Source organism: Streptomyces sp. NPDC004126 (assembly GCF_050275515.1).
Taxonomy (GTDB): domain Bacteria; phylum Actinomycetota; class Actinomycetes; order Streptomycetales; family Streptomycetaceae; genus Streptomyces.
Map to the genome: position 1 here is coordinate 1 of NZ_JBNNPF010000019.1, position 114,864 is coordinate 114,864.

The following is a 114,864-nucleotide window of genomic DNA, read 5'->3' on the forward strand; positions in this document are numbered from 1 at the left end:
TGGGAGCACCTCCCAGCGGTGGCTGGGGGAGCTTGAGGCACGGGGGTCTGGGGGCGGAGCCCCGGGGAACGGGCGAAGGGCGGGGCGGGGAGCAGCCCGCGCAGCGGCCCGCCCACCCGCACCCGACCCACCGGCCCCCGCCACCCGAACCGCCCCCGCCCCGCCCCCGACGGCCGGAGGCCGGCGCAGCGGCGCGAAGCCGGGGAGGCCGCCCGCGGCCGAGCCGCGCGAGCGGCGCGTCGGGAAATGGGTGCGGCGCGTCGGGAAATGGGGCGGGGGTCACACGCCGAGGGCGGTGACCCCGACCGTACGGGGCGGTAACTTCGCTTGCGGTCCCGCAACGACGCACGCACCCCCTTGGAGTCCCGATGCCCGAAGCCGTCATCGTTTCCACCGCCCGCTCCCCCATCGGGCGCGCCGGCAAGGGCTCGCTCAAGGACGTGCGCCCGGACGACCTCACCGCCACGATCATCCAGGCCGCCCTCGCCAAGATCCCCGAGCTGGACCCGCGCCAGATCGACGACCTGATGCTCGGCTGCGGCCTCCCCGGCGGCGAGCAGGGCCACAACCTCGCCCGTATCGTCGCCGTGCAGATGGGCATGGACTACCTGCCCGGCACCACGATCACGCGCTACTGCTCCTCCTCCCTCCAGACCTCCCGCATGGCGCTGCACGCCATCAAGGCGGGCGAGGGCGACGTGTTCATCTCCGCCGGCGTCGAGACGGTCTCCCGGTTCGTGAAGGGCTCCTCCGACGGTCTGCCGGAGACCCACAACCCGCTCTTCGCCGACGCCGAGGCACGCACGGCCGCCGTCGCGCAGAGCGAGGGCAGCGACTGGCACGACCCGCGCGAGGACGGCCTGATCCCCGACGCGTACATCTCCATGGGGCAGACCGCCGAGAACCTGGCCCGCCTCAAGGGCGTGACCCGCCGGGACATGGACGAGTTCGGCGTGCGGTCGCAGAACCTCGCCGAGGAAGCCATCAAGAACGGCTTCTGGGCCCGCGAGATCACCCCCGTCACCACCCCGGACGGCACGGTCGTCAGCAAGGACGACGGCCCGCGCGCGGGCGTGACGCTGGAGGGCGTGGAGGGCCTCAAGCCCGTCTTCCGCCCCGACGGCCTGGTCACGGCCGGCAACTGCTGCCCGCTCAACGACGGCGCCGCCGCGCTCGTCATCATGAGCGACACCAAGGCGCGGGAGCTGGGCCTGACCCCGCTGGCGCGGATCGTCTCCACCGGCGTCACCGCCCTGTCCCCCGAGATCATGGGCCTGGGCCCGGTCGAGGCGTCCAAGCAGGCCCTGAAGCGGGCCGGGCTGACCGTCGGCGACATCGACCTGTTCGAGATCAACGAGGCCTTCGCGGCCCAGGTCATCCCGTCCTACCGCGACCTGGAGATCCCGCTCGACAAGCTGAACGTCAACGGCGGGGCCATCGCCGTCGGTCACCCGTTCGGGATGACCGGTGCCCGCATCACCGGCACCCTGATCAACAGCCTCCAGTTCCACGACAAGCAGTTCGGTCTGGAGACGATGTGCGTCGGCGGCGGCCAGGGCATGGCCATGGTGATCGAACGCCTGTCGTAGTAACGGACAGCCACGGCGGCCACCGGATCGAGCGGGGCCCCCAGGCCCCGCAAGGGATCCTCCAGGTCGATGCGCTCTACTGACGGCAAATCCAACCCCGTCGCGGCCGAGCTGTGACCGAATCTCCCCCAGGATGTGACCTTTGTCCTGGGGGATCGGCATTTGCCCAGGTCAGAAGCCATCCCCCTTGGTCCGCAAGGACGAAAGACCTGTCCATTTCATGACGTAATGCACTGCACGCCATTCACAGCACAGGACAAGCTGATGTAGGAAGTCGGGGGATCGAATCAACCAGGAGTTAGTCAGTGAGCGCCATGTCTCTTGCCCTGCTGCTGACCACGGCCGCTGCCACGGCCGTGGGCGCTGCTGCGCTGCACGCCGTCCACGGACTGCGCAAGCAGGTCACCGCCCTGCGCGGTGAGCTTGCGGTGTCGGCCCACCCGCGCGCCGCGACCGTCCCGCACGCCCGCGCCGCAGTGCAGTCCCCCGCCGCCGAGATACGAGCCGCCGTCGCCGAGGCCCTGGCCGAGGAGCGCGAGCGCGAGCTGGCCGAGGCGCGGGCCTTCTGGGCCGCGCAGGAGGCCCGCGACGCCGCCGACGCCTCCCCCCGCTTCGCCGGGGAGACCCCTGCCTCCCTGCTGGGCGGCCTGCCCGGCCTCGGCGAGGACAGCCCGGTCTTCCTGCCCCGGCAGGCGGACCTGGTCGGCCTGGAGCCGGTCCTGGGCGACGACCTCGCCGACGAGTACCCCGAGGATTCGGCCGAGCTGGCCGCGGCCCGCCGCCGCCACCCCTCGCACCCCGACTTCGTCCCGGTCCAGCCGAACCCCGGCGCCGACCACGAGCGCACCGTCAGCCGCCTGGAGGAGCTCGCGGAGGCCCGTACGGCCCTCGCGGACGTCCGCCCGGGCCCCCTGGGCACCCTCGACGTGTACGTGTTCACCGACGGCACCACGCTCTGCATGACCCCGGGCCACCGGGAGACCGCGGAGCGCCTCGCCGAGGCCCTGCGCTCGGGCACCGCACCGGTCCTGCTGGGCGGCTCCGGCATCTCCGGCGCCTACGCGCTGACCTTCTCCTGCGGTGACGCCGAGGACCCCGACAGCAACGTCTACATCCTCGCGGACCGCGTCATCGCATCGCTCTGACTTCCGCCCGCTCCACCAGCGCCACGGCCTCGTCCAGCATCTCGGACGGGGCCTTCGCGCCGTCCGGGCCCGCTCCGGGGGCCGCCGCGCGCAGCGCCTCGGCGAGGTCGAGGCCGGCCACCGCCACCTGGTCCCCCACGGTGAAGAGGCCCGCGTCGGGCATCACGCGCGCCGGAGCCGCCCCCTCCGGCTCTTCCAGCCGCTGGGCGCGCCGCGCGAGCTCACGGGCCAGCTCCAGGGCCTCCGCGGCCGCACCCCGCTGGAGCCGGCTCTGCGGGGCGGCCCGCAGCCGCTCGGCGAAGCGTTCCACGGCGGCGTTCAGGGGTGAGGTATCGAGCACCCGGCCGACCTTACGCGCCGTCCCGGCACCATTGCCAACGGGCGAACTCTGCGGCACGGTGACGTGAAGAGAACAGCACGGCGACACCCCCCGGAGGCGCCCATGTCCGTAGAGTTCTCCGAGAAGACCCACCGCAACATGATCGAGAGAATCCCCCAGACCACCGGTCGTGAGATCTCCGACTGGCTCCGCACCGTGGACGAAGGCCCCTCCCTCGTCCGGTTCGAGGAGAAGGTCAGCTGGCTGCTCGGCGCGCACGAGCTGTCGTACGGTCAGGCCAAGGCGATCATCCACGAGTACGGCCTGCGCAGAGCCGCCCGCAGGTTCGGCTGACCGCACCGGCGAGCCCGCCCCCCCCCTCACCGGCCTCACCGGCCCAGGACGCGGGAAGGCCCCGCGAGCGATCCGCTCGCGGGGCCTTCCCCTTGTCCTTGCCGGTACGACTAGTCGTCGCCGGAGAGGATCTGGAACAGGCGCAGCAGCTCCAGGTAGATCCACACCAGGGTCAGCGTGAGGCCGAAGGCCGCCAGCCAGGCCTCCTCGCGCGGGGCGCCGTACGTCACGCCGTCCTCGACCTGCTTGAAGTCCATGGCGAGGAAGCAGGCGCCGAGGATGACGCCGACGATGCCGAAGACGATGCCGAGCGGACCGCTGCGGAAGCCGAGGCCGTCACCGCCGCCGAACAGCATGAACAGCGAGTTGGCCAGCATGAGCAGGACGAAGCCGAGGGCCGCGGCCATCACGAAGCCGGTGAAGCGGCGGGTGACGCGGATCCAGCGCATCTTGTAGGCGACGAGCACCGCCGCGAAGACGCACATCGTGCCGAGCACGGCCTGGACGACCACACCGGGGCTGATGTAGGTGCTGGTCACCATGGAGATCACGCCGAGGAACACGCCCTCGAACGCCGCGTAGCCGAGGATCAGGGCCGGCGTCGGCTTGCTCTTGAAGCTCTGGACCATGGCGAGCACGAACGCGACGAGCGCCGCGCCGATCGCGACGCCGTAGGACTTGCCGACGTTGGCCGGGTCCACGGGCAGGGCGATCCACGCGAGGGTCGCGGTGACGATCAGGGTGCCGAGCGTCATGGCCGTACGGGTCACGACGTCGTCGATGGTCATCGCGCTGCCGCGGACCGGGGCCGCCGGCATGCCGGTGGTCGGGTCGGTGGCGTAAGGATTCGTCGCGTACGGGTTGGTCGCGGTCCCGGCCTGCGCGTGCTGCGCCTCGAAGCCCGCGTAGCCGCTGTTGTCGCGGCTGAACCCCCGTCGCGAGAAGACCGGGTTACTGCTCCTCATCTCACTCCTCCATGGCCACCGTGCGCGGCCTTGCTTCAAGAGTAATGCGCTCGCAAAAAAAGCACCCTACTGCTGGAGGAGGATCTTAGGAGAAGGCGCGGCGAACCGCCGCCGATAAACGGAAGAGCCGCATGTGTGCCCGGAGCCGGACTTGAACCGGCACGGCCCGAGGGCCAGCGAGGTTTAAGCTCGCCGTGTCTGCCATTCCACCATCCGGGCAAGGCGCGGCGGGCCCCGTGGAAAATGCCTGGTACGCAGTGATGAGCCTATCCGGAACACCCCTGCCGACAGGGGGCTCTCTATCCGATGTTGTCTGATTTTATTGGCGATTGAGTGGCCGTCAGACCCGATAAGTCGCGGTCGGCCCCCTTCCGGAGGATGCGCCGCCCCGCCCCGGGATTGACCTGATTCCGTTGCCCCGCGCCACCCCGCCCGCCACCCCGGGCCACCCCGCGCGCCGGACCCCCGCGCGGCCCCCGCGCCGGCCCCCGCGTCCGCCTCCTGTCATACCAAAGGAGGAGACGGCACCGCCCGTGGTCAGACTCGAGTGGGCCGTCGAACGGGCACCTCGGCTGATCCCCGGCGGGGGTGCCCCCGGTGAGGATGGAAGGGTCCCGCCCCAGCGCAGAACCGTTCGACAGGAGCCCCCACGTGACCGCCATGAACTACGCCCGGCAGCACACCGCACAGGCCGTGGCCGCCCGCGCCACGCAGCTCTCCAAGGTGTACGGCCAGGGCGAGACGCAGGTGGTCGCGCTGGACAACGTCTCCGTCGACTTCGCCCAGGGCCAGTTCACCGCGATCATGGGCCCCTCCGGCTCCGGCAAGTCCACCCTGATGCACTGCGTCGCCGGCCTGGACACCTTCTCCTCCGGCTCCGTCCGCATCGGCGACACCGAGCTCGGCTCCCTCAAGGACAAGCAGCTGACCCAGCTGCGCCGCGACAAGATCGGCTTCATCTTCCAGGCCTTCAACCTGCTGCCGACCCTGACCGCCCTGGAGAACATCACCCTCCCCATGGACATCGCCGGCCGCAAGCCCGACAAGCAGTGGCTGGACACCGTGGTGGACATGGTCGGCCTCTCCGGCCGCCTCTCCCACCGCCCCACGCAGCTCTCCGGCGGCCAGCAGCAGCGCGTCGCCGTCGCCCGCGCCCTCGCCGCCCGCCCCGAGATCATCTTCGGTGACGAGCCGACCGGAAACCTGGACTCCCGCTCCGGCGCCGAGGTCCTCGGCTTCCTGCGCAACTCGGTCCGCGAGCTCGGCCAGACCGTCGTGATGGTCACCCACGACGCGGTCGCCGCCTCCTACGCGGACCGCGTCATCTTCCTCGCCGACGGCCGCATCGTCGACGAGATGTACGCGCCCACCGCCGACGGCGTGCTCGACCGGATGAAGGCCTTCGACGCCAAGGGCCGCACCAGCTGACCCGGAGCGTGACCGCCCCGCCCCGCGGAGCCCCCGCAGCCCTCCTCACAGACTTCCAGCCCCAGGACTGAGATCCCCATGTTCCGTACCGCCCTGCGCAACGTCCTCGCGCACAAGGCGAGGCTGCTGATGACGGTGCTCGCCGTCACCCTCGGCGTAGCCTTCGTCTCCGGCACCCTCGTCTTCACCGACACCCTCGGCAAGGCCCTGTCCGGCCAGTCCGCCAAGAGCTACGACGGCGTCGCCGTCTCCGTCACCTCGTACGGGCAGGCCCGCTCCGAGGAGGGTCAGAAGGAGGGCGACCCCGGCATCAGCCAGCAGACCCTGGACAAGGTCAAGGCCGTCAAGGGCGTCGGCTCGGTCTCCGGCCGGGTCTCCGGCTTCGCCGGCGTCGGTGACGAGAACGGCAAGCTGATCGGCACCGGCTGGGCCAACAAGGGCTCCAACTACGCCCCCGTCAAGGACGGCAAGGACCCCCGCTACACGTTCACCGACGGCACCGGCCCGGTCAGGGACGACCAGGTCGCCCTCGACAAGGAGTCCGCCGCCAAGGGCGGGTACAAGACCGGCGACAAGGTCCGCGTCGCCACCAACGGCCCGGTCCGCGAGTTCACCCTGGCCGGCGTCTTCACCACCGAGGACGGCGCCGTCAACGCCGGCGGCAGCCTCGTCCTCTTCGACACCAAGGTCGCCCAGGAGCTCTACCTCCAGCCCGGCTTCTACGACGAGCTCTCCGTCGCCGCCGCCCCCGGCACCTCGGCCGACAAGCTCCTCGCCGACATCAAGCCGCTCGTCGACGGCAAGACCACCAAGGCCCAGACCGGCGCCGCACTCGCCGCCCAGCAGGCCAAGGACATCGAGAAGGGGATGAGCAGCATGAGCAACATGCTGCTCGCCTTCGCCGGCATCTCCCTCTTCGTCGGCGTCTTCCTGATCTACAACACCTTCACCATGCTGGTCGCCCAGCGCACCAAGGAGCTGGCCCTGCTGCGCGCCGTCGGCGCCAACCGCGGCCAGGTCATGCGCTCGGTGCTCGCCGAGGCCCTCGTCGTCGGCGCCCTCTCGGCCGCCGTCGGCCTGGCCGCAGGCGTCGGCCTGGCGGTCGGCATGCGCTCCCTGATGGACACCATCGGCGCCAAGATCCCCGCCGGGGACCTGGTCGTCGCCCCGGGCACGATCATCGCCGCCCTGGTCATCGGCGTCCTCGTCACCACCGTCGCCGCCCTGCTGCCCGCCTGGCGCACCGGCCGGATCGCCCCGGTCGCCGCCATGGGCAGCGCCCACCTGCCGGCCTCCGCCAAGTCCCTGGTCGTCCGCAACGTCATCGGCTCCGTGATCAGCCTCGCGGGCATCGGCGTCGTCTTCCTCGGCGTCTCGATGGGCGGCGACGGCCGCATGGTCATCGGCGGCGGCGCCTTCCTCATGCTCGTCGGCATGATCGTGCTGCTCCCGCTGCTCTCCCGGCCGGTTATCGCGGCCGTCCGCCCCGCGCTGCAGAAGGTCTTCGGCGTCCCCGGCAAGCTGGCCGCCCAGAACGCAGTGCGCAACCCGCGCCGCACCGCCGTCACGGCCGCCTCCCTGGCGATCGGCCTCACCCTCGTCACCACCATGTCCGTGCTCGGCGTCACCATGGGCAAGGCCATCGACCGGATGAGCACCGACAAGCTCAAGGCCGACTACAAGGTCACCATGTCCGGCGGCATGGGCAGCCTCGACAAGTCGGTCGTCGACGCCCTGGCCAAGGCCCCCGGCGTCACCGCGGTCTCCCCGCAGGCCGCCGGCTACTTCAAGGTCGGCGACAGCTACCGCGCCGCCTCCGGCGTCAACCCGGCCGCGATCGGCCAGGTGCTGAACATCAAGGTCCTCAGCGGCTCCCTGGACAGCCTCGCCAAGGGCGAGGTCGCCGTCGCCGAGAAGACCGCGAAGAAGCAGAACCTGACCGTCGGCTCCGCCTTCCAGGCGCAGTTCGAGGACGGCCAGAAGGCCGGCCTGAAGGTCGGCGCGGTCTACGAGGACCTGGACGGCCTGCTGTCCCCCTTCGTCCTCGACAACAAGATCCTCGCCGCGCACACCGACGAGCAGCTCATCCCCGAGGTCTACGTCAACACCTCCGGCGGCCAGTCCAAGGCCAGCCAGCAGACCGTCATCGACGCCCTCGGCAAGAACCCGGCGATGACCGTCGCCACCCAGCAGGACATGCGCAACGAGATGGGCGGCATCATCAACACGATGCTCAACATCATGTACGGCCTGCTCGGCATGGCGCTGATCATCTCGGTGCTCGGCGTGGTCAACACCCTGGCGATGTCCGTCTTCGAGCGGACCCAGGAGATCGGCATGCTGCGGGCGATCGGCCTCGACCGGGCCCGGGTCAAGAACATGATCCGCCTGGAGTCCGTGGTGATCTCGCTCTTCGGCGCGGTCCTCGGTATCGGCATCGGCGTCTTCCTCGCCTGGGCCGTCGGCTCCACCCTCACCAAGTCGGTGCCCAACTACGAACTGGTCCTCCCCTACGACCGGATCGGCATCTTCCTCCTGCTGGCGGCCGTCGTCGGCGTCCTGGCCGCCATGTGGCCGGCCCGCAGCGCCGCCCGGCTGAACATGCTGACCGCCATCAAGACCGAGTAGCGGTACGGGCGTACGGGACGTACGTGGAAGGGCCCCGGGGCAACGCGCCCCGGGGCCCTTCCCGTTGCCCGGCCACCGCTGCCCCGGCGGCCGGAGGCGGCTACGCCGGGCCCGCGCCCCAGACGCGGGAGCGCAGCGGCATCCCCGAGGCCCCGCCGCCCCCGGGGCGCACCGCCAGCACCTGGTTGACCCCCAGCCGGCCGTGCTCGAAGCCCAGCGCGGACGCCGCCATGTACAGCAGCCACACCCGGGCCCGGCCGGGCGAGGTGAGCCGTACGGCCTCGTCCCAGTGCCGCTCCAGGCGCGCCACCCAGGCCCGCAGGGTCAGCGCGTAGTGCTCGCGCAGCGCCTCCACGTCGCGGACCTCGAAGCCGGCCCGCTCCAGCTCGCCGACGGTGGTGCCGATCGGGGAGAGCTCCCCGTCCGGGAAGACGTACGCGTCGATGAACTCGTCGATCTCGTACGCCTGCTCGTCCTGCTCGGGGGGCCGGCCGATCTGGTGGTTGAGCAGCCGGCCGCCGGGGGCCAGCAGGGCGTGCAGCATCCCGGCGTACTCGCGGTAGCGCGCGGAGCCCACGTGCTCGGCCATGCCGATCGAGGAAACGGCGTCGTACGGGCCGTCCTTGACGTCCCGGTAGTCCTGCACCCGGATCTCGACCAGGTCGGTCAGGCCCTCCCCGGCGATCCGCTTGCGGGCGTACGCGGCCTGCTCGCGCGAGAGCGTGATGCCCGTGACGTGCACCCCGTACTCGCGGGCGGCGTGCAGGGCCATGGAGCCCCAGCCGCAGCCGACGTCCAGGAGGCGCTGACCCGGCTCCAGGGCGAGCTTGCGGCAGACCAGGTCGAGCTTGTCCCGCTGGGCGTCCTCCAGGGTGCCGTCCTCGGTCCAGTAGGCGCAGGAGTACACCATCGAGGGCCCGAGGACCCGCTCGTAGAAGTCGTTGCCCACGTCGTAGTGGTGGCTGATCGCCTCGCTGTCGCGCCGCTTGGAGTGGCTCGGCCCGCCGCTGCGGACGGCCTCCTCCGGCGGCGGCGCGGGCGCCGTCCACGGCCGCGCCAGGGCCACGAGGTCGCGTACGGCGGCCCGTGCGGCCGGGTCGCGCAGCAGCGCGGCGGTCCCGGCGGGGCCGGGGCCGAGCCCGGGCAGGTGCGGGCGCAGGGCGGCGAGCTTGCCCAGCCCCGAACGGGCCGGGACGGGGGTAGGCGCCGGCGCCGGGTGCCCCCGCTCCCACAGCAGGCCGCCCACCCGGTCGAGCAGTTCGAACAGGTCGCCGTCGACGGTCAGGTCCCCGGCGACCCAGGCGCGGGCGAGCCCGAGCTCGCCCGGCTTCCACAGGATCCGGCGCAGGGCGCGCCGGTGGCCGATCACCAGCACGGGGCCGGTGGCCGGGCCGGCCTCGCTGCCGTCCCAGGCTCGTATCCGCACGGGCAGGGGGGCGCCCAGCAGGGTTTCGGCAATCGCCGCCAGCCGCGGCGCGGCGTCGGTCATCTCAGGCACCTCCAGGAGTTCCGTGGAACGACTTCCCACTTCCCCTCCGGGGCAATCACCGCCGGTTTGCCCGCTGGAGCCCGCCTCGACCGGGGCTCCAGCCGGCCGTGCCGGAACCCGGGTACGCCGAAGGGGCCGCCCGCACCACGGATGGCGGGCGGCCCCTTCGGGGTCGTGCTCAGGAACCCGGCGGACCGGCCGGGGTCAGGAGGCCTTGGCCTTCTCGGCCGGGGCAGCGGCGGCGGCCGGAGCCGGCGCCGGCTTGGCGGCCTCGTAGAACTCCTCGCGCGGGGTCTCCAGCGCTCCGAGGGAGACGACCTCGCGCTTGAGGAACATGCCGAGGGTCCAGTCGGCGAAGACGCGGATCTTGCGGTTCCAGGTCGGCATGGCCATGCCGTGGTAGCCACGGTGCATGTACCAGGCGAGCCGGCCCTTGAGCTTGATCTTCATCTTGCCCATGACGATCATCGCGACGCCCTTGTGGAGGCCGAGGCCCGCCACCGCACCCTTGTTGGAGTGCGAGTACTCCTTCTGCGGGAAGCCCCGCATGCCGGAGACCACGTTGTCGCCGAGGACCTTGGCCTGGCGCAGCGCGTGCTGGGCGTTCGGCGGGCACCAGGCGTTCTCGACGCCGGCCTTGCGGGAGGCGACGTCCGGGACCTGGGCGTTGTCGCCCGCGGCCCAGATGTAGTCCGTGCCCTGGACCTGGAGGGTCGGGGCGGTGTCCACGTGGCCGCGCGGGCCCAGCGGCAGGCCGTAGCGGGCCAGCGCCGGGTTCGGCTTGACGCCCGCGGTCCACACGATGGTGTTGGAGTCGACCTCGAGGCCGTTCTTCAGCACCACGTGGCCGTCCACGCAGGAGTCCATGGAGGTGCTGAGGTAGATCTCGATGCCGCGGGACTCGAGGTGCTCCTTGCCCCAGGTGCCGAGCTTGGGCCCGACCTCGGGAAGGATCTTGTCCGCCGCGTCGACCAGGATGAAGCGCATGTCCTCGCGCTTGATCGTGGAGTAGTACTTGACGGCGTCGCGGGCCATGTCCTCGACCTCGCCGATCGTCTCGGCGCCGGCGAAGCCGCCGCCGACGAAGACGAAGGTGAGCGCCTTGCGGCGGACGTTCTCGTCCGTCGTGGACTCGGCCTTGTCGAGCTGCTCGAGGACGTGGTTGCGCAGGCCGATGCCCTCTTCGACGCCCTTCATGCCGATGCCCTGTTCGGCCAGGCCGGGGATCGGGAAGGTGCGGGAGACGGCGCCGAGCGCGATCACCAGGTAGTCGAAGGGCAGCTCGTACGCCTCGCCGACCAGCGGCGTGACGACGGCGACCTTGCGGTCCTGGTCGATGGTGGTGACCCGGCCGGTGAGAACCTCAGCCTTGGGCAGCACGCGTCGCAGCGGGACGACAACGTGCCGAGGCGAGATGTTGCCTGCGGCCACTTCGGGGAGGAAGGGCTGGTAGGTCATGTACGACCGCGGGTCGACGACCGTGACGGTCGCCTCGCCGTAGCGCATCTTCTTCATGATGCGCTTGGCCGCGTACAGACCTACGTACCCACCTCCTACTACGAGGATCCTGGGACGCTCCGTGGTGCTCATGGAACGAGTATCCAGCACCCCAAGGGGTGACGCTCGTGAGCCCCTTCACAAGGTGCTGCAAGGCCTCTGCTACACTGCGCGGCCCGCGTGACCCAGATCATGGCGCGCAACGGGAACCAACGTATATCGGGAGTCGTTGTTCACCCGGTCTGAACTGGCCTCCAAGGCTCCAACCGGACTGGACCACTGGGTTTCGTCCTTACCTCTGATACGAAACCCGTCGCGGCCGCGCATCGCACAAACAGGTGCCGAAACGGCCCTGCGACCCCCAAGAAGGCCTCCAAGGGGCTCCTTGTTTACCCGGCAGACCCCTTTTCCTTGTGAAGAACTTCACGAACCTCGTTTCCAGAGGGGCACTTTCGGCCGCTCCAGGGGCCTCCTACGGCCCCCGCACTGCCGCCGCACCGGCCCCCCTCCCCCCGGCCACCAGCCACCCATCGGGCGGAACGCGATGTTCAGCCTCACTACCGCACGACGACCGCTGCACGGCCGGCCGGGAACCGGTCGAGGCGGGGGTGGCCGAAGGGGTTGGCCGAAGGGAACGGGCAGGGCCCCCGCGGTCCGCGGGGGCCCTCGTGGCTCCGTCGGCTCAGGCCGCGGACCAGGCGATGCCGTCCAGGATGTCGTGCTCGGAGACCACGACCTCGGTGGCGCCGATGCGCTCCATGATCGCCAGCAGGACCAGGGCGCCCGCGCCGATCACGTCGACCCGCCCCGGGTGCATCACGGGGATGGCGGCGCGCTCGTCGTGGGTGGCGGTCAGCATGCGCTCGCTGATCTCGCGCACCCGCTCGTAGGAGATCCGGGAGTGGTGGATCGCCGACCAGTCGTACTCGTCCAGGCCGAGCGCGATCGCGGCGACCGTGGTCACCGAGCCCGCGAGGCCCACCAGGGTGCGGGCCTCGGCCAGCGGGACCGTCTCGGCGGCCAGGTCCAGGGCCGCCTCGATGTCGGCCCGCATGGCGGCGATCTGCGCCGCGGTCGGCGGGTCGGTGACCTCGCCGTCCACCAGCAGGTGGCGCTCGGTCATCCGGACGCAGCCCACGTCGACCGAGCGGGCCGCCCGCACGTGGTCCTCGCCGACGACGAACTCGGTCGAGCCGCCGCCGATGTCCACGACCAGGAACGGGCGCTCCAGGTGTTCGTGCGAGACGAGCTCCTTGGTGGCGCCGGTGAAGGAGAACTCCGCCTCCTGCTCGCCGGAGATCACCTCGGGCTCGACGCCGAGGATGTCCAGCACGCCCCGGACGAACTCGTCCCGGTTCTCCGCGTCGCGCGAGGCCGAGGTGGCCACGAAACGCACCCGCTCGGCGCCGAACTCCTTGATCACCCCGGCGTACTCGCGGCAAGCCGCGAAGGTGCGCTCCAGCGCCTCCGGGGCCAGCCGGCCGGTCTTGTCCACGCCCTGGCCGAGCCGGACGATCGTCATCCGCCGGTCGAGCTCGACGAGCTCGCCGGTGGCCGGGTCGCAGTCGGCGACCAGGAGGCGGATGGAGTTCGTACCGCAGTCGATGCCCGCGACCCGGGTCATGCGGCGCCCTCCCCGGTCTCCTCTTCCTTCTTCTCCCCGCACGGGGTGACGCAGGCGCCCTTGGCCCACCACTCCGGCAGCATGGCCAGCGCCTCGTCGCCGAACGGGTTCACGCCGGGGCCGGCGGCCAGCGAGTGGCCCACCAGCACGTGCAGGCACTTGACCCGGTCCGGCATGCCGCCGGCGCTCGGGAAGCCCTGGAGCACCTCGATGGCGTCGCGGCGCTGGATGTAGTCCTCGTGCGCCCGCTGGTAGGCGGCGGCGAGCTCCGGGTCCTCGGCGAGCCGGGCCTGCATCTCCTTCATGACGCCGTTGGCCTCCAGCGTGCCGATCGCGGAGGCCGCGCGCGGGCACGTCAGGTAGTACAGCGTGGGGAAGGGGGTGCCGTCGGGCAGCCGGGGTGCGGTCTCGACGACGTCCGGCTGGCCGCAGGGGCAGCGGTGCGCGATGGCGCGCAGCCCGCGCGGGGGGCGGCCGAGCTGCTGCTCGAACGCCTCGATGTCCGCGTCGGTCGGCTCGGTCCGGTCGGTCTGGGGCGGGGGCGTCTGCATGCCTGGAGGAAGTCTCTTCGTTCGGTCGTGCGTGATGGGTTGGGTCAGTGGGTCATTCGCCGGGGCGGTCGGCCTTGTCGACGCCGTCCCAGACGTTGGAGTACCAGGGGCGGTCGGAACCGTCCTGGCCGCCGCGTCGGTGATCCGGGGCCGCGGCCCCGGGGTCGGTCATGATGTAGCCGATCTCCCCCGGGCGCAGGAAGTGCAGGTGCCTGCGCGCCTGCTGCTCCGCGTAGGCGGGGTCCTGCCAGCGGGCCTTCTCGTCGCGGAGCTGTTCGAGGCGCTTGCGCGCGGTGTCGGCGGCCCGCTGCTGGTCCGTGATCTCCGAGCGCTGGGAGACGTACTGGCGCATCGGATACGCGAGGGCGACGACCAGCGTACAGAGGACGAGGACCAGCAGTGCCGCGCGGCCGGTGAGCCGGCTGCGGCGGATGTGCCGGCGGGACTGCGAGCGGTAGACGTGGGCCGCGGTCCGCTCGCCGAGCTGCTTGAGCCGGGTCGCCGTCGAGAAGGTGGAGAACCGATCCCGGTTCCCGGCCATGGCCCCGCCTCCCCTGTGCGCGTGCTACGCAATACGTCCCCGCACACGGTACGGGACCGAGTGCGGGGACGTACGGAGGCTGAGCGCGATTAGCCCTTGAAGCGCGGGAAGGCGCTGCGGCCGGCGTACACGGCGGCGTCGTCGAGGATCTCCTCGATGCGCAGCAGCTGGTTGTACTTGGCGACGCGGTCCGAGCGGGCCGGGGCGCCGGTCTTGATCTGACCGCAGTTCACGGCGACGGCGAGGTCGGCGATGGTGACGTCCTCGGTCTCGCCGGAGCGGTGCGACATCATGCACTTGAAGCCGTTGCGCTGGGCCATCTCGACGGCGTCGAGGGTCTCGGTGAGGGAGCCGATCTGGTTCACCTTCACGAGCAGGGCGTTCGCGGAGCCCTCCTCGATGCCGCGGGCGAGGCGCTCGGGGTTGGTGACGAAGAGGTCGTCGCCGACGATCTGGACCTTGGAGCCCAGGCGGTCGGTGATGGTCTTCCAGCCGGCCCAGTCGTCCTCGAAGAGCGGGTCCTCGATGGAGACGAGCGGGTACGCCTCGACGAGCTCGGCGTAGTAGTCGGTCATCTCGGCGGCCGAGCGGGACTGGCCCTCGAACTCGTACTTGCCGTCCTTGTAGAACTCGGACGCGGCGACGTCGAGCGCGAGCGCGATGTCCTTGCCCGGGGTGTAGCCGGCCTGCTTGACGGCCTCGATGATGAGGTCGAGCGCGGCGCGGTTGGACTCCAGGTTCGGGGCGAAGCCGCCCTCGTCGCCCAGGCCGGTGGAGAGGCCCTTGTTGTGCAGGACCTTCTTGAGGGTGTGGTAGACCTCGGCACCCCAGCGCAGGGCCTCGGAGAAGGACTCCGCGCCGATCGGGGCGATCATGAACTCCTGGATGTCGACGTTGGAGTCGGCGTGCGACCCACCGTTGAGGATGTTCATCATCGGAACGGGCAGCAGGTGCGCGTTCGGGCCGCCGAGGTAGCGGAAGAGCGGCAGGTCCGAGGCCTCGGACGCGGCGTGCGCGACGGCGAGGGAGACGCCGAGGATGGCGTTGGCGCCGAGCGAGCCCTTGTTGTCGGTGGCGTCGAGGTCGAACATGGCCTGGTCGATCAGGCGCTGCTCGGTGGCGTCGTAGCCGACGAGCTCCGGCCCGATCTGCTCGATGACGGCGAGGACGGCCTTCTCCACGCCCTTGCCCATGTAACGGTTGGGGTCACCGTCACGGAGCTCGATGGCCTCGAAGGCACCGGTGGAGGCGCCGGACGGAACGGCAGCACGGCCGGTGCTGCCGTCGTCGAGGCCCACCTCGACCTCGACCGTGGGGTTGCCTCGGGAGTCCAGGATTTCCCGGGCTACGACGACGTCGATGGACGGCACGAGCATCTCCTTCTGGGATGTGACGCTGGGTGTGCGGTGGCGTGTGGGCCGTGGGACGGCCCTGCCGACTAGAGCCTAACCGGCTCCGGGGTGTGGGCTGCCCGACCGCCCGGCTCCTGGGACGAAAAAGGGTCCGAATACCCGTCTTCCGGGACATAGGACCCTTGATTCAACGCGTGTGCCGGGGGGTCAGACGACGGAAGCCGGTGCTCCGGTTCCGGAATGCGGTGACCGGCGGACGACACGCCGCCGCCCGGCGCGTGGGGGGATACGCGCCGGGCGGTGGGGATGCTGCGGGGTGCCGCGAGAGTTACGCGGACGTTCAGCCGAGCTTCAGCTTCTGACCCGGGAAGATCAGGTCGGCGTCGGAGACGGTGTCCTTGTTGAGCTCGAAGAGCTTCTCCCAGCCGCCCTTGACCTTGTTGGCGTCGGCGATGGTGCCGAGGGTGTCGCCTTCCTTGACCGTGTAGGTGCCGTTGCCCGTCTGCGGGGTCTCGGCCTTCGGGGTCGACGGCTTGCCCGGGGTCCAGTTGCCGGAGCCGGAGCCGGAGCCCTTGGTCTCGGTCTCGGTCTTCGGGGTGGACGGCTTCGCCGGGGCGGGCTTCGCCGGGGCCGGCTTGGCCGGAGCGGGCTTGGCCGGGGCCGGCTTCGTCTCGGGCTTCGGCTTGGCCGGGGTGGTCGAACCGCCGCCGTTGTACGAGGAGTTGGACAGGCCGACGCCGCAGGACGGCCAGGCGCCCTTGCCCTGGCCCTTGAGGACCTTCTCGGCGATGGCTATCTGCTGGCCCTTGGTGGCCTGGTTGGCCTGCGCGGCGTACGCCTTGCCGCCGTACGCGGCCCACGTGGAGGACGAGAACTGCAGGCCGCCGTAGTAGCCGTTGCCCGTGTTGATGGACCAGTTGCCGCCGGACTCGCAGGCGGCGACCTTGTCCCACTCGGCCGCGGTGGCGGCGCTGGCGGTGCCGGCGGCCATCAGCGGGGCCGCGACGGCGACACCGGCGACACCGGCGAGCGTGACGATGCGGACGGCCTTGGAGCCGCGGCGGTGCTTGCCCTTGCCGGAAAGCAGCATGGAGTTCTCCTCACCGACGCCTTCGAGGTGAGCTGTCGGGTTCGGGCGGATGAGTTGCCCGGTCACGCGGCGCGGCGCGTGTCTTCACCCCTAGCCGGTACGCGGGCCGTCTCTCAACGGCCTTTCCCGGCGCCTACCTTGGTTCCCCCGCTCCTGCCTTCGGCGCTTGCGCGACGACTGTTCCCTCCGTCCGCCGGCAGGATTCGGCGATGCGGTCGAAGGAGCCCGCGGTGGCGAGCGATTCAGAAGGTAGACAGGTCTCTCCCCGATGTTCAACGTGCGATTTTGGGGAGAAACCGGCCTACTTGCCTCTCTCGGGAGCACGTTTGCGCAGGTGAGAGGGGTGTTTGCAACAGTTCCGGAACGAGACACGCCAGTTGTCCGGAAGAGATGCATGTCTCATTTGGCGATAACGGACATTCAACTCTTAATGGATGTCCGAACTGCCCACTATTTCTTGGTTAGATCCAGGTTCTGCCCGGGCTTGATGAGGTCCGCGTCCCCACCGATGACCTGCTCGTTGGCCTTGTAGAGCTCGCCCCAACCGCCCTGGACGCCCTTGGCCTTCGCGATGTCCGAAAGGCTGTCGCCCGGCTTCACGGTGTAGACGGGGTCCGCGGCGGGTGCTGACGCCGTGCCAGGCGCCGCCGGCACCTCGATGGCGGCCGGGCCGCGGTGCTTGCCCGAGCCGTCCGCCGCCGCGTCGGCCGGGGTGCCCGCCGTGGCGCCCGGGGTGGCCGGGGCGGTGGGCGTGGCGCCCGGGGCCGGAGTGGCCCCCGGGGTGGCCGGGGCCGTCGGGGTGGCGCCCGGAGCGGTCGGGGTGCCCGGCGCCGTGGGCGTGGGCGTGCCCGGCGTGGGCGTGCCGGGCGTCGTGGGCGTGGGCGTGCCGGGCGTCGTGGGCTGGACCGTGAAGTCCGGCTCGGGCATGACGGGCAGTCCGCTGGAGGGGCCCAGCGGGTAGTCCGGCAGCCCGCTCGGGTTGGACGGGGTGCCCGGCGCCGGGGTCGGGGCCCCGAAGTCCGTGGAGGGCTTGCCCTTGCCCGCGTTCGGCACCGAGCCGTCGGGCCGGCCCTTGGTGGGCGCGACGGGGCCGGGCTCCAGCTTGTCGCCCGGGTCCACCTCGGGCGCGGGGCCCTGCTGGGTCAGCCCGGCCGAGGCGGAGCACAGCGGCCAGGCCTGGGGGCCCTGGGAGGCCAGCACGCGCTCGGCGACCGCGATCTGCTGCGAGCGGCTGGCGAGGTCGGGGCGCTCCGCGTACGCGAGTCCTCCGGCGTTGCGCCACTGCTCCAGGGTGAACTGCAGGCCGCCGTAGGCGCCGCTGCCGGAGTTCGCGCTCCAGGTGCCGCCGCTCTCGCAGTCGGCGACCTTGTCCCACGTGGCGGTGTCGGCCGCGTTCGCACCTGTGGCGGCGAGCAGCGGCATGGCCAGCGCGGAGCCGGTGACTCCTGCGGTGACGACGATCGCGGGTACCTGGCGGGGGCGTCTGTGGCGGCCGTTCCCGGGAAGCATGAGGCTGCACCTTTCGCATAACGGCGGGGTAACGGCAGAACCTAGCCGCCTTCGAACGGATGTCACAAGTTCGACGGTGGACGGATGTGCGGACTGACTTCCGGTCAGTCCGGCGCCGTCCGCGCCCTCAACCGTTCGGGACTGTGAAGCGGACGGGGAGGGTGCGCAGGCCCCGCATGATGAGCCCGCCGCGCCAGCGCAGGTCCGTAGGGGGAATCGCAAGTTCCAGATCCGGCAGACGCTTCAGCAAAGTTCCGAGCGCCGTCTGCCCTTCGAGACGGGCCAGCGGAGCTCCGAGGCAGTAGTGGATCCCGTGGCCGTATCCGAGGTGTTGGTTGTCACTCCGGGAGAGGTCCAGGGTGTCCGGTTCGGCGAACCGCTCCGGGTCGCGGTCGGCCGCCGCGAGGACCACCAGCACGGGGTCCCCGGCCGCGATGTCCTGCCCGCCGAGGGTCAGCGGCCGGGTGGCGAACCGCCAGGTGGCGAGCTCCACGGGGCCGTCGTAGCGCAGCAGTTCCTCGACGCCGGTCTCCAGCAGCGCGCTCTCCCCGGCCGCGAGGGAGGCCTGGAGGCGCTCGCGCTGGTCCGGGTTCATGAAGAGGGAGTGGATGCCGTTGCCGATGAGGTTCACGGTCGTCTCGAAGCCGGCGAAGAGCAGGATGAAGGCCATCGCCGTGGCCTCCGCCTCCGTCAGATGGTCTCCGTGGTCACTTGCCCGGATCAGATCGGAGATGAGGTCATTGCCCAGATCGTCCCGCTTGCGGTGGATCAGTTCCCCGAGATAGGTACGCATCTGCTTCACCGAGCGGGCGACCCCGCCGCGCGGCCCGCCGCCGTGCCGGATCATCATCCCGGCCCAGTCGCGGAAGTCGTCCTGGTCCTCCCTCGGTACGCCGAGCATCTCGCAGATGGCGTAGATGGGGAGCGGGAACGCGAACTCGTGGATGAGGTCCGCCTCCCCCTTCTCCGCGAACCGATCGATGAGATGGTCGGTCAGCTCCTGCACGCGCGGAGTGAACTCGGCCACACGCCGCGGCGTGAACGCCTTCGACACCAGCCGCCGCAGCCGGGTGTGGTCCGGCGGGTCGATGTTCAGCAGGTGCGTCATCAGCTCCGCCTTGCGCTCCCCCGGGATCCCGGTCTTGCCCTTGGCGTGCGCCGGCTCCGCGTGGTGCGCCGGGTTCTTGCTCAGCCGCTGGTCCGCGAGGGCCTGGCGGGCGTCGGCGTACCGCGTCACCAGCCAGGCCTCCACCCCGCTGGGGAGCCGGGTGCGGTGCACCGGGGAGTTCTCCCGCAGCCAGGCGTAGGCCGGATACGGGTCGGTCGCGAACTCCCAGTCGAAGAGCGTCGGCATCTCCGTGGGGGACGGATCGGGCTGGGCGGCGGAGGTCTGATCGTGCACCCGTCGACCGTATCCCGGCTCGCCACCGGCCATCCCTTATGGCCGCTTCGTCGCGGCTGTCCGCAGATCGGACATCACTTGACGTCAGGTTCTGCGACATTCCTACTTTCGGTTCTGTGGATGTGAGGATCTTGAAGAGCAGTTTCGCGGTGGTGGAGAGAAGGGCCGAGCACGCGGTCAAGTACTTCTACTCCCACCTCTTCTGGCACAACCCCGGACTCCGCGAACTCTTCCCGTCCTCCGCCGAGGACATGGAACGCCAGCGCGACCGGCTCTTCGCCGCGCTCACCCACGTCGTCACCCACCTGGAGAGCGGGACCCTCGTCCCCTATCTACGCGACCTCGGACGCGACCACCGCAAGTTCCTCGTCGGCCCCGAGCACTACGCGGCCGTCGGCACCAGCCTGGTCGCCGCCCTCGCCCAGACCTCCGGCGACGCCTGGACCCCGGCCGTCGAGAAGGCTTGGTACGAGGCCTACCAGGTCATCGCCGACGCCATGACCGCCGGCGCCGCCGACAGCGACGAACCCCCCTGGTGGGATGCCGAGGTGGTACGCCACCTCCAGTACGGCGAGGACATCGGCGTACTGACCCTGGCACCGCGCACCCCGCTGCCCTACCGGCCCGGCCAGTACGTCAGCGTGAGCAGCGCCCGCGTACCGACCACCTGGCGCACCTACTCCCTCGCCAACGCCCCCCGCCCCGACGGCACCGTCGACCTGCACGTCAGCCGCATCGACGGCGGCCGCCTCAGCACCGCCCTGGTCCGCGACGTCCTGCCCGGCGAAGTCCTGCGGCTCGGCGCCCCCGGCGGCCGGCTCACCCTGCGCCACGAGGACCGGCCCCTCACCCTCATCGCCGCCGGCACCGGCTGGGCGCCCGTACGCGCCCTGCTGGAGGAACTCCTCCAGCACCCTCCCGACCACGACGTACGCCTCTTCGTCGTCGCACGGGACGCCGCGCACCTCTACGACCGGCCCCTGATCGACCGGCACGCCGCCGCCTGCCGCTGGCTCGGCGTCACCTACATCACCCCGGCCCCCGGGCAGCACCGCAACCAGGCCACCGACCGGCTGGCGACCGCCCTCAGCAACCGCGCCCTGTGGCGGGAGCAGGACGTCTACCTCAGCGGGCCGGCCCTGTTCGTCGAGGAGACCTCCCACCTCCTCCAGGAACTCGGAGCCCGCCCCGACCGCCTCTTCCACGACGCCGTCCCCGTCGCCGGCTCCCAGCGCACCCGCCCGCTGGGCTTCGGCGAGTGGTTCCTGCACCGGCCGGCCCCGCACTGGCACAACCCCTCGGCGCGCGCGCCGCGCGACTAGACCGTGTCTTCGACGCCCTCGGCCGCCCGGATCGCGTCCCGGTAGGCGCGGGCCGCCGCGCGCAGCGCCGTCTCCGGGTCGGTCCCCGACGCCTCGGCGCGGGCCGCCAGCTCCAGCAGCTCGTACCCGATGCCCTCGCCGCGGGGCAGCTCCACGGCCACCCCGCCCGCACGGACCCGCCCGGCGAGCTTGGCCGCCAGCGCCAGGCCCGGCTGGCCCAGCGGGATCCCGTCGGTGACCGAGTCCCGCTGCTTCTCCACCGCCTTGGTGGCCTGCCAGTGGGCGCTGACGTCCTCCGGGGAGTCGGCCGTGGCGTCCCCGAACACATGCGGGTGGCGCCGGATCAGCTTGTCGACCAGGTCACCCGCGACGTCGTCGATGGAGAAGGCCTCCGCCCCGTCCTCGCCGCCGCCCGCCTCCTCGGCGATCCGCGCGTGGAAGACCACCTGCAGCAGCACGTCGCCGAGCTCCTCGCGCAGCGCGTCCCGGTCGCCGTCCTCGATCGCCTCGACGAGCTCGTACGCCTCCTCGATGGCGTACTTCACCAGCCCCTCGTGGGTCTGCCGCGAGGTCCACGGGCACTCCCGCCGCACCCTGTCCATGACCTGCACCAGGTCCAGCAGCCGCGCCCCCGGCAGGTCGTACGAGCCGGGCAGCAGCTCCAGGTCGGGCATGGCGACCCGGCCCGACCCGGCCAGCCGGGCCAGCCCGTCCGTCAGCCGCTGGTCGCCCTCCCCGGACGGCAGCACCACGACCGTCCGGCCCCCGGCACACGCCGCGACGAGCTCCTGCGCGTCCGGGCTCTCCTGCTCCACCTCGACCCCCGCCTCGCGCAGGTACGGCAGCTGCGGGTGGCCCGGGTCGGCGCACAGCACCCGGTCCGCGGCGTGCAGGGTCTGCCAGGCCGGCCAGGACAGCAGCCCCGGGGCGACCCGGTGGCTGGCGGTCAGCAGGACGATCCGGCCCGTGGGCTCGGCGGGAGCGGCGGCGGAGGCGGGGGTGTCGTTCACCCCCCGAACCTACCCCCGCCCGCGGCCCTCAGGCTCCGGCGGGTGCCGCCTGCTCGGGCCGGGTCCGCTGGGTGATCCACGGCGTCTCCTGGTCGCCGAGCAGGATCTGCTGCGCGTCCCAGTGCCCGTAGCGCGGGTTGACCTCGATGTGCAGCGCCTTCGCCGCCTCCCCCAGCTTGGCCAGCGCCTTGTCCTGGCTGCCGTAGTGCGCGAAGAGCTTGTCCCGCAGCAGCTTGAAACGGGTGTCCGCCTCGATCTGCCCCGGCGCCAGCTGCGCCTGCTGCAGCGCCGCGTCCCGCAGCGCCTTCTCCCCGCCCAGCTGCTCCAGCTGCGCCTTGCGGACGTCCTGGACCTCCTTCGGGCTCACGCTCAGCCCGGCGTCCTCCGCGGCCCGCTCCAGGACGGCGCTCTGGATCATCTTGTTCAGCTTCAGCCGCTCCAGCCCGGCGGTCGCGCCGATCAGCTGCGCACCCTGCTCGGACTTGTTCTGCGCGGCGCGCACGTCGCCGACCTGGGCCTGGAGCGCCGAGGTGGTGATGCGCTCACCCCCGACGACGGCGGCGGTACCGGGCCGGGTCTCCCCGGAACACGCGGTCAGCAGGGGGGCCGCCGCGAGCAGGACGGCGGAGACGGAGAGCGCAGTGCGACGGTGCAAAGGAGCCTCCAGGGCCGGGAGATTGTGCTTCGGTGCACAAGGGCCTTGCGGTGATCGATGGTATGCAGTCAGGGTGGCCCGAGCCACCGGTTCGACCAACGATTCCGGTGGTGTTGGGGTGCGAGTTCACCGTTCCTGGCGTTGCCGGCCGCCGTTCGCCCGATCACGGTGGGCCGGGCCGGCCGACTGCTTCCCCGAACGGTCTTGGGAAACGGGGATCAGCACGAGCCGGTCGCTCCGGTCCCAGCAGGTCTTCTGCCCCTGACGGGCACGCCTGCCGATCGCCACCGCGGCCGCGTGGTGGCCGGTGACGACGATGGTCTTGGACTGCTGCTGGAGCGGGGCCTTCCAGTACTGGCCGCCCCAGCGGGAGGTGTAGGCCGGATCGACCGCGACGACGACCAGTCCGGCGTGGCGGGCCATGCCCCGAAGCCGGTCTCGGAAGCGGGCGGTCGGCAAGCCTGCGACGGTGCGGCGGAAAACCTTGCCGCGTTTGCCCCGTCCCATGGTTTCGCGCCCGGTGGCCAAGGTCTCGCCGAAGCCGAGGTTCTCGATCGCCAGGCCCGTGCAGCCGTGGTCCCTGGCGAGTCCGATCAGTGTGGTGATCGCCGAGCGGAGCCGCCCGTCACGCCGGGAGGCCGGTCCCGTGAGATCGGTGGGCACGTCGGCGGGGGTGCCGACCGGGTTGCCGTGCACGTCCACGACACAGACCGCGAGGTGGCCGGCGTTGAGGTCCACGGCCAGCAGCCTGGCGCCCCTGGCCGCCAGTTCGGTGGGGGTGGGCAGGGCGGTCTTCGGGGCGGACCAGGAGGCGTCGAGGTACCAGCGGCCGCGTCCGGGGTCACGCACGATGTCGTAGCGAACGGCCCGGTCAGCCGTGACGCGGTCGAGCCATTCGTCCCGGCGATGGCTGAACCCGACGGTGCAGGCGAGCCGGTAGCGGCCGCGCGGCGCATTGGCCAGGTGCCTCAACGGTTCGGGCAGGACGACGGCGACCGTACCGTCCGCCGGGTCGACGCTGATCGTGTGGTTGCCGTACGGCTTGCCGGACTCGCCGTCGGCTGTCAGGAACATGCGCCGCGCCGTCCAGTGTTCCCGCCACTCGGTCTCGGTGAGACCTGCGTCGACGAGGCTGTGCCGGGCCTTGGCCAGACGACGGCCGCCCACCACGATCGCCGGGCGCCCGGCCCCGAGGCGTCGCTCCACCTCGGCCAGGCGCGACGTGAGAACCTGCAGCCGCCGCTGCTTCTGCGCGCGCTCCGCCTGGCTGGGATAGCCGCGGACTCCGTCCGCCCTCCGCCCGCACGGCACCGCCAGACGGTTGCGGATCTTCGCGACCGCCCGGCGCAGCATGGACCATTCGTCCGCCAGGCGCCGTGAGGAGAGCCGGTACTGGTCCTCGCTGACACGGGTGACGGACCCCGCCCATCGGGACGACGAGACCCTCGTCGACGCGCGCTTGCGTTCGGCCCGTCGGGTGTCCTTTCCCGAAACGGCCCCGATCCGCAGGCGGTCGGCCAGATCCGCCCGTGCGTACCGGCCCAGATGATCGCCCACGGCCAGCAGCACCTCGGCGTCACGGGCTGACGGACGCAGACGGTCCCGGATGCGTGCTCCCGCGGGTGCCGGCACCGTGAACGGATCGGCCGGCGCCCGCAGCCGGTGCTTCTGCCGCCTCCTGCCTCCGGCCACTGGGCCCCCTTCTCACACGCTGCATCCCGCACACAGCGGCCTCCGCCAACAGTGGCCTCTCCACCCAAGCTCAGGCGGCCATGCGTACGGCGTTCACCCGTACGAGGGCACCCTGCGCTCACATGCCGTGAAAAAGCCGGATCAGCAGTCGGCCACCCGGCGGCCACCCCTCCGTCAACCGTTGCTGCGAGGATCTGACCACCATGTCGACATCGCAGCTCGCCCCGCGCCGGGTTCCCGGGCGTCCCGCCGACCCGTCCGTACGACGTTCCGGCCGGAAGGATTCGCTCCTCGGGGCGGTGTTCGCCTCCGTCGTCACCGCCGTCGCCGTGTGCGGTGGGGACGCCGTCGCGCGGGTGTTCCCGTACGGGGGGCGCCATCGCAGCGTCAACGACCTCGGCAACCAGTTCGTGCCGTTCCACGCGCACCTGTGGGACCTGCTGCACGGGCGGGCCGAGGGCGGGCTGCTGTTCAACTGGCAGTCCGGGTACGGCACCAGCTTCCTGCCCGACCTCGGGACCTACCTGACGAGTCCCTTCGCCGTGCTCGTGGCGCTGTTCCCGCGCGAGGACATCGACCTCGCGGTGTACGTGGTGACCGTGCTGAAGACGGCGGCCGCCGCGGCCGCGATGGCCTGGCTGCTGCGGACCCAGCGGCGCGGGCCGTGGTGGGCGGCGGGGCTGCTGGGGGCCTCGTACGCGCTGTGCGGGTGGTCGGTGATCGAGGCCGCGTACAACCCGATGTGGCTGGACGGGCTCGTCGCCTTCCCCCTGCTGTGCCTGACCGGCGAGTGGGCGCTGCGCGGGCGGCGGCCGGTGCTCGGGGTGCTGGTCGTCGCGGTGGGGTGGACCGCCAACTTCTACACCGCCTACATGGCCACGCTCGGCGCGGCGCTGGTGCTGGTGGTGCGGGTGGTGCTGACCCGGGAGGGGGCCCGCGAGCGGGCCCTGGTGGTCGGGCGGGCGGCGGTGACGACGCTGCTGGGGATCGGGCTGTCGGCGCCGGTGCTGGTGCCGCTGTTCCTCAGCACGAAGCAGGCCTACCCGGGCTGGTCCAAGGAGTTCGGGCCGGTGCCGTGGTCCGACTTCTTCGCCCGGCTGATGCCGGCCACGTACTCCTTCAACTCCCCCGCCGTGTTCGTCGGGACGGGGACCCTGCTGCTGGTGGCGGCGCTGCCGTTCCACCGGGCGCTGCCGGTCCGCACCCGCTGCTGGTGGGCGGGGCTGGTGGTGGCGGTGGCGCTGTCCCTGCAGTGGGAGCCGACCCATCTGCTGTGGCACCTCTTCGCCACCCCGAACGGCAGCGCGTACCGGCAGACGTTCGTGCTGGCCGGCATCGCGGTGATCGCCGCCTGGACGGGCCTCGCCGCGGGCGTGCCCGGGCCCCGGGCGCTCGCGGCGGGCGGCGCTCTGCTGACGGCGGCCGCGCTGTGGGCGGGCGGCAGCGCCCTGGTGACGGTGTGGGGCTACGCGCTGTTCGCGGGCGGACTGCTGCTGGGCATCGCCGCCTGGCGGGCGATGGGCCGGCGGCGGCTGCGGCCGGCGGCCGCGGGGCTGCTCGCGGCGGTGCTGGTGGCGCAGGCCGCGGCGGCGACGGCGTACGGCCACAAGGGCAAGCTGGCCGGGCTGGACGACTACCCGTCCTGGGGCCGGGCGCACACCGCGCGCGCCCGCGCCCTGGCCGGGGCGGAGGGCTGGCCGGCGTACCGGACGGACGCGGGCCGGCCGGCGCTGTCGGGCAACGACCCGCTGCTGCTGGGCGGGGAGGGCGGCGCGTACTACAGCAGCCACACCCCGGACGTGTTCACGCGCACGATGACGGCGCTCGGTGCGGGCTCGACCTCGCGCGGGCGCAGCGTGCAGAGCCTGGACAACCCGGTGACGGACGCCCTGTTCGCGGTGGGCGCCCGGCTGAAGCCCGACGGCTCGGTCGCCCGCGCCGAGGCCCTGCCGCTGGTCACCGTCCAGCCGGCGGAGGTGCCCGGGGCGTACGGGGAGTCGCCCTTCGCCAACCAGGAGCTGCTGCTGGGCGCGAAGGTGTACGAGGACCCGGTCGCGCCCGGGGTGTGCCGGGCGGGGACGGAGGCGTTCCTGTGGGCGCCGGAGTACAACGCGACGGCCCGGCTGGCGGGCGGCCGCCCCTTCAAGCTGAACGGGAACCCGCCGAAGAACCGGGCGGCGCTCCAGTCGCTGGGGCTCTCGCGCGGGCCCGCCTCGAAGCTCGTCTTCGACCGCCCGGCCCCCGCGCGGTGGGCGCTGTCCTGCCTGGACGGGGTCCGGCTGGGCGCGGCGGTGGCGGGGCTGCGGGCGAAGGCGGCCACCGGCGTGCGGGTCACCTCGTCGGGGCTGACCGCCACCCTGCCCGCGGGCAGCACGGGCACGGCGGTGGTGTCGGTGCCGGCCATCGCGGGCTGGAGCTGCGACGGCCGCCCGGGGCGGTCCCGCCTCGGGCTGCTCGCCGTGCCGCTGGACGGCCGCACCACCACGGTGAGCTGCGAGTTCAGCCCGCCGGGGCTGCCTGCCGGGGCGGCCGTGGCGGGGGTGTCCGTACTCGCGCTGGCCGGGACGGCGCTGCGGCGCCGTCGGCTGCGCGCGGGCTCGGGCGCGGCGGTGCACTAGTCCTCGGCGGCCGGGAAGGGCCCCGTCACCGCACCTGGCCCAGCCATTGCAGGGTGCGCCGGATCTCCACCGGCAGGGGGTGTGCGGGGCCGTGGACGCGGTCGGCGTCGTAGAGGAGGCGGACCAGGGTGTCGTGGGCGGCGGGGCGGTCGCCGAGGGAGAGCAGCAGGTGCGCTATCCGCCGGCGGACGTCCAGCGGCAGGCCGGGGTCCGGGTTGGCGTAGTGGTTCTCGAACAGGGGCAGCAGCGAGCGGTACTCGGCGAGGGCCGCCGCGGGTTCGCCGAGCTGTTCCAGGCACTGGGCGGCGTCGTAGCGGAAGCGCAGCGCCTGGGGGTCCCCGGCGGGGAACTGGTCGGCGAGGCGGCGCAGCTCGGGCAGGGCGCGGCGGTACTGGCCGTCGTCCATGAGGGTGGCGGCGTACTGCTTGCGCAGGCTGCGGACCACCGGGGAGTGCTCGCCGTGCTCGGCGGCGGCCGCGGGGAGGATGTCGCCGAGGATGTCCACGGCCTGGGTGAGCCGGCCCTGGTCGAGGAGCTTGCGGGCCTCGTCGACCGCGCCCGGGATGTCGGGGCGGGGCGGGGCCGGGGGCGCGGTGGGCCGCGGGGGCACGGCGGCGGCCCGGTCGGGCCAGGGCGCCTGGGGGCGCAGGAAGGGCCGGGTGGGGTCCAGGGGGCCGGAGGGGTGGCGGCTGCCGGGGGCCGGGAGCAGCGGCACGAGGGCCTCGTACACCTCCTGGGCGGAGCCGGGGCGGTCCTGGGGGTCCTTGGCGAGGAGGCGCAGCAGGACGGCCTCCAGCTCCGGGGGGATCTCGGGGCGCAGCGGGCGGACCGGGGCCGGGGGTTCGTAGAGGTGGCGGTGGAGGACGCCGAGGGCGGTGGTGCCGGCGAAGGGGACGCCGCCGCTGAGGAGTTCGTACAGCAGGACGCCGAGGGCGTACAGGTCGGTGTAGGGGCCGACGGCGCCGCCCATGGCCTGTTCGGGGGCCATGTAGGCGGGGCTGCCGATGGGTGAGCCGGTGCTGGTGAGGCGGGTGGTGTCGGTGTCCATCACGGAGGCGACGCCGAGGTCGAGGACGAGGACGGTCCCGTCGGGGCGGATCATCACGTTCCGCGGCTTGAGGTCGCGGTGGACGATCGGTACGGCGTGCACGGCGGAGAGCACCGCGCACAGCTGTGCCACGACGGCGACGGCCCAGGGCCAGGGGTAGGGGTCGTGTTCGGCGAGGTGGTCGGCGAGGTCGGAGCCCTCGACGTAGCCCATGACGAGGTACAGCTCGTCGCCGTCGCTGCCGGCGTCGTGGACGGTGACGAGGCCGGGGTGGTCGACCTGGGCGGTGACGCGGCATTCGCGGACGAAGCGGCGGCGCAGTTCCTCGGCGACGGTGCCGGGGCCGGCGACCTTGTCGGGGCGCAGCAGCTTGACGGCGACGCGGCGGTCGAGGCGGCGGTCGTAGGCGGTCCAGACCTGGCCCATGCCGCCCTGGCCGAGGATGGTGGCGAGCTGGTAGCGCTCGCCGATGAGGCGTTCGCCCTGGGTCACTGCTTCGGGTCCTGGATCGCCGTGGAGTTCGGGTCCTGGTAGGGGCCGCCGGGCTGCGGGGGCCGGGGCGGGTTCTGCTGGCGCAGGAGTTCGCTCAGCTCGTCGAGTTCGGCGCGGACCTGGCCGAGGCGCGGGGGCGTGGCGGGCTGCTGCGGCTGCGGGGGCACGGGCGGCCGGCCGTCCTGCTGTCCGGCCGGCGGGTAGCCGTAGCCGGGGGTGGTCTGGTGCGGGGGCTGCGGCTGGTGGAGGCCGGGCTGCTGGTGCTGGGCGTACGGGGCCTGCGGCGCGGACGGGTACCAGGGTGCGGGCGCCGGGGCCAGGGCCCTGGCCTCGTGGTGCTTGATGTCGGCGACGAGGTAGTACACGCAGATCGCGAAGCCGGTGAAGATCGAGCCACCGGCGCCGAGGTTGCCCTGCCAGCCGTTCGTCTTCTCCGTCGGGTCGAGCCCGATGAAGGTGATCCACACGACGGACAGCACCAGGCTCAGGACCAGCAGCGCCCAGTCCCGGCCCTTGCGGGTGAGGATCGCGAGCCGCACCATCGAGCCCCAGGCGAAGAAACCGCAGGTGAGTACGGGCAGCGCCGTGAACAGCACGCGCAGCGTCATCGCGCCCCCGGAGAGGGGCCGGTGGCCGTGGGGGCCTTGCTGCGGCGGGATGCCGGGGCCGTGCATCGGTGCTCCTGACGGGCCGTGCGGAAAGGTGACGGCTCGAAGCGTATACAGCGTTTCCGGCCGTTCGTGAGGGGATGGACCCAACCGTTGCAGGGTCGCAGCACGGTCACTCGGGTGTGACGGTGCCGTCCGAGAGTCCGTCGTAGAGGCCTTGTACGAGCTGCTCCCCCAGGCGTCCCGCCAGCCTCAGCGCGTCCTCGAACTCGGCGAGGGCCCGGAAGCGCGCCCCGTAGCGCCGCTGTTCGGCGGGGGGCAGCCGGGGCAGCTGGAGCCGGCGCACGTCGAGGCGGGTGGCGGTGGAGGCGTGGCTGCTGGCGCGGCGGGTGTTGGCGGTGCCGCGCAGGAACCCGGCGAGGAACCAGGGGTCGAGGGCGGCCGGGTCGGGGCGCAGCAGCTGGAGGTTGCGGCCGATCACGGCGCCGGCTCCGCTGGCGGGGTCATCGGTGACGACGCGGGCGGCGGAGAGGGCGCCGACGACGGGGACGACGACGTCGCCGGGTTCGGCGACGAGGGTCTCGACGGTGTCGGGGCCGGGGGTGGCCGCGGTGCCGGAGGGGGCGGTTCCGGCGTAGACGTCGTACTCGGTGAGGACGGGCAGTTCGCCGGTTCCGGTGCCGGTGCCGGCGCGCAGCAGCAGGGCTCCGGCGCGGGCGAGTTCGCCGACGGTGGTCTGGGAGGGGGAGGCGGCCGCGGGCTGGGCGGCGGCCGGGCCGGTGCCGGCGGGGGACGCGGGCGGCGGGGTGAGCCGGGCGGCGCGGGCGAGGGTGGCGTCGAGCCGGTCGCGGACGGCGGCCAGTTCGGCGAGGCCGCCGCCGGCGGCGGGCGGGGGCAGGTGGCGGGCGGGGGTGAGGTCGACGTCGTCGTCGAGGAGTTCGACGACGGGTACGGCGCGGCTGACGCCGGGGGTCTCGGGGACGGCGCCGGTGCGGTCGTACGCGGTCCAGGTGGCGAGGACGGCGTCGCGTACGTCGGGCCAGGCGGCCCGCGCCTGGGCGGGCCCGTCGGGGTCGAGGCCCGCGGTGTCGAGGAGCAGCAGCCCGGCCGGGGCGGCGGTGCCGGGGGCGGGCTTGCGCAGCACCCACAGCTGGAGCGGGATCCCGTACGGGGGTGCGGCGCCGGCGGGGAGGGAGACGACGGCCCGCAGGGCGCCGCGGCGCAGCAGGTCGGCGCGGATGCGGCGGCCGGAGCGGCGGGCCGCCGCGGCGGGCGGCATGAGGAGCACGGCGGTGCCGCCCTCGCGCAGGCGGGCCAGGGCGTGCTGGATCCAGGCGAGTTCGGATTCGGTGCGGGCGGGGAAGCCGTACTCCCAGCGGGGGTCGTAGGCGAGTTCCTCGTGGCCCCAGTTGCGTTCGTTGAACGGGGGGTGGCAGAGCACGGCGTCGACGGCGGCGTCGGGGAAGGCGTCGGCGCGCAGGCTGTCGGCGGCGGCCGCGCGGACCTGGGCGGAGCCGTGCAGGGCGAGGCGGAGCGCGGCGAGCGCGGCCAGTTCGGGGGAGGCGTCCTGGGCGTGCAGGACGGTGGCGCCGGTGAGGGCGCGCAGCGGGCTGCCGGTGCCGCAGGCGGGGTCGAGGGCGGTGCGGACGCCGGGTCCGGCGAGGCCGGCCATGAGTTCGGCGCAGCCGTCGGGGGTCAGCGTGTACTGGCGGGGGTTGGCCTCCAGGTGGCGGCCGAGGAGGAACTCGAAGGCCTGGCGGGCGCCGAGGCCGGCGGCGAGTTCGGCGACGGCCCGCAGCAGGGTGACGGCTCGGGCGGCGGGGCGCGGGGTCACCGGGTGGCCGGCTCCCAGCCGGGCGGTGAGCGCCTCGTCCCGTACGGCGGGCAGCCGCTCGGCGAGCCGGTCGTCGGGGAGGGCGGCGAGCTCCAGCCACTGGGCGGGTCGGTCCCGTACGACGAGCAGTGCGGCGCCGGCTTCGACGAGGGCGGCGACGGCCCCGCCGGGGTGGGCGGTGACCTGCTGCCAGACGCGTTCGCGCAGCGGGACCTCGGCGAGCTTGCCCTGGGCGCGCAGCCACGCCTCGACTTCGGGCAGCGCGAAGGAGGGGCTGGTCTCGGTGCCGCCGACGGGCCTCGGGAAGTCGGGGTGGCGGCGGCGCCAGTTGCTCACGGCGGCCCGGCCGACCCCGGCCAGGCGGGCGATCTCGGCGGCGGTGACCTCGGGGACGTTCTCCTCCAGCATGCCGGGAGCATACCGGTGCACACTCCGGATTCCACTTCACAGCGTGAATCGAATCAATCCCGTGAATCGTGTTGACTCGGTTCACAGCCTCTGTTGTGATGTTCCCGTCAACAAGCGGAGAACGTCGGCCGCCGCGAAAGATCCGTGAGATCCGTGAGATCCGAGACAGGAGCACACCCATGTCCCAGTCCTCCACCCCGCGCCACAGCCGGCTCGCCCGCCACCGGGTCCTCACGGGCACCGGCGCGCTCGTCGCCCTCGTCGCGCTGGGCGCCTGCACCGGGGGCGGCGGCACGAGCGGTTCGAAGGACACCGGCGCGAAGAAGCCGGCCGCGGCCGGCAGCAGCCCCGCGGCGGGCGGCGGCGCCCAGCCGGGCAGCTCCCAGCCGGGCGGCAGCCCCACGGCCGGCGGCAAGACGAGCGCGAAGCCGTCCGAGCCGAAGAAGGACGGCAAGAAGGCGGCGATGCGCGGCAGCGGCACCTTCCAGGTCGGCTCGGACCTCCAGCCCGGCACCTACCGCACCACCGGCAACAAGGGCCTGGGCTGCTACTGGGAGCGCGCCAAGGACGCCTCGGGCGAGGTCGAGTCGATCCTCGCCAACGACAACGTCGTCGGCACCAGCTACGTGACCGTCGAGGCGGGCGACAAGCTCTTCAAGTCCAACGGCTGCAACGACTGGGAGAGCGTCGACCCGAAGGCCGTCTCCGACGCCCCGAAGACCGAGGCCGCGGGCGACGGCGGCATGTTCAAGGTGGGCCTGGACCTCGCCCCCGGCACCTACAAGTCGAGCGGCCCCGCCGCCGGTTCGGCCGGCTGCTACTGGGAGCGCGCCAAGAACGCCGCCCACGACATCGACTCCATCGCCGCCAACGACAACCCCACCGGCCCGGCCGTCGTGACCGTCTCCGCGCAGGACGGCTACTTCAAGACCACGGGCTGCGCGACCTGGAAGAAGTCCTGACTCCAGCGCCTCCGGACACCCGCCGGATACCCTCCGGATCCTGAACGATCCCAGGGGGGACCAGCTCATGCGCACCACCATGCCCGCAACCGTGTCCGCGACGGCGACCGCACTCGCCTGCGCGGCCCTGCTGACCGCCACCGGCTGCGGCCCCGGCAACGATGCCGCGGCAGGACCCCGGGCCTCCTCCGCGGCGCCCGACCCGCTCGCGGGCAAGGACCCGGCCGCCGTCCTGCGCACCGCGTACGAGGAGACGGCGAGGACCGAGGCCAAGAACGCGCTCGTCACACGCACCGCCGGCGACCGCGAGATCAGCGCCGAGCTGACCTTCGAGGGGGACGGCGGCTGCTGGGGCAAGGTCACGGTCGCGCGCGCCGGCACCGGGGAGATCCTGATGGAAGGCGGCCGGCTCTCCTTCAAGGGCGACGAGGGCTTCCTCAAGGACCAGTTCAGGGACGCACCGCCCAAGTCCCCGGACGCCGAAGGGGGATGGATCGACGCCAGGACCTCCGACCCCGCGGTCGCACACCTGCGCGCCCTGTGCGCGGCGGCCCATCCCGACCAGGCCTTCCCGGCCGGACCCACCGACATCCGGCGCGAGCCGGACGCCCGCCAGAACGGCAAGCCGGTGGCGGTGTTCAGGTCGAAGACCCCCGACGGCTCCGAGGTCACCGACCACGTCCTGCTGGACGCGGTGCCGTACCTGGTCAAGCACGCGCAGCAGGGGCCGGACTCCGGCTCGGTCGAGTACACCGGCGTGCGCCGCCCCGGCTGACCGGTGTCGGCGCCACCCCCTACGCTCGAACGCAGAGACCGATCGCCGCTCCAGGGGGAACCGAGATGCGCAGCCGTACCAAGACCACCGCGTCGGCACTGGCCGCCGCGGCCCTGATCGGAGGCGGCCTGACGGCGTGCCTGCCCGCCGACGGCCGGGCCTCCGACGTCGGCAGCCGGGCCCGCGCCTCCCAGTCGCCCGCGGCGTCCGGGTCCGCGTCCGGGTCCGCGTCGCCGTCCGCCCCGTCGGACGCCAAGGGCGGACGGGCGCTGGCCGACCTGTCGGGGGCGGAGATCCTCACCCGGGCCGGCGAGGCCACCCGCAAGGCGCAGTCCATGCACGTCACGGCCACGGTGGAGTACGAGGCCAAGCCGATGCGGATCGACCTCTCCCTCGACAAGAAGGGCAACTGCAACGGCGCCGTCCGCCTCGACGGCATGGGGAAGATGGACATCATCAAGTCCCCCGAGCTCGTCCACTTCCGCGGCGACGCCGACTACTGGCGGGGAGCCGCCAAGCAGAAGCACGCCTCGCAGAAGCAGACGGACCAGATGGTCGCCGTGCTCGCCGACCGCTGGGTCAAGCTCCCCGCCACCGACCCGCGCGCCGCCCCGATGACCGGCAGCTGCAACCTCGGCAAGCTGACGGACGACCTCGGCAAGGGCAGCCCGCTCGCCCGCAAGGGGGAGACGGGCACCGTCGACGGCACGCCGGCGCTGGCCGTCACCTCCCCCGCCCGGCAGGGCACTCAGACCGACTGGGTCGCGACGCAGGGCACCCCCTACATCCTGAAGTCGTCGATCAGCGGCGACACGACCGGCGCGGTCACCTTCTCGGCCTTCGACGTCCCGGTCGACACCGCCTCCCCGAAGGACTCCGACGTCCTGGACCTCTCCAAGACCGGCGGCGCGGTCGGCGAACCGGTCTGACCCGGACCGCGCCCGCAGGTCCGACCCGGGGACCGCGCCCGCAGGTCAGACCCCGGCGGGCCGGACGTGCAGGTGGCCGCTGAGCGGGAACTCCGGCGGGGCCGCCGGGAGCGTGGCGCTGAAGACGTAGCCGCTCTTCTCCGCCACCCGGCAGGAGGCCCCGTTGTCCTCCTGGTGCAGCAGGTCGAGGCGTTCCAGTCCGGAGCCGGCGAAGACCTCGAACGCCCAGGCCGTCAGGGCCTCCAGGGCGCGCGGGGCGACGCCCCGGCCCCGCGCGGCGGCGGCGGTCCAGTAGCCGACCTCGGCCGAAGGGCCGTCCGGCACGGCCCGCTTGAGGACCGCACCGCCCACCAGCCGGCCCGGCCCGTCCCCCGGCCCGGCCTCCAGTACCGCGAAGGCGAACCGCAGGCCCGCCTCCCAGCCCCGCCGCTGCTGCGCCACCCAGCGCAGCCCGCCGGCCGCGTCGTCCGGGGACTCGGCGGTCCAGCGCCGCAGGACCGGGTCGGCGTACGCCTCCACCAGCGCGGGGACGTCGTCCTCCCGCCAGGGGCGCAGCGACAGGGCCGGGAGGTCCGCCGTCGCGGCGGACCGGAGCGTCGTCGGCGTGATCATCATCCGATCATATGCACGAGTGCGCCCTACGAGCCGAGGATCGTGGTGAGGAACTCCCCGGTCCAGGCCAGCAGTTCACGGCCGACCAGCGGCTTCCCGCCGACCTTGGCCGTCTTCGGGCGGGGCACCAGCACCTGCGAGGTGGCCGGCTTGAGGACCGTCCCCGGGTACAGCCGCTTGAGGCGCAGCTCCTGCGACTCGCGCAGCTCCACCGGCCCGAAGCGGATGTTCGGCCCCTGGAGCGTGATGTCCCCGACCCCGCAGGCCCGCGCCAGCATCCGCAGCCCCGCCACCAGCAGCAGGTTCTCCACCGGCTCCGGCAGCTTTCCGTAGCGGTCCGTCAGCTCCTCCCGGACGGCCTTGATGTCGGCCTCGGAGTTCGCCGCCGCGATGGACCGGTACGCCTGCAGGCGCAGCCGCTCGCCCGGCGCGTAGTCGTGCGGGACGTGCGCGTCGACCGGCAGCTCGATCTTCACCTCCAGCGGCGGCTCCTCCTCCGCCCCGCCGCCCTCGACGGCGGCCCGGTAGTCGGCCACCGCCTCGCCGACCATCCGGATGTACAGGTCGAAGCCGACGCCCGCGATGTGCCCGGACTGCTCGCCGCCCAGCAGGTTGCCCGCGCCGCGGATCTCCAGGTCCTTCATCGCCACGTACATGCCGGCGCCCATCTCGGTGTGCTGGGCGATGGTGGCCAGCCGCTCGTGCGCGGTCTCCGTCAGCGGCTTCTCCGGCGGGTACAGGAAGTACGCGTACCCGCGCTCGCGGCCGCGCCCGACCCGGCCGCGCAGCTGGTGCAGCTGGGAGAGGCCGAAGTTGTCGCCGCGCTCCACGATCAGCGTGTTGGCGTTGGAGATGTCGATGCCGGACTCGACGATCGTCGTCGAGACCAGGACGTCGAACTTCTTCTCCCAGAAGTCGACGACGACCTGCTCCAGGGCCTGTTCCGACATCTGGCCGTGGGCCGTGGCGATCCGCGCCTCGGGCACGATCTCGCGCAGCTTCGCGGCCGCCCGGTCGATGGACTCGACCCGGTTGTGGATGTAGAAGCACTGGCCCTCGCGCAGCAGCTCGCGCCGGATCGCGGCGCCGATCTGCTTCTCCTCGTACGGGCCGACGAAGGTGAGCACCGGGTGGCGCTCCTCCGGCGGGGTGGTGATCGTCGACATCTCGCGGATGCCGGTCACCGCCATCTCCAGGGTGCGCGGGATCGGGGTCGCGGACATGGTCAGCACGTCGACGTTGGCGCGGAGCTTCTTCAGCTGCTCCTTGTGCTCGACGCCGAAGCGCTGCTCCTCGTCGACGATGACCAGGCCCAGGTCCTTGAACTTGGTCTCCTGCGAGAACAGCCGGTGGGTGCCGATGACCACGTCCACCGAGCCCTCCTTGAGGCCCTCCAGGGTGGCCTTGGACTCGGTGTCGGTCTGGAAGCGGGACAGCGCCTTCACGTTGACCGGGAACTGGCTGTAGCGCTCGGAGAAGGTGCCGAAGTGCTGCTGCACCAGCAGGGTCGTGGGGACGAGGACGGCCACCTGCTTGCCGTCCTGCACCGCCTTGAAGGCGGCCCGGACCGCGATCTCCGTCTTGCCGTAGCCGACGTCGCCGCAGATCAGCCGGTCCATCGGGACCGACTTCTCCATGTCCTCCTTGACCTCGGCGATGGTGGTGAGCTGGTCGGGCGTCTCCGCGTACGGGAAGGCGTCCTCCAGCTCGCGCTGCCAGGGGGTGTCCGGGCCGAAGGTGTGGCCGGGGGCCGCCATGCGCGCGCTGTACAGCTTGATCAGGTCGGCGGCGATCTCCTTGACCGCCTTCTTCGCCCGCGCCTTGGTCTTCGTCCAGTCGGCGCCGCCGAGCCGGTGCAGGGTCGGGGCCTCGCCGCCCACGTACTTGGTGACCTGCTCCAGCTGGTCCGTCGGGATGTACAGGCGGTCGCCGGGCTGGCCGCGCTTGGCCGGCGCGTACTCGACGAGGAGGTACTCGCGGGTGGCGCCCTGCACGGTGCGCTGCACCATCTCGATGTAGCGGCCGACACCGTGCTGCTCGTGCACGATGTAGTCGCCGACCTCCAGGGTGAGCGGGTCGATGGACTTGCGGCGCCGGGTCGGCATCCGGCCGAGGTCCTTGACGGCGGTGCGCTGACCGGTCAGGTCGGTCTCGGTGAGGACGGCCAGCCTCAGCGCCGGGTCCACGAAGCCGTTGTCGATCGAACCGCAGGCGACGTGGACGAGGGAGGGCTCCAGCACCTCCAGCCTCGGCTCCAGCCGGGCCGCGATGCCCTCGCCGCCGAGCACCTCGACGGTGCGGGCGGCCGGGCCGTGGCCCTCGGTGAGGTAGACGGTGTGCCAGCCGTCGGCGATCCAGCCCTTGGTGTCGGCGAGGGCGCGGGCGGTGTCGCCCCGGTAGGCCTCGGGGGCGCGCATGCCGAGCTTCAGCACGTCGCCGCCGGCCAGGTCCTCCTCGCCGGCCGCGAAGGGGGACACCGACCACCACATCATGCCGATCTCGCGGGCGTGCTCGCGCACGTCCGCGATCCCGCGCAGGGAGGCCGCGCCGACGTCGATGGGGGCCTCGCCGCCGCCGGCGGTGGCCGCCCACGAGGCCATCAGGAACTCCTGCGAGGTCGCCACGAGGTCGGCGGCGCGGGTGCGGACCCGCTCCGGGTCGCAGACGACGGCCATCGCCCCGGCGGGCATGACGTCGATGAGCAGCTCCATGTCGTCGACGAGGACCGGGGCGAGGGACTCCATGCCCTCGACCGCGATCCCCTCGGCGATCTTGTTGAGCAGTTCGCCGAGCTCGGGGTGCTCCTCGGCGAGCGCCGCGGCCCGCTCGCGGACCTCGTCCGTGAGCAGCAGCTCCCGGCAGGGCGGGGCCCACAGCCCGTGCTCGGCGATCTCCAGGGAGCGCTGGTCGGCGACCTTGAAGTAGCGGATCTCCTCGACCTCGTCGCCCCAGAACTCCACGCGCAGCGGGTGCTCCTCGGTGGGCGGGAACACGTCGAGGATGCCGCCGCGCACGGCGAACTCGCCGCGCTTCTCGACCAGCTCGACGCGGGCGTACGCGGCCGCCGCCAGGGCCTCGGTGACCACGCCGAGGTCGGCGGTGTCACCCTGGCGCAGGCTCACCGGCAGCAGGTCCCCGAGCCCCTTGACCTGCGGCTGGAGCACGGAGCGGATGGGGGCGACGACCACCGAGACGGGCCCGGCGGCCGGGTCGTCCTTGCTCGGGTGCGCGAGCCGGCGCAGCACGGCGATCCGGCGGCCGACGGTGTCGCTGCGCGGGCTGAGCCGCTCGTGCGGCAGCGTCTCCCAGGCCGGGTAGTCGACCACCTCGTCGGGGGGCAGCAGGGAGCGCAGCGCGGCCGCGAGGTCCTCCGCCTCCCGGCCGGTGGCGGTGACCGCGAGGACGGTCCGCCCGGTACGGGCGGCCAGCGCGGCGATCGCGAAGGGCCGGGCGGCGGGCGGGCCGACGAGGTCCACGTGCATGCGGTTGCCGTCCCCGGCCGCGGTGACCGCCTCGGCGAGGGCGGGATCCCGGGTGACGGCGTCGAGCAGTCCGTGCAGGCTCATGAGACAGGCTTTCCATCCGGTGAGGGGCGAGGGGTGCGGGGTGCGGGGGTGCGGGGGCAACGCGAAGGGCCCGACACGTGAACGGGCCGGGGGGTTCCCACCCTATGACGCCGCTCCCCCGGCCGCGCGGGGCATTGCGGTCCGGCGCGGGTGTGGCGGGTGCGCGGGAGCCGTCCCCGGCGGCGGGCAGGGGGGCGGAGGGGAGCATTCCGGCCGGGGGTGAGAATCTGTCCGGATGCCGATACCCGGAAGCACCCCCAGGGGGTGTCCGCGAAGCAGCGCCGTCCGCCCGGAGGGCGGGCCCCGCACCGCCCGGTCCGTGCTCCCGGTGTCCCGGGCGGTCGCCCTCGTACGGGACGCACTCGGTATTCCGCCCGCCGCGGGGCACGTGCGTTCCGGGTGTCGCGGGGCGGGCCCTGCTCCGCGGACGCGCCCCGGCGCCGGCGACCGCGCCGGGCGGGCCGCGCGCCGGGCGCCGTACGCGCTCACCGCCGCGCTGTTCCTCGCGTACGCCGTGCTCTCGGTGACCCGCTACCGGCGGATGGAGGAGACCTCCTGGGACCTCGGGATATTCGAGCAGGCGGTCAGGGCCTACGCCTGGCTCCGGCCGCCCGTGGTCGACCTGAAGGGGCCGGGCTTCAACATCCTCGGCGACCACTTCAGCCCGGTCATCGCCCTGATCGCCCCGCTCTACCGGGTCTTCCCGACCCCCGTCACCCTCCTCGTGGTGCAGGCGGCCCTGCTCGCGCTGTCCGCGCTGCCCGTCACCCGGGCCTCGGCGAAGCTCCTCGGACGGGCCCGGGGGCTCGCGCTCGGGGCGGCGTACGGGCTGTCCTGGGGGATCCAGCGGGCCGTGGAGTTCGACTTCCACGAGATCTGCTTCGCCGTACCGCTGCTGGCCTTCGCCCTGGAGGCGCTGCTCGCGCGCCGCTGGCGGGCCGCCCTGGGGTGGGGGCTGCCGCTGCTGCTGGTCAAGGAGGACCTCGGGATCACCCTGGCCGCCCTGGCCCTCGTCACCGCCTGGCGGGCCCGGCGCGCCGACCCGCGGGCCGCGCGGCTCGCGGCGGCCGTCGCCGTGGCCGGGGCGGCCGCCGCCGCACTGGTGTTCACCGTGGTGATCCCCGGCTTCGCCGCCGACGGCTACGCCTACTGGGAGAAGCTCGGCGGAAGCGGGGGCGGGGGCGAGGCCGGCGGCGGCCCGCTGAGCGGCCTCGGCACGAAGCTGACCACCCTCGGCTGGGTGCTCGTCCCCACCACCGGGCTCCTCGCGCTGCGCTCCCCGCTGCTGCTGGTGGCCGTGCCCACCCTGGGCTGGCGGTTCCTGGCGGTAGACCCGTACTACTGGTCCACCGGCTTCCACTACAGCGCCGTCCTGATGCCGGTCGTCGCCCTGGCCCTGGCCGACGCCCTCGACACCGCCCGGAGCAGCCCCCGGCCGCGCGTGCGGGCGTACGCCCACCAGCTGCCCGGCGCCGTGCTCGCCGCCGCCCTCGCGCTGAGCGCGACCACCCTGCCGCTGGCCCGGCTCGGCGAGCGGTCCGCGTACGAGAAGCCCGCGCGGGTGGCCGCCGTCGAACGGCTGCTGGCGCAGATCCCGGACGGTTCGCGGGTGGAGGCGGTCTACGGGCCGCTGACCCGGCTGACCTCGCGCTGCCAGGTGTACTGGCTCGGCGGCACCCAGGGGGTCCTGCCGGCCTTCCTCGTCTACGACGGCTCCGACGGCCGGGCCGGCGACCCCGTCGCCTTCGCCGAGCGGCTGCACCCGGGGTCGCGCTTCGCGCTGATGGGCGAGGCGGGCGGGTACGTCCTGCTCCAGCGGATGCTGTGAGCCGCTGAACCGCCGAGCCGCCGACGCACGACGCCGGCCCCGGACCGTCCCTGCGGACGGTCCGGGGCCGGCGCGTTCCCCCGTACTGCTCCCCCGTGGTTCCCCCGTTCCTTCCCCCGTACGACCGCCCCGCTATTCGCTGGCGATCGCGTTCAGGACGTTCATCCGCCCCGCCCGGAAGGCCGGGACCAGTGCGGCGAACAGGCCCACCAGGGCCGAGCCGGCGAAGACGCCGATGATGGTCGGCCAGGGGATCTCCAGCACCTTCAGCCCCTGGAGGGCGAGGAGCTGCTGGGCGGTGGCCCCCCAGCCCATGCCCAGGCCGAGGCCCAGCAGGGCGCCGAAGAGGGCGATGACCACCGACTCCAGGCGGATCATGCGGCGCAGCTGGCGGCGGGAGAGGCCGATGGCGCGCATCAGGCCGATCTCGCGGGTCCGCTCGACCACCGAGAGGGCCAGGGTGTTCACGACGCCCAGCACCGCGACGATGATCGCGAGGGCGAGGAGCCCGTAGACCATGTTGAGCAGCTGCCCGACCTGGTCCTTGAGGTCCTGCTTGTAGTCGGTCTGGTTGAGCACCTTGTACTGCGGGTACTCGGCCATGGCCGCCTTGAGCGCCGTGTACGCGCTGTCGGCCTGCCCCTTCTCGGCCTTGGCCAGCAGCATGAACGGGCGCGCCAGCTGGTCGGCCGGGATGTTGGCCTCGGCGGTGGCGGTGCTGATGTACTTCACGCCCTTGTCGAGGTTGCCCTCGTCCGAGGTGATCGCCGCGACCTTCAGCTTGACGGTCTTGCCGCCGTTGAAGGCGACCGTCAGCTCGTCGCCGACCTTGACGTGGTGCTTGTCGGCGTAGAGGGAGCCCACCGCCATGGAGCCGGCCGCGTACGCGTCCTGGTGCGCGCCGGCGATCATCTTGCGGCGCACGTCCTGCGCGTACGTCGGGTCGGTGACGCTGAGGCGGTCCTGGGCGGACGTGCCGTCCGGGGCGGTGATCTTCGCCTCGACCTCGCGGTACGCGGTGACGTGGTCCAGGCCCTTGGTGCCCCGCATGGCCTGCTCGGCCTGCGGCATCATCGGCTGGCCGCCCTGCGAGGCGACGATGTAGTCGGCGCCGACGGTGCGGTCGAGCTCGTCGGTGGCGGAGGCCACCATGGAGGAGCCGACCACCGACAGGCAGGCGACCAGCGCCAGTCCGATCATCAGCGCGGCGGCCGTGGCGCCGGTGCGGCGCGGGTTGCGCAGCGCGTTGCGCTCGGCGAGCCGGCCGACGGAGCCGAAGGGCCGCAGCACCGGGGCGGCGAGCACCCGGACCACGACGCCGGCCAGCAACGGGCCGATCACGATGAAGCCGATCAGGCTGAACAGCACGCCGACGGCCAGCCACAGCGAGCCCGCGGAGGCCTTGTCGGCGGCCGCGGCGAGGAAGAGGGCCGCCGCGCCGATGCCCGTGAGCACCAGGCCGAGGACCGCGCGGACGGTGCCGGCCTTCTTGTCGCCGGGGGTTCCGGCGTCGCGCAGGGCGGCCATCGGGGAGACCTTGCCGGCCCGGCGGGCCGGGACGTAGGCGGCGACGACGGTGACGACGATGCCCAGGACCAGGCCGATGACCGGGGTCGTCCACTTGACCGTCAGGTCGGCGGTGGACAGCTGCATGCCCATCTGGCCCATCAGCTTCATCAGGCCGACGGCCAGGCCCACGCCCGCCGCGACTCCGGCGAGGGAGCCGACGACGCCGAGCAGGAACGCCTCGATGAGGACCGAGCGGTTGATCTGGCCCCGGTCGGAGCCGATGGCGCGCATCAGGCCGATCTCGCGGGTCCGCTGGGCGACCAGCATCGAGAAGGTGTTGAAGATCAGGAAGATGCCGACGAGGAAGGCGATGCCGGCGAAGCCGAGCATCACGTACTTCATGACGTCGAGGAAGCCCATGTCCTTCTTGTTGGCGGCCGCGGCTTCCTTGGCGGTCTGCAGCTTGTACGTGTCCGCGCCGACGGCGGCCGCCACGTTCTTCTTCAGCTGCTCGTGCGTCACGCCGTCCTTGGCGGTGACGTTGACGTGGGTGAAGGTGCCCGGGGCGCCGAGCAGCTTCTCCTGGGCGGTGGCGGTGTCGAAGTAGACGATGGCCGCGCCCGGGTTGGTCACGGTGAAGGAGGCGATACCGCTGATCTTCGCCCGGACGTCACCGGTGACGGCGATGGTGCGCAGCTCGTCCCCGAGCTTCAGCTTGTGCTTGTCGGCGGTGTCGGCGTCGACCATCACCTCGGTGGGGCCGCGCGGGGCGTGGCCGGAGGTGATCTTCATCGACTTGAGCTCGTTGTCGTTCCAGTTGCCCGCGATGGTCGGGGCTCCGGTCGTCGACCCCATGTTCTCGTTCTTGGAGTTGACGACCGTGACGGCCATCGAGACGACGCCGCCCTCGGCGGACTTGACGCCCTCGGCGCCGCGGACCTTCTCCACGACCGAGCCGGGCAGGGACTCCGGCTTGCCGCGGGCGGAGACCTCCTCGCCCTCCTCGGCTTCCTTGGGGCTGACGGTGACGTCGGAGCTGGTGACGGCGAACAGCTTGTCGAAGGTGGTGGTCATGGTGTCCGTGAACACCAGGGTCCCGCAGACGAAGGCGACCGACAGCAGCACGGCGACCGCGGAGAGCGCCATCCTGCCCTTGTGCGCGAGGAAGTTGCGCCGCGCGGTCTTCATGACGGTCACGAGGTCCGCCCGCGCGCGTCGAAGTCCTTCATCCGGTCGAGCACCTGGTCGGCGGTGGGCGCGTGCATCTCGTCGACGATGCGGCCGTCGGCGAGGAAGATGACGCGGTCCGCGTAGGAGGCGGCGACCGGGTCGTGGGTGACCATCACGATGGTCTGGCCCAGCTGGTCGACGGACTGGCGCAGGAAGCCGAGGACCTCGGCGCCGGCCCGGGAGTCCAGGTTTCCGGTCGGCTCGTCGCCGAAGATGATCGCCGGGCGGGCGGCGAGGGCGCGGGCGACCGCCACGCGCTGCTGCTGGCCGCCGGACAGCTCGGTCGGGCGGTGCTTGAGGCGGCCCGCGAGGCCGACCGTCTGGACGACCCGGTCCAGCCACTGCGGGTCCGGCTTGCGGCCCGCTATGTCCATGGGGAGGGTGATGTTCTCCAGGGCGTTGAGCGTGGGCAGCAGGTTGAAGGCCTGGAAGATGAAGCCGATCTTGTCCCGGCGCAGCTGGGTGAGCTTCTTGTCCTTCAGGCCGGTGATCTCGGTGTCCTCCAGGTGGATCTGCCCGCCGGTCACCGTGTCCAGCCCGGCCAGGCAGTGCATCAGCGTGGACTTGCCCGAGCCGGAGGGGCCCATGATCGCGGTGAACTGGCCGCGGTGGATGTCCACGTCCACGTGGTCGAGGGCGACGACGCGGGTCTCGCCGGAGCCGTAGGCCTTGACGACCTGGCGCGCCCGGGCCGCGACGGAGTTCTGTCCCCCGCCGCTCCCGTGCCTGGTCTCGGTCATCGCCGTTGTCACGGTGCTGTCTCCCCTGTTGGTGTGCGTGTGCGTGTGCCGGTGCCGGTGCGGCCGGCGCGTACGCGGCCGGTCCGTGCGTGGCCGGTCTATGCGTGGCCGGTATGCGCGTGGCCGGTATGCGTACCGCCGCCGTCGAAGTCTGCGGTGCGGGGGGCCCGGGCGCGCTGGTGCCCATCGCCGTATCCACCGGGGGGTTAACCCCACCCCCACCCCCCGGCGGCCCCGCTCATATGAACCAGTTAAGGACCTCGCGGGCCTCCCGTCCTCCTCCGCCGGGACGAACGTCCCCTGGGCCCAAATGCTGAGCCACCCCTAGGGGTTGTCCACCCTCCGGCGGACCTGGGGTAGGGGGCACGGACGGGCCGGGCGTCCGTGAGACGGGGATTCCGCCCGGAGCGGCCCGGTGAGATGGTGATCCCCGCAGACGAGGGGAACACGGTGGAAGCAGGAGAAACCCGGGCGAAAGGCTCGACGGAAGCTTCCACGGAGGGCGCTGCGGACCCCGCCGACCACCCCGGAGGAAGCCCGTCCGCGGGCGGCCCCGGACCCGGAACGGCCTCGGGGCCGGACTCCGGGACCCACGGGGCCGGGCGCGGACGGCCGCCCGCCCGGGTGGTGGTGGCGCTCATGCTGAACATGGCCCTGGTCGCGCTCGACAGCACGATCGTCTCCACCGCCGTCCCGCAGATCGTCGGGGACCTCGGCGGCTTCGCCGTCTTCTCCTGGCTGTTCTCCGGCTACCTCCTCGCCGTCACCGTCACCCTGCCCGTCTACGGCAGGCTCAGCGACACCTTCGGCCGCAAGCCCGTCCTCCTCTTCGGCACCGCCCTCTTCCTGGCCGGCTCCCTCCTGTGCGCGTCCGCCTGGAACATGGCCGCGCTCATCGCCTTCCGCATCGTCCAGGGGCTGGGCGGCGGAGCCCTGCAGGGCACCGTGCAGACCCTGGCCGCCGACCTCTACCCGCTGCGCGACCGCCCCCGCATACAGGCCCGGATGACCACCGTGTGGGCGAGCTCCGCCCTGCTCGGCCCGGCACTCGGCGGGACGCTGGCCGGGTACGCGGGCTGGCGCTGGACCTTCCTGATCAACGTGCCGCTGGCCGGGCTGGCCCTCTGGCTGACCGCCCGCCACCTCGTGGAACCCGTACGCTCCCCCGGCCGCCGGGGCCCGGTGGACTGGGCCGGGGCCCTCGCCGTCTTCGCCTGCGGCGGGCTGCTGCTCTTCGCCCTGGTCCAGGGCGGCGTGGCCTGGCCCTGGCTGTCGGCGCCCTCGCTGGCGCTGCTGGGCGCGAGCGCGGTCCTGGCGGCGGTGGTGGTCAGGGTGGAGCGCCGGGCCGCGGAACCGATCCTGCCCGGCTGGGTGTGGCGCCGGCGCACCATCGCCGCCGTGAACCTGGCGATGGCGGCGATGGGGCTGCTGATGGTCGCCCCGATGGTGTTCATGCCGATGTACGCCCAGTCCGTGCTCGGGCTCGGTCCGGTCGGAGCCGGGCTCCTGACCGCCCTGATGACGCTGAGCTGGCCGCTGTCGGCCGCCTTCTGCCAGCACGTGTACCGGCGCATCGGCTTCCGCGACACCGCCGCCCTGGGCGTGGGCCTGGGCTCGGCGATCCTGTTCGCCTTCACCCTGCTGCCGTACCCGGCACGGCCCTGGCAGCCCGCACTGGTGATGCTGCTGCTGGGCGCCGCCCTCGGGCTGTTCCAGCTGCCGCTGGTGGTCGGGGTGCAGTCCACGGTCGGCTGGGCCGAGCGGGGCACCACGACGGCCTCGGTGCTGTTCTGCCGCACCGTCGGGCAGAGCGTGGGCGCCGCGCTGCTGGGGGCGGTGGCCAACGCGACCGTCGCCGCCCGGCTGGCGGGGACGCCGCTGCCGGGGCTGCCGGAGCGCCTCGACGACGTGGCGCGGGCCCTGGCGGAGCCGGGCCGGCTGTCGCCGGCCGCCGCCGAGCCCCTGCGGGCGGCGGTGGCGGCCGCGGTGGAGCACATCTTCCTCGGCGCCACTGCCGCCGGGGTGGCGGCGCTGCTGGTGCTGCTGCTGGTGGCACCGCGCAGGTTCCCGGTGCTGCCGGAGCACGATTAGCGGGGCGCGGGCGGGGCGGACGGGGCTGGGCGGGGGCGGGTCCACCCACCTCCGGCCCGCGCGTCGGGTTGTCATGTTCGGACCCAGTGGGTGACCCTCTTGCCCAGGACCGCATCCGGGGGGACGACATGGCATCCGCACTCTTCGCGCTCGCGTTACTGGCCGCCCTGGCCGGGCCGGTGGCCCTGCGCCTGCGCCGCAGGCCGGGCTTCGTCACCGGCCGCGACGGCCGGCTCTCCACCTCCACCACCCTCGCGCTGGCCTGGACGGTGCTCCTGGTCTGGCTGCTGCTCGCGATCCTCGCGTACGGGCTCACGGCGGGCGGCGGCGTCTCCTACTTCCGCGCCACCGGCTCCGACGGCCCGCTGTCGTCCCTGACCTCGGTGTACCTGCCGCTGCTCGGGGGCCCGTACGCGGCCCTGATCGCGGCGAAGGCGGTCGTCGGCTTCCGGCTGGAGAGCGGCAGCATGGCCAAGCCGGCCCCCAAGCCCACCCCCGGCGGCCGCCGCCCGCTGCGGGAGCTGATCGCGAACGACAGCGGCCGGACCGACCTGGTGGACCTCCAGTACGTGGCCCTCAGCGCGGTCACCATGCTCTACGTCGTCCTCTTCTTCCTCTCCGACGTGGGCGGCGGGCTCCCCCGGCTGCCCGCCGAGATCTGGGCGCTGACCGGCGCACCGGCCGGGGCCTACCTGGTCAACAAGATGGCCACCCGCGCCAACCCGGTGATCACCGACGTCACCGTCACCCCCGAGGGGCTGCTCCGGGTGGAGGGCGGCGGCTTCACCGAACCCCGCCTCACGGTCGACGGCACCCCGGTCGAGGCGGCACCGGATCCGGCGACGGGGGCCCTGACGGCCCGGCTGCCGCAGACGGCGAAGCCGCCGTTCACGGTGGTGGTCGCCTCGCGCGGGCTGCGCAGCGACCCGTACCGCTACGAGGGCGCCCCCGCCGCCGCGGTGCCGGCCCCGCGGGCATGACGGGGGCCCGGCACCCTCGGGTGCCGGGCCCCCGTCCGTCGAGCCGAGATCAGCCGATCGTGCGGAACGGGGAGTCGAAGTAGTCGGACTCCTCGTCGGAGCTGTCGGAGGAGTCGCTGTCGGCCGGCTGCTGGACGGGAGCCTGGGCGGCCTCCTCGCTCTTGTCCTTCTCGCCCTTGTCCTTCTCGCCCGGCTGGGCCGGCGGCGCCTGCTTGTCGGACTCGAAGGCGACGGCGGAGGCCTCGAAGTCGCCCGCCTTCTCACCCGGGCCCGCGGCCGCGACCGGCTCGCCCTCGCAGTTCTTGTTGTCGAAGAACAGGGCCACCTTGTCGGTCTCGTTGACGACTTCCTTGATCGGGGCGTCGGCCACGGCCAGCGCGTGGCACTTGTCCTCGGCCAGGTCGCTCACCTGCCCGGTCTTGCTTTCGCCGTTCTGCTGGAAGCTGTAGCTGAGGGCCTTGCCGTCGTCCGCGAGGGCGGTGGCGGCGGCCGGCAGGACGAGGGTGAGGGCTCCGGCGAGGGCTACGGCGGTGGTGCGAAGACGCATGAGGGGGTTCCGTTCTTCTCTTCCACGGGCGGATGCCGGTCCGGTGGCATCCGGGAGGGAGCGTAGAAGCGCGACGCGTTGGCGAAACCTTTCCTCAGCGGGAGCGCGCCCCGAGGTTCACCCACCCTGCCCCTCGCGGGCCCACCCCGCCCCCTCCTCCGGGGAGCTCCGGTTCACCCGCCGCCCCTCGGGGTCCCGGTCAGCGACCCCTGCTCGCGGCTCACGCGCCCTCCCCCTTGTGCCGGGCGTAGTAGCGCGCCACCCGGGCCCGGTTGCCGCACGCCGAAGCCACGCACCAGCGGCGGCGCGGGTGCGCCGGCAGGAACAGCAGCACGCAGTCCGGCGCCTCGCACTCGCGCACCGTCGTCACCCGGGGGTCCGTCAGCAGCTCCACCGCGGCCTCCGCGAGCTCGGCGGCGAGCCGCTGCGCGGGGGCGGCCTCCCGGTAGGGGGCCGCCGTCATGCCGGTCAGCGCCGTCCAGGCCAGCTCGGTGCGGGCCGGGGCGGCGGCGAGGATCCCGTTGAGCGCGGCCAGCGCGCCGGGCGGGGGCCGCTCGCCGCGCCGGGCGGCGGCGAGCAGCGGCCCGGCCGCCTCCCGCACGGCGTGCACGGCGGCCACCTCGGCCTCCCCGACCTCCGCGACGCGGCTCAGCCGCCCGGGCTCCTCGGCCAGCCAGGCGGCGAGTCCCGCCCGGTCGGCGATGAGGTCGCCGGCACCGGCGGGCCGGGTGTTCAGCAGGTCGAGGGCCAGGGGCTCGCCCAGCAGCGGGAAGAGGTTCACGCCGCTAATGCTAGCAATCCCCCTTGACCCATTAGCCGCCTCTACCGCAGACTAATGCCACCGAAGCCCAAGGAGGCATGTGATGATCGCTCACCGCACCGTCGACGTGGACGGCGTGACCGTCGCCTACCGCGAGAGCGGCCCGGCCGACGGCCCGGTCCTGCTGCTCCTGCACGGCTTCCCCACCGCCTCGCACCAGTTCACCCGCCTCATGGACGCGCTCGCCGGCACCCCCTACCGGCTGATCGCCCCCGACTACCCCGGCTTCGGCCGCACCACCGCCCCGCACGGCTTCACGTACACCTTCGACCGGCTCGCCGACGTCGTGGAGGGCTTCACCGACGCCCTCGCCCTCGAACGCTTCGCCCTCTACGTCTTCGACTTCGGCGCCCCCGTCGGACTGCGGCTCGCCAGCCGCCGCCCCGACCGCGTCACCCACCTGATCGTCCAGAACGGGAACGCGTACGACGAGGGCCTCTCCGACGCCGCCCGCGAGTTCGCCGGACTGCGCCGCGAGGTACCCGGCAACGAGGAACGCGTCCGCGCCCTGTTCACCGAGGAGGGCACCCGCTTCCAGTACGAGACCGGCGTCGCGGACACCGCCCTGATCTCCCCCGACAACTGGACCCTCGACGTCCACTACCTCGGGCTGCCCGGCCGCACCGACGCCCAGGCCGACCTCGCCTTCGACTACGCCTCGAACTTCGCCCACTACCCCGCCTGGCAGGCCTGGCTCCGCACGGCCGCCGTCCCGGTCCTCGTCGCCTGGGGCGCCGGCGACCCCTTCTTCACCCCGGCCGGCGCCAAGGCCTACCTCCGCGACGCACCCCACGCCGAGGTCCACGTCTTCGAGGGCGCGGGCCACTTCGCCCTGGAGACCCACCTCCCCGAAATCGCCCCGCTGATCCGCGACTTCCTCACCCCCACAACCTCCGGCCGGTGACGCTCCCGGGGTCGCGCACCGCGTACACCCCGGCCCCGCCCTCGTACGACGCGGCGACGACGGCGACACCGCCGTCGAGGGCCAGCGCCGTGAAGTCCGGGCGGCCCGCCGCGGCCCCGAGAAACGTTTCCGCACCGGCCCCCATCAGGTCCCACCCCTCCAGCAGCCGCACCCGCCGCCAGCCGCCCTCACCGCCCGGCGGCATCAGCAGGAACTCACCGCCCTCGCCGAACAGCCCCTCGGCCACGGCGAGCCGGTGCCAGCACTCGTTGAGCGCCTCCACCAGCCGCGGATCCGCGTACCGGACGTAGACGCCTCCGAACACCTCCGCGGAGCCGTACCCGCCGACAGCCGGGACCACCCCCTCCGGCACCCCGCCGGACACCACCCCGAGCCCGGCCCGCCCCAACACCCCGCGCACCCTAGGACCGGAACCCGACGATCCCGAACCCCGGCCGCGCCTCGACCTGCCGCAGCCACCCCAGCACGTCCCCCACGGCCTCCGCCACCTCGCTGTCCAGCAGCGGGACCTCCCCCCGCCGCTTGGTCTCCTCGAACTGCTCCAGCGCCTTCACGCACTCCTCGTACGTCCACTCGCCGCAACCCGGCGTGTACGTGGACGGCAGCCCGCCCGGCAGGTCCGAGAAGTCGAAGTCCTCGACCGAAACGGCGTCGATCTTCAGAGCCCGCAGCCCCGCGTCGACCATCCCCAGCCAGTCGCCCCGGTACGGGGAGAACGAGGAGTTGTCGAGGAAGGACCCCGTCAGGTCGCAGAGCCGCTTGTACGCGTACGCGTACTGGAAGGCGTGCTCCCGGTCCTCACTGAACGGCCCGCCGTACACCACCGCGCGCAGCGCCTCGTACGCACTCGGCGCGCCGTTCTCGATCTCCGAGTCGAACCAGTCGTCGTCATGGGCGAGATCGGCGGCGAACCGCTCCCGGACCACCTCCAGGAGCGCGTCGTCGCGCGAACCGACCAGGGCGTGCACGGCCTTCAGATCGAGCAGGTACACACTCAGCGAAGAACTCATACCGCGAGGCTAACGCCGCCCACTGACAACCCACTTGGCGACACCCTCCCCGCCCCGCGGCGCCCCTCCCGGCAGGCACCCGGCCGCGCGGGCCGGCCGCTACCCCTCCGCCGGCGCCCGGCCCGTCAGCGCCGCCAGACTGGAGCGGACGTGGCTCATGTGGGCCCGCATCTCCTCCTGCGCCTCCTGGTGCTCGCGCAGGATCCGGTCCGTCTCGCGCCCCGTCCGCTCCTCCCGGACCCGCGCCTGCGCCACCAGCTCCTCCGCCCGCGCCTCCGCGTCCTCCTGGCCGTGCCGCGCCGACTCCTCCGCCTCCGCGTACCCGCGCCGCGCCTCCGCCAGCCGCGCCTCCGCGTACCGCTCCAGCTCCGCGTACCGCGCGTCCTGCTCGTCCGCCCCCGCCGCCAGCTCCCGCCCCGACGCGTCCCAGCGCTCGACCTGCTCCTGCTCCCGCTCCGCGAGCAGCGCCCGCGCCCGGCGCCCCGTCTCCGCCAGCGCGGCCTGCGCCTCGGACCGCCAGCCCGCCGCGTCCTCGCGCGCCTCCGCCCGCAGCCCGTCCGCCTCCCGCTGCGCCCGCAGCAGCCCCTGCCGCGCCCGCACCTCGGTCTGCTCGCGCACCGCCTCCGCGTCGTGCCGCGCCAGCTCGGCCACCCGGTCGGCATGCGCCTCGGCCGCACCCGCCGCCTCCGCCGCGTCCGCCCGGGCCTCCTCCCGCAGGACCTCCGCCTCCTCCTGCGCCAGCTGCAGGATCCGCCGTGCCCGCTCGCTCAGCTCGTCGTACGTCTGCGGGGCCAGCGCGGCCACCGCCGCACGCAACCGCTCGGCCTCCGCCTCCATCTGACGGGCCAGCACGGTCAGCCGCGCCACCCGCTCCCAGGCCTCGTCCCGGCTGCCGGACAGCCGCGCGAGATAGCGGTCGACTTCGTCCGTCCGGTAGCCACGACCGCGCACAGTCGCAAAGGGTGCAGTCATCCTGGGAGCGCCTCTCTCGCGGGGATTGCTGTCAAGGATGCGTCATTTGCTCGCAGAAGCCGGAATGGCCGGGCCGGGTCCCCCACACGAGGGGACCCGGCCCGGCCACACGCACGCTCACCGCGTCAGAGCAGTCCGTCCCACATCTGCTCCAGCAGCACCGACCACCAGCTCTCCGGCGAAGCCAGCGCCGCGCTGTCCAGACCGGCCAGATTCGCCTGGAAATCGACGGTCCAGTGCCCTGCCTGCTCCGGCGTCAGATGCTGACGCAGCCGCCACATGTGACCCAGCATCGCCAGCGAACGTGCGAACTGCGGCAGGCTCGAATTCACGAACTGCGGCGGCACGGGCGCCCCGCCGGGACCGGCCTCCACCGGCACCGCCACTATGTGCGCCGTCCCGTACTGGACGCACAGCGCCTTGCCGAAGTCACTGCCGACGACCAGGTACGAGCCCGCGTCCGACGCCGGCTGCACCCCGCGCTGCGCCGCCAGCTCGGCCAGCGTCGGCACCGGCTGACCCGGCACCGCCTGCGCCCAGAAGAACGGCCCGAAATCGACCGGCAGACCCGCCCACATCAGGGTCTGCGCCACGATCTCCGGCACGCCCTGGCGCGACACCGCCCGCTGGTCGAAACGGAACACGCCCTGCGGCCCGAAGGCACCCGCCAGCTCCTGCGCGATCGCGTCCATCGGGATCGCCGGCTGGAGCGGGACCTGCGGCAGCGGCGCCCGGACCGGCGCGGGACGCGCGGGCCCGTCCGCCACCTGGTGCAGCTCACCCTGATGGGTGAGCAGGTGGCGCATGCCCTGCTGACGGCCCGCGTGGTCGGTCCCGTACGGGGCCACGCTCGTGATCCGCACCTGCGGCCAGGTCTCGCGGATCATCCGGGCGCAGTAACCACCGGGCAGCTCACAGGAGGCCAGCTCGGTGTGCAGCTCCAGCACCTGCTGCGGCGGCACGTTCATCGCGCGGAGCTCGTACAGGATCTGCCACTCCGGGTGCGGCGTACCGGGCGCCGAGCGGCGGATCAGCTGCTGCTCGGAGCCGTCGGGCGCGCGGTAGCGCAGCACCGCCTGGTAGCCGGGGCCGACCGTGGGCGCACCGGACGGGGCCTGCGGCGGCTGCCCCGCCGGACCGGGCGGCGGGCCGGGGGGCGTGCCGGGCGGACCGGGCGGCTGCACCGCACCGGGACCGGCCAGCATGGTCGCGGCGTGGTGCGCACCGGCTCCGGGCGCACCAGGAGCACCGGGCGCGCCAGGAGCACCGGGAGGCCCCGGCGGCTGCACGACCGCGGGTCCGGCGAGCATCGTCGCGGCATGGTCCAGCCCCCCGCCCAGCGAACCGGACGCACCAGGAGCACCGGGAGCACCAGGCGGACCGGGAGGCGTCGGCGCACCGGGAGCCCCGGGCGGACCGGGCGGCTGCACCACACCGGGCGCCGCCAGCATGGTCGCGGCCTGGTGCGCACCGGCCCCGGGCGCACCGGGCGCACCGGGAGCAGCAGGCGCCCCGGGCGCACCCGGGGGCGCCGGCGGAGCCGGAGGACCGGGCGGACCGGGAGGCGCCGGCGGGCCGGGCGGCTGCACCACGGCGGGACCGGCGAGCATGGTCGCGGCATGGTCCAGCCCCCCGCCCAGCGAACCGGACGCACCAGGAGCACCGGGAGCACCAGGCGCCCCGGGCGGACCAGGAGGCGCCGGCGGCACACCCGGAGCCCCCGGCGTCATGCCCGGCGCGGCCAGCATCGTGGCGGCGTACTGCGCCCCGCCACCGGGCGCACCGGGAGCCCCAGGAGCACCCGGAGCCCCGGGCGCACCAGCCGGCGGCACCGGCGGCGCCTGCGGCGGCTGCGGCGGCGCCTGCGCGACACCGCCCGGCGGGGACACGCGGGCACGGCTCGTCGGCGCGTCGGCGATGGACCCGGCATCCGCCGGAACCGACAGCGCCGGAGCCACGGTCGTCCTCGGCAGCTGGCTGCCACCCGCCATCAGCGTGGTCTTGGCCTCCGGGGCCACCCCCGAGGCGGAGGGCGCGTCATCCAGGTCGGAGCCGGAGAGCGGCGGCGCGAACACCGTGGCGGGCAGCGGAACGGAGCCGTCCTCGGCGCCGGAGTTCACGTCCGTCCCGGCCCACGGCGTGGACCCGGCCGGCACCCCGTCGTTCGCGGTCGGCTCGTACGGCACCTCGCCCCCGCGCCCGAGCGGAACCGGACCGGCGCCCGAAGAACCGACACCGGCACCGGCACCGGCACCGGCACCGGCACCGGAACCGACACCCGCACCCGCACCCGAAGAGCCCGCCGGCGGGATCCCCGCCCGGTCCGCCGCCTCCTGCAGCCACTGCGGCGGCGTCAGCATGAACGAGGTCTGCTCCGAATCGATCCGCGGCGGCGGAACCGAAGCCTCCGAAGCCGCCGACGCGGCAGCGGCCCCGTATTCCTCCTCGTACCGCCGGATCACCTCACCCACCGGCAGCCCCGGCCACAACGTCACCTCGCCGCTGTCCCGCGCGATGACCAGCCGCTGCCGGCCGCCGCCGGACACCGGACCGGCCGCCCGGTCCTCGGCCCACACCACGAACCCGAGCCCGAACTCCCGCACCCGCACCTCACGGTGCTGGTACGCGGGCACGTCCCCGTTGATCCACTCCTCGGCGCGCTCCTGCGCCTGCGCGAACGTCACCACGACGCCGTCACCCCTCACCCATGCCGGCGCCGGACACTGCAACCGAACGCGCGAATCCGCCGTCCACCATCAGACCGGCCACCGTCTCCAGCTCCGGCGGGTTACCCGCCAACCGCTCCAGGAAGGCATCGAAATCGGCACCGCACGGCAGCAACAGACGCTCCACCCGCTCCTGCACCGTCCAGCCGTCCCGGTCGCGCGCGTCGTCGTAGGGGGAGAACCAGACGGAGCCCACGCCCTCGCCCCTCACCTTCACCGCGAGCAGCCCGCCCTGCACGAAGGCGACGCACAGGTAGTCCTTCGTCAGGTGGTCCCGCAGACACTTGTTCACGTACACCAGGTCGTTGACCGCCGCCTCCTCACGCACCGTGAAGAACGGCTGGTCCACCAGCAGCCCCAGCTCCACCAGCAGCCCCGCGCCCACCGGCGCGCAGCCGCCCGCCGCCTTCAGGAACGAGCGGTACGCCTCCGGCAGCCGGTAGCCGAGGTCCTCCTCGACGCCCTGCACCTGCGGCTCCGACACCGACACCAGGGCCTTCGGCAGCCCCAGGTGCGCCGGACGCGCCTCCTGCAGCGGCCGCGCCCCGCGCTTGTCGTGGTCCACGGGAGCGGTCGCCAGACCGGCGTGGTGCCGCAGCAGCGCCTTCACCTCGACCGGGACCAGCTCCATCCGCCGCGAGCCCGCGACGTGGTGCCAGGTCCAGCCGTGCGGGGTCGCCACCGGGCCCACCGTGTCCCACAGCGGGTGGGCGGCGGCACGCATCGCCGCGTTGGCGGACACGAAGTCCGTCAGGCGCAGCTCGTCCACGCCGAAGCCCTCCGGGGGCTCGGCGATCTCCACGGCCGCGCGCGCGTAGCGCGAGAAATCGGGATGACCGTTGGCGTCCATCCGCACTCCGTGGGGATGCCGAGCAGCCCGGACCGGGTCCGGGAAGTGCACGACCTGCCCCGAGTAAGCGGCGTTGGGTGGCGCGGCCTGCTGCCCGAGCCGACCTGTCGTCATGGCGGTAGCCCCCTGCTGGATCTGGCTGGTTCACCACAGCCTATGTGCTCGGGCAAGACCCTCACCCGCCCCCGAGCCGCGCGTGCGCCGACGGGGCGGGAACATCCGAATTGATACGAATATTCGACCCCGCTTCCGCGCGACAGGTGACATTTGACAGGCTGTCCCGCAGCACGGGGGCGTGCGCGACAGCGACCACCACCGCCGCCACGGGAGGGAAGAGCAACCATGCAGACCGCGACCACACGGACCGCGACCACACAGAACGCGGCACCCCGCACGGGCCGCCCGCAGCCGGCCGACACCGGCTCCGCCGGCGACCCCCGGCTGCGCTGGAGCAGCACCGGCACCGCCCAGACCACGCCCGTGCTCCGCTTCCGCCGCGACGGCATCCTGCCCACCGTCGCCGCCGCCCTCTCCGTCCGCGGCGAAACCCTCACCGGCACCGCCGGCAAGGGCGACCAGCCGCCCGCCCTGCACCCGCTCGTCCAGGACTTCCACGACACCCTCACCAGCGGCCAGCGCGAACGCTTCACCGGACGGTGTCCCGAAGCGATCCTGCTCTCCCGCCACCTGGCCGCCGTCGAGGGCGCCCGCAGCAAGCGCGCCTCCCGCAAGCCGCTCTCCGCGAGCGAGGCCCGCCGCTCCCTCAAGCACGCCCGCATCACCGCCCGCCACATCCGCGAGGACGGCGACCCCCTGCACGGCACCTACGCGCCGCCCTGCCGCTCCTGCGACGCGCTCCTCAACCACTTCGGCGTACGCCCCGTCGACCTCACCCACCCCGAGTAGCCACCATGACCGCGTCCTCCGCCTCCTACGACCGCTCCTCGGCCACCCGATTCCCCGGACCCGTGGACTCCGCCCTGCGCACCGCCGGATGGGAACCCGGCCGCTGGGACATCAAGCAGGCCGAATACTGGGCCGACGCCCTGCGCGACCACACCACCCCCGCCGGCCACCGGCACACCGTCTTCCCCGCCGCCGTCGAGGCCTGGGCCGAATTCGGCGGCCTCACCCTCCGCGCACCGGGCCCGGGCCGCCAGATAGCCCCGACCCCCGTACGCGTCGACCCGCTGACGGGCCTGCACCTCGCCCGCACCTTCGCCGACCTCGGACGGGCCCTCTCCACCCAGCTCAGCCCGCTCGGCGCCGGCACCGACGGCGGCTCCCACCTCGCCATCGACCGCGAAGGCCGCGTCTACCTCGTCGACCACACCGGCGACTGGTACCTCGGCTCCGGACTCGACGAGGCCCTCACCCTCCTCCTCACCGGCCTCCAGCCCGCCCGCCTCACCACCGGCTGACGGGCCCCGCGGCGCCTACCGGGCCGGCAGCACCGCCGACACCTTGAACCCGCCCCCGTCCGTCGGCCCGGACACGAACACCCCGCCCAGCCCCAGCACCCGCTCCCGCATCCCGAGCAGCCCGTTCCCCCCGCTGGGCAGATCGGCGCCCCGCGCCTCCCCCTCGCACGGCCCGTTCTCCACCTGCATGGCCATCTCCCCCTCCCGGTGCGCCAGCCGTACGACGACCCGCGCGCCCGGAGCGTGCTTGTGGCAGTTGGTCAGCGCCTCCTGCACCACCCGGTACGCCGTCTGCTCCACCTCCGGCCGGTAGCCGCCGCCCTCACCCTGCACACACACCTCGACGGCCATCCCGGCCGCCCGCGACTGCCCGACCAGCGCCTCCAGCTCCCCCAGCGTCGGCCCTTCCTCCAGCACCATCGGCCCCGACACCTCCCGCACCGCCGGCCGGCTCTCCTTCGCCGGAGCCCGCAGCACGCCCAGCATCTCCCGCAGCTCCGTCAACGCCTGGCGCCCCATGTCACCCACCAGCGCCGCGTTCCGCACCGCCTTCACGGGGTCCTTCGCGGCCACCGCCTGCAGCGCCGCCGCGTGCACCACCATCAGCGACACCCGGTGCGCCACCACGTCGTGCATCTCCCGCGCGATGCGCGTCCGCTCCTCCTGGCGGGCCCACTCGGCCCGCTCCTCCGCCCGGTCCGCCAGCAGCGACAGCTCCCGCTCCAGCGAGTCCGCCCGCTCCTGCAGGCTCTCCATCAGCCGGCGCCGCGCGCCCACGTACAGCCCGAGCAGCACCGGCGGCACGGTCAGCGCCACCGCCATGAACACGGACAGCACGATCACGAGCGTGCCGTCGGCCTCCACGTCCCCGCGGGTCTGCACGTACGTCACCACGAACGTCCCGGCCAGCGACATCGCGGCCAGCGTCGCGACGACCCGCCGGGGCACCTCGCAGGCGGCCAGCGTGTACAGCCCCACCACGCCGAGCAGGAAGCCCATCGTGGCCGGCGTGACCGCGATCCCGACGAGCACCACCGCCACGGGCCAGCGCCGGCGCAGCACCAGCACGGACCCCGCCAGCAGCCCGAACAGCACCCCGGCCCACACCGGCACCCCGGCCTCACGCGCGGTCGGCACCCCCTCGAAGGCGCACTCGACGGCGGAGGCCACCCCGAGCCCCACGTCGAGCACGGCCCCCCGCCGCCGCTCCCACCACCAGGGCCCGTCCCGGCCCGTCCCCTCGCGCTCATCCCCCGTACTGGTCATGCCGTCCAGCGTACGCAGCGGGCCCGGCCCGGTGGCGGGCCGAAATCCCGGGAACCGCCGGAGGCCGAAAGGCACCGGTCCGCACCGCCGTTTTGACCGTCGCGTCGAGGGGGCAGGGTGCGGCATAGTAGGAGCGATCAACTTGGACTGGGACGACCAACTGTCCGTTTCAAGTTGATTGGCCATCCCCTGTGGTGTAATTGGCAGCACTGAGGCTTTTGGTGCCTTATGTCCGGGTTCGAGTCCTGGCGGGGGAGCTTGGCACAGGCGGGTCCCGACCTCACGGTCGGGACCCGGCCTCGTTTTCGGACTGTGACCCCCCGCTATCCTTCACGGGTCCACCCCCGAAGCCGAAGGGCCCACCCGTGAGCGCAACCCGCCCGGCAGCCGTCGTCGTACTCGCAGCGGGTGAGGGCACCCGCATGAAGTCGGCCACACCCAAGGTTCTGCACGAGATCGCCGGGCGCTCGCTCGTCGGTCACGTGGTCGCGGCCTCCCGCGAGCTGGACCCGACCCACCTCGTGGTCGTCGTGGGCCACGCCCGCGAGCAGGTCGCCGCGCACCTCGCCGACGTCGACGCCGGCGTCCGCACCGCCGTCCAGTACGAGCAGAACGGCACCGGCCACGCCGTCCGCATGGCCCTCGAAGAGCTCGGCGGCCAGCTGACCGGCACCGTGATCGTCGTCTGCGGCGACACCCCGCTGCTCACCGGCGAGACCCTGCGCGCCCTCGCGGCCACCCACGAGGCCGACGGCAACGCCGTCACCGTGCTCACCGCCGAGGTCCCCGACTCCACCGGCTACGGCCGCATCGTCCGCGACCCGGCCACGGGCGCCGTGACCGCGATCGTCGAGCACAAGGACGCCACCGACGCGCAGCGCGCGATCCGGGAGATCAACTCCGGGGTCTTCGCCTTCGACGGCGCGCTGCTCGCGGACGCGCTCGGCAAGGTGCGCACGGACAACAGCCAGGGCGAGGAGTACCTCACCGACGTGCTCGGGATCCTGCGCGAGGCGGGCCACCGCGTCGGCGCGGCGGTCGGCAGCGACCACCGCCAGATCCTGGGCATCAACAACCGGGTGCAGCTGGCCGAGGCGCGCGCGCTGCTGAACGCGCGGCTGCTGGAGCGGGCGATGCTGGCCGGCGTGACGGTGGTGGACCCGGCGAGCGTGTTCGTGGACGTGACGGTCACCTTCGGGCAGGACGCGGTGGTCCACCCGGGTACGCAGCTGCTCGGCGCGACGCACATCGGCGAGGGGGCCGAGGTCGGCCCGAACACCCGGCTGAAGGACACCCGCGTGGGCGCCGGCGCCCGAGTGGACAACGCGGTCGCGGACTCCGCGGTGATCGGCGACCTGGCCTCGGTGGGTCCGTTCGCGTACCTGCGTCCGGGGACGAACCTGGGTGTGAAGTCGAAGGCCGGCACGTACGTCGAGATGAAGAACGCGACGATCGGCGAGGGCACCAAGGTGCCCCACCTGTCGTACGTGGGCGACGCGACGATCGGCGAGTACTCGAACATCGGCGCGGCGAGCGTGTTCGTCAACTACGACGGCGAGCACAAGCACCACACCACGGTCGGCTCACACTGCAAGACGGGTTCGGACAACATGTTTGTGGCTCCCGTCACCATCGGGGACGGCGCCTACACGGCCGCCGGCTCGGTGATCACGAAGGATGTGCCGCCCGGCGCGCTGGCCGTGGCCCGTGGCCAGCAGCGGAATATCGAGGGTTGGGTGGCCCGCAAGCGTCCCGGCAGCGCGGCGGCGACGGCCGCGCAGTCGTCGGCGGAGAAGGACTCCGGCAGCCATTGAGGTGAACTGACCGGAAACAGGTACGCCCAGGACGGCGTACCGTGATAGGTGCACGCAATTCGGCTGGCTCACCGTGTGCGGGACGGACGCACACGGGGGCGAGCAGCTTTCACACGTCTGAGGAGACAGTGCTGTGACCGGGATCAAGACGACCGGCGAGAAGAAGCTGATGCTCTTCTCCGGCCGCGCCCACCCCGAGCTGGCCGAGGAGGTCGCGCACCAGCTCGGTGTCGGCCTCGTGCCGACCAAGGCTTTCGACTTCGCGAACGGTGAGATCTACGTCCGCTTCCAGGAGTCGGCTCGCGGCGCGGACTGCTTCCTGATCCAGAGCCACACGGCTCCGATCAACAAGTGGATCATGGAGCAGCTGATCATGATCGACGCGCTGAAGCGCGCGTCGGCCCGCTCCATCACCGTGATCATCCCGTCCTACGGGTACGCCCGCCAGGACAAGAAGCACAAGGGCCGCGAGCCGATCTCGGCCCGCCTGGTCGCGGACCTGCTGAAGACCTCGGGTGCGGACCGCATCCTGACGGTCGACCTGCACACCGACCAGATCCAGGGCTTCTTCGACGGTCCGGTGGACCACCTGTCGGCCCTGAACGTCCTCGCGGACTACGTGGGCGCCAAGGTGGACCGCACGAAGCTGACGGTCGTCTCCCCGGACGCCGGCCGCGTCCGCGTGGCCGACCGCTGGTGCGACCGCCTGGACGCGCCGCTGGCGATCGTGCACAAGCGCCGCGACAAGGACGTCGCCAACCAGGTGACCGTCCACGAGGTCGTCGGTGAGGTCAAGGGCCGCGTCTGCGTCCTGGTCGACGACATGATCGACACGGGTGGCACGATCTGCGCCGCCGCCGAGGCGCTGTTCGCGCACGGCGCGGAGGACGTCATCGTGACGGCCACGCACGGCATCCTGTCGGGCCCGGCGGCCGACCGCCTGAAGAACTCCAAGGTCAGCGAGTTCATCTTCACGAACACCCTGCCGGACCCGTCCGACCTGGAGCTCGACAAGATCACGGTCCTGTCGATCGCCCCGATGATCGCCCGCGCGGTGCGCGAGGTCTTCGAGGACGGTTCGGTGACGAGCCTGTTCGAGGAACAGCAGTAGGACTCGACGCCCCAGGGCTAGATCCTTTTGGGCACGGCCTCCCCGCCGGGTACACTCGATGAGTTGCTCGGCGAGGGAGGCCGTACCTGTTTTCCGGTACGGGTGCTCCGTTATCGACGCGCTCTTCGTAGCAGGCCGTTCCGGCCGGGTGACCGTATTCGTTCGTTTCCGTCACCCCACGAGGAGTGAGCATGTCCGAGATCAAGCTTTCCGCCCAGCTGCGTGACGTCTTCGGCAAGGGCGCTGCCCGCCAGGCCCGCCGCGACGCCCTCACCCCCGGCGTCATCTACGGCCACGGCACCGCCCCGAAGCACGTCAACGTCCCGGCCCACGCCCTGATGATGGCCCTGAAGACCCCGAACGCGCTGCTCTCCCTGGACATCGCGGGCGACGGCACCGAGCTGGTCATCCCGAAGGCCGTGCAGCGCCACCCCCTGAAGCGCACCATCTCGCACGTCGACTTCCTGATCGTCCAGAAGGGCGAGAAGATCACGGTCGAGGTTCCGGTCGTGACCGAGGGCGACCTGGCCGCCGGCGGCAACCTGCTGGAGACCCTCCTCACCACCGTCGCCGTCGAGGCCGAGGCCACCCACATCCCGACCGAGATCACCGTCTCGATCGCGGGCCTGGAGGCCGGTGCCACGGTGCACGCCTCCGACCTGGTCCTGCCGGCCGGCACCACGCTGGCCGTCGACGGTGAGACCGCCGTCCTGCAGGTCGTCGCCCCGCAGGCCGAGGAGCCGGCCGCCGAGGCCGCCGAGGGCACCGAGGCCTGAGCCTCGCCCCACCTCAGCAGTTGCTGACCGACCGCCGTCCGGCTCCACTGGAGCGGGACGGCGGTCGTTCTCGTTCACGGGCTTGTCCACGGGTTTGTTCACGGGTTTGTTCACGGGTTTAAGGAGCTTTTGATGTCGGACGACGCGGCGCCGTGGCTGATCGTCGGTCTCGGTAACCCGGGGGCGGAGTACGCCGGCAACCGCCACAACATCGGTTTCATGGTGGCGGACCTGCTCGCGGAGCGGATCGGCGGAAAGTTCAAGGCGCACAAGGCGCGGGCGCAGGTGATCGAGGGCCGGATGGGACCGCCGGGACCGCTGAACCGCCGGGTGGTGATCGCGAAGCCGATGTCGTTCATGAACCTCTCGGGCGGTCCGGTGACGGCGCTGCGGGACTTCTACAAGGTCCCGGTCGAGCGGATCGTGGCGGTCCACGACGAGCTGGACATCGACTACGCGACGCTGCGCCTGAAGCTGGGCGGCGGCGACAACGGCCACAACGGGCTGAAGTCGATGACGAAGTCGATGGGCGCGGAGTACCACCGGGTGCGGTGCGGCATCGGCCGTCCGCCGGGCCGGATGCAGGTGGCGGACTTCGTGCTGAAGGACTTCTCCTCCACGGAGCGCAAGGAGCTGGACTGGTTCGTGGACCGGTCGGCGGACGCGGTGGAGTGCCTGGTCCAGGAGGGCCTGGAGCGCGCCCAGTCGGCCTACAACTCCTGACGTACGAGGAAGCCCCCGCCGGACGGCGGGGGCTTCCTGCGTGTCCGGGGCCGGTCAGCCGGTGTTGCGCAGGCCGGCGGCGACGCCGTTGACGGTGAGCAGCAGGGCACGGGCCAGCAGCGGGTCCGGGTCCTCGCCGCGGGCGGCGGCCTGGCGCTGGCGGGCCAGCAGGGAGACCTGGAGGTAGGAGATCGGGTCCAGGTAGGCGTCGCGGACGGCGAAGGTCTGCTGGAGGACCGGCTGGGAGTCCAGGAGCTGCTCCCCGCCGGTGATGCGCAGGACCTCGCGGACGGTGAGTTCGTGTTCGGCCTGGATGCGGTCGAAGACGTGCTTCAGCTCGTCGGGGACGAGGGTGTCGACGTAGTGGCGGGCGATCCGCAGGTCGGTCTTGGCCAGCGTCATCTCGACGTTGGACAGGAAGTTGCGGAAGAAGTGCCAGCGCTCGCCCATCTCGACGAGGACGGTGTCCTGGCCGGCCTCGCGCAGGGCCTTGAGGCCGGAGCCGACGCCGTACCAGCCGGGGACGATCTGGCGGGACTGGGTCCAGCCGAAGACCCACGGGATGGCGCGGAGGCCGTCGAGGCCGGCGCCGGAGTCGGGGCGGCGGGAGGGCCGGGACCCGAGGTGCAGGTCGGCGAGCTGGTCGACGGGGGTGGCCGCGAAGAAGTACGCGGGCAGGTCCGGGTCCTCGACGAGTTCGCGGTAGGCGCCGTGCGCGGCGTCCGAGACGATCTCCATGGCCGCGTCCCAGCGGGTGAGGGCGTCGTCGGACTGGCGGGGGGCGGTGTGCAGGGCGGAGGCCTGGAGGGTGGCCGCGACGGTCAGCTCCAGGTTCTCGCGGGCCAGGGAGGGGACGAGGTACTTGTCGGAGATGACCTCGCCCTGCTCGGTGACCTTGATCTCGCCTTCGAGGGTGCCCCAGGGCTGGGCGAGGATCGCGTCGTGCGAGGGGCCGCCGCCGCGGCCGACGGTGCCGCCGCGGCCGTGGAAGAGGCGCAGGCGCACGCCGTGGCGGTGGGCCACGTCGCGCAGGCGGCGCTGCGCGCGGTGGATCTCCCACTGGCTGGTGGTGATGCCGCCGAACTTGCTGGAGTCGGAGTAGCCGAGCATGACCTCCTGGACGTCGCCGCGCAGGGACACGAGGCGGCGGTAGGAGGGGTCGGCGAGCATCTCGTCGAGGATGACGTCGGCCGCGCGGAGCTCGTCGGTGGTCTCCAGGAGCGGAACGATGCCGATCTTGGCCCAGCCTGCGTGGAGGTCGACGAGGCCGGCTTCGCGGGCGAGGACGGCGGCGGCGAAGACGTCGTCGGCGCCCTGGCACATCGAGATGATGTAGGACTCGATGACCTCGGGGCCGAACTTCTCGAAGGCGTCCTTGATGGCGAAGAAGACCCCGAGGGTCTTGTGGCCGGCGGCGTCGAGGGGGGCCGGGGTGGGCGCGAGGGGGCGGCGCGAGCGGAGTTCCTTGGCGAGGAGCTTCTGCCGGTAGTCGCGCGGCATGTCGGCGTAGCGCCAGGACTCCTCGCCGAGCCGGTCGAAGAGCTGGCCCAGGGCGTGGTGGTGGGCGTCGGCGTGCTCGCGTACGTCCATGGTGGCGAGCTGCAGGCCGAACGCGGCCAGGGTGCGGATGGTGCGGTCCATGCGGCCGTCGGCGAAGAGGGCGCCGCGGTGTTCGCGCAGGGAGGTCTGGATGAGGGTGAGGTCGGTGAGGAGCTCGGCGGTGCCGAGGTAGTCGCGGCCCTCCTCGTGGGGGGTGCCCTTGGCGAGGCGCTCGCGGGTGTTGAGGAGCTTCTGCCGGATGCAGGTGGCCTTGAGGCGGTAGGGCTCCTCGGCGTTCAGCCGCTTGTAGCGGGGGCTGATCTCCGGGAGGCGCTCCAGGTCGGCCTGGAGCGAGGCGAGGAGCTCCTCGGTGGCGCCCGCGATGCGGATGGAGTTGGAGAGCAGGCTGCGCAGGAAGTCGACGAGTTCGAGGGCGTCGGTGATGCCGTGCTCGTGCTGCAGGATCAGGACGTCGCGGGTGACCTGCGGGGTGACGTTGGGGTTGCCGTCGCGGTCGCCGCCGATCCAGGTGCCGAAGGTGAGGGGGCGGGTGCCGGCGGGCAGTTCGACGCCGACGCGCTGGAGTTCGGCGGCCAGGTCCTCGAGGACGTCGCCGACGGCGCCGGCGTGGAGTTCGTCGAGGTAGTAGATGGCGTTGCGGGCCTCGTCGGCGGGCTCGGGGCGTACGACGCGCAGCTCGTCGGTCTGCCAGACGAGGTCGATGTTCTCGGCGAGCCGCAGGTCGTGGCGGCGGCGTTCGCCGGCGCCGGAGACGGGCTCCTCCAGGAGGGCGGCGATGCGGCGCAGCTTGTTGAGGACGCTGCGGCGGGCCGCCTCGGTGGGGTGGGCGGTGAAGACGGGGCGGACGTTGAGGTTCTTGACCGTCTCGCGCAGGTGCTCGGGGTCGGCGTCCTTGAGCATGTCGGCGGTGCGGGCGAGGAGCCCGCCCTCGGCGGCGCGGTGGGCGCGCAGTTCCTTGCCGCGGTGCACCTGCTCGGTGACGTTGGCGAGGTGGAAGTAGGTGGAGAAGGCGCGCACCAGCTTGGCGGCGGTCTCCAGGTCGATGTCGCCGAGGAGGGCCGCGGCGGCTTCGCCGTCGGTGCGGGTCAGGGCGCGGACCCGTTCGACGAGGTCGAGGAGTTCCTGGCCTTCCTGGCGGACGAGGGTCTCGCCGAGGAGGTCGCCGAGGCGGCGGATGTCCGCGCGCAGCTCCGCGTTCGCCGTCTGCGCCGTCCGCGTGGGGGCGGAGGGGTCGGCGGGCTGGGTGACGGGGGCCTGGGCGGCCTGGTCAGCACTGCTCACAGGTGCGGCTCCTTGCAGTGTTCGAGCGCTACTGGGCTGTGGGCTCCCGGGGGTGTGCGGCCGTGCCGGTCGTGCTGCGCAGCCCGGGCTGCCCGTGCGGACCGCGCTGTCCGACGACACCAGGATAGGTGGACTGTCCCTGTGCCCTGGCAGAGCGCCCGCTCTTTGGACTCGGTTCGCGCGGGTGGCGTCGTCACGGGGTCGTCATGAGGTCGTCGTGGGGTCGTCGTGGCGTCGTCACTGTTGCCGCGGGGGTCGCCTTTGCCATACTTACGTTGCCGTAGGTTACGGATCCGTAGGTCCGTGTCCCGGCGCCTGCCGGCTTCTCACCCCCCAGGGGAACCCCACCATGACCATGAGTCCCGGACTGATCGAGGATTCCTCGGCGGCTTCCGCGCCCTCCGCGACGCGCGGTGGTGAGCAGAAGCGCTCCGTGGAGCAGATCGCGCTGCTGCTGTTCATCACCCTGCCGTTCCTGGCGCTGCTGGCGGCGGTGCCGCTGGCCTGGGGCTGGGGGGTGACCTGGCTGGACCTGGGCCTGATGGTGTTCATGTACTTCCTGGCGTGTCACGGGATCACCATCGGCTTCCACCGTTATTTCACGCACGGTTCCTTCAAGGCGAAGCGGCCGCTGCGGATCGTGCTGGCGGTCATGGGGTCGATGGCGGTGGAGGGGCCCCTGGTGCGGTGGGTGGCGGACCACCGCAAGCACCACAAGTACTCCGACCACGAGGGCGACCCGCATTCGCCGTGGCGGTTCGGGGAGACGGTGCCGGCGCTGATGAAGGGCCTGTGGTGGGCGCACATCGGCTGGCTGTTCGACGAGGAGCAGACCAACCAGCAGAAGTACGCCCCGGACCTGATCAAGGACCCGGCGATCCGGCGGATCAGCCGCGACTTCGTGTTCTGGACCGTGGTGTCGCTGGCCGTCCCCCCGCTGGTGGGCGGGCTGGTGACGATGTCCTGGTGGGGCGCGTTCACGGCGTTCTTCTGGGGTTCCCTGGTGCGCGTGGCGCTGTTGCACCACGTGACGTGGTCGATCAACTCGATCTGTCACGCGGTGGGGAAGCGGCCGTTCAAGTCGCGGGACCGGTCGGGCAACGTGTGGTGGCTGGCGGTGCTGTCGTGCGGTGAGTCGTGGCACAACCTGCACCACGCGGACCCGACCTCGGCGCGGCACGGGGTGCTGCGCGGGCAGGTGGATTCGAGTGCGCGGCTGATCCGCTGGTTCGAGCTGCTGGGCTGGGCCTGGGACGTGCGCTGGCCGTCCGGGGCGCGGATCGACGCCCGGCGCAGGGACAACACGCCGAACGCGGCATGATGGGGGACGTGGCGATCGACGGCAGCAGTTCCAGCAGCGACAAGCCCAGGCGAGGACGCCGGGTCCGGATGACGGGCGCCGAACGGCGCCAGCAACTGCTGGACATCGGCCGCACCCTGTTCGCGGAGAAGGGTTTCGAGGGCACTTCGGTGGAGGAGATCGCGGCGAAGGCCGGGGTGTCCAAGCCGGTGGTGTACGAGCACTTCGGCGGCAAGGAGGGCCTGTACGCGGTGGTCGTGGACCGCGAGATGCGGCAGTTGCTGGACGGGGTGACGGGCGCGCTGACGGCCGGGCATCCGCGGGAGCTGCTGGAGCAGGCGGCGTTCGCGCTGCTGGACTACATCGAGAACTACACGGACGGTTTCCGGATCCTGGTGCGGGATTCGCCGGTGGCACAGTCGACGGGCACGTTCGCGTCGCTGATCAGTGACATCGCCACGCAGGTGGAGGACATCCTGGGGCTGGAGTTCAAGGCCCGGGGCTTCGATCCGAAGCTGGCGCCGCTGTACGCGCAGGCGCTGGTGGGGATGGTGGCGCTGACGGGCCAGTGGTGGCTGGAGACGCGGCGGCCGGAGAAGGCGGAGGTGGCGGCGCACCTGGTGAACCTGGCCTGGCACGGGCTGGAGAACCTGGAGGCGCGGCCGCGGCTGGTGGGCCACCGCAAGAGCTGAGGCCCGCGGGAGGCCGCGGATGCGACGGCCGAGGATGCGACGGCCGAGGATGCGACGGCCGAGGATGCGACGGCCGAGGATGCGACGGCGCCCCGTCACCGGAGGTTTCCGGTGGCGGGGCGCCGTCGCGTCGCCGTGCGGGGGCGTGCGGGCCGGGCGGTGCGCCGGCCTGCTGTCGTGCCGTCGGGCCGTCAGCCGTCCGCGGGGCCGCCGGCGCCGGGGGCGTGGGGCTCCAGGAATTCGAGCCGGTTGCCCACGGGGTCGTGGGAGTAGAAGCGCCGGTGGCCCGGCAGGTTGTCGTCCCAGACGACGTCGGCGCCGCGTTCGCGGAGTCTGTCCGCGTACGCCTCGATGCCGGTCACCCGCAGCCCGGGGTGCGCCTTGCGGGCCGGCCGGAAGTCCTCTTCCACGCCCAGGTGCAGCTGTACGCCTCCGGCGGTGAACCAGCAGCCCCCGCGCGCGGCGAGGACGGGCGGTTTGGAGATCTCCCGCATGCCCAGGACGTCTTGGTAGTAGGCGCGCAGCTTGTCCTCCGACCCGGGCGGCGCGGCGAGTTGGACGTGGTCGACTGCGGTCAGCACGGTCATGCCTCCTTGTGGGCGACGGCGAAGATGCGGCGGAACGGGAAGACGGTGCCCCGGGGGCCGGGCGGGTAGGCGGCGCGCAGGGCCTCGCGGTATTCGGCGAGGAAGGTGTCGACGGCCTCGCGGTCCTCGCCGAGGGCGGTGAGGACGGGCCGCAGGGCGGTGCCCTTGACCCAGTCGAGGACGGGGTCGGCGCCCTGGAGGAGCTGGGAGTAGGTGGTCTCCCAGACGTCGACGGCGCAGCCGAGTTCGGTGAAGCGGGCCAGGTACTCGGCGGGTTCGAGGATGTGGATGTAGCGGGCGCCGTGTCCGGCGAGGCGGTCGCGCCAGCGCGGGGTGTCGCACAGTTCGGCGAGGAGCCGGTGGCTGGGGGCGGTGAAGTTGCCGGGGATCTGGAAGGCGAAGGTGCCGCCGGGGCGCAGGCCGTTGATCCAGGCGGCGAAGGAGCCGGGGTGGCTGGGCACCCACTGCAGGGCCGCGTTGGAGACGATCAGGTCGTACGTCTCCTCGGGCATCCAGTCGGCGAGGTCGGCGTGGCGGAAGTCGAGGCGGCCGCCGCCGGGGGTGGGTCCGGCGTGTTCGGCGGTGGCGCGCTGGAGCATCTGCGGGGAGAGGTCGAAGCCGGTGATGCGGGCGTCGGGCCAGCGGTCGGTGAGGAGCGCGGTGACGTTGCCGGGGCCGCAGCCGAGGTCGGCGATGCGGGCGGGGCCGGTGGGGAGCTCGGGTATGCGGTTCAGCAGGTCGAGGAACGGGCGCGTGCGGTGGCCGGCGTGGCGGAGGTACTGCTGGGGGTCCCAGACGGGTGCGGAGCCGTCCAGGGAGTGGGGGCGCACGGCCGGCGCGATGTCGGAATGCATGTTCGAGCCTCCCTACTGGTGGGGCGGTCGGAAGCGGAAGCTGTTCCGGCCCCCTCCATGCCCCATGCTCGGCCAGACTATATCTCGATGTCAAGATTCTCGATTTGAAGAGACTTCATGTCGACAGACCCCGTACACTGATCGGCATGGAGGACGAGGTCGACCGACTGGTCGCGGCATGGCGGCGAGAGCGCCCTGACCTCGACGTGGAACCGCTCGAAGTACTCAGCCGCGTCAGCCGGCTCGCGCGCCACCTCGACCGGGCCCGCAGGCTCGCCTTCTCCGAGCACGGCCTGGAGCCGTGGGAGTTCGACGTCCTGACCTCGCTGCGGCGCGCGGGCGCGCCCTACCAGCTCTCCCCCGGACAGTTGCTGACGCAGACGCTCGTCACCTCCGGCACCATGACCAACCGCATCGACCGGCTGGCCAAGAAGGGCCTCGTCGAGCGGCTGCCCGACCCCAGCGACCGGCGCGGGGTACTGGTACGGCTGACGCCCGAGGGGCGCGACCGCGCCGACCAGTCCCTGGCGGGGCTGCTGGCCCAGGAACGCGCGATCCTGGCCCAGCTCTCCACCACGCAGCGCGGCGAGCTCGCCGGGCTGCTACGCCAGTTGACCGCTCCGTTCGACAACATCCCCGGCTAGCTCCGCGGGGCGTACGCCGGCCCGCCGGGCCAGCGCCACGGCGGCCAGGGTGGAGTGCACCCCGAGCTTGCCCAGGACGTTCTGCATGTGCGTGCGGACGGTGTGCGGGGACAGGAACAGCCGCGCGGCCACGTCCTTGCGGCCCAGCCCCGCCACCATGCAGCGCAGCACCTCGTGCTCGCGCGGGGTGAGGGACTCCACGAGCCGCTCGCTGTCGCTGCGGTGCTTGCGGGCGGCGGTCAGCTCCCGCAGCACTCCGGTGAGGAGCGCGGGCGGCAGGTGGGTCTCCTCGCGGAGCACCCCGCGAATGACGGCCAGCAGCCGGGAGAGCGAGCAGTCCTTGGCGACCCAGCCCGAGGCCCCCGCCTGGAGGGCGAGCGCGGCCCGGCGGGGGTCGTCGCGCTCGGCCAGGACCACGGTGCGCACCCCGGGGTGCGCCACCCGGACGCCCGCGACGAGGGCGATCCCGTCGGCCGGCGGCGGGGCCGGGCCGGAGCCCGCTTCCCGCTGGCCGGGCACGGCGCCCGACGCGGCCGCGCCGGCGCCGAGGTCGGCGTCGACGAGCAGCACGTCGTAGCGGCGGCCTTCCGCCACCGCGCGCTCCAGGCAGCGCGAGGCCGCGGGACCGCTGCCGGCCGCGGACACGTCCACGTCCGGCTCGGCCGCGAGCGCGGCTGCCAGAGACTCGGCGAAGATGCGGTGGCCGTCGACCACCAGGACCCGGATACGAACCACAGAACCCCCAAGGGTCGGGGAACGGACGACTACGGGTACGGCGCCCGGCCGGGTGGCCCACAGCCCCCGCGGCCGCCGCCGCGACATCTGTGCACTACCCCGGACCGGACGCCGTACCCGGCGTGTCTCGACCCCTGAATCAACACCGGCCCCCACCGGTGTCACGCATCAGCGTAGAGCGGGTGGTGTCCCGCGGTTGGCCGAATAGCAGAAGTTTTTGGAGCGGTTTTCCGGTGGGACGGTCCGCAACGGCCTCCGCGGTGGCTTGTTTTCAACCATCGAGGCGGCTCTGGAGGCGGATTTCCGACCGGCGCGTGCCCCGGGCAGTTGCACGGGGGGCATTTCACCCGGCGTACGCACGCCGGGCGCCCGCGCGCGGCGCCTGCCCGCCGCGCCCGGCTCCAACGCGCGCGCCCCCCGCACCGGTCGGGTGCGGGGGGCGCGCGGCGGGGCTCGGGCGGAGGCCCGGAGGGGCCGGGGGGCCCGGGGGGTCAGGAACGGCGCTCGCGGGCGAAGTTCCAGGCGTCCGTCACGATGTTGGTGAGGTCCGAGCGGGTCGGGGTCCAGCCGAGGCGCTCGTGCGCCGTGCGGGCGGAGGCGACGAGGACCGCCGGGTCCCCGGCGCGGCGCGGGGCGACGACCTCGGGGATCTCCCGGCCGGTGACCTTGCGGACCGTCTCGATGACCTCGCGGACCGAGAAGCCGCTGCCGTTGCCGAGGTTGCACACCAGGTGCTCGCCCTCGGCGGCGACGCGCAGCGCCGACAGGTGGGCCTCGGCGAGGTCGGCGACGTGGATGTAGTCGCGGACGCAGGTGCCGTCGGGGGTCGGGTAGTCGTCGCCGAACACCGAGATGGACTCGCGCTGCCCGAGCGCGACCTGGAGCACCAGCGGGATCAGGTGCGTCTCGGGGTCGTGGCGCTCGCCGAACTCGCGGTAGGCGCCGGCCACGTTGAAGTAGCGCAGCGAGACGGCGGCGAGGCCGTGCGCCGCGCACTCCCCCGCGATCATGTGGTCGACGGCCAGCTTCGAGGCGCCGTACGGGTTGGTCGGCGCGGTCACCGAGGCCTCCGTCAGCGCGCCTTCGGTCGGCTCGCCGTAGGTGGCGGCGGTGGAGGAGAAGACGAGCCGGCGCACCCCGGCCTCCCGCATCGCGTTCAGCAGGGCGAGGGTGCCGCCGACGTTGTTGTCCCAGTACTTGCCGGGGTTCACCACGGACTCGCCGACCTGCGAGGAGGCGGCGAAGTGCAGCACGGCGTCGTAGGAGGCGTCCAGGTGGTCGGCGGCGTCCTGGATCCGGCCGTCGATCAGCGTGGCGCCGGCGGGGACGCCCTCGGCGAAGCCGGTGGAGAGGTTGTCGAGGATGGCCACCTCGTGTCCGGCCTCCAGCAGATGGGCGGCCACGACGCTGCCCACGTATCCGGCACCGCCGGTCACCAGGTACTTGCTCACTCGCACTCCTCTGTATCGCGTCCGTCGCGCAGGCACGCGGATGCGCGTGCTCTGGTGACTGGCTTACCGGATTCCGCGCTTCCGAGGAAATCGCGGCCTTCCGGCACGGTACCCGCCCGTCCGGACGGGCCCCGCGGACCGGCGGCCGCGGTGCGGGGTCAGTCCCCGGCGGGCCCGTCCCCGGGCCCCTGCGGCCGCTCCCGCACGGGCAGCACCGCCCGGTCCAGCAGCCCGGTGCGCGCGGCCAGCGCGGCGGCCTCCAGCCGCGACCCCACGCCGAGCTTCATCAGTACCCGCTGCACATGTGTACGGGCTGTGCTCGGCGCGATCGCCATGCCGGCCGCGATCAGCCGGGTGTCCTCGCCCTCCGCGACCCGGACCAGCACCTCGACCTCCCGCGGCGTCAGCAGCCGCAGCAGCCTGCTGCCCTCGTCGTCGGGCTGCGCCGCGGGGTTCAGCAGTTCCGCGAAGGCCCCCTGGAGCAGCTGGGGGGCGATGGCGACCTCCCCCGCCCGGGCCTTGGCCAGGGCCCGTTCGACGCCTTCGATGCGCTCGTCCTGGCGTACGTACCCCGAGGCTCCGGCCGCGAAGGCCGCGGCTATCCCGCGCGGGCTCGGTACGGGGCCCAGCACCACCACGGCGATCTGCGGGCGCTCCCGCTTGATCCGCACCACCGGTTCGAAGACCCCGGGCTCCGCCGGGGCGGCGGTGCCGAACAGGCACACCTCCGGGGCGCGGCCGATGACCAGTTCGGCGGCTCCGGCCGCCGGCGCGGCCGCGGCGAGCACGCGGTGCCCGCGCAGCTTCAGGGCCGAGGCGAGCGCCTCGGCCAGCAGACGGTGCTCGTCGACCACCATGACCCGTACGCCCATCAAGGCTCCCACCCCAGATCCTTCTGACCCGGCAAGCTACACGCTTGTTCGACGGGGCGTGCCGGTTACCGCGCGAAAGCCCCCGATCGGTGGGGACCGTCCGGGGGCTTTCGGCGTCGGGCCGGGGCGGGCGTCAGCTCGCCGCGAAGGAGACGAAGAGGAACTCGGGGTCGGACTTCTCCGAGTACGGCTTGCGCACCGTGGTGCGGGAGATGAACAGGCGCCCGTTGTGGTAGCGGAACTCCGAGTGGTCCAGCGAGAACGCGGTCTCCAGGCGCTGGCTGGCCTTGTCGACCGGGTTCTGCATCAGCAGGGTCTCCTTCATCGTCTTGCCGTCGATGCTGACGACCTGGCCGCCGCCGTCGTACGGGGGGACCTTGTAGGCGATGATGTTGGACCCGTCCATGCGCAGCGGGTACATGGTGTACTTCTCGCCCGCGTCGGCGCGGTCGCTGGTGGCCTTGCCGGTCTCCAGGTCGAAGGAGACGATCTCGTTGGTGCGGCCGACGGAGGACGTGCCCTGGTGCTCGTACGACGGCAGGTACACCTTGCCGTTGCCGACGACCATGTTCGAGCACTGCTCGACCTCGGTGGCGGGGCACTTGGGGGCGTAGCTGCCGGCGGAGAGGCCGATGCGGGTCTTGAGCTGGCCCGCGTCGTCGACGACGAACAGGTCGCTGACGTTGGTGGCGTTCTTGGCGGTGTTGCCGACGTTGGCGGCGACGATGAGCGGCTTGGTGGAGATGATGCCGGCCCACTCGATGCCCGCGGACAGCTTGTACTGGTACTTCGGCGCGCCGGTGGCGGGGTCGATGGCCTGCGCGTACAGCGTCGGGCTGGAGCCGCGGCCGCACTTGCGCAGGACGGCGAGGGCCTCGCCGCCGGCGTAGCCCAGGTCGTAGCAGCCTTCGCCGTCGGTCTTCGGGGTCCACAGGGACTTGCCGTCGGCGAGGTTCCAGGCCGCGCCGCCGTAGAGGCCGCCCGCGGCGACGGTCTGGCCGCTGATGGTGACCTCGCTGAAGGCGACCGGCTTGTCGCCGCCGGTCGCGGACTTGGCGTTGGCGGACCAGAGGAGCTTTCCGGTGTTCAGGTCGATGACGCCGACCTGGGTGCACTGGGGGTACTTCTTCTCGTTGGTCGCCATGCCCTCCTGGAAGAGGATGGCGGTCTTGTTGTCGCTGATGTGCTTGGTGGCGCCGCAGACGTTGGCGGGGAGCGCCAGCTCCCACTTCTTGCCGCCGTCGACGAGGTTGTAGCCGACGACCTTCGCCAGGTCGGACTTGACGTAGGTGTTCTCGGTCAGCCAGGAGCCGTCGACGGAGACCACGTCGGCCGGAGCCGGGCTGGGGACGTTGACCAGCGTCTTCGACTTGGGGTTGGACGGGACCTTCTCGCTGCCGGCGGCGCCGGCGGGGGCCTTGTCGCCGTCGGGGGAGCCGCCGGCGCCGCCCGCGGTGGGCCGTCCGGAGCCGCCGCCTTCGTCGCCGGAGACGTACCAGAAGCCGCCGCCGATGATGAGCGCCATGGCGAGGACGGCCGCGCCGACGATCGCCAGCTGGTTGCGCTTGTCGTTGCTGCCGCCGCCGCCCGCGGGGGCGGCGGGCTGCGCCGGGGCCTGGAGGGTGGCGGGCTGCTGCGGGTAGCCGTAGCCGGGCTGCGCCTGGGGCTGCGGGTAGCCGTAGCCGGCCTGGGGGGCCGGGACGGTGGGCGGCTGGGCCGGGGGCTGCGGGGGGCCGGGCGGCGGCGTGGGGGCGCCGAAGCCGCCGGAGGGCGGCTGGCTCGGGGGCGGCGGGGTACTCATCGCTTGCTACTGCCTCTCGGTGGGGCGCTCGGTGGGACGCTCGGTGGGCTCGTTCACTTGCCGAAGACCATCAGGAGCCGCTCCTCCGTGTTGTTGCCGTTCAGCCTGGTGACGGAGGTGAAGTACCGGCCGTCCTCGAAGGCCCGCACCTGGAAGGTGGTCATGGAGCTCTCGACCTTCGCGGCGGGGCCGGAGGGCATGCGGAGCAGGGTCTTGGGCGCACCGCCCGCGGCGGCCATGGAGACGACCTCGCCGGGCTCGTCCAGGGCGCCGGCGCGGTAGGCGATGAGCTGGCCGTTCGCCGCCTTGACCGGGTACCAGTTGCGCTTGTCGCCGGCCTTCTGGCGCCACTTGGCCTTGCCGGTGGCGAGGTCGAAGGCGACGACCTCGTTGTCGAAGCCCTTGCTCGTGGTGGTGCGCAGGTAGAGGGTGTCGCCGTCGACGACGGAATTGCCGCAGCCCTGGAGGTTGTCGGAGCTGCCCGTGTTGCAGTTGGTCTCGAAGGAGCCCTCGGCGGACATGCTGGCCCGCTTCTTGCCGTCGGGCGTCAGGGAGATGATGGCGCGCTTGCTGGAGTCCGCGTTGTCGAGGTTCCGGTCGCTGATGTCGAGGACGATCGGGGAGACGGACAGGACGCTGGTGACGCGGAAGCCCTTGGGCAGCCGGTAGGACCAGGTCTTCTTGCCGGTGGCCGGGTCGGCGTCCTGGATCTCGACGGTCTTGTCGTCGTCCATGCACAGGGCGATGCCGAGCAGCTTGCCGTTGCCCGCGGCGTACTGGCTCGGCTGGCAGCCCTCGGGGGCGGCGCCGGAGAAGAGCTTGTCGCCGGTGGCGAGCTTGTGGACGGTGGTGGTGGCCATCCGGTTGACGACGAAGACGTCGCCGGTGAGGCTGATGGAGACGGAGCCGCCGCCGTCGAAGAGGTTCTCCTTGGCGAGCTCCTTGGTCCATCCCTCCTTGCCAGCCTTCAGGTCGAAGAGCTTCATCTGGTTGCAGGTGGCGTTGGAGCCCTCGCCGTCCTTGACGGCGAGGACGGTCTTGCCGTCGGCGGTGGTCTGGTCGGCCCAGCCGCAGATCTCCGTCTTGAAGTCGACCTTCCACTTCTCCTTGCCGTTGGTGACGGCGTAGGCGATGACGGACTTGCCGACGGTCTTGACGACGCTGTCGCCGGTCACCCACAACGCCGGGGCGGGGATGCCCGTGTCGCCGCCGGCCAGGAGCTTGGCCGTCTTGAGCCACAGCACCTTGTCCTCGCCGGGCTTGCGGCCCGCGTTGAGGTCGGCCTGCTCGCCCATGCCGTTTCCGCTGCCGTCGCCCTTGTCCACGGACGGGGAGCCGGCCGGCTTGGGGTCGGCGGGCGCGGAGGCCTGCGCGGCGGGCTTCTTGGCGTCCTCGTCGTCACTCAGGAAGGTGAACCAGGCGCCCGTGCCGAGTACGAGGACGCCCGCCACGGCCGCCGCGACGACGATCGCGCCCTTGCGCCGGCCGCCCCGTCCGCCGGGGACCGGCGGGCCGGGGGGCGTGCCCGGGCCGGGCGGCGGGAAGCCGTGCCCGTCCTGCCGGGACAGGTGCTGCGGCACCGTCGGCGGCTGCTGGACGGGGGGCTGGGGCACCGTCGGCGGCTGCTGCGCGTACGGGTTGGGGCCCTGCGGCGGGTAGCCGTAGCCCTGCTGCGGCGGTCCGGGCAGGTGCCCGTACCCGGAAGGGGACGGCGGCTGGTTCGGCGGCTGGGGCGGCTCGGTCATCAGCGCATACCTTCGGGTTCGGGCGGTGTCGGGCGGTCCGGGAGATCGAAAAGAACCGACCCTTTGTATCACTCGTGGCCGGTACGCACCGGGCCGGTCGCACCCCTGTTCCCAAGGGAGGACCGGCCCGTGACACGGCCGTTATGCGCCCGGCCGGCGTGTTCCCGGGCCCTTGCGGGCCCTCTGGACTCAGGCCTCTTCGGCCAGTTCCAGCCAGCGCATCTCCAAGTCGTCGCGCTCGGAGATCAGTTCCCGCAGCTCCGCGTCGAGCTTGGCGACCTTGTCGTAGTCGGTGGAGTGCTCGGCGATCTGGGCGTGCAGGTTCGTCTCGCGGTCCGACATCTTGTTGAGCTGCCGCTCGATCTTCTGGAGCTCCTTCTTCGCCGCCCTCGAGTCCCCGGAGGACGTCGACTTGGCGGCGGCGGCCGGGGCCGGCGCCGGGGCGGCGGCCTCGATCATCCGCTGCCGGCGCTCCAGGTACTCGTCCAGGCCGCGCGGCAGCATCCGCAGGCTCGCGTCGCCGAGCAGCGCCATCACCGTGTCGGTGGTGCGCTCGATGAAGAACCGGTCGTGGGAGATCACGATCATCGAGCCGGGCCAGCCGTCGAGGAGGTCCTCCAGCTGGGTGAGGGTCTCGATGTCGAGGTCGTTGGTGGGCTCGTCGAGGAAGAGGACGTTGGGCTCGTCCATCAGCAGGCGCAGGATCTGCAGCCGGCGCCGCTCGCCGCCGGAGAGGTCGCCGACCGGCGTCCACTGCTTCTCCTTGGTGAACCCGAACTGCTCGCACAGCTGGCCGGCCGTCATCTCGCGGCCCTTGCCGAGGTCGACGCGGTCGCGGACGCGCTGGACGGCCTCCAGGACACGCAGCGAGGGGTCGAGCTCGCCGACCTCCTGCGAGAGGTAGGCCAGGCGCACGGTCTTGCCGACGGTGACGGAGCCCTCGGCGGGCTGGGCCTCGCCCTGGGTGCGGGCGGCCTCGGCGAGCGCCCGCAGCAGGGAGGTCTTGCCGGCGCCGTTGACGCCGACGAGGCCGACGCGGTCGCCGGGGCCCAGGTGCCAGGTGAGGTGCTTGAGCAGGGTCTTGGGGCCGGCCTGGACGGTGACGTTCTCCAGGTCGAAGACGGTCTTGCCGAGGCGGGCGTTGGCGAAGCGCATCAGCTCGGACTTGTCGCGCGGCTCCGGAACGTCGGCGATCAGCTCGTTGGCCGCCTCGATGCGGTAGCGGGGCTTGGAGGTGCGGGCGGGGGCGCCGCGGCGCAGCCAGGCCAGCTCCTTGCGCATCAGGTTCTGCCGCTTGGCCTCTTCGGTGGCGGCGATCCGCTCGCGCTCGGCGCGGGCGAAGACGTAGTCGCTGTAGCCGCCCTCGTACTCGAAGACGTCACCGCGCTGCACGTCCCACATGCGGGTGCAGACCTGGTCGAGGAACCAGCGGTCGTGGGTGACGCAGACGAGGGCGGAGCGGCGGGTCTGGAGGTGGCCGGCCAGCCAGGAGATGCCCTCGACGTCGAGGTGGTTGGTGGGCTCGTCGAGGACGAGGAGGTCCTGGTCGGCCATGAGCAGCTTGGCGAGTGCGATGCGGCGGCGCTCGCCGCCGGAGAGCGGGCCGATGACGGTGTCCAGGCCCTGGCCGAAGCCGGGCAGGTCCAGGCCGCCGAAGAGGCCGGTGAGGACGTCGCGGATCTTGGCGTTGCCGGCCCATTCGTGGTCGGCCATGTCGCCGATGATCTCGTGCCGGATGGTGGCGGCCGGGTCGAGGGAGTCGTGCTGGGTGAGCACGCCCATCTGCAGGCTGCCGCTCTGCGTGACGCGGCCGGAGTCGGGCTCCTCCAGCTTGGCGAGCATCCGGATCAGGGTGGTCTTGCCGTCGCCGTTGCGGCCGACGACGCCGATCCGGTCTCCCTCGGACACGCCGAGGGAGATGCCGTCGAGCAGGGTACGGGTGCCGTACACCTTGCTGACTGCCTCGACATTGACCAGATTGACGGCCATCAGACGCGCTCCAGGGAAAGGGTGTGGATCAGCCCCTCAGCCTAACCCTCCGGGCCGACGAGGAACGTTCCACCAGCCAGGCGCCCCCCACTGCCATGCCGATGGCGGCCGGTGCGGTCACCGGGAAGGCGATCAGGACGGCGGTGTGGCCCTCAAGGAGCCCGCCGAGGCCGGTCGTCGACAGGCCGAGGATCCCCAGCAGGCACAGGGTGGTGCCCAGGGCGGCGGCGGGCCCGCTCGCGGGGGCGCCCTCCGCGGTCCGGGCCCGTTCGGCGGGCGCCGCCCCGGGCGCCTCGAAGCGGCGGAAGCAGGCCACGAGCGCGGCGGTGAGGGCGGCGGCGAGCAGGATCCGCGGGGGCACCTGCGCCCACCAGGCGGCGGTGGCCGGCTCGGGCAGCGCCAGGCCGGCGGCGAGCTGGGCGGCGTACACGCCGAGCATGGCGGTGAGGTGCCACAGGAACGCGGTCATGGCGACGCCGTTGGCGGCGACGACCCCGCGCCACACGCGCGGCCGGGCCAGCCACGCCGTCGCGGGCCGGACGAGCAGCTGGACGGCGCCGACCAGCCACATGCCGTGGCAGAGCAGGGCGAGGGTGGGCGGGGCCATGTTGGAGACCTTCTCCCCCGGCATCCCGACCATGGACAGCGGGTACGGTCCGGCCGCCACCAGCAGCACGGCCCCGGTGAGCCCGGCGGCGCCGAGGAGCGCGGGACGGGTGATGCGGCCGTCGGCGCGCAGGAAGCCGAGCTGGTGCACGGCGAGCCAGACGAAGGCGAAGTTCAGGAACTCCGCGTAGGGGACGCCGAGCGCGAAGCGCAGTACGTCGACCAGGGCCGCCGCGCCGGCCAGGGCGGCGAAGGCGCCCCAGCCCCAGCGGGCGTGCAGCCGCAGCAGCGGCGGGGTGAGGGCCACCATCGCCAGGTAGATCCCGATGAACCACAGCGGCTGCGTGACCATCCGCAGCGCGGCACCGGCCAGCCGGCCGCCGTCCGCCCCGGCGAGCTGCACGAGCAGGGCGAGCGCGGCCCAGACGAGGACGAAGACCAGGGTGGGCCGCAGCAGCCGCCGGAGGCGGGCCCGCAGGAAGGCGGCGTAGACGGGCCGGCCCTCGCCGCGGCGTTCGAGCGAGCGGTACGACAGGGCGTGCGAGAACCCGCCGACGAAGAAGAACACCGGCATGACCTGGAGCCCCCAGGTGAGCACCTGGAGCGGGGGCACCAGCGCGAGCAGGTTCCCTATGCCGTCGGTGCTGACGGCGGCCATCAGCCAGTGCCCGCACACCACGGTGGCGAGCGAGGCGACCCGGAGCAGGTCCACGTACCGGTCGCGGGAGGCGGGCGTGGCGGCGGCCATGGCGCGTGCGCTGACTGTCATGCCCACTACGGTCGCGGGCGCGCCCGGGGCGGCGACAGGGCGCGGGTACTCATCCGCGTACTAGGTAGCGGGCGCACTTCCCGTGCCGGGGGGGCGGGCCCGGGGCCGGTCCCCCGGGCCCCGCGCCGTCGGCCGTGCCTCAGGAGACGGGCGTCGCCCCCGGCGCCGGGGAGGAGGTGATCCGGGTGGCGCGGCAGGTGCCGGAGGCCTCCAGGGCGGCGGCGACCTTCGCGGCGGACTCCGCGTCCCGCACCAGGAACGCCGTCGTCGGCCCCGACCCGGACACCAGCCCGGCCAGCGCCCCCGCACCGGCGCCCGCCGCGAGGGTGGCGGCCAGCTGCGGGCGCAGCGACAGCGCGGCGGCCTGCAGGCCGTTCGAGCCGGGCAGTACGGCGGCCAGCGCGTCGGCGTCACCGGAGGCGAGGGCCGCGAGCAGTGCCGGGGAGGCCTCGGGCGCGGGCACGTCCGTACCGGCGGTCAGCCGGTCGAACTCCCGGAACACCGCCGGGGTGGACAGGCCGCCCTCGGCGACCGCGAACACCCAGTGGAACCGGCCGGCGTCCACGGGGGTCAGGAACTCGCCGCGGCCGGTGCCGAGCGCGGCGCCGCCCACGAGGCTGAAGGGGACGTCGCTGCCCAGCTCCGCGCAGATCTCCAGGAGCTCCTCGCGCGGGGTGTCGAGCTTCCACAGCAGGTCGCACGCCAGCAGCGCGCCCGCCCCGTCGGCGCTGCCGCCGGCCATGCCGCCGGCGACGGGGATGTTCTTGGCGATGTGGAGGTGGACGGCCGGCTCGATGCCGGCCCGGGCCGCCAGCAGCTCGGCGGCGCGGGCCGCGAGGTTGCTGCGGTCCAGGGGCACCTGGTCGGAGTCGGGTCCCTCGCAGGTCACCGTCAGCGCGTCGGCGGGGGTCGCGGTGACCTCGTCGAACAGGGAGACGGCCAGGAAGACGTTGGCGAGGTCGTGGAAGCCGTCGGGGCGGGCGGCGCCCACCGCCAGCTGGACGTTGACCTTCGCGGGGACGCGTACCGTCACGCTCACAGCGCGGGCCTCTCCACGGCGGGCTTGTGCTCGGCGATCGCCGCGAACTCCTCGACCGTCAGGGACTCGCCGCGCGCCAGCGGGGAGATGCCGGCGGCGACCAGCGCCTGCTCGGCGGCGGCGGCCGACCCGGCCCAGCCGGCGAGCGCGGCGCGCAGGCCCTTGCGGCGCTGCGCGAACGCGGCGTCGACGACGGCGAACACCTCGGCCTTGGAGGCGGTGGTCTTCACCGGCTCGGCGCGCCGCACGAGGGAGACGAGACCGGAGTCGACGTTCGGCGCGGGCCAGAAGACGTTGCGGCCGATGGCCCCGGCGCGCTTGACGTCCGCGTACCAGGCGGCCTTGACCGAGGGGACCCCGTACACCTTGTTGCCGGGGCGGGCGGCGAGCCGGTCGGCGACCTCGGACTGCACCATGACGAGGGTGCGCTCGATGCTCGGGAAGCGGTCGAGCATCGTGAGCAGGACCGGCACGGCCACGTTGTAGGGGAGGTTCGCGACGAGCGCGGTCGGCGCCGGGCCGGGCAGCTCGGTGACGAGCATCGCGTCGGAGTGGACCAGCGCGAAACGGTCCTTCTTGTGGGGCATCCGCGCCTCGATGGTGGCGGGCAGCGCGGCGGCGAGGACGTCGTCGATCTCGACGGCGGTCACCCGGTCGGCGGCCTCCAGCAGGGCGAGCGTCAGCGAGCCGAGGCCCGGCCCGACCTCCACGACCACGTCGTCCGGACGCACCTCGGCGGTGCGCACGATCCGGCGCACCGTGTTGGCGTCGATGACGAAGTTCTGGCCCTTCTGCTTCGTCGGGCGGACGCCGAGGACGGCGGCCAGCTCTCGGATGTCGGCCGGCCCGAGGAGGGCGTCGGAAGGGACCTCGGAGGTCTCGTGGGGCTGCTGCTCTGCGGTGCTCACCGCTCAAGCCTACGGCCGCAGTGCGGCCACGGACTCGCCCCCCGCTGCACGTAGAGCTTCTTCGCCCGGTACGTCTGCTCCGAGGCGGGCGCGTCCTGCGGGCGGCCGCTGCCGCCGAGGGCCTGCCAGGTGTTCACGTCGAACTGGTAGAGGCCGCCGTAGGTGCCGGACGGGTCGGTGGCGGAGGGGCGGCCGCCGGACTCACAGTGGGCCAGCGCGGACCAGTTGAGGCCGTCGGCGCCGGCGACGGAGGTGGGCAGCGGCTTGGTGCCGACCAGGACGCGCTGGGTGACGGGCTCCCGGACGACCTCCTCGGCGATCTTCCGGGGCTGCTGGCGGACCCCGTTGACGGTGCGCAGGGCGTACGTGACCCGGCGCGCCCCGGGCCGGCCGACGCGCTCGACGACCTCGGTGCCGGCGAAGAGCCCGTCGTCCTCGACGCGTTCGGTCTCGTAGGGGATGCGTTCCTCGCGGACCTCGCGGGTGCCGGTGATGCGCAGCACGGTGACGGTCTGGCCGTCGCGGGGGAAGGAGTCCGGGGGGACGGAGGTGGTGTCCTGGCCGTGGAGGGTGATGCCGGCCTGGTCGAGGGCTTCCTTGACGGTGGCGGCGTTGGTGCGGATGGTGCGTTCGCGGCCGTCGGCCATGAACGTGACGCCGCGTTCGGTGCGCACGCCGAGGGTGAGGCCGGAGCGGGGGACGGCGGCGGTGCGGGGGGTGGAGAGGTAGGCGCCCTCGACGCGGACGCCGAGCTGGCGCAGGGCGCCGTCGACGGTGTGTGCGGTGGTCCACACCTGGCGGGTGGTGCCGTCGAGGGTGAGGCGCAGGGGGCGGCCGTAGCGGACGACGACCTGCTGGCCGTCGTCGAGGGCGGAGCCGGGGGCGGGGGCGACGAGGTCGTGGGGGCCGACGCCGAGGCCTTCGGACGCGAGGAGTTCGTCGACGCTCCCGGCGAAGGTGTGGAGGGTGCGGGGCACTCCGTCGACGGTGAGGCGGACGGCCTTGTCGGCGGCGACGAAGGCGGTGGTGCCGCCGGCCAGGAAGGCGACGACGAGGGCCTGGGGGACGATGCGCCGCCAGCTGTCGCGGGCGGGGGCCGGGGCGGCGGCGCGGCCGGCCGGGGCGGGGGCGGGGGCCGAGCGCCTGCGGCGGCCGGATCCGGCCCCGGGCGGGCGGGCGGGGGCGGGGTCGGCGCCGGCTCCGGGGGCGGGCGGGGGCGGCGGCGGTGGGGGTTCCGCGGTGGTGGTGCGGCGGCGGCCGCCGGCGGGGGCGGCCGCGCGGCGGCGGGCGGCCCGGCGGCCCTCGCCGCGGGGTGCGGGGACCTGCGGCTCCGGGGCGGCGACGCCGTACGGGTCGGCGTACGCCCGCTCGGGCGGCGGCGCGTCGTCCGGGGCGCGGTGCCGGGCGTCGTGCCGGGCGTCGTGCGGATCCGCGTGCGGCTCGTACGGGTCCGCGTACGGGTCCGCGTACGGGGCGTTGTGCGTGGCGTCGTGCGGGTCCGGGCCGGGTGCGGTGTCCGGCCACGGGGCACGGCGGTGACGGTGACTGCCCTGCGTTTCGCTCACGTCGCTCGCTCCACTGGTCCGGCCCCCGGCTGCTCGGGCACGGCACCCTAGCGGCAGGGGACGTCACGCACCAAAGCCGTTCGACCACCCAGCGTGTCGGGCGAACGGCTGCGCGAGGGACGGGACGGAGCGGGGCCGTTGCGCGTCAGTAGTCGAAGGCGCGGGCGGTGTTGGCGGCGAGGGCGGTGGCCATGGCGTCCTCGTCGATGCCGCGGACCGCGGCCATGGCGCGGACCGTCAGCGGAATGAGGTACGGCGCGTTGGGCCGTCCGCGGTAGGGCGCGGGGGTGAGGTACGGGGCGTCGGTCTCCACGAGCACCAGTTCCAGCGGGGCCACGGCGAGGGCCTCGCGCAGCGGGGCGGCGTTCTTGAAGGTCACGGTCCCGGCGAAGGACATGTAGTAGCCGGCGGCGGCGCACTCGCGGGCCATCTCGGCGTCGCCGGAGTAGCAGTGGAAGACGGTGCGCTCGGGGGCGCCCTCCTCGCGCAGCACGCGCAGGACGTCGGCGTGGGCGTCGCGGTCGTGGATGACGAGGGCCTTGCCCTGCCGCTTGGCGATCTCGATGTGGGCCCGGAAGGAACGCTCCTGCGCGGCCATCCCCTCGGGGCCGGTGCGGAAGTGGTCCAGGCCGGTCTCGCCGACCGCCTTGACGTGGTCCAGTGCGGCCAGCGCCTCGATCTCGGCGAGCGCCTCGTCGAGCGCGCCCTGGCCGCCGCCGGGCCGGGCGCCCTGGCGGGACCAGCCGTCGGGGTCGCCGTGGACGATCCGGGGGGCCTCGTTCGGGTGAAGGGCGACGGCGGCGTGGACGTTCGCGTACGCGGCCGCGGTCTCGGCGGCCCAGCGCGAGCCCTTCACGTCACAGCCGACCTGGACGACGGTGGTCACGCCCACGGACGCGGCCTTCGCGAGGCCCTCCTCGACGGTGCCGGACTGCATGTCGAGGTGGGTGTGCGAGTCGGCCACCGCCACCCGCAGCGGCTCGGGCAGCGGGGGCGGGACGTCCTTCGACGCGGCCTTGGCGGCGGCGGCCGGGGAGGAGGGGCTGGGGCTGGGGCTCATGAGCCGATCTTATGACCGCGGCTCGCGGCCGCTCCGGCGTCCCGCCGCTACGACCGCCGGAAGAACGCGCGCAGGCGGGCGAGCAGACCGCGGCGCCGCTCGGACGCGTCCACGGCCACCGGCCCCGGCGAGTCGTGCGACGGCGTCCGGCGCTGCTTCGGCGGGCGGGGGACGTTCTCGCCGGCCGGGACGGGGCCGGCGATCCCGGGGGCGATGCGGTGGTGGTAGAGCCGGTCGATCGTGCCGAGCACCGTGGAGACCTGGCCCGCGCGCATGATGCGCACGACGTGCCCGCCGCAGTTGAGGCAGGTCGGGTTCGACAGCGGGGAGGGCACCCGCTCGCCGTTCACCGTGTACATGATGAACGGCTCGCCCTTGCCGTCGACGTGGTGCTCTATCGCGTACGCCTGCTCCCAGCCGTAGCCGCACTTCATGCACGCGAACGAGTAAGCCTCGTGCACGGTCTGCACGCCGGAGGTGGGAACGGGTGCCGGTGCCGCGGCCGTGACGGGTACCGGGGTGTCTGCGATCTCACTCATGCCAGCTCCTCTTGTTCCACTGGTGCCATTGCCAGTGGACGCCTCTTCGGGCGGGAGCGCATCAGGCCCTGTCCAGTAATGGACGGTCCTTGGCCGAGTCATGCCCAAAGGGGCCGGTGCGCGGTCTGAGCTTTGCTTTTCAGGTTAGCTCTTTACCGACCTACGGCATCTTTTGTGTCGCGTTCTTTGCCGCGACGACCGCGTCGAAGACCTCGCGCTTGGGTACGCCGGCCTCGGCCGCGACCGCCGCGATGGCCTCCTTGCGGCGCTCGCCCGCCTCCTCGCGCACGCGCACGCGGCGCACCAGCTCCTCGTCGTCGACGTCGCCCGGCGCGGCCGCGGGGGCACCCTCCACCACGACGGTGATCTCGCCGCGCACGCCCTCGGCCGCCCACGCGGCGAGGTCGCCGAGCCCGCCGCGCTTGACCTCCTCGTACGTCTTGGTCAGCTCGCGGCACACGGCGGCCCGCCGGCCGGCGCCGAACACCTCGGCCATGGCCGCCAGGGTGTCGTCCAGCCGGTGCGGGGCCTCGAAGTAGACGAGGGTGCGCCGCTCGCCCTCCACCTCGCGGAGCCGGCCCAGGCGCTCGCCCGCCTTGCGCGGCAGGAAGCCCTCGAAGCAGAACCGGTCCACGGGCAGCCCGGACAGCGCGAGCGCGGTGAGCACGGCGGACGGCCCGGGCACGGCCGTGACCTTGATGTCCTTCTCGACGGCGGCGGCGACCAGCCGGTAGCCGGGGTCGGAGACCGAGGGCATCCCGGCGTCGGTCACCAGCAGCACCCGCCGGCCGGCCTCCAGGGCCTCGACCAGTTCGGGGGTGCGGGCGGACTCGTTGCCCTCGAAGTACGACAGGACGCGCCCGGTGGTGTGCACGCCGAGCCCCTGCGTGAGCCGGCGCAGCCGCCGGGTGTCCTCGGCGGCGATCACGTCGGCCCGCTCCAGCTCGGCCGCGAGCCGGGGCGGGGCGTCGGCGAGATCGCCGATGGGGGTCCCGGCGAGGACGAGTACGCCGTGGGAGGAGGGGGCTTCGGCACCGCGGGGCTGTTCAGCTGTCACCGGCCCATCCTCTCATTGGGGCTCGTGGGGGCTGGGGCTCCACAGGGGCGTTCCCTACGATGATCCGGTGACCAGTACCGCGACGCCGCCGCCCAGCCCCGCGGGGGCCCCGCCCGTCCGGCCGGGCGGAGGCGACTCCGACTACGAGCCGCCCGTGTGGCTGCGCCGCCTGCGCGGGTTCGGCTACGCGCCGGCCGCGCCGGTGACCGACGTCCGCACCCGCCTCGTGCCCCCGTACGCTCGGCCGTCCGCGCAGCTGTGGACGGCGCTCGGCATCCCCGAGTCCAGCCGGCGGACCTGGCAGCGGGTGATGGCCTGGGCGGGGCCGCTGCTGGTCACGCTGGTGGCGGGGGTGCTGCGGTTCGTGCACCTGGGCAGCCCCAAGGCGGTGATATTCGACGAGACGTACTACGCCAAGGACGCGTGGGCCACCATCAGGCAGGGCTACGAAGCCAGCTGGCCCAAGGATGTCGACAAGTCGATCCTGGCGAATCCCGACGCGGTACCGCTCCCCCTGGACCCCGGCTACGTCGTGCACCCGCCGGTCGGCAAATGGGTGATCGGCCTCGGCGAGTGGATGTTCGGCTTCACCCCCTTCGGCTGGCGGTTCATGACGGCGGTGCTCGGCACCCTGTCGGTGCTGATGGTCTGCCGCATCGGCCGGCGGCTTTTCCGCTCCACCTTCCTCGGCTGCCTGGCGGGCGCGCTGCTGGCGGTCGACGGGCTGCACCTGGTGATGAGCCGGACCGCGCTGCTCGACCTGGTGCTGATGTTCTTCGTCCTGGCCGCCTTCGGGGCGCTGGTCGTCGACCGGGACAAGGCGCGCGCCAGACTCGCCGCCGCCCTGCCCGTCGACGATGAGGGCCGGGCCCACCCCGACGTCACGGTCGCGGAGACCCTGAAGCTGGGCTGGCGCCCGTACCGGCTGCTGGCCGGCGTCTGCCTCGGCCTGGCCTTCGGCACCAAGTGGAACGGCCTCGTCGTCCTGGCCTTCTTCGGGATCCTCACCGTCCTGTGGGACGCGGCCGCGCGCCGCACCGCCGGCGCGGGCGCCCCGTACGCGGCGATGCTGCGCCGCGACGCGCTGCCCGGCTTCCTGTCGACGGTGCCGGTGGCGATCGCCGTGTACCTGGCCTCCTGGACGGGCTGGATCCTCAGCCCGGACGACGGCAAGGGCGGCTACTTCCGCGACTGGGCCGCCAAGTACGACCAGAACAGCCCGCTGTCCTTCCTCCCCGAGTGGCTGCGCAGCCTGTGGCACTACGAGACGGAGGTCTACAAGTTCCACGTGGGCCTGACCTCCGGCCACACCTACGAGTCGAACCCGTGGAGCTGGCTGGTCCTGGGCCGGCCCGTCTCCTACTTCTACGAGTCCCCCTCGCCCGGCACCGACGGCTGCCCGGCGTCCGAGGCCGGCAAGTGCGCCCGCGAGGTACTGGCCCTCGGCACGCCGCTGCTGTGGTGGGCGGGCTGCTTCGCGCTGCTGTACGTGCTGTGGCGGTGGTTCTTCCGCCGCGACTGGCGGGCGGGCGCGATCGCGTGCGCGCTGGGCGCCGGCCTGCTGCCCTGGTTCAACTACCAGGAGCGGACCATCTTCTACTTCTACGCGGTGGTCTTCGTCCCCTACCTGTGCCTGGCGGTGGTGATGCTGGTCGGCGCCCTGCTGGGTCCGGCGGGCTCCTCGGAGCGGCGGCGCGCGGTGGGCGCGATCGGCGCGGGCGTCCTCGTCCTCCTGATCATCTGGAACTTCATCTATTTCTGGCCGATCTACACCGGCCAGACCCTGCCCATGGACTCGTGGCGTGGCCGGATGTGGATGGACACCTGGATCTGACCTGTTACTGAGAGGTATGGTCTCCTCACAGGTTCTTTGAACATGTTCAGAGAACGGGGGCTCCTGGGGAGGGGACGCAGTGAACGGGGCAGCGAAGGGTGCCATCGTCGGCGGGGTGTTCCTCGCGATGGTCGGCGGCACCGCGTACGGGGTGTACGCGCTGGTCGGGGACGCCGGCGACGGCGGCGGTGCGGGCGACCGCAGTACGAAGAACAACGCGGCGGCCGCCGCGAAGGGAAGCGGGCCGGTCACCGAGAAGGAGGCCGCCGCCACCGCGAAGGCCTTCCTCGCCGCGTGGGCGGCCGGCGACGACGCCACGGCCGCCGCCCTGACCAACAACGCGCAGGCCGCGCAGACCGCGGTGGCCGACTACCGCGCCAAGGCGATGGTGTCCAAGGCCGTCATCACCCCCGGCGCGGCGGAGGGCGCCTCCGTGCCGTTCAAGGTCGAGGCCGAGATCAGCCACGCGGGCACCGCCAAGACCCTCGTCTACGACTCCCGCCTGTCCGTCGTCCGCGGCACCGAGAGCGGCAGGGCGCTCGTCGACTGGCAGCCCTCGGTGATCCACCCGCAGCTCCAGAAGGACGAGAAGCTGCGCGCCGGCACCCCGGCGAGCCCGCCGGTCAAGGCCGTCGACCGCAACGGCAAGGAGCTGACGCCCGAGCAGTACCCGTCACTGCGGCCGGTGCTGGACGCGCTGCGCAAGACGTACGGGGAGAAGACCGGCGGCACGCCCGGGGTCGAGCTGTGGATCGAACCGGCGGCCCAGGACGCGCCGAAGCGGAGCCTGCTGACGCTGGTGGAAGGCAAGCCGGGGGAGCTCCGGACCGTGCTGGACGCCGACGTGCAGGCGGCGGCGGAGAAGGCCGTCGCCCAGCACCCGGAGGCCTCCGTGGTCGCCGTCCAGCCGAGCACCGGCGACATCCTGGCGGTGGCCAACCACCGCAGGGACGGCTTCAACGCCGCGATGCAGGGCCGGCGGGCACCCGGCTCGACGATGAAGATCGTGACGGCGGCGATGCTGCTGGAGAAGGGCCTGGTGGCGGCCGACCGCCCGGCGGACTGCCCGCAGAGCGTCTCGTGGGACGGCAAGGTCTTCCACAACCTGAACAACTTCTCGCTGAAGGGCCAGCCCTTCTCGACCAGCTTCGCCAAGTCCTGCAACACGGCCTTCATCGGCCTGATCGACGAGGTGCACGACAACGGGGCGCTGCCGAGGGTGGCCAAGGAGGCCTTCGGGATCGGACTGGACTGGAAGACCGGCATCCCCTCCCAGGACGGCAGCGTGCCGGTCACCTCCGGCCCGGCGGCGGCCGCGGAGTACATCGGCCAGGGCGCGATCCAGATGAACCCGCTGAACGTCGCCTCGATCACGGCGACCGCCCGCACCGGGGTGTTCCGGCAGCCGGTGCTGGTGAAGGCCTCGCTGGACGGCCGCGCCCTGGCCGCCGCCCCGCGGGCGCTGGCACCGGGGGTGTCGGCGCAGCTGGTGAAGATGATGAAGCAGGCCGCCGGCCCCGGCGGCACGGCGGCGGGCGCCATGTCCTCCGTGGGCGGCTCCGACAAGGGCGCGAAGACCGGCTCGGCGGAGGTCGACGGCGCGGCGGCCCCGGACAGCTGGTTCACGGGCTTCCGGGGCGACGTGGCGGCGGCCGCCATGGTCGAAGGCGGCGGCCACGGCGGCGACTCGGCGGGCCCCATCGTCGCCACGGTCCTGAACGCCTCCTGACGGGGGGGCGGGCGGGGCGGGGCACGGCAGGGCAGCCGGTCCGGCATGCCCGGCGGCAGACCGCAGCCTGAGTGCCGACCGGCCACGTCCCCGAGAGAGAGCCCGCAGAGCAGAACCGGCGACGCCACACCGCCCGGCCGCGATCGACCGGGCGGCACACCCGGGCCGGAGCCTGCGGTCGGCTGGGACCGGGCCGGGACCGGGGCCGGCACCAGGACCAGGGCCGGGGCCGGGGCCGGGCAAAACGCGTGGCCCACGCCCCCGCACAGCGCTAGCGTCCCGGCATGACGACCAGCACCCCTCACCCCCTCTTCGCCCGGGCCCTCAACGAGCTGGGCCTCGACCTCGACGTCCGCGCCTTCCCCGAAGGGACCCGTACGGCCGCCGACGCCGCCGCCGCGATCGGCTGCGAGCTCAGCCAGATCGTGAAGTCACTGATCTTCGCGGCGGACGGGGTCCCGGTTCTGGTCCTCATGGACGGCGCCTCCCGGGTCGACGTGGAGGCCGTCCGGCGTCAACTCGGCGCCGCGAAAGTCACCCGCGCCGACGCCGCGCTCGTCCGCGAGACCACCGGCTACGCCATCGGCGGCGTCCCGCCCTTCGGCCACCGCACCCGCACCCGGGTGCTGGCCGACCGCTCGCTGCTGGAGCACGACGTGGTCTGGGCCGCCGCCGGCACCCCGCACACCGTCTTCCCCATGGCCCCGAAGGAGCTCATCGAGCACGCCGCAGCCGCGCTGGCCGACGTACGCGAGAACGCCTGACCGCCGTCCGGCGTCAGAGGCAGGACCGCAGCGCCCGCACCAGCGCCTGCGCGCGCGGGTCGGCGGTGACGGACTTGGCGTGGGCGTTGGTGACGTAGCCGAAGCCGATCCCCGCCTCGGGGTCCGCGAAGGCCAGGGAACCGCCCCGCCCCGGGTGGCCGAAGGAGGCCGGCGACAGCAGCGGGGACGCCGGCCCGTGCAGCATGTAGCCCGGGCCGAAACGGGTGTTCACGACCAGCACCCGGTCCGGCCCGGACGCGAGCTCCGTGCCGGCCAGCGCGGTCGTGGCCGGGGTGAAGATCCGCGCCCCGTCCTCGACCACGCCGATGGTCGCCCCGTAGAAGCGGGCCAGGGCGCGCGCCGTGCCGATGCCGGCGGAACCGGGGAGCTCGGCCGCCTGGTAGACGGGGTCGTTCTCGTCCGGCTGGGGGTCGATGGCCGCGAAGGCGCGCCGGGTGAGGGAGTCCGGGTCGGCGTACGCCTCGGAAACGTTTCTCCTCGGCCGGGTCTTCAGCAGCCCGGCGCTCGCCGGCGGCTCCACCGGCGCCACCCGGCCCACCCGCGGCGCCTCGCTCTCCGGCAGTCCTATCCAGAAGTCCAGCCCCAGCGGCTCGGCGATCTCCTCCGCGAGGATCCCGCCGACGGTTCGGCCCGTCGCCCGCAGCACCAGCTCGGAGACCAGCCAGCTGAAGGTCTGCGCGTGGTAGCCGTGCTCGGTGCCCGGCTCCCAGAAGGCCCGCTGCGCGGCGACCGCGCGCGCCCCGCTCACCCCGTCGGCGGCCTGCGCCGTGGTGAGCCCCCGGTCCAGCGCGGGCACGCCGGCCTGGTGGGCGAGGAGGTGGCGGACCAGTGTCCTCTCCTTGCCGCCCGCCTTGAACTCGGGCCAGTACGCACCCACCGGCGCGTCCAGGTCCAGCAGCCCGCGCTGGTGCAGGAGCAGCGGGACGGCGGCGGCCACGCCCTTGGTGGCGGAGCGCACGATCGTCGCGGTGTCCTCGGTCCAGGGCCCGGCGGCGTCGCCGTCGGCGTCCTTCGTGCCGCCCCACAGGTCGACGACCTTGCGGCCGTCCCGGTACACGGCCACGGCCGCGCCCCGGTCCCCGAGGACCTCGAAGTTGCGCGCGAAGGCGTCTCTGACGGGCTCGAAGCCCTCGGTCACCACACCCTGGATGTTCACGAGCAGGCCAACAACCATCGGCCGCCCCTTATGCCGCCGCCGGCGCGCGCCCGCCCCCACCACAGCCCGGCCCGCCGGCTAATGCCACATCGTCACGCTGCGGCATTAGCCGCGCACGTCACGTGATGCCACCGCCGGGCGTCGCCGCCCTACGCCGCCGCCACCGACCGCGGGTCGAAGCCGAACGGCAGCTCCAGCCGGTGCTCCCGCATCAGCGCGTCGTCGCACAGCAGGTCGCGGGTGCGGCCGTCGGCGGCGATGACGCCCTCGCTCAGGATCACCGAGCGCGGGCAGAGCTCCAGCGCGTACGGCAGGTCGTGGGTCACCATCAGCACCGTCACGTCCAGCGAACGCAGGATGTCGGCGAGCTCGCGCCGCGAAGCCGGGTCCAGGTTGGAGGAGGGCTCGTCCAGGACGAGGATCTCCGGCCGCATCGCCAGTACGGTCGCGACCGCCACCCGCCGGCGCTGGCCGAAGGACAGGTGGTGCGGGGGCCGGTCGGCGAAGCCGGCCATGCCGACCAGTTCGAGCGCCTCGCGGACCCGCTCCTCCAGTTCCGCGCCCCGCAGGCCGGCCGCCGCCGGGCCGAAGGCCACGTCCTCCCGCACGGTCGGCATGAACAGCTGGTCGTCGGGGTCCTGGAAGACGATGCCCACCCGGCGCCGGATCTCGGCGAGGTTCCGCTTCTCCACGGGCAGCCCGGCCACGCTGACCGAGCCGACCCCGCCGCCGAGGATGCCGTTGAGGTGCAGCACGAGGGTGGTCTTCCCCGCACCGTTGGGGCCCAGCAGCGCGACCCGCTCCCCGCGGCCGACGCTGAGGTCGACGCCGAAGAGGGCCTGGTGCCCGTCGGGGTAGGCGTAGGCGACCCCGGACACCTCCAGGGAGGGTACGGACGGAGCGGCGGGAGAGGAAGAAGGAGACGTCACAGCGTCCATCCCATCAGACAGACGGCGAGCGCCATCACGGGCAGCACGGCCGAGTACGCCCACTGGGCGCGGGTGGCCGTGACGTCGTCGATCACCGGCATGGAACCGGCGTAGCCGCGGCTGACCATGGCGAGGTAGACCCGCTCGCCGCGTTCGTAGGAGCGGATGAAGAGGGCGCCGGCCGTCTTGGCGAGCACCCCCCAGTGCCGGACGCCGCGCGCCTCGAACCCGCGCGAGCGGCGGGCGATGGACATGCGGCGCAGCTCGTCGGTGATGACGTCGCCGTACCGGATCATGAAGGAGGCGATCTGGACGAGCAGCGGCGGCAGCTTCAGCCGCTGGAGTCCCAGCAGCAGGGCGCGCAGTTCGGTGGTGGAGGCGAGGAGTACGGAGGCGGCCACGCCGAGGGTGCCCTTGGCCAGGACGTTCCAGGCGCCCCAGAGGCCGGAGACGCTCAGGGACACGCCGAGCACCTCCACCCGTTCGCCCTGGGACACGAAGGGCATGAGCACGGCGAAGAGTACGAACGGCACCTCGATCAGCATCCGCCGCAGCATGAAGCCCGCGGGGATCCGGGCCGCCGCCGCGACGGCGGCGATGAGGAACGCGTAGCCGGCGAAGGCCCACATGGCCTCGCGCGGGGTGGAGACGACGACGACCACGAACGCGAACGTCGCGGCGATCTTGCAGTGCGGCGGCAGCTCGTGCACGGGCGAGTGCCCGTGCCGGTAGAGCTTGTGCGCGTGGCCGGCGCCCATGTCAGCCGGCCGTGGGGGCGGCCGTGGACGTCGCGGTCAGGTCCTGTGCGCGGCGGCGGCGCACGGCCCAGAACACGCCGGTGCCGACGGCGACGGTCGCGCCGACGCCGATGACCCCGGCGAGGCCGCCGGACAGCCGGGCGTCGGAGACGTCCTTGACGCTGTAGTCGGCGAGCGGGGAGCCGGCGGCGGCGTGCTCCTCGACCTTGGTGTCGATGCCCTTGTCGGCGGCGACCTTTTCCAGGCCGTCGGGGCTGGCGGAGGCGTAGAAGGAGACGAAGCCGGCCAGTACGAGGGCGGCGGCCAGGCCGGTCAGCCAGAGCTTGCGGGTGGAGCGGGCGGCGGCCGGCACCGGGGTCGCGGCGGGTGCGGGGGCGTCGACCAGTTCGCCGCCGACGCGCAGCTTCAGCGGGGCGGTCAGCCGGCGCGCGCCGTGCACCAGGTCGGGGCGTACGGCGATCACGGCGCCGACGGTCGCGGCGGTGATGGCGGCCTCTCCGATGCCGATGAGGACGTGGACGCCGACCATGGCGGTGATGACCTTGCCGATCGGGACGTCGGTGGTGCCGCCGAGGGCGTAGAGGAGGGTGAAGGCGGCGGCCGCGGCGGGCACGGAGAGGAGCGCTCCGGCGAAGGCGGCGACGGTGACCGAGCGGCGGCCTGCGGGCAGCAGCCCGAGGAGGCCGCGGAAGACGGCGTAGGCGACGACGACGGTCACCACGGCCATGTTGAGGACGTTGACGCCGAGCGCGGTGAGGCCGCCGTCGGCGAAGAGGATGCCCTGCATCAGCAGGACGACGGACACGCAGAGCACGCCGGTGTAGGGGCCGACGAGTATGGCGGCGAGCGCCCCTCCGAGGAGGTGGCCGCTGGTGCCGGCGGCGACCGGGAAGTTCAGCATCTGCACGGCGAAGATGAAGGCGGCGACGAGGCCGGCCAGCGGGGCGGTGCGCTCGTCGAGTTCGCGGCGGGCGCCGCGCAGGCTGACCGCGACAGCGGCGGCGGCCGCTACTCCTGCGGCCACCGAGACGGGTGTGTTGATGAATCCGTCGGGCACATGCATGGAGTAGCTCCGCATCCTCTTTCTCGCACAAGTCTTTAACCGTTCAAGAGTAGTGCCCAGTTGCAAACCGTTGGCAAGAGCAGACAGGTCACAAATAGATCCGTGCGGTTTCGTCGGAATGTGCGAGGCTGGACGGACAAACGGACGCAGATGTTCCGATTAGGGAGTCTTGTCGATGTCAGCCACCGCCGAGAATCCAGCAGCCACCGCCACCGCGACCGCCGTCGAGGAGCGGGTGCGCGCCCGCGTGATCACCGACGAGCCCCTCTACCGGGCCATTCCGGTGGCCCTGCGCTTCACCCCCGCCGAGCCGCTGGCCGTGCGCGTCGTCTTCCCCGCCGAGCTGTCCCCCGAGGACACCGACAACGAGTGGGTCTTCCCCCTGGCCCTCCTGGAGGCCGGCCTGCTGGCCCCGTCCGGGAGCGGGGACGTACGCGTCTGGCCGTGCGGGCGCGTCCAGGCGGTGATGGAGTTCCACTCTCCCGAGGGAGTCGCCGTCCTCCAGTTCGATAGCGCCGCGCTGCGCCGCTTCCTGCGCCGTACGTACGCCACCACCCGGACGGCGTAGCGGAACGCCACCGGCCCCGCACCTGGGGTTCCAGGTACGGGGCCGGCGTTCGGCAGGTGCGACTTTCCGGGCCCGAGGTTGACGCGAGGCGTTGACCCGGGCCACGGCCCTCGCGTGCGGCTCAGGCGTTGACGAGCTCGCGCTGCTTGTCGGGGTCCTCCGGCGACCCGGCGTCGGAGGCGGACTCGCCGAGGTGCTTGCGCAGGCTCTCGCCCTCCACGTCCACGTTGGGCAGGATCCGGTCGAGCCACTTCGGCAGCCACCAGGCCTTGTGGCCGAGCAGCGCCAGCACCGCCGGCACGATCGCCATGCGGACCACGAAGGCGTCGAAGAGGACGGCGACGGCCAGGCCGAAGCCGATCATCTTCACCATCGAGTCGCTGGCGCCGAGGAAGCCGGAGAACACGGCGATCATGATGACGGCCGCGGCCACGACCACGCGGGCGCTGTACTGGAAGCCGGTCACCACGGCCTGGCCCGGCCGCTCGCCGTGGACGTACGCCTCACGCATGCGGGTGACCAGGAAGACCTCGTAGTCCATGGCCAGGCCGAAGACCACGCCCACCATGAAGATCGGCATCATCGACATGATCGGACCGGTCTGCTCCACACCGAAGAGCGAGCCGAGCCAGCCCCACTGGAAGACCGCGACGACCGCGCCGAGGGCCGCGACCACCGACAGCAGGAAGCCGAGCGCCGCCTTGAGCGGGACCAGGATCGAGCGGAAGACCAGCATCAGCAGCAGGAAGGCGAGGCCGACGACGAGCGCCAGGTAGGGCAGCAGCGCGTCGTTCATCTTCTGCGAGAAGTCGATGTTCATCGCGGTCTGGCCGCTGACGAACACGTCCTTGCCGTTGCCCTCGCGGATCTTGTGGACCAGGTCCTCGGTCTCCGTGGAGGACGGCCGGTCCTTCGGGATCACGCTGACGATCGCGGCGTCCTTGGCCTCGTTCTGGAGCGGAGGCATCACGGCCGCCACCCCGTCCAGGCCCTTGATCCGGTCGGCGGTCCGGTCGGCCAGCGCCTTGTCGCCGTCGACGACCACCATCAGCGGGCCGTTGAAGCCGGGGCCGAAGCCCTCCGACAGCATGTCGTACGCCTTGCGCTGGCTGGTGGAGACCGGCTTGGAGCCGTCGTCCGGCAGGCCCATCTCCAGCTTGCTCGCCGGGATCGCGATCACGCCGAGGCCGATCACACCGGCCAGCAGCACCGCGACCGGGCGGCGCAGCACGAAGCGCGCCCAGCGGGTGCCGCCGTTGGCCTTGGGCTCGGCGCCGGCCGGGCGGCCCTTGCCGAACAGCTTGCTCTTCTGGCCGGCGGGCAGCACCTTCTTGCCGGCGAAGCCGAGGATCGCGGGGACCAGCGTCAGGGCGACGAGCACCGCGATGACCACCGTTCCGGCGGCGGCGACACCCATCTTCGTCAGCATCGGGATGTTGACGACGGCCAGGCCCACCAGGGCGATGACCACGGTCAGACCGGCGAAGACCACTGCGGAGCCGGCGGTTCCGGCGGCGCGGCCGGCGGCCTCGTCGCGCTCGCGGCCCTCGGAGAGCTCCACGCGGTAGCGGGAGACGATGAAGAGCGCGTAGTCGATGCCGACCGCGAGGCCGATCATCATCGCGAGGGTGGAGGTGGTGGAGCCGAGGTCCAGGACGTTGGCGAGCGCGGTGATCGAGGACACGCCGATGCCGACGCCGATCAGCGCGGTCAGCAGCGGCAGCCCGGCGGCGACCAGCGAACCGAAGGTGATGACGAGGACGATGCCGGCGATCAGGATGCCGATGGCCTCACCGGAGCCCGTCTCCGGGGCCTCCATCAGCGCGTCGCCGCCGATCTCCACCTGGAGGCCGGCCTTCTGGGCCGCGTGGCCCGAGTCCTTGAGCGCCTCTCGGGTGTCGTCCTTCAGCTCCATGCCGCTGACCTTGTACTTCACGCTGACGTAGGTGGTGGAGCCGTCCTGGCTCACCGCCTGCGTCTGGTACGGGTCGTCGACCGTGGCGATCTGGGCGGCGCCGTCGCCGCTCTTCAGGCCGGAGATGAGCTTCTCGACCTCGGCCTTGGGGCCCGGGTCGGTGACCTTGGCGCCCGCCGGGGCCTTGACGACGATGCGGGCGGTCGCGCCGTCGGCGGACATGCCCGGGAACTTCTCGTCCAGCAGGTCGAAGGCCTTCTGGGCCTCCGTGCCGGGTATCGAGAACGAGCCGGAGGTGGGCGCGGAGGCCGTCGCGGCGCCGAAGCCCGCGGCGACGAGCAGCGCCACCCATACGAGGGCGACCAGACCGCGGCGCCTGAAGGCGCCGCGGCCGAGCCGGTAGAGGAAGGTGGCCACGTCGTGGTTCTCCCGTTTCAGGTCGTGGGATGGATCCGGGACGGATCTGGGCGTGTGAAGCCGGCCCGACGACGAGAGCGGCGTGTCAGGAGCAGCAGGAAGGACGTTCTGTACTTCTGGGGAGCTGTGCTTCGCGCGTTCGTGCGGCCGGGGAGCCGGCCGCGGGCGAAGCACCCGGGCGGGACGTCAGACGCCGAGGGCGGGGAAGACCACGGCGTCGATGAACTGGCCGAGGAAGGCCCGGTCGACGGACCGGTCCTCGATCAGAGGTAGTGCGATGAACGCCCCGATGAGCATGTGCGGCACGAAGTCCAGGGCCGGGCAGTCCGGCCGGATCTCGCCCCGCTCGACGGCGCGCTGCAGCATCGCCTGGAGACCGTTGAGCTCCGGGTCGACCAGCAGGTCGCGCAGTGCCCGGTGCAGCTCCGGACTCTCGTGGACGGCATGGGCCAGGCCCCGCATCAGCGCGGTGTCCTTGGCCATCTGCGCGTCGTCCGAGCGCTCGACCATCGTCGCGAAGTCCCCGCGCAGGGTGCCCGTGTCGATCTCCCGGAGGGAGACCGGCTGGGTACATCGCAGGGCCTTGGCGACCAGCTCCGGCTTGCTCCCCCACTGGCGGTAGAGGGTGGCCTTGCTGGACTTCGTACGGGCGGCGACGGCGTCCATGGTCAGCGCCTCGTAGCCGACCTCGCGCAGGAGGTCGAGGACCGCCCCGTGGAGTTCGGCTTCCCGTTCGGGGGTGATCCGGCTGCGACGGGCCGACATGACGTCGGTCACCCGGCAACTCGCCTTCATCGCGACCTCCTCCGAACGAAACGGTTCCGTACTCCTCAGAGCCTACCCGCCCGACTAACGAAACGAAACCGTTCCGTTTCGTTAGCGGGGGTGGCGTGGGTCACGCGGCGGGTGTCACGCAGCAGGCGTCACACCGCACCGGTCACGCGGCGGGTGTCACGCAGCAGGCGTCACACCGCACCGGTCACGCGGCACGGGTCACGCCGCACGCGGGCACGCGTCACGCCGCACGCGTCACGCCGCGCACCGTCCGCACGTCACCCACACGGACGCCACACGGTCACCTGTACGAGTTGCCGGGCCCCTCCGGCGCGGAAAGCATTGGGGGGTGAGTCACGACGTCGCGTACCTCCGCTTCCCGCACCTCCACGACGACCTGCTGTGTTTCGCCACCGAAGACGACCTCTGGGTCGCCCCCCTGGTCCCCGAGGGCCAGACCCCCGGCCGTGCCTGGCGCATCACCGTCGACCGCACCCGGGTCGGCCACCCGCGCTTCTCCCCCGACGGACGGCACATCGCCTTCACCACCTGGCGCAGCCTCGACCCGGAGATCCACCTCGCCCCCGTCGACGGCGGCCCCGCCCGCCGGCTCAGCCACTGGGGCTCCACCGACACCCGGGTCTGCGGCTGGGACCCGGACGGCAACGTCCTGGCCGTCTCCTCCCACGGGCAGCCCTTCTCCTACTACTCCTGGGCGTACAAGCTGCCCACCGACGGCAGCCCCGGCGGCCGCCTCCCCTGGGGCCCGGTCTCCGACATCCAGGTCGCCGACGTCGACGGCGAACACCGCAGCCTGCTGCTGACCGGCAAGCCCCCGCACGAGCCCGCCGCCTGGAAGCGGTACCGGGGCGGCGCCACCGGCCGGCTCTGGCTGCACGGGCAGCGGCTCCTGGAGGACATCGAGGGGCACCTCGAATCCCCGATGTTCGTCGGCGGCCGGATCGCCTTCCTCTCCGACCACGAGGGCATCGGCAACCTCTACTCCTGCCTGCCCGACGGCACCGGCCTGCGCCGCCACACCGACCACGACGAGTTCTACGCCCGGCACGCCTCCAGCGACGGCTCCCGCGTGGTCTACCAGTGCGCGGGCGACATCTGGCTCGTCGACTCCCTCGCCGAAGGGGCCTCGCCGCGCAAGCTGCCGGTCCGCCTCGGCGGCCCGCGCGCGGGGCGGCGTACGTACCAGGTGCCGGCCGCCAGCAACGTCGACTCGCTGTCCGTGGACACCACCGGCCGGGCCAGCGCCGTCGTCGTGCGCGGCAGCCTGTACTGGCTCACCCACCGCGACGGTCCGGCCCGCACCATCGCCGACACCCCCGGCGTACGGGTACGGCTGCCCGAGATGCTCGGCAGCGGCGGGCAGGTCGCGTACGTCACCGACGCCGAGGGCGAGGACGCGATCGAGATCGCCTACCTGCCGCGCGCCTCCGGCGACCGCGAGCCCCGCCGGCTGGCCTCGGGCGAGCTGGGCCGCGTCACCGAACTGCTGTCGGACCCCGACGGGGAGCGGCTCGCCATCGCCTCGCACGACGGGCGGCTGCTGCTGCTCGACGCGACGGAGGAGTCTGGGGGAGGCGAGGTCACCGAACTCATCCGGTCCATCAACGGCCCCGTCACCGACCTCGCCTTCTCCCCCGACGGCTGCTGGCTGACCTGGTCGCACCCGGGCATCGGACGCTCCCTGCGGCAGATCAAGATGGCGAAGATCTCCGGTCCCGGCGCGCGCGTCGTCGTCGACGTCACCAACGGCCGCTTCGAGGACGAGAACCCGGTCTTCACGCGGGACGGCCGCTACCTCGCCTTCCTCTCCTGGCGCGGCTTCGACCCGGTGTACGACGTGCACACCGGCGACCTGTCCTTCCCGCTGGGCTGCCGCCCCTACCTGGTGCCCCTGTCCTCGGCCACCCCCTCCCCCTTCGCCTTCTCCCCCGACGGCCGGCCCGCCGCCGGCGGACTCGACCCCGTCGAGGGCGAACCGGGCGAGGGCGACGGCACCGTCACGGTGGAGGTGGAGGGCCTGGAGAGCCGGGTCACGCCCTTCCCCGTCTCCGCGTCGAAGTACTCGGCCCTCCACCCGGTGCACGGCGGCGGACTGGTCTGGCTGCGCTGGCCCATCTCCGGCGCGCTCGGCGAGACCTTCGCCAACCCGGCCGACACCAGCGGCAAGCCGACGCTGGAGCACTTCGACATGACCAAGGCCCGCAAGACGGAACTGGCGTCGGGGCTGGACTGGTTCGCGGTCAGCGGCGACGGCACCCGGCTCGTCGTCAACGACGACGGTGACCTGCGCGCCGTGCCGGCCACCGAATCGGGTGACGGCGACTCCACCGTCTACCTCGACCTGCGGCGCATCCTGCACGAGGCGGACCCGGCGGCCGAGTGGCGCCAGGCCTTCGAGGAGGCCGGCCGGCTCATCCGGGCGTACTTCTGGGAGCCGAAGATGTGCGGCATCGACTGGGACGGCGTGCTGCGCCAGTACCGGCCGCTCGTCGAACGCGTCGCCTCCCCGGACGAGTTCGCCGACCTGCTGCGCGAGGTCCTCGGCGAACTCGGCACCTCGCACGCCTACGTCTCCCCCGCCCGGCGCAACGAGGGCCCGCCCCACTACCAGCGGGCCATCGGGCTGCTCGGCGCCAACCTCGTGCACCGGGAGGAGGGCTGGGTGGTCAAGCGGATCCTGCCCGGCGAGTCCTCCGACTCCAAGGCCCGCTCCCCGCTCGCGGGCACCGGCATCCGCGACGGCGCCGTGCTCACCCACGTCGACGGGCGGCCCGTGGACCCGGTCGCCGGCCCCTACCCGCTGCTGTCCGCGGCCGGCGGCACCACCGTCGAACTCACCTTCCAGCCCGCCGAGGGCGAGGGCCGGGCCCGGCGCGTCGCGGTCGTACCGCTGGTCGACGAACGTCCGCTGCGCTACCAGGACTGGGTCTCCAAGCGCCGCGCCGTGGTCCGCGAGGTCAGCGGCGGCCGCTGCGGCTACCTGCACATCCCCGACATGGGCGGCTCCGGCTGGGCCCAGTTCAACCGCGACCTGCGCATGGAGATGTCCCGGCCCGCCCTGATCGTGGACGTACGCGGCAACGCGGGCGGGCACATCAGTGAACTCGTCGTGGAGAAACTCACCCGTTCGATCCTCGGCTGGGACCTGACGCGCAACGCGCAGCCGGTCTCGTACGCGTCGAACGCGCCCCGCGGCCCGATCGTGGCGCTGGCCGACGAGGCGACCTCCTCCGACGGGGACATGATCACCGCCGCGTTCAAACTGCTGGGCCTGGGCCCGGTGGTGGGCCAGCGCACCTGGGGCGGGGTGGTCGGGATGACCGGCCGGCACACCCTGGGCGACGGGACGGTGATCACCGTGCCGATGAACGCCGCCTGGTTCCCGGAGTACGGCTGGTCGGTGGAGAACCACGGCGTGGAGCCGGACCTCGCGATCCTGCGCACCCCGCTCGACTGGGCGGAGGGGCGGCACGCGCAGCTGGACGACGCCGTGCACCTGGCGCTGGAGCTGCTGGAGCAGGACCCGGCGGCCGTGCCGCCCGGCTACACCGACGTACCGGACCGCCGGCGTCCGAAGCTGCCGCCGCGGGAGTAGCCGTAGCGGGAGTAGGCGTACGGGACGGGCGGGGGCACGGGCGGTGCACGCGGAAGGGGCGCGGTCCGGACCTCCTCGGTACGGACCGCGCCCCTCGGCGCTGTGTGCGTCGGCGCCGTGTGCGTCGGCGCCGGGTCTGTCAGGGCCTGGTAGCAGTCAGGCCCGAAGGTGCGTGCTTCAGGGCTGTTCCAGGACCTCAGGTCCGGTCGTCGAGCTCGTCCCTGATGTCGTCGACCGGCTGCTGGGACTTCGACCTCATGTCCTTCTTCTGCTGCTTGGCCTTCGCGGTGCGCTCGGACATGTCGTCCTTGGCGCCCTGCTTGGCCTGCTCGGCGCGTTCCTTGATCTCGTTGGCCTTGTCCTGGAACTGGTCCTTGATACCCATGCTTCTCACTCCGTACGGGGTGTCGGTGGTTGGGCCTCGACCAGACTGACATGCAGCAACAAAGCACGCATTTCGATCAGCGGTGGGCGGATCGCTCCTGTTCGTCGGCCGCCCCGCCGGCCCCCACGAGCCCCTTGGGGACGTCGGCGAGCCTCGGTTCGAAGCGCTTCATCTCCCGCTTCCCGCCCGCCGCGATGACCGCCGGCAGGTAGCCGCGGACGCCCTGCATGCCGCGCAGCCACCACTGCGCGTACACGTGCGGCGAGCGCCGTTCGATGCCGGCCACGATCCGGTCGACCGCCGGACCCAGCGGGTAGGTGCGGTTGGCGGGCCAGGGCAGCCGCCCGCGCAGCTCGCGCATGACCTCGTCCTGGTCGGCGCCGCGCACCATGTCGGTGTCGGTCCAGGAGAGGTAGCCGACGCCGACCTTGACGCCCTTGTAGCCGACTTCGGCGCGCAGGCAGTGCGCGAAGGCCTCGGCGCCGGACTTGGAGGCGCAGTACGCCGTCATCATCGGCGCCGGGGTGATCGCGGCGAGCGAGGCGATCTGGAGGAAGTAGCCGCGGCTCTCCATGAGGACGGGCAGGAAGGCGCGGGCGGTGACGGCCCCGCCGATCAGGTTGACCTCGATGACGCGGCGCCAGGCCTCGGGGTCGGAGTCCCCGAACGGGCCGCCGGCGGCGACGCCCGCGTTGGCGACGACGATGTCGACTTTTCCGAAGCGCTCCTTGACCTCGCGCGCGACCCTGGCCATGGCCTCGTGGTCGGTGACGTCGGCGTGCCAGTGGTCGCTGTCGGTGTGCAGCCGCCCGGAGACCTCCTTGAGCGCCTCCGGCTCCAGGCCCACCAGGGCGATCCTGGCGCCGCGCGCGGACAGCTTGCGGGCGAGCAGTTCGCCGACCCCGCGGGCGGCGCCGGTGACGACGGCGACCTGGCCTTCCAGACTCCTTCGAGCGCTCACGCGGTCTTCTCCTTCTCTGCGTCGGACGGGGCGGATGCGTCGGATACGCCGGATGCATCGGATACGCCGGATGCGGCGGGGAGGTAGCGGCCCGTCAGCTCGCGGACGGCTCGGGTGACGGCCTCGGGGGCCTCGACGGGGGTCATGTGCCCCATGCCGGTGAGTTCGGTCAGGCCCACGCAGTTCGGCAGCGCCACCGCCAGCCGCCGGGCGTGCACGACGGGGGTGAGCCGGTCGTCCCGGCCGGCGATGACGGCGGTCGGCACGGTCAGCCGGGCCAGTTCGGCGTCCAGGTCCAGCCCCGCCAGCACCTCGGACCAGGCGTGGCGCACCCCCGCCGGGCAGGCGTGCACGATGCGGGCGCAGGCCTCCACCCGGTCCGGCGCGGACCCGGGGCCCATGGTGGCGTACTTGAGCACCGCGCGGCCCACGGGCGTGACGGGCCCGAGGGGGGCGCGCGAGCCGAGCACGGCGCGGGTCGTACGGGTCCTCGCGCGCCCGGCGCGCAGCGGCAGCACGGTCGCCTCCGCGACCAGCCGCGAGCTGCCGGTGCTGCACAGCAGGGCGGCCGCGGCGTGCTCGGCGAACTCGGGGCGTCCGGCGGCGGCCATCACGGTCATGCCGCCCATCGAGTGCCCGGCGACCACGGCGCGCTCGCCGGGGGCGAGGGTCGCCTTCAGCACGGCGGCCAGGTCGTCGGCGAGGGCGGTGGTGCCGTAGGCGGCGGCCGCCGGGCTGCGGCCGTGGCCGCGCTGGTCGTAGGCGACGACCCGGTGGTCGCGGGCCAGGTCGCGGATCTGCGCCGCCCAGAAGGCGGTGGAGCAGGTCCAGCCGTGGGAGAGCACGACGGCCGGGGCCCCTTCCGCGCCGTGCACCTCCACGTGCAGCCGGGATCCGTCGGCGGACACGGCGACCAGCTCGCGGGCCGCGGCCGGCGGCGCGTACCGGCCGGCGGTGACGTGCCCGGGCCGGCTCACGCGGCGCCCTCCTCGGCGGGGGCGGCCGCGGAGCCCGGCGCGGCGGCCGCGGCGGGTACGGCGGGGGCGCCGGCCGCTGCGGGGGCCGGGACCCGCTCGCGCTCGCGGTCCCGTACGCGTACGACCTCGTACTCGGCCAGGTCGACCGTCAACGTGGCGCGCCGGAACTCACCCGTCGTGCCCGGCCACACGGTGGTGTTGCGGCCCTGGGCGTCCAGGTACCAGCTGGTGCAGCCGCCGGTGTTCCACACCGTCCGCTCCATCCGCGCCTGGACGTGCCGGTTCCACTGGTTGACGGCGGACGGCCGGACCGCGAGCGCGGTGCGCCCGCCCAGGCTGCCGCCGTCGAGGAGGGAGAGCTGGCGCAGGTAGTCCGCCATGTAGTTCAGCTGGGACTCGATCATCAGGATCATCGAGCTGTTCCCGAGGCCGGTGTTCGGTCCGATGATCGTCATCCAGTTGGGGAAGCCGGCCGCGGTCGCCCCGCGCAGCGCCTGCATCCCGTCCTTCCACGCGTCCGCGAGGGTCTGCCCGTCGGCGCCCACCACCCGTTCGGCGATCGGCATGTCCGTGACGTGGAAGCCGGTGCCGAAGATGATCGCGTCCACCTCGGTCTCGGTCCCGTCGGCGGCGACGAGCACCGAGCCCCTGATCTCCTTCAGCCCCGAGGCGACCACGTCCACGTCGGGCCGGGCCAGCGCCGGGTAGTACTCGCTGGAGAGCAGGATGCGCTTGCAGCCGATCCGGTACGAGGGCGTGAGCTTGGCCCGCAGCTGCGGGTCCTTGATGGAGCGCGCCATATTGGCCTTGGCCAGGGATTCGATCAGCCCGAGCTGGTTCGGCCGTTTGGTGAACGCGCTGACCTGGAGCTCGCGGATCCCCCACAGCAGCCCGCGGCGGGCCGACTGGGTGAAGGGCAGCTGCCGGTGCAGCCAGCGCTCGGCGGTGCTGATGGCGCGGTCGGTGCGCGGCATGACCCACGGCGGGGTCCGCTGGAAGAGGGTGAGGCGGGCCGTCCGGGGGGCGATGGCCGGCACGATCTGGATCGCGGAGGCGCCCGTGCCGACCACGGCGACGCGCTTGCCGGTCAGGTCGTAGTCGTGGTCCCAGCGGGCGGAGTGGAAGACCTTGCCGGGAAACTCGGCGAGCCCGGGGATCTCGGGCGTCTTCGGGTCGGACAGCGGTCCGGTCGCCGACACCACGACGTCGGCGGTCAGGGAGCCCGCCGAGGTCTCGATCTCCCAGCGCAGCTCCCGCTCGTCCCAGCGCATCATCAGGACCTCGTGGCCGAGCCGGATGTGCGGGCGCAGCCCGAAGGTGTCGGCGACGCGCTCCAGGTAGGCGCGTATGGCGGGCTGCCCGGAGAAGGTGCGCGGCCAGTCGGGGTTGGGGGCGAAGGAGAAGGAGTACAGGTGCGAGGGCACGTCGCAGGCGCACCCGGGGTAGCTGTTGTCGCGCCAGGTGCCGCCGACGGAGTCGGCCCGTTCCAGGACGACGAAGTCCGTGATCCCCTCGCGCCGCAGCCGGACGGCCGCGCCGAGCCCGCCGAAGCCGGACCCCACCACCGCCACCCGTACGTGCTCGCGCGCGCCCTTGCCGACCTTCCTGCCCTTGCCGACCGTGCTGCCGCCCATGCCCGCCGCCTTCCGCACCGCAATCCGAACCGCAACGTTGCCAGCAATCACTGGCACAATCGGGAGGGTAGAACAGCTCCGTACCCATGGGTAGGGGTCGCGCCGGGAAAGTTACCGCGAGTACTCCCCACGGACGCCCCGCGGACCGGCCCCGGCATGATCCACAAGCGACCCCCTAGGCTGCGGGTGTGGACAGACCGGCGACGAGAGGGGCACGGCCCGCCGTGGAAACCGTGGAGCCCGTGGAGCGCGAGGGCGGGCGCGAGTACCGGACGGAGGAGCTGGCCGAGGCGGCCGGCATCCCGGTGCGCACGCTGCGCTTCTACCGCGAGCGCAAGCTGCTCCCGCCGCCGCGCCGCGAGGGCCGCATCGCCTGGTACGACGAACACCACCTGGCCCGGCTGCGCACGATCGCCGCCCTGCTGGACCGCGGCCACACCCTCGGCGGCATCGCCGAGCTGACCGCCGCCTTCGAGAAGGGCCGCGACGTCGGCCAGCTCGGCGAACTGCTCGGGATCGGCGGATCGGAGGAGACCCCGGTCCGGCTCTCGCCCGAGGTGCTGGCCGACTACTTCGAGGGCGAGGTCACCCCGGAGAACCTGGCGGCCGCGCTCGACCTCGGCTACGTCGCCACCGACGGCGAGGCCATCGTGCACGTCAGCCGGCGCCTGCTGGACGTCTCCTCGGCCCTGGTACGCGAAGGCGTGCCGCTGTCGGCGGTGCTGGAGACGGGCCGCCGGGTCCGCGAGCACGCCGACGCGCTGGCGGAGCTGTTCACCGAGCTGATCTCCGCCCACCTCGGGCAGGAGGCCGTCACCCGGCTGCGCCCGCTGGCCAAGAGCGTGGTCGAGGCGGAGCTCACGATGGCGATGGACCGCCTGCACCAGCGTCCGTAGCCGCCACGGGCACCCCAGCCGCCACAGGCCCCGCCGGCACCCCACCCGCCGCAGCCGCCGCACGGCCGGCCGGCACCGCGGCGCCACAGGCCCCGCCGGCACCGCAGCGCCGTCGGCACCGCAGCCGCCGGGGCCGCCGCGGTCCCTCAGACGCCCAGCTCGTAGACCACCGTCACCGGCGCGTGGTCCGACCAGCGCTCGGGGTGCGTCTCGGCGCGCTCGACGAAGGCCTTCACGGCCTTCGCCGCCAGCCCCGGGCTCGCTACCTGGAGGTCGATGCGCCAGCCCGCGTCGTTGTCGAAGGCCCGGCCCCTGTAGGACCACCAGGAGTACGGCCCCTCCGTGTCCGGGTGCAGCCCGCGCACGACGTCGACGTAGCCGGCCTGCGCGTACACCTTCCCCAGCCACTCCCGCTCCTCGGGCAGGAAGCCCGCGTTCTTGCGGTTGGTCTTCCAGTTCTTGAGGTCGGCCTCCTGGTGGCAGATGTTCCAGTCGCCGCACACCACGACCTCCCGCCCGTCGGCGGCGGCCCGCGCCTTCAGCTCCCCGAGGTAGCCGAGGAACTCCTCCATGAACCGGTACTTCTCGTCCTGCTTCTCGGTGCCCGCCTCCCCGGAGGGCAGGTACAGGCTCGCCACGGTGACGCCCGGCAGGTCGACCTCGACGTAGCGCCCCGAGTCGTCGAACTCGTCACTGCCGAAGCCCACCCGCACCCGTTCGGGCTCGCGCCGCGTGTACAGCGCGACACCGGCCCGGCCCTTGGCGGCGGCCGGCGCGAACACGGTGTGCCAGCCCTCGGGCTCCCGGGCCTCTGCCGGAATCTGCGCCTCCTCGGCCCGCACCTCCTGGAGGCACACGACGTCGGCGTCGGATCCGGCGAGCCACTCCACGAACCCCTTCTTGGCGGCGGCGCGGATCCCATTCACATTCACGGAGGTCACGGTGAGCATCCCTGCACCATAGCGGGATGGATCCGTACGATATTCAAATGTCTCACGGTATAAACATCCGCGCCGTGCCGTACGACCACCCGGACGCGGCGGCGCTCGACGCTCAGGTCCAGGTCGAGTACCGGCAGCGCTACGACGGCGAGGGCGACGCCACCTTCCTCGACCCGGCGATGTTCCTCCCGCCGAACGGCCTCTACCTGCTCGCCTACGACGACGCCGGCGACCCGGTGGCCAGCGGCGCCTGGCGCGGCCAGGAGAAGAACGACGAGGGCTACTCGGACGGCGACGCCGAGATCAAGCGCATGTACGTCGTACCGCGGGCGCGCGGCCTCGGCCTGGCCCGCCGCATCCTGGCCGAGCTGGAGGCCGACGCACTCGCGGCGGGCCGCACCCGCATGGTCCTGGAGACCGGCGACAAGCAGCCCGAGGCCATCGCCCTCTACCTCTCCTCGGGCTACGCCCTGTCCGAGAAGTTCGGCTACTACCGCGACTACCCGTCCAGCCGCTGCATGACGAAGCCGCTCCGGGCCGTCGTCGGCTCCTGACCCCCGCGGGGCCGTTCCACCGGATCAGCGGCGGAGCCAGACGGCTTCGTCCGCGCCCCACCGGGACGGCCCCCGCCCCCAGTCCCCGAACGGGCTCGCGGCGTACCGCAGCACCCCGTACCCGGAGTCCGCCTCGCGCAGCCACGGCTCCGGCGCGTACCCCGGCACCGCCGCGCCCACCGCCGGCACCCGGCGCACCAGCCACGACGCCGTCCCGGCCAGGGAGAGCCGCAGCGCCCGGCCGCCCCCCTCCGCCAGCGCCCGCAGCACGCCCGCGGCCAGCAGGTACCCCGTGCCGTGGTCCAGCGCCTGCGCCGGCAGCACCCCCGGCCTCCCGTCCTCGCCCGCGCACCGCGCGGCGATCCCGTACCCCGCCTGCACCAGCGAGTCGAAGCCCCGGCGCCCCGCCCAGGGCCCGCTCCAGCCCCACGCGCACAGCTGCGCCACCACCAGCCGCGGGAACCGCTCCAGCAGCTCCTCGGCACCCAGCCCGAACCGTTCCAGCGCGCCCGGCCGGTACCCCGTCACCACCACGTCGGCGGTGGCGAGCAGCCGGTCCAGCGCCGCCCGGCCGGCCGCGTCACCGAGGTCCAGCAGCGCGGAGCGCTTCCCGAAGCCGGTGTCCGCGTGCGCGTCGTCCGCCTCGCGCAGTGCCGGGGAGTCGATCCGCAGCACGTCGGCGCCCAGCAGCCCCAGCGTCCGCGTCGCGACGGGCCCGGCGATGACCCGGGTCAGGTCCAGCACCCGCACCCCGGACGCGGGCAGCGCGCCCGGCCCCGGCGGCCGGCCGCCGCCCGGGCCCCGCACCCACTCCACCAGCGGCCGCGGCTCCCCGTACTCCGGCGCGACGGCGACGGCGAGCCCGCCCTCCGCGTAGACGGCCTCCTGCGCCTCGGCGGCGCTCCGGCCCGCGAGGGCCTCCCGCAGCGCATCCGGGGTGCCGGGCACGCCGAGCGCGCGTACCAGGGCGGCCTGGTGGTGCGGGTAGTTGGCGTGGGTCCGCACCCAGCCGTCGGCCGCCCGCCAGAACCCGGACAGCGGCGCGAAGCCCACCGGCGCCCGGCCCTCCACCCGCAGGTGCCGCTCGCTGACGAACGCCGTGGCCACGGCGCCCTCGTCCACCGCGACCGGGGCCGCGTCCAGTGCCGTGCCCCCGGCCCGTACGGCGGCCAGCTCGGCCGCCGCGAGCCCGCACACCCCGACGCAGGCCCGCGCCAATTCCCGTACCGGCAGCGGACCCTCCAGCCCGCCCGGTCCCGCGAATCCGACCCGTCCCGCCAACTCGCCGTCCCCGCCCAGCGCTTCCCACGCCTGTGCGACGGCCCCGTCCGTCTTCGTCATGCGGCCCATTGTCACGGTGACCGCCGGCCGCCCAACCCGCCGTTTTCCGAAGGATTTCGGTGACGGCCCCGAAAACGCCGAGATCCCGCCCGGTCTTTCGACCGGACGGGATCTCGTGACGATTCCCGGTAGCTATCCGAGAACTGTCGTTTGTGGACCTGTGGGGATTTGAACCCCAGACCCCCTCGATGCGAACGAGGTGCGCTACCAGACTGCGCCACAGGCCCTTGCGACGTGTGAAACATTAGCATCCCCGCGCGGGTGCTCCAAAACGCGTTGTCCGGAGGGTCCGCGCAGGTCACCCGTCACTCGTTCGCGGCGCGCGGCCGGTCGTCGCTCTCGTACTGGTCGAAGAGCGGCGTACGGCCGAGATCGCGGCCCCGGGGGCGGGGCGGGGCGGGCTGCGCGGCCGGGCCCGGGTCCGCCGGCTTCGGTACGGCCGGCTGGGCGCGCAGGCGGGGGTCGGTCGGCTCGGCGGTGCTGGAGCGGGCCGCGCTCCAGCCGTCCGGGTTGACCGGGCCGGTGGCGCGGGGGGCGACCGGGGCCGTCACGTACGTCGGCAGCGGGACCGGTACGGGCTCCCAGCTGTCGCCGCGGGCGGGGCCGCGCTCGCGCTCGCGCTGCTGGTCCACCCACTCGGCGTGGTCGGTCTGCTCGACGAGCGCCCGGCGCCCGGCCTCCTGCGGGGAGACCGGCGGGGCGGGGTCCGGTTCGGCGCCGCCGCCGGCGGTGGCGGGCTCGGGCTGCTCGCGGTGGCGCTGGGGGCGGTTCTCGCGCAGGCTGCGGGCGGCCGCCTCGGCGCGCCGCCGGTCCATCGTGAACTCGTAGCGGCGCCGCTCCTGGACCCGCAGGTGCACGATGTAGGCGCTCAGCAGGAGGGCCGGGGCGGCCGGGGCCCACAGGTAGTGGATCCCGCCGACGGCCGCGGCGACCGCGCCGCCGCTGAAGGCGAGGAAGAGGAGTGCGGTGGTGCGCCGGCGGCGTGCGAGCACCTGGAGGCGCTGCTGCCGGCGGACCCGTTCGGCTTCGATGGATCTCGGTTCGGCCCTGGTCGGGGACACGCCGAGGGCCCGGGCGTCGGCGTCCACGGAGTTCACCGTTTCCGTCGCCGCTTCCGGGTCCGCGTGGGGCTGGGCCTCCGCCTGATCCTCACCGCGCTCACGCAGCCCCTTGGCGTAACGGCGCTCCATTCCCGCCCGGCCGGAAAGCAGCCGGATGGCGGTGGAGAAGCGTTCCGTCGGACGCGCTTCGTTCAGCTCGTCCTGCCTCCGGAGCCACATGGGCACCAAGTAGGCGGCCCAGGCCCCGACGATGACTGCGTAGATGAGGCCGCTGCTGCTCACACCTCACACCGTAGAGGGGCGCGCCCGGGAGGATCAGCCAATTGGGCCGGTGTGTCGCACGATCAGGCTGATATCACCGACTTTTTTTGTGATTCTTCGGATCAGGTTATGGGCGAATCGGCCAACAATTCGAACGCTTTTGCGATTACCTGCTTTACGGGGTGGGTGTCGGCGGCGGGCTTTCCCGCTTGCGCGTGCGGTGCCAGCGGCGGAGCAGCCCCTGCGGGACCTCCTCCGCCGTCAGCGCGAAGACCAGGTGGTCGCGCCACGCCCCGTCGATGTGCAGATAACGCGGCCGCAGTCCCTCCTCGCGGAAGCCGAGCTTCTCCACGACCCGGCGGCTGGGCCCGTTCTCGGGGCGGATGCACACCTCGATGCGGTGCAGCCCGACCTTCTGGAAGCAGTGGTCCACCGCGAGCGCGACCGCCGTCGGCATCACCCCGCGGCCGGCCACGTCCCGGTCCACCCAGTAGCCGACGTGGGCGGCGCACATCGAACCCCAGGTGATCCCGGCGACCGTCAGCTGGCCGACCAGCCGCCCCTGGTACTCGATGACGAAGGGCAGCATCCGGCCCGCGTTCGCCTCGGCCCGCAGATGGCGGACCATCTGTCGATATGTCGGCCTGTGGATAACGGGACCCCACGGCGCGGGCGGCGGGATCGTCGCCTCCCACGGCCGCAGCCAGTCCCGGTTGCGCTGGTTGACCTCGCGCCAGGCGCGCTGGTCCCGCAGCTTTATCGGCCGGAGCGTGACATCGCCGTCCGCCAGCACCACCGGCCAGGAGGGGCCGTTCAGCTCGGGCTCCCGGGCGCCGCGTCAGGTCTGGGGTGGTCGCCGCCGCGGAGCTGGTCCACGGCGTGCGGCAGGATCCGCGCCAGCACCGCGAGGCCGTCCTTCACCCCGCCCGTCGAACCGGGCAGGTTCACGATCAGGGTGCGGCCGGCCACGCCCGCCAGGCCCCGCGACAGGGCGGCGGTGGGCACCTTGGCCAGGCCCTCCGCGCGGATGGCCTGCGGGATGCCCGGGACCTCGTAGTCCAGTACGCGGGCGGTCGCGTCCGGGGTCCGGTCGGTCGGCGAGATGCCGGTGCCGCCGGTGGTCAGGATGACGTCGTAGCCGCCGGCCACGCCCTCGCGCAGCGCCTGCTCGACGGGGTCGCCGTCCGGCACCACGCGCGGGCCGTCGACCGTGAAGCCGAGCCCCTCCAGCGCCTCGGCCAGCAGCGGCCCGCCCTTGTCGGCGTACACGCCCTGCGAGGCGCGGTTCGAGGCGGTGACGACCAGCGCCCGCCCGGCCGCGGGCCGCGGGGCGGCGTCCGCCGGTGCCGTCCCCGCCGCGTGGCTGTCGCCGTGGCTGTGGCTGTGCACCTCGCCGCCGCGCGGGGGGTTCACGCGCGGGTCCAGTCGCCGGACTTGCCGCCGGTCTTCTCCTCCACCCGCACGTCGGTGATGACCGCGCCCTTGTCGACGGCCTTCACCATGTCGATCACGGTGAGGCCGGCGACGGCGACCGCGGTCAGCGCCTCCATCTCGACGCCCGTGCGGTCGGCGGTCTTGACGGTGGCGAGGATCTCGACGGCGTCGTCGGCGACCGTCAGGTCGACCTTCACCCCGGAGACCGCCAGCGGGTGGCAGAGCGGGATCAGGTCGGGGGTCTTCTTCGCCCCCATGATCCCGGCGATCCGCGCGGTGGCGAGGGCGTCGCCCTTCGGCACGCCCTCGCCGCGCAGCAGCTCGATCACCCGCGGCGAGACGAGGACGCGTCCGCTGGCGCGCGCCGTCCTGGTGGTGACGTCCTTCTCGGAGACGTCGACCATCCGGGCCGCGCCGGCCTCGTCGATGTGCGTCAGCCTGCTCTGCGTACTCATATCTGCGTGCCGCTCCCGCTCCGGGCCCCCTGGAGCCTGGGGCCTGTGTGATGCAACACGCTACCCGCACCGGCGGCCGCTCAGCCGAGCAGGATCACTTCCAGCTCGGCCCCCGGCTCCACCGAGGTGACGTCCTCCGGTACGACCATCAGCGAGTCGGCGTGCGCGAGCGCGGCGATCAGGTGCGAGCCCGATCCGCCGACCGGGGTGACGGTGCCGGCCTCGGCGTCGTACGTGCCGCGCAGGAACTGCCGGCGGGCCGCCGGGGAGCCGATCGGCGCGTCGGCCTTGAGCACGGCGCGCACGCTGGGCCGGGACACCTCGGACTCCGGCAGGCCCATGAGCGTCCGGATCGCGGGGCGCACGAACAGCTCGAAGGAGACGTACGAGGACACCGGGTTGCCTGGCAGGGCCAGCAGCGGGGTGTGGTCGGGGCCGACGGTCCCGAAGCCCTGCGGCTTGCCGGGCTGCATGGCGAGCTTGCGGAAGTCGACGCCGCCGCCGGAGGGCTCGTCGCCGGAGCCCTCGCCGGAGCCGGCGGCGGTCAGGGCCTCCTTGACCACGTCGTAGGCGCCGACGGAGACCCCGCCGGTGGTGACGAGCAGGTCGGCCCGGATGAGCTGGTCCTCGATGGTGGAGCGCAGGGTCTCGGCGTCGTCGGCGACCGCGCCGACGCGGTAGGCGATGGCGCCGGCGTCGCGGGCCGCGGCGGCCAGCGCGAAGCTGTTCGAGTCGTAGATCGTCCCGGCGGTCAGCGCCTCACCCGGCTGGACCAGCTCGCTGCCGGTGGACATGACGACCACGCGCGGGCGCGGCCGGACCCGTACGGTGCCGCGTCCGATCGCGGCGAGCAGGGCGATCTGCGGCGGTCCGAGGACGGTGCCGGCGGCGAGCGCCAGGTCGCCGGCCTGTACGTCGCTGCCGCGCGAGCGCACGTGCGCCCGGGCCTCGGCCGCGCGGTGGACGCGTACCTCGCCGGCCGCGCCCTCGGGCGCGGCGCTGGCCGGGGTCATGCCGGAGGCGGCGCCGCCGCCCGTGCCGCCGTCGGTCCACTCGACCGGCACGACGGCTTCCGCGCCGGGCGGCAGCGGGGCGCCGGTCATGATGCGGGCGGCCTGGCCTGGGCCGACGGTGGGCAGCTCGCCGCTGCCCGCCGCCACGTCGCCGATGACGGCGAGCACCGCGGGGAACTCCTCGCTCGCACCCTGGACGTCCGCCGTGCGGACGGCGTACCCGTCCATCGAGCTGTTGTCGAAGGGCGGCAGGGCGACGGGCACGGTGACGTCCTCGACCAGGACACAGCCCTGGGCGTCCAGCAGCTGGAGCTCGATGGGCTCCAGCGGCCGGACGGCGGCGAGTACGTCCGCGAGGTGCTCGTCCACCGACCACAGACGGTGCCGGGCGCCCGCCGGTTGAGAACGCTGCGGTGCGGAACTGCTCAAGGTGCTACATCTCCTCCGTGACGTAACGGTGAAGCCAGGTGCGGAACTCCGGGCCCAGGTCCTCACGTTCGCACGCGAGTCGGACGATGGCCCGCAGGTAGTCACCCCGGTCCCCGGTGTCGTAGCGGCGGCCTCGGAAGACCACGCCGTGCACCGGGCCGCCCACGCTCTCGTCGGCGGCCAGCTTCTGCAGGGCGTCGGTGAGCTGGATCTCCCCACCCCGGCCCGGCTCGGTCTCCCGCAGTATGCCGAAGATCGCCGGGTCGAGGACATAGCGTCCGATGACCGCGTAGTTGCTGGGCGCCTCGGCGGGCTCCGGCTTCTCGACGAGGCCGGTGATCCGGACGACGCCGTCCTCGCCGGTCGGCTCGACGGCGGCGCAGCCGTAGAGGTGGACGCTGGACGGGTCGACCTCCATCAGCGCGATGACGGTGCCGCCGGTGCGGGCGTGGACGTCGACCATCTGCCGCAGCAGCGGGTCGCGCGGGTCGATCAGGTCGTCGCCGAGGAGGACGGCGAAGGGCTCGTCGCCCACGTGCGGCTCGGCGCACAGGACGGCGTGGCCGAGGCCGCGCGGATCGCCCTGGCGGACGTAGTGCATGGTGGCCAGGTCGCTCGACTCCTGGACCTTCTTCAGCCGGTCGTCGTCACCCTTGGCGATCAGAGCCGATTCGAGCTCGTAGTTCCGGTCGAAGTGGTCCTCCAGGGCCCGCTTGTTACGGCCGGTGATCATGAGTACGTCGTCCATCCCGGCCGACACGGCCTCCTCGACGACGTACTGGATGGCCGGCTTGTCCACGACCGGGAGCATTTCCTTGGGGGTCGCCTTGGTCGCCGGGAGGAACCGAGTGCCGAGCCCCGCAGCCGGGATGACGGCCTTCTTGATCACTGGGTGCGACTGAGTCATGGGCAGAACGATAGTGGGTCGTACAGGAGGCCCAGCAGGGTTCCGGTGAATATGCCCGACTTGATCCATATGTGAAAGGAATTGTGACGAGACTGTGGTAGAAAACCCGCCCGGGAACCACCCCTTCGTACCCGAAAAGGCCGCCCTGCGCCGGGAACTCCTCGCAGCCCGCCGCGCCTTGCCCCCCGAGGCCCGCGACGCGGCGGCCCGGGCCCTCTCCCGCTCCGCCCTCACCCTGCCCGAGTTGGGCGGCGCCCACACCGTCGCCGCGTACGTCTCCGTCGGCGCCGAACCGGGCACCCGCGAACTGCTCGACGCGCTGCGCGCCGCCGGCAAGCGGGTGCTGCTGCCCCTGCTGCTCCCGAACAACGACCTGGACTGGGCAGCGTACGAGGGCCCGGACAGCCTCGCCGAAGCCGCCCACCCGGGGAAGATGCGGCTGCTGGAGCCGTCCGGCACGCCGCTCGGCCCGGACGCCGTGACCGGCGCCGACGCCGTGCTGCTTCCCGGGCTCGCGGTCGACGGGCGCGGGATGCGGCTCGGCCGCGGCGGGGGCTCGTACGACCGGGTGCTCGCCCGGCTGGAGCGGGCCGGCGCGCACCCCGCGCTGGTGGTGCTCCTGTACGACGAAGAGGTGGTCGCGCGGGTCCCGGAGGAACCGCACGACCACCCCGTCCAGGCGGTGGCCACCCCGTCGGGGGTGGTGCGCTTTACCGCGTGATCAGCCGGCCGGCCGGCGTCGCGCTCACGGCTTGAGCGTCAGGGTGTCCACTGTCGACTTGTCGACGGCGCCCTTTCCGAACGGCCAGTCCAGCAGTTCGCCCTTGGCCCACATCGACGTCTGGTCGGTGTACGTGCCGGCGTACGCGTGGCCCGAGGCGCCGGTCAGGTTGATCCAGCGGGACTTGTCCAGGTCGCCGAGGTTGACGACCATCCGCATCGACGGCACCCAGGTGACCTCGTAGCCGCTGGAGGCGTTCCAGCCGGTCGCGTTGACGGTGGCCTCGCCGCCGCCCACGTTCCACGGGCCGCGGTTGAGGAGCCACTGCATGAAGCCCGGGCCCTCCTTGCCGATCGTCTGGTTCTTCAGCGTCAGCTGGTGCAGCCGGCCCCAGCTCCACGTCGCCTGGTCCTTGCCGAGCTTGGCGGTCAGCTCCCAGCGGGCGTCCTCCATGGCCCGGGCGAACAGCTCGTCGCGGGTCTTGATCGGCTTGTCGTGGACGGTCTTCGGGGTGGCGGTCCACCACGGCGACTTCTCGTCCTTGACCAGCCGGCGGACCACCTCGAACCAGCGGTCGCCGCCGTCCGGCTGCGCCGAGTCGGGGCCGCGCGTACCGCACTCGCGGACCGTCTTGGTGAGGTCGTCGTTCGGGCCGGTGCCCGCCTCGCTGACGTTCATGCAGCTGCCCTCGACCCGCAGCTCCTTCGGCATCTTGTCGCCGAAGGCCAGCTTGAGGATGTTGCGCCAGACCGCGTTGAAGTACGCGGCCGCCGCGGAGTCGGACTCCTGCGTGTAGTTCCAGCCTTCGAGCAGCTTCTGCGCCGAGCGCACGTCCGGGTCGGAGACCTGGATCTTGGCCAGCATCGGGGTCAGCAGCGCGGCGATCTCGCTGCTGTTGTCCATCTGCATGGTGCGCATGTCGTCGGTGGAGATCTTGCCGTTG

95 protein-coding genes, 3 tRNA genes and 1 riboswitch (1 of these 99 only partly in view) are annotated in these 114,864 nt (G+C 73.1%); of the genes, 32 read left to right on the plus strand and 66 right to left on the minus strand.

Annotation, left to right across the window (positions count from 1 at the left end):
- Positions 1–368: 368 nt before the first annotated feature.
- Together ACQKM2_RS19335 and ACQKM2_RS19340 are read left to right on the plus strand one after the other, a co-directional pair.
- Positions 369–1,589, plus strand: coding sequence for an acetyl-CoA C-acetyltransferase (locus ACQKM2_RS19335; protein WP_427711184.1), 1,221 nt, complete (start codon positions 369–371; stop codon positions 1,587–1,589).
- A 314-nt stretch (positions 1,590–1,903) separates the two neighbouring features.
- Complete coding sequence (locus tag ACQKM2_RS19340; RefSeq protein WP_427711385.1) at positions 1,904–2,734, plus strand: hypothetical protein; 831 nt, start codon at positions 1,904–1,906, stop codon at positions 2,732–2,734.
- On the opposite strand, the gene ACQKM2_RS19345 is transcribed toward ACQKM2_RS19340, so the two are convergent.
- Complete coding sequence (locus ACQKM2_RS19345; protein WP_427711185.1) at positions 2,718–3,074, minus strand: hypothetical protein; 357 nt, start codon at positions 3,072–3,074, stop codon at positions 2,718–2,720. The two genes, ACQKM2_RS19340 and ACQKM2_RS19345, sit on opposite strands and share 17 nt — an antisense overlap.
- A 102-nt stretch (positions 3,075–3,176) precedes the next feature.
- Between ACQKM2_RS19345 and ACQKM2_RS19350 the strand changes: the two genes are divergently transcribed.
- The gene (locus tag ACQKM2_RS19350) at positions 3,177–3,407 is read left to right on the plus strand and encodes a DUF4287 domain-containing protein (RefSeq protein WP_007264509.1); all 231 of its coding nucleotides are present in this window, start codon (positions 3,177–3,179) and stop codon (positions 3,405–3,407) included.
- A 110-nt stretch (positions 3,408–3,517) separates the two neighbouring features.
- Here ACQKM2_RS19350 and ACQKM2_RS19355 read toward each other — a convergent pair whose 3' ends face one another.
- Positions 3,518–4,372, minus strand: coding sequence for a Bax inhibitor-1/YccA family protein (locus ACQKM2_RS19355; RefSeq protein WP_427711187.1), 855 nt, complete (start codon positions 4,370–4,372; stop codon positions 3,518–3,520).
- A gap of 136 nt (positions 4,373–4,508) precedes the next feature.
- Positions 4,509–4,591: transfer RNA gene (locus tag ACQKM2_RS19360), tRNA-Leu, on the minus strand.
- 441 nt (positions 4,592–5,032) lie between these two features.
- Between ACQKM2_RS19360 and ACQKM2_RS19365 the strand changes: the two genes are divergently transcribed.
- Both ACQKM2_RS19365 and ACQKM2_RS19370 read left to right on the plus strand, forming a co-directional pair.
- Positions 5,033–5,800 (plus strand): ABC transporter ATP-binding protein, encoded by a 768-nt coding sequence (locus ACQKM2_RS19365; RefSeq protein WP_125603645.1) that lies wholly within the window; start codon positions 5,033–5,035, stop codon positions 5,798–5,800.
- 78 nt (positions 5,801–5,878) lie between these two features.
- Positions 5,879–8,428: an ABC transporter permease gene (locus ACQKM2_RS19370; RefSeq protein WP_427711189.1), complete on the plus strand. Its 2,550-nt coding sequence runs from the start codon at positions 5,879–5,881 to the stop codon at positions 8,426–8,428.
- A gap of 100 nt (positions 8,429–8,528) precedes the next feature.
- Here the strand turns inward: ACQKM2_RS19370 and ACQKM2_RS19375 are convergent, their stop codons facing one another.
- The 9 genes from ACQKM2_RS19375 to ACQKM2_RS19415 form a co-directional block, all read right to left on the minus strand.
- Complete coding sequence (locus tag ACQKM2_RS19375) at positions 8,529–9,917, minus strand: class I SAM-dependent methyltransferase (protein WP_427711191.1); 1,389 nt, start codon at positions 9,915–9,917, stop codon at positions 8,529–8,531.
- Positions 9,918–10,121: 204 nt separating this feature from the next.
- Positions 10,122–11,507 carry an NAD(P)/FAD-dependent oxidoreductase gene (locus ACQKM2_RS19380; RefSeq protein ID WP_401243947.1) on the minus strand — a complete coding sequence of 462 codons (1,386 nt, stop codon included), beginning with the start codon at positions 11,505–11,507 and terminating at the stop codon, positions 10,122–10,124.
- A gap of 589 nt (positions 11,508–12,096) precedes the next feature.
- Positions 12,097–13,038 carry an exopolyphosphatase gene (locus ACQKM2_RS19385; protein WP_427711192.1) on the minus strand — a complete coding sequence of 314 codons (942 nt, stop codon included), beginning with the start codon at positions 13,036–13,038 and terminating at the stop codon, positions 12,097–12,099.
- Positions 13,035–13,589 carry a DUF501 domain-containing protein gene (locus tag ACQKM2_RS19390; protein ID WP_427711194.1) on the minus strand — a complete coding sequence of 185 codons (555 nt, stop codon included), beginning with the start codon at positions 13,587–13,589 and terminating at the stop codon, positions 13,035–13,037. The genes ACQKM2_RS19385 and ACQKM2_RS19390 overlap by 4 nt, the downstream gene beginning before the upstream one ends.
- A gap of 52 nt (positions 13,590–13,641) precedes the next feature.
- A complete protein-coding gene (locus ACQKM2_RS19395) occupies positions 13,642–14,130 on the minus strand; it encodes an FtsB family cell division protein (RefSeq protein WP_427711196.1) in 489 nt (162 codons plus the stop codon).
- Between the two features lie 89 nt (positions 14,131–14,219).
- Positions 14,220–15,506 carry a phosphopyruvate hydratase gene (gene eno, locus ACQKM2_RS19400; protein ID WP_427711197.1) on the minus strand — a complete coding sequence of 429 codons (1,287 nt, stop codon included), beginning with the start codon at positions 15,504–15,506 and terminating at the stop codon, positions 14,220–14,222.
- Between the two features lie 316 nt (positions 15,507–15,822).
- The gene (locus ACQKM2_RS19405; RefSeq protein ID WP_427711199.1) at positions 15,823–16,572 is read right to left on the minus strand and encodes a transglycosylase family protein; all 750 of its coding nucleotides are present in this window, start codon (positions 16,570–16,572) and stop codon (positions 15,823–15,825) included.
- A gap of 2 nt (positions 16,573–16,574) precedes the next feature.
- Positions 16,575–16,747: riboswitch (cyclic di-AMP (ydaO/yuaA leader) on the minus strand.
- A 275-nt stretch (positions 16,748–17,022) separates the two neighbouring features.
- Entirely contained in the window at positions 17,023–18,081 is a 1,059-nt protein-coding gene (locus ACQKM2_RS19410; protein ID WP_427711201.1) for a transglycosylase family protein, read from the minus strand.
- A gap of 127 nt (positions 18,082–18,208) precedes the next feature.
- Complete coding sequence (locus ACQKM2_RS19415) at positions 18,209–19,435, minus strand: cytochrome P450 family protein (protein WP_427711387.1); 1,227 nt, start codon at positions 19,433–19,435, stop codon at positions 18,209–18,211.
- Between the two features lie 170 nt (positions 19,436–19,605).
- Between ACQKM2_RS19415 and ACQKM2_RS19420 the strand changes: the two genes are divergently transcribed.
- Complete coding sequence (locus tag ACQKM2_RS19420) at positions 19,606–20,805, plus strand: globin domain-containing protein (RefSeq protein WP_427711203.1); 1,200 nt, start codon at positions 19,606–19,608, stop codon at positions 20,803–20,805.
- Here the strand turns inward: ACQKM2_RS19420 and ACQKM2_RS19425 are convergent.
- From ACQKM2_RS19425 to ACQKM2_RS19435, 3 genes are all read right to left on the minus strand, one after another.
- The gene (locus ACQKM2_RS19425) at positions 20,802–21,815 is read right to left on the minus strand and encodes a nucleoside triphosphate pyrophosphohydrolase (RefSeq protein WP_427711205.1); all 1,014 of its coding nucleotides are present in this window, start codon (positions 21,813–21,815) and stop codon (positions 20,802–20,804) included. The genes ACQKM2_RS19420 and ACQKM2_RS19425 overlap by 4 nt on opposite strands.
- A 28-nt stretch (positions 21,816–21,843) precedes the next feature.
- Positions 21,844–22,470, minus strand: coding sequence for a SurA N-terminal domain-containing protein (locus ACQKM2_RS19430; protein WP_385762939.1), 627 nt, complete (start codon positions 22,468–22,470; stop codon positions 21,844–21,846).
- Positions 22,471–22,596: 126 nt separating this feature from the next.
- Positions 22,597–24,027 carry a hypothetical protein gene (locus ACQKM2_RS19435; RefSeq protein WP_427711207.1) on the minus strand — a complete coding sequence of 477 codons (1,431 nt, stop codon included), beginning with the start codon at positions 24,025–24,027 and terminating at the stop codon, positions 22,597–22,599.
- Positions 24,028–24,365: 338 nt separating this feature from the next.
- On the opposite strand from ACQKM2_RS19435, the gene ACQKM2_RS19440 reads away from it, so the two are divergent.
- Positions 24,366–26,780: a YfhO family protein gene (locus ACQKM2_RS19440; protein WP_427711209.1), complete on the plus strand. Its 2,415-nt coding sequence runs from the start codon at positions 24,366–24,368 to the stop codon at positions 26,778–26,780.
- Positions 26,781–26,805: 25 nt separating this feature from the next.
- Here ACQKM2_RS19440 and ACQKM2_RS19445 read toward each other — a convergent pair whose 3' ends face one another.
- The 3 genes from ACQKM2_RS19445 to ACQKM2_RS19455 all read right to left on the minus strand — a co-directional run bounded on the left by ACQKM2_RS19445 (position 26,806) and on the right by ACQKM2_RS19455 (position 31,170).
- Positions 26,806–28,320: a protein kinase domain-containing protein gene (locus ACQKM2_RS19445; protein ID WP_427711211.1), complete on the minus strand. Its 1,515-nt coding sequence runs from the start codon at positions 28,318–28,320 to the stop codon at positions 26,806–26,808.
- Positions 28,317–28,994, minus strand: a complete 678-nt coding sequence (locus tag ACQKM2_RS19450) for a hypothetical protein (RefSeq protein WP_427711213.1) — start codon at positions 28,992–28,994, stop codon at positions 28,317–28,319. The genes ACQKM2_RS19445 and ACQKM2_RS19450 overlap by 4 nt, the downstream gene beginning before the upstream one ends.
- A 106-nt stretch (positions 28,995–29,100) precedes the next feature.
- Positions 29,101–31,170 carry an N-6 DNA methylase gene (locus ACQKM2_RS19455; RefSeq protein WP_427711215.1) on the minus strand — a complete coding sequence of 690 codons (2,070 nt, stop codon included), beginning with the start codon at positions 31,168–31,170 and terminating at the stop codon, positions 29,101–29,103.
- A 179-nt stretch (positions 31,171–31,349) separates the two neighbouring features.
- Between ACQKM2_RS19455 and ACQKM2_RS19460 the strand changes: the two genes are divergently transcribed.
- The 3 genes from ACQKM2_RS19460 (at position 31,350) to ACQKM2_RS19470 (ending at position 33,836) form a co-directional block, all read left to right on the plus strand.
- Entirely contained in the window at positions 31,350–32,132 is a 783-nt protein-coding gene (locus ACQKM2_RS19460; protein WP_427711217.1) for a hypothetical protein, read from the plus strand.
- A 67-nt stretch (positions 32,133–32,199) separates the two neighbouring features.
- Positions 32,200–32,907: a hypothetical protein gene (locus ACQKM2_RS19465; protein ID WP_427711219.1), complete on the plus strand. Its 708-nt coding sequence runs from the start codon at positions 32,200–32,202 to the stop codon at positions 32,905–32,907.
- 65 nt (positions 32,908–32,972) lie between these two features.
- A complete protein-coding gene (locus tag ACQKM2_RS19470) occupies positions 32,973–33,836 on the plus strand; it encodes a hypothetical protein (RefSeq protein WP_427711220.1) in 864 nt (287 codons plus the stop codon).
- A gap of 45 nt (positions 33,837–33,881) precedes the next feature.
- Here ACQKM2_RS19470 and ACQKM2_RS19475 read toward each other — a convergent pair whose 3' ends face one another.
- On the minus strand, positions 33,882–34,448 hold the full coding sequence (locus tag ACQKM2_RS19475; RefSeq protein ID WP_427711222.1) for a GNAT family N-acetyltransferase: 567 nt from the start codon (positions 34,446–34,448) through the stop codon (positions 33,882–33,884).
- Positions 34,449–34,474: 26 nt separating this feature from the next.
- A complete protein-coding gene (gene mfd / locus ACQKM2_RS19480) occupies positions 34,475–38,014 on the minus strand; it encodes a transcription-repair coupling factor (protein WP_427711224.1) in 3,540 nt (1,179 codons plus the stop codon).
- Between the two features lie 541 nt (positions 38,015–38,555).
- Here mfd and ACQKM2_RS19485 point away from each other — a divergent pair.
- Complete coding sequence (locus ACQKM2_RS19485) at positions 38,556–39,842, plus strand: DUF2079 domain-containing protein (protein WP_427711389.1); 1,287 nt, start codon at positions 38,556–38,558, stop codon at positions 39,840–39,842.
- A gap of 132 nt (positions 39,843–39,974) precedes the next feature.
- On the opposite strand, the gene ACQKM2_RS19490 is transcribed toward ACQKM2_RS19485, so the two are convergent.
- Both ACQKM2_RS19490 and ACQKM2_RS19495 read right to left on the minus strand, forming a co-directional pair.
- Positions 39,975–42,548, minus strand: a complete 2,574-nt coding sequence (locus tag ACQKM2_RS19490) for an FtsX-like permease family protein (RefSeq protein WP_427711226.1) — start codon at positions 42,546–42,548, stop codon at positions 39,975–39,977.
- Positions 42,545–43,321: an ABC transporter ATP-binding protein gene (locus ACQKM2_RS19495; RefSeq protein WP_427711228.1), complete on the minus strand. Its 777-nt coding sequence runs from the start codon at positions 43,319–43,321 to the stop codon at positions 42,545–42,547. The genes ACQKM2_RS19490 and ACQKM2_RS19495 overlap by 4 nt, the downstream gene beginning before the upstream one ends.
- Positions 43,322–43,741: 420 nt before the next feature.
- Here ACQKM2_RS19495 and ACQKM2_RS19500 point away from each other — a divergent pair, with 420 nt between their 5' ends.
- Both ACQKM2_RS19500 and ACQKM2_RS19505 read left to right on the plus strand, forming a co-directional pair.
- Complete coding sequence (locus tag ACQKM2_RS19500; protein WP_427711230.1) at positions 43,742–45,412, plus strand: MFS transporter; 1,671 nt, start codon at positions 43,742–43,744, stop codon at positions 45,410–45,412.
- A 128-nt stretch (positions 45,413–45,540) separates the two neighbouring features.
- Positions 45,541–46,392, plus strand: coding sequence for a hypothetical protein (locus ACQKM2_RS19505; protein WP_427711232.1), 852 nt, complete (start codon positions 45,541–45,543; stop codon positions 46,390–46,392).
- Between the two features lie 49 nt (positions 46,393–46,441).
- On the opposite strand, the gene ACQKM2_RS19510 is transcribed toward ACQKM2_RS19505, so the two are convergent.
- Positions 46,442–46,939 (minus strand): hypothetical protein, encoded by a 498-nt coding sequence (locus ACQKM2_RS19510; RefSeq protein ID WP_427711233.1) that lies wholly within the window; start codon positions 46,937–46,939, stop codon positions 46,442–46,444.
- A 220-nt stretch (positions 46,940–47,159) separates the two neighbouring features.
- Positions 47,160–47,720, minus strand: a complete 561-nt coding sequence (locus ACQKM2_RS19515) for a CGNR zinc finger domain-containing protein (protein WP_427711235.1) — start codon at positions 47,718–47,720, stop codon at positions 47,160–47,162.
- Between the two features lie 82 nt (positions 47,721–47,802).
- Here ACQKM2_RS19515 and ACQKM2_RS19520 point away from each other — a divergent pair, with 82 nt between their 5' ends.
- On the plus strand, positions 47,803–48,663 hold the full coding sequence (locus ACQKM2_RS19520) for an alpha/beta fold hydrolase (protein ID WP_427711237.1): 861 nt from the start codon (positions 47,803–47,805) through the stop codon (positions 48,661–48,663).
- Here ACQKM2_RS19520 and ACQKM2_RS19525 read toward each other — a convergent pair.
- The 5 genes from ACQKM2_RS19525 to ACQKM2_RS19545 form a co-directional block, all read right to left on the minus strand.
- Entirely contained in the window at positions 48,638–49,084 is a 447-nt protein-coding gene (locus ACQKM2_RS19525; RefSeq protein ID WP_427711239.1) for a hypothetical protein, read from the minus strand. The genes ACQKM2_RS19520 and ACQKM2_RS19525 overlap by 26 nt on opposite strands.
- Position 49,085: 1 nt before the next feature.
- Positions 49,086–49,694 carry a DUF7691 family protein gene (locus tag ACQKM2_RS19530; protein ID WP_427711241.1) on the minus strand — a complete coding sequence of 203 codons (609 nt, stop codon included), beginning with the start codon at positions 49,692–49,694 and terminating at the stop codon, positions 49,086–49,088.
- Between the two features lie 99 nt (positions 49,695–49,793).
- The gene (locus tag ACQKM2_RS19535) at positions 49,794–50,666 is read right to left on the minus strand and encodes a cellulose-binding protein (RefSeq protein ID WP_427711243.1); all 873 of its coding nucleotides are present in this window, start codon (positions 50,664–50,666) and stop codon (positions 49,794–49,796) included.
- A 125-nt stretch (positions 50,667–50,791) separates the two neighbouring features.
- On the minus strand, positions 50,792–53,353 hold the full coding sequence (locus ACQKM2_RS19540) for an SUKH-4 family immunity protein (protein WP_427711245.1): 2,562 nt from the start codon (positions 53,351–53,353) through the stop codon (positions 50,792–50,794).
- A gap of 7 nt (positions 53,354–53,360) precedes the next feature.
- A complete protein-coding gene (locus ACQKM2_RS19545) occupies positions 53,361–54,356 on the minus strand; it encodes an SMI1/KNR4 family protein (protein ID WP_427711247.1) in 996 nt (331 codons plus the stop codon).
- Between the two features lie 228 nt (positions 54,357–54,584).
- Between ACQKM2_RS19545 and ACQKM2_RS19550 the strand changes: the two genes are divergently transcribed.
- Positions 54,585–55,148, plus strand: a complete 564-nt coding sequence (locus ACQKM2_RS19550) for a YwqJ-related putative deaminase (protein WP_427711249.1) — start codon at positions 54,585–54,587, stop codon at positions 55,146–55,148.
- A 5-nt stretch (positions 55,149–55,153) separates the two neighbouring features.
- On the plus strand, positions 55,154–55,663 hold the full coding sequence (locus ACQKM2_RS19555; protein ID WP_427711251.1) for an SUKH-3 domain-containing protein: 510 nt from the start codon (positions 55,154–55,156) through the stop codon (positions 55,661–55,663).
- 15 nt (positions 55,664–55,678) lie between these two features.
- On the opposite strand, the gene ACQKM2_RS19560 is transcribed toward ACQKM2_RS19555, so the two are convergent.
- Positions 55,679–56,929: a sensor histidine kinase gene (locus tag ACQKM2_RS19560; RefSeq protein WP_427711253.1), complete on the minus strand. Its 1,251-nt coding sequence runs from the start codon at positions 56,927–56,929 to the stop codon at positions 55,679–55,681.
- A 185-nt stretch (positions 56,930–57,114) separates the two neighbouring features.
- On the opposite strand from ACQKM2_RS19560, the gene ACQKM2_RS19565 reads away from it, so the two are divergent.
- The 5 genes from ACQKM2_RS19565 to pth all read left to right on the plus strand — a co-directional run bounded on the left by ACQKM2_RS19565 (position 57,115) and on the right by pth (position 61,353).
- Positions 57,115–57,186, plus strand: a tRNA-Gln gene (locus ACQKM2_RS19565).
- A 108-nt stretch (positions 57,187–57,294) separates the two neighbouring features.
- Positions 57,295–58,743: a bifunctional UDP-N-acetylglucosamine diphosphorylase/glucosamine-1-phosphate N-acetyltransferase GlmU gene (gene glmU, locus ACQKM2_RS19570; RefSeq protein WP_427711255.1), complete on the plus strand. Its 1,449-nt coding sequence runs from the start codon at positions 57,295–57,297 to the stop codon at positions 58,741–58,743.
- Between the two features lie 133 nt (positions 58,744–58,876).
- Positions 58,877–59,854, plus strand: coding sequence for a ribose-phosphate diphosphokinase (locus ACQKM2_RS19575; RefSeq protein WP_125603935.1), 978 nt, complete (start codon positions 58,877–58,879; stop codon positions 59,852–59,854).
- A 191-nt stretch (positions 59,855–60,045) separates the two neighbouring features.
- Positions 60,046–60,630: a 50S ribosomal protein L25/general stress protein Ctc gene (locus ACQKM2_RS19580; protein WP_427711257.1), complete on the plus strand. Its 585-nt coding sequence runs from the start codon at positions 60,046–60,048 to the stop codon at positions 60,628–60,630.
- Between the two features lie 132 nt (positions 60,631–60,762).
- Positions 60,763–61,353 carry an aminoacyl-tRNA hydrolase gene (pth, locus tag ACQKM2_RS19585; RefSeq protein WP_427711259.1) on the plus strand — a complete coding sequence of 197 codons (591 nt, stop codon included), beginning with the start codon at positions 60,763–60,765 and terminating at the stop codon, positions 61,351–61,353.
- A gap of 54 nt (positions 61,354–61,407) precedes the next feature.
- Here the strand turns inward: pth and ppc are convergent, their stop codons facing one another.
- Complete coding sequence (gene ppc / locus ACQKM2_RS19590; RefSeq protein WP_427711391.1) at positions 61,408–64,101, minus strand: phosphoenolpyruvate carboxylase; 2,694 nt, start codon at positions 64,099–64,101, stop codon at positions 61,408–61,410.
- Between the two features lie 442 nt (positions 64,102–64,543).
- Here ppc and ACQKM2_RS19595 point away from each other — a divergent pair, with 442 nt between their 5' ends.
- Together ACQKM2_RS19595 and ACQKM2_RS19600 are read left to right on the plus strand one after the other, a co-directional pair.
- A complete protein-coding gene (locus ACQKM2_RS19595; RefSeq protein ID WP_427711261.1) occupies positions 64,544–65,515 on the plus strand; it encodes an acyl-CoA desaturase in 972 nt (323 codons plus the stop codon).
- On the plus strand, positions 65,512–66,186 hold the full coding sequence (locus ACQKM2_RS19600) for a TetR family transcriptional regulator (protein WP_427711263.1): 675 nt from the start codon (positions 65,512–65,514) through the stop codon (positions 66,184–66,186). Before ACQKM2_RS19595 ends, ACQKM2_RS19600 begins: the two co-directional genes overlap by 4 nt.
- Positions 66,187–66,377: 191 nt before the next feature.
- On the opposite strand, the gene ACQKM2_RS19605 is transcribed toward ACQKM2_RS19600, so the two are convergent.
- Positions 66,378–66,767: a VOC family protein gene (locus tag ACQKM2_RS19605; protein WP_427711393.1), complete on the minus strand. Its 390-nt coding sequence runs from the start codon at positions 66,765–66,767 to the stop codon at positions 66,378–66,380.
- Between the two features lie 2 nt (positions 66,768–66,769).
- Positions 66,770–67,627: a trans-aconitate 2-methyltransferase gene (locus ACQKM2_RS19610; protein WP_427711265.1), complete on the minus strand. Its 858-nt coding sequence runs from the start codon at positions 67,625–67,627 to the stop codon at positions 66,770–66,772.
- Positions 67,628–67,773: 146 nt separating this feature from the next.
- Here ACQKM2_RS19610 and ACQKM2_RS19615 point away from each other — a divergent pair, with 146 nt between their 5' ends.
- On the plus strand, positions 67,774–68,271 hold the full coding sequence (locus ACQKM2_RS19615) for a MarR family winged helix-turn-helix transcriptional regulator (RefSeq protein ID WP_125603002.1): 498 nt from the start codon (positions 67,774–67,776) through the stop codon (positions 68,269–68,271).
- Here ACQKM2_RS19615 and ACQKM2_RS19620 read toward each other — a convergent pair.
- The 13 genes from ACQKM2_RS19620 to rsmI form a co-directional block, all read right to left on the minus strand.
- Positions 68,230–69,006, minus strand: coding sequence for a response regulator transcription factor (locus ACQKM2_RS19620; RefSeq protein WP_125603001.1), 777 nt, complete (start codon positions 69,004–69,006; stop codon positions 68,230–68,232). The two genes, ACQKM2_RS19615 and ACQKM2_RS19620, sit on opposite strands and share 42 nt — an antisense overlap.
- A 491-nt stretch (positions 69,007–69,497) precedes the next feature.
- On the minus strand, positions 69,498–70,457 hold the full coding sequence (gene galE / locus ACQKM2_RS19625) for a UDP-glucose 4-epimerase GalE (RefSeq protein ID WP_427711268.1): 960 nt from the start codon (positions 70,455–70,457) through the stop codon (positions 69,498–69,500).
- A gap of 158 nt (positions 70,458–70,615) precedes the next feature.
- Positions 70,616–71,329 (minus strand): response regulator transcription factor, encoded by a 714-nt coding sequence (locus tag ACQKM2_RS19630; protein WP_427711395.1) that lies wholly within the window; start codon positions 71,327–71,329, stop codon positions 70,616–70,618.
- Positions 71,330–71,462: 133 nt separating this feature from the next.
- Positions 71,463–73,130 carry a PQQ-binding-like beta-propeller repeat protein gene (locus ACQKM2_RS19635; protein ID WP_427711270.1) on the minus strand — a complete coding sequence of 556 codons (1,668 nt, stop codon included), beginning with the start codon at positions 73,128–73,130 and terminating at the stop codon, positions 71,463–71,465.
- A gap of 53 nt (positions 73,131–73,183) precedes the next feature.
- Complete coding sequence (locus tag ACQKM2_RS19640; protein WP_427711272.1) at positions 73,184–74,875, minus strand: PQQ-binding-like beta-propeller repeat protein; 1,692 nt, start codon at positions 74,873–74,875, stop codon at positions 73,184–73,186.
- Positions 74,876–75,064: 189 nt separating this feature from the next.
- Positions 75,065–76,864, minus strand: a complete 1,800-nt coding sequence (locus tag ACQKM2_RS19645; protein WP_427711274.1) for an ABC-F family ATP-binding cassette domain-containing protein — start codon at positions 76,862–76,864, stop codon at positions 75,065–75,067.
- A 28-nt stretch (positions 76,865–76,892) separates the two neighbouring features.
- Positions 76,893–78,239, minus strand: coding sequence for an acyltransferase family protein (locus ACQKM2_RS19650; RefSeq protein WP_427711276.1), 1,347 nt, complete (start codon positions 78,237–78,239; stop codon positions 76,893–76,895).
- 139 nt (positions 78,240–78,378) lie between these two features.
- Positions 78,379–79,278, minus strand: coding sequence for a 4-(cytidine 5'-diphospho)-2-C-methyl-D-erythritol kinase (locus ACQKM2_RS19655; protein ID WP_427711278.1), 900 nt, complete (start codon positions 79,276–79,278; stop codon positions 78,379–78,381).
- The gene (rsmA, locus tag ACQKM2_RS19660; RefSeq protein WP_427711280.1) at positions 79,275–80,186 is read right to left on the minus strand and encodes a 16S rRNA (adenine(1518)-N(6)/adenine(1519)-N(6))-dimethyltransferase RsmA; all 912 of its coding nucleotides are present in this window, start codon (positions 80,184–80,186) and stop codon (positions 79,275–79,277) included. Before rsmA ends, ACQKM2_RS19655 begins: the two co-directional genes overlap by 4 nt.
- Positions 80,183–81,751: a ubiquitin-like domain-containing protein gene (locus ACQKM2_RS19665; protein WP_427711281.1), complete on the minus strand. Its 1,569-nt coding sequence runs from the start codon at positions 81,749–81,751 to the stop codon at positions 80,183–80,185. Before ACQKM2_RS19665 ends, rsmA begins: the two co-directional genes overlap by 4 nt.
- A 145-nt stretch (positions 81,752–81,896) precedes the next feature.
- Positions 81,897–82,811 carry a TatD family hydrolase gene (locus ACQKM2_RS19670; protein ID WP_427711283.1) on the minus strand — a complete coding sequence of 305 codons (915 nt, stop codon included), beginning with the start codon at positions 82,809–82,811 and terminating at the stop codon, positions 81,897–81,899.
- Between the two features lie 47 nt (positions 82,812–82,858).
- A complete protein-coding gene (locus tag ACQKM2_RS19675; RefSeq protein ID WP_427711285.1) occupies positions 82,859–83,350 on the minus strand; it encodes a hypothetical protein in 492 nt (163 codons plus the stop codon).
- Between the two features lie 160 nt (positions 83,351–83,510).
- Positions 83,511–84,407, minus strand: a complete 897-nt coding sequence (rsmI, locus tag ACQKM2_RS19680) for a 16S rRNA (cytidine(1402)-2'-O)-methyltransferase (protein WP_125821370.1) — start codon at positions 84,405–84,407, stop codon at positions 83,511–83,513.
- Between the two features lie 67 nt (positions 84,408–84,474).
- On the opposite strand from rsmI, the gene ACQKM2_RS19685 reads away from it, so the two are divergent.
- The 3 genes from ACQKM2_RS19685 (at position 84,475) to ACQKM2_RS19695 (ending at position 88,734) form a co-directional block, all read left to right on the plus strand.
- Positions 84,475–86,241, plus strand: coding sequence for a dolichyl-phosphate-mannose--protein mannosyltransferase (locus ACQKM2_RS19685; RefSeq protein ID WP_427711288.1), 1,767 nt, complete (start codon positions 84,475–84,477; stop codon positions 86,239–86,241).
- Positions 86,242–86,320: 79 nt separating this feature from the next.
- The gene (locus ACQKM2_RS19690; protein ID WP_427711290.1) at positions 86,321–87,970 is read left to right on the plus strand and encodes a penicillin-binding transpeptidase domain-containing protein; all 1,650 of its coding nucleotides are present in this window, start codon (positions 86,321–86,323) and stop codon (positions 87,968–87,970) included.
- 284 nt (positions 87,971–88,254) lie between these two features.
- Complete coding sequence (locus ACQKM2_RS19695) at positions 88,255–88,734, plus strand: YbaK/EbsC family protein (RefSeq protein WP_427711292.1); 480 nt, start codon at positions 88,255–88,257, stop codon at positions 88,732–88,734.
- A 13-nt stretch (positions 88,735–88,747) separates the two neighbouring features.
- Here ACQKM2_RS19695 and ACQKM2_RS19700 read toward each other — a convergent pair whose 3' ends face one another.
- The 4 genes from ACQKM2_RS19700 to ACQKM2_RS19715 form a co-directional block, all read right to left on the minus strand.
- On the minus strand, positions 88,748–89,929 hold the full coding sequence (locus tag ACQKM2_RS19700; protein WP_427711294.1) for a serine hydrolase domain-containing protein: 1,182 nt from the start codon (positions 89,927–89,929) through the stop codon (positions 88,748–88,750).
- 131 nt (positions 89,930–90,060) lie between these two features.
- Positions 90,061–90,849, minus strand: coding sequence for an energy-coupling factor ABC transporter ATP-binding protein (locus tag ACQKM2_RS19705; protein ID WP_427711296.1), 789 nt, complete (start codon positions 90,847–90,849; stop codon positions 90,061–90,063).
- Positions 90,837–91,598 carry a cobalt ECF transporter T component CbiQ gene (cbiQ, locus tag ACQKM2_RS19710; protein ID WP_427711298.1) on the minus strand — a complete coding sequence of 254 codons (762 nt, stop codon included), beginning with the start codon at positions 91,596–91,598 and terminating at the stop codon, positions 90,837–90,839. Before cbiQ ends, ACQKM2_RS19705 begins: the two co-directional genes overlap by 13 nt.
- Before the next feature lies 1 nt (position 91,599).
- On the minus strand, positions 91,600–92,661 hold the full coding sequence (locus tag ACQKM2_RS19715; protein WP_427711300.1) for an energy-coupling factor ABC transporter permease: 1,062 nt from the start codon (positions 92,659–92,661) through the stop codon (positions 91,600–91,602).
- A 175-nt stretch (positions 92,662–92,836) separates the two neighbouring features.
- Here ACQKM2_RS19715 and ACQKM2_RS19720 point away from each other — a divergent pair, with 175 nt between their 5' ends.
- On the plus strand, positions 92,837–93,229 hold the full coding sequence (locus ACQKM2_RS19720) for an SsgA family sporulation/cell division regulator (protein WP_125818508.1): 393 nt from the start codon (positions 92,837–92,839) through the stop codon (positions 93,227–93,229).
- Positions 93,230–93,350: 121 nt separating this feature from the next.
- Here the strand turns inward: ACQKM2_RS19720 and ACQKM2_RS19725 are convergent, their stop codons facing one another.
- Together ACQKM2_RS19725 and ACQKM2_RS19730 are read right to left on the minus strand one after the other, a co-directional pair.
- Complete coding sequence (locus tag ACQKM2_RS19725) at positions 93,351–95,561, minus strand: MMPL family transporter (protein WP_427711303.1); 2,211 nt, start codon at positions 95,559–95,561, stop codon at positions 93,351–93,353.
- Positions 95,562–95,747: 186 nt separating this feature from the next.
- A complete protein-coding gene (locus ACQKM2_RS19730) occupies positions 95,748–96,326 on the minus strand; it encodes a TetR/AcrR family transcriptional regulator (protein ID WP_007264588.1) in 579 nt (192 codons plus the stop codon).
- Positions 96,327–96,684: 358 nt separating this feature from the next.
- Between ACQKM2_RS19730 and ACQKM2_RS19735 the strand changes: the two genes are divergently transcribed.
- Positions 96,685–99,951, plus strand: coding sequence for a S41 family peptidase (locus ACQKM2_RS19735; RefSeq protein WP_427711305.1), 3,267 nt, complete (start codon positions 96,685–96,687; stop codon positions 99,949–99,951).
- Between the two features lie 196 nt (positions 99,952–100,147).
- Here the strand turns inward: ACQKM2_RS19735 and ACQKM2_RS19740 are convergent, their stop codons facing one another.
- The 4 genes from ACQKM2_RS19740 to ACQKM2_RS19755 form a co-directional block, all read right to left on the minus strand.
- Positions 100,148–100,336 (minus strand): hypothetical protein, encoded by a 189-nt coding sequence (locus tag ACQKM2_RS19740; RefSeq protein WP_427711307.1) that lies wholly within the window; start codon positions 100,334–100,336, stop codon positions 100,148–100,150.
- Between the two features lie 76 nt (positions 100,337–100,412).
- Positions 100,413–101,297, minus strand: coding sequence for an SDR family oxidoreductase (locus ACQKM2_RS19745; protein WP_427711309.1), 885 nt, complete (start codon positions 101,295–101,297; stop codon positions 100,413–100,415).
- Positions 101,294–102,274, minus strand: a complete 981-nt coding sequence (locus tag ACQKM2_RS19750) for an alpha/beta fold hydrolase (RefSeq protein ID WP_427711311.1) — start codon at positions 102,272–102,274, stop codon at positions 101,294–101,296. The genes ACQKM2_RS19745 and ACQKM2_RS19750 overlap by 4 nt, the downstream gene beginning before the upstream one ends.
- Positions 102,271–103,908: a flavin-containing monooxygenase gene (locus ACQKM2_RS19755; protein ID WP_427711312.1), complete on the minus strand. Its 1,638-nt coding sequence runs from the start codon at positions 103,906–103,908 to the stop codon at positions 102,271–102,273. The genes ACQKM2_RS19750 and ACQKM2_RS19755 overlap by 4 nt, the downstream gene beginning before the upstream one ends.
- A 224-nt stretch (positions 103,909–104,132) precedes the next feature.
- Between ACQKM2_RS19755 and ACQKM2_RS19760 the strand changes: the two genes are divergently transcribed.
- Positions 104,133–104,804, plus strand: coding sequence for a MerR family transcriptional regulator (locus tag ACQKM2_RS19760; protein ID WP_427711314.1), 672 nt, complete (start codon positions 104,133–104,135; stop codon positions 104,802–104,804).
- Between the two features lie 146 nt (positions 104,805–104,950).
- On the opposite strand, the gene ACQKM2_RS19765 is transcribed toward ACQKM2_RS19760, so the two are convergent.
- Positions 104,951–105,754, minus strand: coding sequence for an exodeoxyribonuclease III (locus tag ACQKM2_RS19765; RefSeq protein WP_427711316.1), 804 nt, complete (start codon positions 105,752–105,754; stop codon positions 104,951–104,953).
- Positions 105,755–105,792: 38 nt separating this feature from the next.
- On the opposite strand from ACQKM2_RS19765, the gene ACQKM2_RS19770 reads away from it, so the two are divergent.
- On the plus strand, positions 105,793–106,299 hold the full coding sequence (locus ACQKM2_RS19770; protein ID WP_427711318.1) for a GNAT family N-acetyltransferase: 507 nt from the start codon (positions 105,793–105,795) through the stop codon (positions 106,297–106,299).
- 24 nt (positions 106,300–106,323) lie between these two features.
- On the opposite strand, the gene ACQKM2_RS19775 is transcribed toward ACQKM2_RS19770, so the two are convergent.
- The 8 genes from ACQKM2_RS19775 to galU form a co-directional block, all read right to left on the minus strand.
- Positions 106,324–107,640, minus strand: coding sequence for a CoA transferase (locus tag ACQKM2_RS19775; RefSeq protein ID WP_427711320.1), 1,317 nt, complete (start codon positions 107,638–107,640; stop codon positions 106,324–106,326).
- Between the two features lie 153 nt (positions 107,641–107,793).
- Positions 107,794–107,867 (minus strand) — tRNA-Ala (locus ACQKM2_RS19780).
- A gap of 78 nt (positions 107,868–107,945) precedes the next feature.
- On the minus strand, positions 107,946–108,983 hold the full coding sequence (sepX, locus tag ACQKM2_RS19785; RefSeq protein WP_427711322.1) for a divisome protein SepX/GlpR: 1,038 nt from the start codon (positions 108,981–108,983) through the stop codon (positions 107,946–107,948).
- 154 nt (positions 108,984–109,137) lie between these two features.
- On the minus strand, positions 109,138–109,758 hold the full coding sequence (locus tag ACQKM2_RS19790; protein WP_125818496.1) for a GNAT family N-acetyltransferase: 621 nt from the start codon (positions 109,756–109,758) through the stop codon (positions 109,138–109,140).
- A 17-nt stretch (positions 109,759–109,775) separates the two neighbouring features.
- Entirely contained in the window at positions 109,776–110,267 is a 492-nt protein-coding gene (locus tag ACQKM2_RS19795; RefSeq protein ID WP_427711397.1) for a MogA/MoaB family molybdenum cofactor biosynthesis protein, read from the minus strand.
- Between the two features lie 104 nt (positions 110,268–110,371).
- Positions 110,372–110,851 carry a cyclic pyranopterin monophosphate synthase MoaC gene (gene moaC / locus ACQKM2_RS19800; RefSeq protein WP_007264601.1) on the minus strand — a complete coding sequence of 160 codons (480 nt, stop codon included), beginning with the start codon at positions 110,849–110,851 and terminating at the stop codon, positions 110,372–110,374.
- Between the two features lie 80 nt (positions 110,852–110,931).
- Positions 110,932–112,293, minus strand: a complete 1,362-nt coding sequence (glp, locus tag ACQKM2_RS19805) for a gephyrin-like molybdotransferase Glp (RefSeq protein ID WP_427711325.1) — start codon at positions 112,291–112,293, stop codon at positions 110,932–110,934.
- A gap of 4 nt (positions 112,294–112,297) precedes the next feature.
- Complete coding sequence (gene galU / locus ACQKM2_RS19810) at positions 112,298–113,200, minus strand: UTP--glucose-1-phosphate uridylyltransferase GalU (RefSeq protein WP_427711327.1); 903 nt, start codon at positions 113,198–113,200, stop codon at positions 112,298–112,300.
- A gap of 94 nt (positions 113,201–113,294) precedes the next feature.
- On the opposite strand from galU, the gene ACQKM2_RS19815 reads away from it, so the two are divergent.
- Positions 113,295–113,921, plus strand: a complete 627-nt coding sequence (locus ACQKM2_RS19815; protein ID WP_427711329.1) for a 5-formyltetrahydrofolate cyclo-ligase — start codon at positions 113,295–113,297, stop codon at positions 113,919–113,921.
- Positions 113,922–113,945: 24 nt separating this feature from the next.
- Here the strand turns inward: ACQKM2_RS19815 and ACQKM2_RS19820 are convergent, their stop codons facing one another.
- Positions 113,946–114,864, minus strand: partial view of a penicillin acylase family protein gene (locus ACQKM2_RS19820; protein WP_427711331.1) — the 3' portion only. The gene runs 2,003 nt beyond the window's last position; only the last 919 of its 2,922 coding nucleotides appear in the window; its start codon lies off the right edge, out of view; it ends in the stop codon at positions 113,946–113,948.

Coding starts and splice junctions, on each gene's coding strand:
- ACQKM2_RS19335 (WP_427711184.1), top strand. CDS start 369: ATGCCCGAAGCCGTCATCGTTTCCACCGCCCGCTCCCCCATCGGGCGC.
- ACQKM2_RS19340 (WP_427711385.1), top strand. CDS start 1,904: ATGTCTCTTGCCCTGCTGCTGACCACGGCCGCTGCCACGGCCGTGGGC.
- ACQKM2_RS19350 (WP_007264509.1), top strand. CDS start 3,177: ATGTCCGTAGAGTTCTCCGAGAAGACCCACCGCAACATGATCGAGAGA.
- ACQKM2_RS19355 (WP_427711187.1), bottom strand. CDS start 4,372: ATGAGGAGCAGTAACCCGGTCTTCTCGCGACGGGGGTTCAGCCGCGAC.
- ACQKM2_RS19365 (WP_125603645.1), top strand. CDS start 5,033: ATGAACTACGCCCGGCAGCACACCGCACAGGCCGTGGCCGCCCGCGCC.
- ACQKM2_RS19370 (WP_427711189.1), top strand. CDS start 5,879: ATGTTCCGTACCGCCCTGCGCAACGTCCTCGCGCACAAGGCGAGGCTG.
- ACQKM2_RS19375 (WP_427711191.1), bottom strand. CDS start 9,917: ATGACCGACGCCGCGCCGCGGCTGGCGGCGATTGCCGAAACCCTGCTG.
- ACQKM2_RS19380 (WP_401243947.1), bottom strand. CDS start 11,507: ATGAGCACCACGGAGCGTCCCAGGATCCTCGTAGTAGGAGGTGGGTAC.
- ACQKM2_RS19385 (WP_427711192.1), bottom strand. CDS start 13,038: ATGACCCGGGTCGCGGGCATCGACTGCGGTACGAACTCCATCCGCCTC.
- ACQKM2_RS19390 (WP_427711194.1), bottom strand. CDS start 13,589: ATGCAGACGCCCCCGCCCCAGACCGACCGGACCGAGCCGACCGACGCG.
- ACQKM2_RS19395 (WP_427711196.1), bottom strand. CDS start 14,130: ATGGCCGGGAACCGGGATCGGTTCTCCACCTTCTCGACGGCGACCCGG.
- eno (WP_427711197.1), bottom strand. CDS start 15,506: ATGCTCGTGCCGTCCATCGACGTCGTCGTAGCCCGGGAAATCCTGGAC.
- ACQKM2_RS19405 (WP_427711199.1), bottom strand. CDS start 16,572: ATGCTGCTTTCCGGCAAGGGCAAGCACCGCCGCGGCTCCAAGGCCGTC.
- ACQKM2_RS19410 (WP_427711201.1), bottom strand. CDS start 18,081: ATGCTTCCCGGGAACGGCCGCCACAGACGCCCCCGCCAGGTACCCGCG.
- ACQKM2_RS19415 (WP_427711387.1), bottom strand. CDS start 19,435: ATGCCGACGCTCTTCGACTGGGAGTTCGCGACCGACCCGTATCCGGCC.
- ACQKM2_RS19440 (WP_427711209.1), top strand. CDS start 24,366: ATGTCGACATCGCAGCTCGCCCCGCGCCGGGTTCCCGGGCGTCCCGCC.
- ACQKM2_RS19450 (WP_427711213.1), bottom strand. CDS start 28,994: ATGCACGGCCCCGGCATCCCGCCGCAGCAAGGCCCCCACGGCCACCGG.
- ACQKM2_RS19455 (WP_427711215.1), bottom strand. CDS start 31,170: ATGCTGGAGGAGAACGTCCCCGAGGTCACCGCCGCCGAGATCGCCCGC.
- ACQKM2_RS19460 (WP_427711217.1), top strand. CDS start 31,350: ATGTCCCAGTCCTCCACCCCGCGCCACAGCCGGCTCGCCCGCCACCGG.
- ACQKM2_RS19465 (WP_427711219.1), top strand. CDS start 32,200: ATGCGCACCACCATGCCCGCAACCGTGTCCGCGACGGCGACCGCACTC.
- ACQKM2_RS19470 (WP_427711220.1), top strand. CDS start 32,973: ATGCGCAGCCGTACCAAGACCACCGCGTCGGCACTGGCCGCCGCGGCC.
- ACQKM2_RS19475 (WP_427711222.1), bottom strand. CDS start 34,448: ATGATCACGCCGACGACGCTCCGGTCCGCCGCGACGGCGGACCTCCCG.
- mfd (WP_427711224.1), bottom strand. CDS start 38,014: ATGAGCCTGCACGGACTGCTCGACGCCGTCACCCGGGATCCCGCCCTC.
- ACQKM2_RS19485 (WP_427711389.1), top strand. CDS start 38,556: ATGGAGGAGACCTCCTGGGACCTCGGGATATTCGAGCAGGCGGTCAGG.
- ACQKM2_RS19495 (WP_427711228.1), bottom strand. CDS start 43,321: ATGACCGAGACCAGGCACGGGAGCGGCGGGGGACAGAACTCCGTCGCG.
- ACQKM2_RS19500 (WP_427711230.1), top strand. CDS start 43,742: ATGGTGATCCCCGCAGACGAGGGGAACACGGTGGAAGCAGGAGAAACC.
- ACQKM2_RS19505 (WP_427711232.1), top strand. CDS start 45,541: ATGGCATCCGCACTCTTCGCGCTCGCGTTACTGGCCGCCCTGGCCGGG.
- ACQKM2_RS19510 (WP_427711233.1), bottom strand. CDS start 46,939: ATGCGTCTTCGCACCACCGCCGTAGCCCTCGCCGGAGCCCTCACCCTC.
- ACQKM2_RS19520 (WP_427711237.1), top strand. CDS start 47,803: ATGATCGCTCACCGCACCGTCGACGTGGACGGCGTGACCGTCGCCTAC.
- ACQKM2_RS19530 (WP_427711241.1), bottom strand. CDS start 49,694: ATGAGTTCTTCGCTGAGTGTGTACCTGCTCGATCTGAAGGCCGTGCAC.
- ACQKM2_RS19535 (WP_427711243.1), bottom strand. CDS start 50,666: ATGACTGCACCCTTTGCGACTGTGCGCGGTCGTGGCTACCGGACGGAC.
- ACQKM2_RS19545 (WP_427711247.1), bottom strand. CDS start 54,356: ATGACGACAGGTCGGCTCGGGCAGCAGGCCGCGCCACCCAACGCCGCT.
- ACQKM2_RS19550 (WP_427711249.1), top strand. CDS start 54,585: ATGCAGACCGCGACCACACGGACCGCGACCACACAGAACGCGGCACCC.
- ACQKM2_RS19555 (WP_427711251.1), top strand. CDS start 55,154: ATGACCGCGTCCTCCGCCTCCTACGACCGCTCCTCGGCCACCCGATTC.
- ACQKM2_RS19560 (WP_427711253.1), bottom strand. CDS start 56,929: ATGACCAGTACGGGGGATGAGCGCGAGGGGACGGGCCGGGACGGGCCC.
- ACQKM2_RS19580 (WP_427711257.1), top strand. CDS start 60,046: ATGTCCGAGATCAAGCTTTCCGCCCAGCTGCGTGACGTCTTCGGCAAG.
- pth (WP_427711259.1), top strand. CDS start 60,763: ATGTCGGACGACGCGGCGCCGTGGCTGATCGTCGGTCTCGGTAACCCG.
- ACQKM2_RS19595 (WP_427711261.1), top strand. CDS start 64,544: ATGACCATGAGTCCCGGACTGATCGAGGATTCCTCGGCGGCTTCCGCG.
- ACQKM2_RS19600 (WP_427711263.1), top strand. CDS start 65,512: ATGATGGGGGACGTGGCGATCGACGGCAGCAGTTCCAGCAGCGACAAG.
- ACQKM2_RS19610 (WP_427711265.1), bottom strand. CDS start 67,627: ATGCATTCCGACATCGCGCCGGCCGTGCGCCCCCACTCCCTGGACGGC.
- ACQKM2_RS19615 (WP_125603002.1), top strand. CDS start 67,774: ATGGAGGACGAGGTCGACCGACTGGTCGCGGCATGGCGGCGAGAGCGC.
- ACQKM2_RS19630 (WP_427711395.1), bottom strand. CDS start 71,329: ATGGGCGTACGGGTCATGGTGGTCGACGAGCACCGTCTGCTGGCCGAG.
- ACQKM2_RS19635 (WP_427711270.1), bottom strand. CDS start 73,130: ATGAGTACCCCGCCGCCCCCGAGCCAGCCGCCCTCCGGCGGCTTCGGC.
- ACQKM2_RS19640 (WP_427711272.1), bottom strand. CDS start 74,875: ATGACCGAGCCGCCCCAGCCGCCGAACCAGCCGCCGTCCCCTTCCGGG.
- ACQKM2_RS19645 (WP_427711274.1), bottom strand. CDS start 76,864: ATGGCCGTCAATCTGGTCAATGTCGAGGCAGTCAGCAAGGTGTACGGC.
- ACQKM2_RS19650 (WP_427711276.1), bottom strand. CDS start 78,239: ATGACAGTCAGCGCACGCGCCATGGCCGCCGCCACGCCCGCCTCCCGC.
- ACQKM2_RS19670 (WP_427711283.1), bottom strand. CDS start 82,811: ATGAGCCCCAGCCCCAGCCCCTCCTCCCCGGCCGCCGCCGCCAAGGCC.
- ACQKM2_RS19675 (WP_427711285.1), bottom strand. CDS start 83,350: ATGAGTGAGATCGCAGACACCCCGGTACCCGTCACGGCCGCGGCACCG.
- ACQKM2_RS19695 (WP_427711292.1), top strand. CDS start 88,255: ATGACGACCAGCACCCCTCACCCCCTCTTCGCCCGGGCCCTCAACGAG.
- ACQKM2_RS19700 (WP_427711294.1), bottom strand. CDS start 89,929: ATGGTTGTTGGCCTGCTCGTGAACATCCAGGGTGTGGTGACCGAGGGC.
- ACQKM2_RS19705 (WP_427711296.1), bottom strand. CDS start 90,849: ATGGACGCTGTGACGTCTCCTTCTTCCTCTCCCGCCGCTCCGTCCGTA.
- cbiQ (WP_427711298.1), bottom strand. CDS start 91,598: ATGGGCGCCGGCCACGCGCACAAGCTCTACCGGCACGGGCACTCGCCC.
- ACQKM2_RS19715 (WP_427711300.1), bottom strand. CDS start 92,661: ATGCATGTGCCCGACGGATTCATCAACACACCCGTCTCGGTGGCCGCA.
- ACQKM2_RS19720 (WP_125818508.1), top strand. CDS start 92,837: ATGTCAGCCACCGCCGAGAATCCAGCAGCCACCGCCACCGCGACCGCC.
- ACQKM2_RS19730 (WP_007264588.1), bottom strand. CDS start 96,326: ATGTCGGCCCGTCGCAGCCGGATCACCCCCGAACGGGAAGCCGAACTC.
- ACQKM2_RS19740 (WP_427711307.1), bottom strand. CDS start 100,336: ATGGGTATCAAGGACCAGTTCCAGGACAAGGCCAACGAGATCAAGGAA.
- ACQKM2_RS19755 (WP_427711312.1), bottom strand. CDS start 103,908: ATGGGCGGCAGCACGGTCGGCAAGGGCAGGAAGGTCGGCAAGGGCGCG.
- ACQKM2_RS19765 (WP_427711316.1), bottom strand. CDS start 105,754: ATGCTCACCGTGACCTCCGTGAATGTGAATGGGATCCGCGCCGCCGCC.
- ACQKM2_RS19770 (WP_427711318.1), top strand. CDS start 105,793: ATGTCTCACGGTATAAACATCCGCGCCGTGCCGTACGACCACCCGGAC.
- ACQKM2_RS19775 (WP_427711320.1), bottom strand. CDS start 107,640: ATGACGAAGACGGACGGGGCCGTCGCACAGGCGTGGGAAGCGCTGGGC.
- moaC (WP_007264601.1), bottom strand. CDS start 110,851: ATGAGTACGCAGAGCAGGCTGACGCACATCGACGAGGCCGGCGCGGCC.
- galU (WP_427711327.1), bottom strand. CDS start 113,200: ATGACTCAGTCGCACCCAGTGATCAAGAAGGCCGTCATCCCGGCTGCG.